Annotated in this window: 78 protein-coding genes, 1 tRNA gene, 1 rRNA gene, 1 other RNA gene and 1 pseudogene; 32 read left to right on the forward strand and 50 right to left on the reverse strand. The window is 71.3% G+C overall.

The window, feature by feature from the left end; translation table 11 throughout:
• Positions 1-143: 143 nt before the first annotated feature.
• On the reverse strand, positions 144-1,289 hold the full coding sequence (hppD, locus tag ACIRVK_RS07620; protein ID WP_404244493.1) for a 4-hydroxyphenylpyruvate dioxygenase: 1,146 nt from the start codon (positions 1,287-1,289) through the stop codon (positions 144-146).
• 126 nt (positions 1,290-1,415) lie between these two features.
• Between hppD and ACIRVK_RS07625 the strand changes: the two genes are divergently transcribed.
• Positions 1,416-1,913, forward strand: coding sequence for an Lrp/AsnC family transcriptional regulator (locus ACIRVK_RS07625; protein WP_404244494.1), 498 nt, complete (start codon positions 1,416-1,418; stop codon positions 1,911-1,913).
• Between the two features lie 21 nt (positions 1,914-1,934).
• Here the strand turns inward: ACIRVK_RS07625 and ACIRVK_RS07630 are convergent, their stop codons facing one another.
• The 6 genes from ACIRVK_RS07630 to ACIRVK_RS07655 form a co-directional block, all read right to left on the reverse strand.
• Positions 1,935-2,726: a PDZ domain-containing protein gene (locus tag ACIRVK_RS07630; protein WP_404244495.1), complete on the reverse strand. Its 792-nt coding sequence runs from the start codon at positions 2,724-2,726 to the stop codon at positions 1,935-1,937.
• 90 nt (positions 2,727-2,816) lie between these two features.
• Positions 2,817-3,458: an IclR family transcriptional regulator gene (locus tag ACIRVK_RS07635; RefSeq protein WP_404244496.1), complete on the reverse strand. Its 642-nt coding sequence runs from the start codon at positions 3,456-3,458 to the stop codon at positions 2,817-2,819.
• A gap of 302 nt (positions 3,459-3,760) precedes the next feature.
• A complete protein-coding gene (locus ACIRVK_RS07640; RefSeq protein WP_404244497.1) occupies positions 3,761-5,566 on the reverse strand; it encodes a DEAD/DEAH box helicase in 1,806 nt (601 codons plus the stop codon).
• Positions 5,567-5,716: 150 nt separating this feature from the next.
• Positions 5,717-6,100, reverse strand: coding sequence for a type II toxin-antitoxin system death-on-curing family toxin (locus ACIRVK_RS07645; RefSeq protein ID WP_404244499.1), 384 nt, complete (start codon positions 6,098-6,100; stop codon positions 5,717-5,719).
• Positions 6,101-6,298, reverse strand: coding sequence for an Arc family DNA-binding protein (locus tag ACIRVK_RS07650; RefSeq protein ID WP_404244580.1), 198 nt, complete (start codon positions 6,296-6,298; stop codon positions 6,101-6,103).
• Between the two features lie 51 nt (positions 6,299-6,349).
• Complete coding sequence (locus ACIRVK_RS07655; RefSeq protein WP_404244500.1) at positions 6,350-7,774, reverse strand: MFS transporter; 1,425 nt, start codon at positions 7,772-7,774, stop codon at positions 6,350-6,352.
• Between the two features lie 185 nt (positions 7,775-7,959).
• On the opposite strand from ACIRVK_RS07655, the gene ACIRVK_RS07660 reads away from it, so the two are divergent.
• Both ACIRVK_RS07660 and ACIRVK_RS07665 read left to right on the forward strand, forming a co-directional pair.
• Positions 7,960-8,031 (forward strand) — tRNA-Cys (locus ACIRVK_RS07660).
• Between the two features lie 255 nt (positions 8,032-8,286).
• The gene (locus ACIRVK_RS07665) at positions 8,287-8,826 is read left to right on the forward strand and encodes a peptidoglycan-binding protein (protein ID WP_404244501.1); all 540 of its coding nucleotides are present in this window, start codon (positions 8,287-8,289) and stop codon (positions 8,824-8,826) included.
• Between the two features lie 89 nt (positions 8,827-8,915).
• Here the strand turns inward: ACIRVK_RS07665 and ACIRVK_RS07670 are convergent, their stop codons facing one another.
• The 8 genes from ACIRVK_RS07670 to ACIRVK_RS07705 all read right to left on the reverse strand — a co-directional run bounded on the left by ACIRVK_RS07670 (position 8,916) and on the right by ACIRVK_RS07705 (position 18,869).
• Positions 8,916-10,079 carry an SUKH-4 family immunity protein gene (locus ACIRVK_RS07670; protein ID WP_404244502.1) on the reverse strand — a complete coding sequence of 388 codons (1,164 nt, stop codon included), beginning with the start codon at positions 10,077-10,079 and terminating at the stop codon, positions 8,916-8,918.
• A gap of 169 nt (positions 10,080-10,248) precedes the next feature.
• Complete coding sequence (locus ACIRVK_RS07675; protein ID WP_404244503.1) at positions 10,249-10,776, reverse strand: AAA family ATPase; 528 nt, start codon at positions 10,774-10,776, stop codon at positions 10,249-10,251.
• Between the two features lie 10 nt (positions 10,777-10,786).
• A complete protein-coding gene (locus ACIRVK_RS07680) occupies positions 10,787-13,096 on the reverse strand; it encodes a xanthine dehydrogenase family protein molybdopterin-binding subunit (protein WP_404244504.1) in 2,310 nt (769 codons plus the stop codon).
• Entirely contained in the window at positions 13,093-14,988 is a 1,896-nt protein-coding gene (locus tag ACIRVK_RS07685; RefSeq protein WP_404244505.1) for a 2Fe-2S iron-sulfur cluster-binding protein, read from the reverse strand. The genes ACIRVK_RS07680 and ACIRVK_RS07685 overlap by 4 nt, the downstream gene beginning before the upstream one ends.
• Complete coding sequence (locus tag ACIRVK_RS07690) at positions 14,985-15,878, reverse strand: FAD binding domain-containing protein (RefSeq protein WP_404244506.1); 894 nt, start codon at positions 15,876-15,878, stop codon at positions 14,985-14,987. Before ACIRVK_RS07690 ends, ACIRVK_RS07685 begins: the two co-directional genes overlap by 4 nt.
• A 260-nt stretch (positions 15,879-16,138) precedes the next feature.
• Entirely contained in the window at positions 16,139-17,836 is a 1,698-nt protein-coding gene (locus tag ACIRVK_RS07695; RefSeq protein WP_404244507.1) for a beta-N-acetylhexosaminidase, read from the reverse strand.
• Positions 17,837-17,984: 148 nt separating this feature from the next.
• Positions 17,985-18,266, reverse strand: a complete 282-nt coding sequence (locus tag ACIRVK_RS07700) for a DUF3039 domain-containing protein (RefSeq protein WP_404244508.1) — start codon at positions 18,264-18,266, stop codon at positions 17,985-17,987.
• Between the two features lie 30 nt (positions 18,267-18,296).
• On the reverse strand, positions 18,297-18,869 hold the full coding sequence (locus ACIRVK_RS07705; protein ID WP_404244509.1) for a YqgE/AlgH family protein: 573 nt from the start codon (positions 18,867-18,869) through the stop codon (positions 18,297-18,299).
• Between the two features lie 254 nt (positions 18,870-19,123).
• Between ACIRVK_RS07705 and murA the strand changes: the two genes are divergently transcribed.
• Positions 19,124-20,464 carry a UDP-N-acetylglucosamine 1-carboxyvinyltransferase gene (gene murA / locus ACIRVK_RS07710; protein WP_404244510.1) on the forward strand — a complete coding sequence of 447 codons (1,341 nt, stop codon included), beginning with the start codon at positions 19,124-19,126 and terminating at the stop codon, positions 20,462-20,464.
• Positions 20,465-20,752: 288 nt separating this feature from the next.
• On the opposite strand, the gene ACIRVK_RS07715 is transcribed toward murA, so the two are convergent.
• The 10 genes and pseudogenes from ACIRVK_RS07715 to ACIRVK_RS07760 form a co-directional block, all read right to left on the reverse strand.
• Positions 20,753-21,034, reverse strand: a complete 282-nt coding sequence (locus tag ACIRVK_RS07715) for an HU family DNA-binding protein (protein ID WP_006139383.1) — start codon at positions 21,032-21,034, stop codon at positions 20,753-20,755.
• A gap of 345 nt (positions 21,035-21,379) precedes the next feature.
• Complete coding sequence (locus tag ACIRVK_RS07720; RefSeq protein WP_404244511.1) at positions 21,380-22,795, reverse strand: NAD-dependent malic enzyme; 1,416 nt, start codon at positions 22,793-22,795, stop codon at positions 21,380-21,382.
• A gap of 421 nt (positions 22,796-23,216) precedes the next feature.
• A complete protein-coding gene (locus ACIRVK_RS07725) occupies positions 23,217-25,601 on the reverse strand; it encodes a HelD family protein (protein WP_404244512.1) in 2,385 nt (794 codons plus the stop codon).
• Positions 25,602-25,694: 93 nt separating this feature from the next.
• Positions 25,695-26,456, reverse strand: a complete 762-nt coding sequence (locus ACIRVK_RS07730; protein WP_404244513.1) for an anti-sigma factor family protein — start codon at positions 26,454-26,456, stop codon at positions 25,695-25,697.
• Between the two features lie 47 nt (positions 26,457-26,503).
• Positions 26,504-27,025, reverse strand: a complete 522-nt coding sequence (locus ACIRVK_RS07735) for a sigma-70 family RNA polymerase sigma factor (RefSeq protein ID WP_010039908.1) — start codon at positions 27,023-27,025, stop codon at positions 26,504-26,506.
• A 329-nt stretch (positions 27,026-27,354) separates the two neighbouring features.
• On the reverse strand, positions 27,355-27,951 hold the full coding sequence (locus ACIRVK_RS07740; protein WP_404244514.1) for a CGNR zinc finger domain-containing protein: 597 nt from the start codon (positions 27,949-27,951) through the stop codon (positions 27,355-27,357).
• A 161-nt stretch (positions 27,952-28,112) separates the two neighbouring features.
• Entirely contained in the window at positions 28,113-29,273 is a 1,161-nt protein-coding gene (locus ACIRVK_RS07745) for a uroporphyrinogen-III synthase (protein ID WP_404244515.1), read from the reverse strand.
• 116 nt (positions 29,274-29,389) lie between these two features.
• Complete coding sequence (locus tag ACIRVK_RS07750) at positions 29,390-30,769, reverse strand: nitrate/nitrite transporter (RefSeq protein WP_404244516.1); 1,380 nt, start codon at positions 30,767-30,769, stop codon at positions 29,390-29,392.
• 303 nt (positions 30,770-31,072) lie between these two features.
• Positions 31,073-32,304 (reverse strand): annotated as a pseudogene (locus ACIRVK_RS07755) (RNA-guided endonuclease InsQ/TnpB family protein); the annotation flags it as partial.
• A 354-nt stretch (positions 32,305-32,658) separates the two neighbouring features.
• Positions 32,659-33,624 carry a LysR family transcriptional regulator gene (locus ACIRVK_RS07760; RefSeq protein WP_404244517.1) on the reverse strand — a complete coding sequence of 322 codons (966 nt, stop codon included), beginning with the start codon at positions 33,622-33,624 and terminating at the stop codon, positions 32,659-32,661.
• An 84-nt stretch (positions 33,625-33,708) separates the two neighbouring features.
• On the opposite strand from ACIRVK_RS07760, the gene ACIRVK_RS07765 reads away from it, so the two are divergent.
• The 7 genes from ACIRVK_RS07765 (at position 33,709) to ACIRVK_RS07795 (ending at position 44,380) form a co-directional block, all read left to right on the forward strand.
• Positions 33,709-34,995 carry an MFS transporter gene (locus tag ACIRVK_RS07765; RefSeq protein WP_404244518.1) on the forward strand — a complete coding sequence of 429 codons (1,287 nt, stop codon included), beginning with the start codon at positions 33,709-33,711 and terminating at the stop codon, positions 34,993-34,995.
• 101 nt (positions 34,996-35,096) lie between these two features.
• Positions 35,097-36,392: an ABC transporter substrate-binding protein gene (locus tag ACIRVK_RS07770; RefSeq protein WP_404244519.1), complete on the forward strand. Its 1,296-nt coding sequence runs from the start codon at positions 35,097-35,099 to the stop codon at positions 36,390-36,392.
• A complete protein-coding gene (locus ACIRVK_RS07775) occupies positions 36,389-37,348 on the forward strand; it encodes a carbohydrate ABC transporter permease (RefSeq protein WP_404244520.1) in 960 nt (319 codons plus the stop codon). The genes ACIRVK_RS07770 and ACIRVK_RS07775 overlap by 4 nt, the downstream gene beginning before the upstream one ends.
• The gene (locus tag ACIRVK_RS07780; protein ID WP_404244521.1) at positions 37,345-38,169 is read left to right on the forward strand and encodes a carbohydrate ABC transporter permease; all 825 of its coding nucleotides are present in this window, start codon (positions 37,345-37,347) and stop codon (positions 38,167-38,169) included. The genes ACIRVK_RS07775 and ACIRVK_RS07780 overlap by 4 nt, the downstream gene beginning before the upstream one ends.
• A 10-nt stretch (positions 38,170-38,179) precedes the next feature.
• A complete protein-coding gene (gene yicI, locus ACIRVK_RS07785) occupies positions 38,180-40,429 on the forward strand; it encodes an alpha-xylosidase (RefSeq protein WP_404244522.1) in 2,250 nt (749 codons plus the stop codon).
• Complete coding sequence (locus tag ACIRVK_RS07790; protein WP_404244523.1) at positions 40,429-41,436, forward strand: LacI family DNA-binding transcriptional regulator; 1,008 nt, start codon at positions 40,429-40,431, stop codon at positions 41,434-41,436. The genes yicI and ACIRVK_RS07790 overlap by 1 nt, the downstream gene beginning before the upstream one ends.
• Positions 41,437-41,476: 40 nt before the next feature.
• Positions 41,477-44,380: a glycoside hydrolase family 3 C-terminal domain-containing protein gene (locus ACIRVK_RS07795; protein ID WP_404244524.1), complete on the forward strand. Its 2,904-nt coding sequence runs from the start codon at positions 41,477-41,479 to the stop codon at positions 44,378-44,380.
• An 81-nt stretch (positions 44,381-44,461) separates the two neighbouring features.
• Here the strand turns inward: ACIRVK_RS07795 and ssrA are convergent.
• From ssrA to ftsE, 5 genes are all read right to left on the reverse strand, one after another.
• Positions 44,462-44,850, reverse strand: a transfer-messenger RNA (tmRNA) gene (ssrA, locus tag ACIRVK_RS07800).
• Between the two features lie 103 nt (positions 44,851-44,953).
• Complete coding sequence (smpB, locus tag ACIRVK_RS07805; protein WP_404244581.1) at positions 44,954-45,496, reverse strand: SsrA-binding protein SmpB; 543 nt, start codon at positions 45,494-45,496, stop codon at positions 44,954-44,956.
• A 68-nt stretch (positions 45,497-45,564) separates the two neighbouring features.
• Positions 45,565-46,761 carry a S41 family peptidase gene (locus ACIRVK_RS07810; RefSeq protein WP_404244525.1) on the reverse strand — a complete coding sequence of 399 codons (1,197 nt, stop codon included), beginning with the start codon at positions 46,759-46,761 and terminating at the stop codon, positions 45,565-45,567.
• 68 nt (positions 46,762-46,829) lie between these two features.
• The gene (gene ftsX / locus ACIRVK_RS07815; RefSeq protein ID WP_404244526.1) at positions 46,830-47,747 is read right to left on the reverse strand and encodes a permease-like cell division protein FtsX; all 918 of its coding nucleotides are present in this window, start codon (positions 47,745-47,747) and stop codon (positions 46,830-46,832) included.
• 37 nt (positions 47,748-47,784) lie between these two features.
• On the reverse strand, positions 47,785-48,474 hold the full coding sequence (gene ftsE, locus ACIRVK_RS07820) for a cell division ATP-binding protein FtsE (RefSeq protein WP_404244527.1): 690 nt from the start codon (positions 48,472-48,474) through the stop codon (positions 47,785-47,787).
• A gap of 223 nt (positions 48,475-48,697) precedes the next feature.
• On the opposite strand from ftsE, the gene ACIRVK_RS07825 reads away from it, so the two are divergent.
• Entirely contained in the window at positions 48,698-48,889 is a 192-nt protein-coding gene (locus ACIRVK_RS07825) for a hypothetical protein (protein ID WP_404244528.1), read from the forward strand.
• Between the two features lie 109 nt (positions 48,890-48,998).
• Here ACIRVK_RS07825 and ACIRVK_RS07830 read toward each other — a convergent pair whose 3' ends face one another.
• From ACIRVK_RS07830 to ACIRVK_RS07845, 4 genes are all read right to left on the reverse strand, one after another.
• Entirely contained in the window at positions 48,999-49,625 is a 627-nt protein-coding gene (locus ACIRVK_RS07830; RefSeq protein WP_404244529.1) for a hypothetical protein, read from the reverse strand.
• Positions 49,626-49,915: 290 nt separating this feature from the next.
• On the reverse strand, positions 49,916-51,022 hold the full coding sequence (gene prfB / locus ACIRVK_RS07835) for a peptide chain release factor 2 (RefSeq protein ID WP_404244530.1): 1,107 nt from the start codon (positions 51,020-51,022) through the stop codon (positions 49,916-49,918).
• A gap of 215 nt (positions 51,023-51,237) precedes the next feature.
• Positions 51,238-52,479, reverse strand: coding sequence for a serine/threonine-protein kinase (locus ACIRVK_RS07840; RefSeq protein WP_404244531.1), 1,242 nt, complete (start codon positions 52,477-52,479; stop codon positions 51,238-51,240).
• 142 nt (positions 52,480-52,621) lie between these two features.
• Complete coding sequence (locus ACIRVK_RS07845; RefSeq protein WP_404244532.1) at positions 52,622-54,319, reverse strand: serine/threonine-protein kinase; 1,698 nt, start codon at positions 54,317-54,319, stop codon at positions 52,622-52,624.
• Between the two features lie 404 nt (positions 54,320-54,723).
• On the opposite strand from ACIRVK_RS07845, the gene ACIRVK_RS07850 reads away from it, so the two are divergent.
• The 7 genes from ACIRVK_RS07850 to ACIRVK_RS07880 all read left to right on the forward strand — a co-directional run bounded on the left by ACIRVK_RS07850 (position 54,724) and on the right by ACIRVK_RS07880 (position 68,945).
• On the forward strand, positions 54,724-58,254 hold the full coding sequence (locus ACIRVK_RS07850) for an FtsK/SpoIIIE domain-containing protein (protein ID WP_404244533.1): 3,531 nt from the start codon (positions 54,724-54,726) through the stop codon (positions 58,252-58,254).
• Positions 58,255-58,428: 174 nt separating this feature from the next.
• Positions 58,429-59,808, forward strand: coding sequence for an ABC transporter substrate-binding protein (locus ACIRVK_RS07855; protein WP_404244534.1), 1,380 nt, complete (start codon positions 58,429-58,431; stop codon positions 59,806-59,808).
• Between the two features lie 10 nt (positions 59,809-59,818).
• Positions 59,819-61,171 carry a carbohydrate ABC transporter permease gene (locus ACIRVK_RS07860; RefSeq protein WP_404244535.1) on the forward strand — a complete coding sequence of 451 codons (1,353 nt, stop codon included), beginning with the start codon at positions 59,819-59,821 and terminating at the stop codon, positions 61,169-61,171.
• On the forward strand, positions 61,168-62,049 hold the full coding sequence (locus tag ACIRVK_RS07865) for a carbohydrate ABC transporter permease (RefSeq protein WP_404244536.1): 882 nt from the start codon (positions 61,168-61,170) through the stop codon (positions 62,047-62,049). Before ACIRVK_RS07860 ends, ACIRVK_RS07865 begins: the two co-directional genes overlap by 4 nt.
• Before the next feature lie 133 nt (positions 62,050-62,182).
• A complete protein-coding gene (locus ACIRVK_RS07870) occupies positions 62,183-64,366 on the forward strand; it encodes a CDP-glycerol glycerophosphotransferase family protein (protein ID WP_404244537.1) in 2,184 nt (727 codons plus the stop codon).
• 140 nt (positions 64,367-64,506) lie between these two features.
• Positions 64,507-66,708 carry a CDP-glycerol glycerophosphotransferase family protein gene (locus tag ACIRVK_RS07875; protein ID WP_404244538.1) on the forward strand — a complete coding sequence of 734 codons (2,202 nt, stop codon included), beginning with the start codon at positions 64,507-64,509 and terminating at the stop codon, positions 66,706-66,708.
• Positions 66,709-66,713: 5 nt separating this feature from the next.
• Positions 66,714-68,945 carry a CDP-glycerol glycerophosphotransferase family protein gene (locus tag ACIRVK_RS07880; RefSeq protein ID WP_404244539.1) on the forward strand — a complete coding sequence of 744 codons (2,232 nt, stop codon included), beginning with the start codon at positions 66,714-66,716 and terminating at the stop codon, positions 68,943-68,945.
• 67 nt (positions 68,946-69,012) lie between these two features.
• Here the strand turns inward: ACIRVK_RS07880 and ACIRVK_RS07885 are convergent, their stop codons facing one another.
• On the reverse strand, positions 69,013-69,426 hold the full coding sequence (locus ACIRVK_RS07885; RefSeq protein WP_404244540.1) for an organic hydroperoxide resistance protein: 414 nt from the start codon (positions 69,424-69,426) through the stop codon (positions 69,013-69,015).
• A gap of 125 nt (positions 69,427-69,551) precedes the next feature.
• Here ACIRVK_RS07885 and ACIRVK_RS07890 point away from each other — a divergent pair, with 125 nt between their 5' ends.
• Positions 69,552-70,031, forward strand: coding sequence for a MarR family winged helix-turn-helix transcriptional regulator (locus tag ACIRVK_RS07890; protein ID WP_404244541.1), 480 nt, complete (start codon positions 69,552-69,554; stop codon positions 70,029-70,031).
• Here the strand turns inward: ACIRVK_RS07890 and ACIRVK_RS07895 are convergent.
• Positions 70,011-71,672 carry a hypothetical protein gene (locus ACIRVK_RS07895; RefSeq protein WP_404244582.1) on the reverse strand — a complete coding sequence of 554 codons (1,662 nt, stop codon included), beginning with the start codon at positions 71,670-71,672 and terminating at the stop codon, positions 70,011-70,013. The two genes, ACIRVK_RS07890 and ACIRVK_RS07895, sit on opposite strands and share 21 nt — an antisense overlap.
• A gap of 164 nt (positions 71,673-71,836) precedes the next feature.
• On the opposite strand from ACIRVK_RS07895, the gene ACIRVK_RS07900 reads away from it, so the two are divergent.
• Both ACIRVK_RS07900 and galE read left to right on the forward strand, forming a co-directional pair.
• On the forward strand, positions 71,837-73,105 hold the full coding sequence (locus tag ACIRVK_RS07900) for a glycosyltransferase 87 family protein (protein WP_404244542.1): 1,269 nt from the start codon (positions 71,837-71,839) through the stop codon (positions 73,103-73,105).
• Positions 73,106-73,172: 67 nt separating this feature from the next.
• Positions 73,173-74,153: a UDP-glucose 4-epimerase GalE gene (gene galE, locus ACIRVK_RS07905; protein ID WP_404244543.1), complete on the forward strand. Its 981-nt coding sequence runs from the start codon at positions 73,173-73,175 to the stop codon at positions 74,151-74,153.
• A gap of 27 nt (positions 74,154-74,180) precedes the next feature.
• On the opposite strand, the gene ACIRVK_RS07910 is transcribed toward galE, so the two are convergent.
• Both ACIRVK_RS07910 and ACIRVK_RS07915 read right to left on the reverse strand, forming a co-directional pair.
• Positions 74,181-74,825, reverse strand: a complete 645-nt coding sequence (locus ACIRVK_RS07910; protein ID WP_404244544.1) for a response regulator — start codon at positions 74,823-74,825, stop codon at positions 74,181-74,183.
• A gap of 36 nt (positions 74,826-74,861) precedes the next feature.
• Positions 74,862-75,488, reverse strand: a complete 627-nt coding sequence (locus tag ACIRVK_RS07915) for a TetR/AcrR family transcriptional regulator (RefSeq protein ID WP_404244545.1) — start codon at positions 75,486-75,488, stop codon at positions 74,862-74,864.
• Between the two features lie 271 nt (positions 75,489-75,759).
• Here ACIRVK_RS07915 and ACIRVK_RS07920 point away from each other — a divergent pair, with 271 nt between their 5' ends.
• Positions 75,760-76,674 carry an ABC transporter permease gene (locus ACIRVK_RS07920; RefSeq protein ID WP_404244546.1) on the forward strand — a complete coding sequence of 305 codons (915 nt, stop codon included), beginning with the start codon at positions 75,760-75,762 and terminating at the stop codon, positions 76,672-76,674.
• A 49-nt stretch (positions 76,675-76,723) separates the two neighbouring features.
• Positions 76,724-77,530 (forward strand): ABC transporter ATP-binding protein, encoded by an 807-nt coding sequence (locus ACIRVK_RS07925; protein ID WP_404244583.1) that lies wholly within the window; start codon positions 76,724-76,726, stop codon positions 77,528-77,530.
• 73 nt (positions 77,531-77,603) lie between these two features.
• Here the strand turns inward: ACIRVK_RS07925 and ACIRVK_RS07930 are convergent, their stop codons facing one another.
• The 3 genes from ACIRVK_RS07930 to ACIRVK_RS07940 form a co-directional block, all read right to left on the reverse strand.
• On the reverse strand, positions 77,604-82,565 hold the full coding sequence (locus ACIRVK_RS07930; protein ID WP_404244547.1) for an NAD-glutamate dehydrogenase: 4,962 nt from the start codon (positions 82,563-82,565) through the stop codon (positions 77,604-77,606).
• Positions 82,566-83,022: 457 nt separating this feature from the next.
• Positions 83,023-83,688 carry an HAD family hydrolase gene (locus ACIRVK_RS07935; protein WP_404244548.1) on the reverse strand — a complete coding sequence of 222 codons (666 nt, stop codon included), beginning with the start codon at positions 83,686-83,688 and terminating at the stop codon, positions 83,023-83,025.
• A gap of 79 nt (positions 83,689-83,767) precedes the next feature.
• Positions 83,768-84,283: a DUF6912 family protein gene (locus ACIRVK_RS07940; RefSeq protein WP_404244549.1), complete on the reverse strand. Its 516-nt coding sequence runs from the start codon at positions 84,281-84,283 to the stop codon at positions 83,768-83,770.
• A gap of 304 nt (positions 84,284-84,587) precedes the next feature.
• Between ACIRVK_RS07940 and ACIRVK_RS07945 the strand changes: the two genes are divergently transcribed.
• On the forward strand, positions 84,588-85,295 hold the full coding sequence (locus tag ACIRVK_RS07945) for an Rv3235 family protein (protein ID WP_404244550.1): 708 nt from the start codon (positions 84,588-84,590) through the stop codon (positions 85,293-85,295).
• Positions 85,296-85,371: 76 nt separating this feature from the next.
• Here the strand turns inward: ACIRVK_RS07945 and secA are convergent, their stop codons facing one another.
• Positions 85,372-88,185 (reverse strand): preprotein translocase subunit SecA, encoded by a 2,814-nt coding sequence (gene secA, locus ACIRVK_RS07950; RefSeq protein WP_404244551.1) that lies wholly within the window; start codon positions 88,183-88,185, stop codon positions 85,372-85,374.
• 304 nt (positions 88,186-88,489) lie between these two features.
• Here secA and ACIRVK_RS07955 point away from each other — a divergent pair, with 304 nt between their 5' ends.
• Both ACIRVK_RS07955 and ACIRVK_RS07960 read left to right on the forward strand, forming a co-directional pair.
• On the forward strand, positions 88,490-89,071 hold the full coding sequence (locus ACIRVK_RS07955; RefSeq protein WP_404244552.1) for a GNAT family N-acetyltransferase: 582 nt from the start codon (positions 88,490-88,492) through the stop codon (positions 89,069-89,071).
• Between the two features lie 98 nt (positions 89,072-89,169).
• Positions 89,170-90,369 carry a winged helix-turn-helix domain-containing protein gene (locus ACIRVK_RS07960; protein WP_404244553.1) on the forward strand — a complete coding sequence of 400 codons (1,200 nt, stop codon included), beginning with the start codon at positions 89,170-89,172 and terminating at the stop codon, positions 90,367-90,369.
• A 32-nt stretch (positions 90,370-90,401) separates the two neighbouring features.
• On the opposite strand, the gene ACIRVK_RS07965 is transcribed toward ACIRVK_RS07960, so the two are convergent.
• The 7 genes from ACIRVK_RS07965 to mtnA form a co-directional block, all read right to left on the reverse strand.
• Complete coding sequence (locus ACIRVK_RS07965) at positions 90,402-91,148, reverse strand: response regulator (RefSeq protein WP_404244554.1); 747 nt, start codon at positions 91,146-91,148, stop codon at positions 90,402-90,404.
• 206 nt (positions 91,149-91,354) lie between these two features.
• Positions 91,355-92,047, reverse strand: a complete 693-nt coding sequence (gene hpf / locus ACIRVK_RS07970) for a ribosome hibernation-promoting factor, HPF/YfiA family (protein WP_404244555.1) — start codon at positions 92,045-92,047, stop codon at positions 91,355-91,357.
• Positions 92,048-92,359: 312 nt separating this feature from the next.
• On the reverse strand, positions 92,360-93,259 hold the full coding sequence (locus ACIRVK_RS07975; RefSeq protein ID WP_404244556.1) for a ComF family protein: 900 nt from the start codon (positions 93,257-93,259) through the stop codon (positions 92,360-92,362).
• A 111-nt stretch (positions 93,260-93,370) separates the two neighbouring features.
• On the reverse strand, positions 93,371-95,197 hold the full coding sequence (locus ACIRVK_RS07980) for an LpqB family beta-propeller domain-containing protein (protein WP_404244557.1): 1,827 nt from the start codon (positions 95,195-95,197) through the stop codon (positions 93,371-93,373).
• Positions 95,187-97,241: an MtrAB system histidine kinase MtrB gene (mtrB, locus tag ACIRVK_RS07985; RefSeq protein ID WP_404244558.1), complete on the reverse strand. Its 2,055-nt coding sequence runs from the start codon at positions 97,239-97,241 to the stop codon at positions 95,187-95,189. The genes ACIRVK_RS07980 and mtrB overlap by 11 nt, the downstream gene beginning before the upstream one ends.
• A 1-nt stretch (position 97,242) precedes the next feature.
• Positions 97,243-97,932: a two-component system response regulator MtrA gene (gene mtrA / locus ACIRVK_RS07990; RefSeq protein ID WP_187283109.1), complete on the reverse strand. Its 690-nt coding sequence runs from the start codon at positions 97,930-97,932 to the stop codon at positions 97,243-97,245.
• Positions 97,933-98,142: 210 nt separating this feature from the next.
• Positions 98,143-99,291 carry an S-methyl-5-thioribose-1-phosphate isomerase gene (gene mtnA, locus ACIRVK_RS07995; protein WP_404244559.1) on the reverse strand — a complete coding sequence of 383 codons (1,149 nt, stop codon included), beginning with the start codon at positions 99,289-99,291 and terminating at the stop codon, positions 98,143-98,145.
• Positions 99,292-99,431: 140 nt separating this feature from the next.
• Here mtnA and ACIRVK_RS08000 point away from each other — a divergent pair, with 140 nt between their 5' ends.
• From ACIRVK_RS08000 to ACIRVK_RS08020, 5 genes are read left to right on the forward strand one after another with little or no spacing between them, the layout of a single operon-like run.
• Positions 99,432-100,778, forward strand: coding sequence for a glycerophosphoryl diester phosphodiesterase membrane domain-containing protein (locus ACIRVK_RS08000; RefSeq protein WP_404244560.1), 1,347 nt, complete (start codon positions 99,432-99,434; stop codon positions 100,776-100,778).
• 4 nt (positions 100,779-100,782) lie between these two features.
• Entirely contained in the window at positions 100,783-101,565 is a 783-nt protein-coding gene (locus ACIRVK_RS08005) for a DUF4129 domain-containing protein (protein WP_404244561.1), read from the forward strand.
• Positions 101,562-102,761 carry a DUF4350 domain-containing protein gene (locus tag ACIRVK_RS08010; protein ID WP_404244562.1) on the forward strand — a complete coding sequence of 400 codons (1,200 nt, stop codon included), beginning with the start codon at positions 101,562-101,564 and terminating at the stop codon, positions 102,759-102,761. Before ACIRVK_RS08005 ends, ACIRVK_RS08010 begins: the two co-directional genes overlap by 4 nt.
• Positions 102,761-103,750 carry an AAA family ATPase gene (locus ACIRVK_RS08015; protein WP_404244584.1) on the forward strand — a complete coding sequence of 330 codons (990 nt, stop codon included), beginning with the start codon at positions 102,761-102,763 and terminating at the stop codon, positions 103,748-103,750. The genes ACIRVK_RS08010 and ACIRVK_RS08015 overlap by 1 nt, the downstream gene beginning before the upstream one ends.
• Positions 103,750-105,060: a DUF58 domain-containing protein gene (locus ACIRVK_RS08020; RefSeq protein ID WP_404244563.1), complete on the forward strand. Its 1,311-nt coding sequence runs from the start codon at positions 103,750-103,752 to the stop codon at positions 105,058-105,060. Before ACIRVK_RS08015 ends, ACIRVK_RS08020 begins: the two co-directional genes overlap by 1 nt.
• 98 nt (positions 105,061-105,158) lie before the next feature.
• On the opposite strand, the gene rrf is transcribed toward ACIRVK_RS08020, so the two are convergent.
• Positions 105,159-105,261, reverse strand: a 5S ribosomal RNA gene (gene rrf, locus ACIRVK_RS08025); the annotation flags it as partial.

Here is a 105,261-nt window from a genome sequence, read left to right on the forward strand (position 1 = left end):
GGGGGGCGGGTTCCCCGGGCGGCAGGGGGGGGTGTGGGTGCCCCGCTTCGGTGCCCCCCCCCCCCCTAACGCGGCCCCTACAGGGGTTTTTGGGGGGGGGGGGGGGCCCCGCCCCCCCCCCCGGCACCTACATACCGTCTAGTTCACAGGTTTCCGCGCTTGGCCTGTTCCCGTTCGATCGCCTCGAACAGGGCCTTGAAGTTGCCCTTGCCGAAGCCCATGGAGCCGTGCCGTTCGATGATCTCGAAGAAGACGGTCGGGCGGTCCTGGACCGGCTTGGTGAAGATCTGCAGCAGATAGCCGTCCTCGTCGCGGTCGGCGAGGATCTTCAGCTCGCGCAGGGTCTCGACCGGCACGCGGGTGTCGCCGACCCACTCGCCGAGGGTGTCGTAGTACGAGTCCGGGGTGTCGAGGAACTGCACGCCGGCCGCGCGCATGGTTCGTACGGTCTGCACGATGTCGTTGGTGTTCAGCGCGATGTGCTGGACGCCGGCGCCGCCGTAGAACTCCAGGTACTCGTCGATCTGGGACTTCTTCTTGGCGAGGGCGGGCTCGTTGATCGGGAACTTCACCTTGAGGGTGCCGTCGGCGACGACCTTCGACATCAGGGCGCTGTACTCGGTGGCGATGTCGTCCCCCACGAACTCCTTCATGTTCGTGAAGCCCATGACCTTGTTGTAGAAGCCGACCCACTCGTTCATCTTGCCGAGTTCGACGTTGCCGACGCAGTGGTCGATGGCCTGGAAGGTGCGGTGGGCGGGCGGCTCGACGAGCGGGGCGGCGGCGACGAACCCGGGAAGGTAGGGGCCGTCGTAGCCGGTGCGTTCGACCAGGGTGTGGCGGGTGTGGCCGTAGGTGGCGATCGCGGCGAGGACGACCGTGCCGTGCTCGTCCTTGAGCTCGTACGGTTCGGCGACGCTCTGCGCGCCGTGCTCGAGCGCGTAGTCGTACGCGGCACGGGCGTCCGGGACCTCGATGGCGAGGTCGACGACGCCGTCGCCGTGCTCGGCCACGTGCTGGGCGAGGAAGTGGCCCCAGGTGGTGGCGGGCTTGATGACCGAGGTGAGGACGAAACGGGCGGAACCGTTTTCGAGCACATAGCTGGCGGTCTCGCGGCTGCCGTTCTCCGGTCCGGAGTACGCGACCAGCCGCATGCCGAAGGCGGTGGAGTAGTAGTGCGCCGCCTGCTTGGCGTTGCCCACGGCGAAGACGACCGCGTCCATTCCCTTGACCGGGAAGGGGTCGGCCTGCCGGGCGGTGTCGGGAGCGTGGTGTGTGGTCTGCGTCATAGCGGCAGCCTGATCCGTGCGGGCAAGGTGCGCAACAGTTCGCGAATCTGCTGGACAATTTGTTCAGTACGGAGCCGTGATCCTCGGCTCTTCTGTACAGGATGACCACCGGTTGAGGAGGCTGTTGTGGCGATCGACGGACTGGACGGCCGGATCATCGTGCTGCTGGCACGGGAGCCGCGGATCGGGGTGCTGGAGATGTCCCGGCGGCTGGGGGTGGCACGCGGGACCGTGCAGGCGCGGCTGGACCGGCTCCAGTCGAACGGGGTCGTCCGCGGGTTCGGTCCGCAGGTGGACCCGGCGGCGCTCGGCTACCCGGTGACCGCCTTCGCCACGCTCCAGATCCGCCAGGGCCAAGGGACCGACGTCCGGGCGCACTTGGCGACCGTGCCGGAGGTGCTGGAACTGCACACCACCACCGGCAGCGGGGACATGCTGTGCCGGCTGGTGGCGCGGTCCAACGCGGATCTGCAGCGGGTGATCGACCGGGTCGTCGGTTTCGAGGGGATCGTCCGGGCCGCCACCGCGATCGTGATGGAGAACCCGGTTCCGCTGCGGATCATCCCGCTGGTGGAGCAGGCGGCGCAGGACGAGGAGCCAACCGGTCCGGCCGCCGGGGGGTGAGCCCGACCGAGGTGCGGGCGCTCAGCAGCTCGGCACGGAGCCCTTCCCCGTCTCCAGCGCCACGAGGGAACCGACCGCGCCCGTCAGCGTCGTCACGGGGACCAGGCGAAGTCCCTGCGGGAGTTCCGACTTGGCGTCGGAGCACTCGTCCTTCGGGACGAGGAACACCGACGCCCCGTCCCGCCGCGCGGCCTGCGTCTTCAGCGCCACGCCGCCCACCGCGCCGACGGTCCCGTCGGAGCTGATGGTGCCGGTCCCGGCGACCGTACGGCCCCCCGTCAGATCGCCCCCGCTGCCGTTGCCGTTCAGCTTGTCGATGATCCCCAGGGTGAACAGCAGCCCGGCGCTCGGGCCGCCCACGTCGGCGAGCTTGAGGGTGACCTTGACGTCCTTCGCGCTGAGGTGCAGGTACTTCAGCGCGGCCTGCGTCGCCGCGTCCTGCGACTCCTTCATCTGGGCGGTGTTGTGCTGCTCGATCTCCTTGGTGCTCTGCCCGCTCGGGTAGACCGAGTCGCGCGGCATGACGGCCCGGTCCGTGGCGAACCAGGCGGACGCCACCTGCGCGAAGGAGACCCGGGTGTCCGGACTGGTCGCCGCGATGGTCGTCATCCGCAGCTGCCCGCTGGTCTGCCGGACCTTGGCGCCGGAGACGGTGATGACGGGCGTGCCCTGGTTGTCCCCGAGCACGTTCGCCGTCATCCCGGGCTGCGCCACGGAGAACGGCAGCGGCGCGAGGACCGCCGTGGCGATCAGGGCCACGACGGGCACGGCGAGGACGGCGAGGGCCTGGGGGCGTGTGAGGCGAGAGAGCACGGGATCAATCTAACGTGACGGTGACTTCCGGCCAGGCGTCGCCCGGCTCACGTACCAGTCTCGCCCCGGCCGCCGGTTCGGGGACCTTCCTCAGCGCAGGGCTTCGGCGACCTCCCGTGCCGCGTCGACCACCCGCGGCCCCACCCGTTCCGGCACCGCGTCGGCCAGCATCACGACTCCGACGCTGCCCTCCACACCCGTGACACCGAGCAGCGGAGCCGCGGCGCCGCTGGCTCCGGCCTCCAACTCCCCCTGGGTGAGGGTGTATCCGGGCTCCGCCACCGGTTTGGTGCGGGCGGACAGGATCGCCCGGCCGGCCGCACCCCGGTCCAGCGGATGCCGGAAGCCGGCCCGGTAGGCCACGTGGTAGTCGGTCCAGGTCGGTTCGACGACGGCCACGGCGAGCGCGTCCGCCCCGTCGACCAGCGTCAGGTGCGCGGTCGCCCCGATGTCCTCGGCGAGCGAGCGCAGCGCCGGCAACGCGGCCTCCCGCACCAGCGGATGCACCTGCCGGCCCAGTCGTAGCACGCCGAGCCCGACCCGGGCGCGGCCGCCCAAGTCACGCCGTACCAGCGCGTGTTGTTCGAGGGTCGCGAGCAACCGGTACACCACGGTCCGGTTCACGCCCAGTTTGTTGGATAGCTCGGTGACGGTCAGCCCATGGTCCGTGTCGGCCAGGAGCTTGAGGACCCGCAGTCCTCGGTCGAGCGTCTGAGAGGTCTCCGCGGTCACGACGCCCACTCCTCCAAGTGGTGAGGTCGGCGGTCTCCGCGCGAGAGTGCGTCACCGAGTCCCGTCAGTGACGCGCAACAGAGGCCGCCGATCGGCCGGCGGTCCGGCCGGTGCCGGACCGCGTCGCTTCACGGCTGCGCTCCGCGGCGGCGCTGCCACGGGGCGTGTGCGTAGCGGGACAGTAGCGAAGCGGGTTCGCTGAGCGGAAGTCTCCGTCCAGAATCCGGGCAGTGACCGAGACGGAGTACCTCTGTTTGTCCTGATAAGGGCAGCGCGCCGGGCCCTGTCGCCGCAGCGCCCCGTCACTTCATCCGGGTGGCCCACTCCTGGACCTTGGCGATCCGCTGCCTGAGCTGGCCGGCCGTGGCCTCGGCGCTCGGCGGGCCGCCGCAGGTGCGCCGCAGCTCGGTGTGGATCACGCCGTGCGGCTTGCCGCTCTGGTGGACGTACGCGCTGACCATGGTGTTGAGCTGCTTGCGCAGCTCCATCATCTCCTTGTGCGAGACGACGGGCCGCCGCTCGGCGGGCAGCTCGAGCAGGTCGGCCTCGGCGTCCGGCTTCTTGCGGCTGTGCGCGATCTGCCGCGCCTGCCGCTTCTGGAGGAGGAGCTGCACCTGATCGGGTTCCAGGAGCCCAGGAATACCGAGGTAGTCCTGCTCCTCCTCGCTCCCCGGGTGGGCCTGCATACCGAACTCGGCGCCGTCGTAGAGCACCCGGTCGAAGACCGCGTCGGACTCCAGCGCCTCGAAGGCGAACTGCTCCTGCTCGCCGGTGTCCTCGTCCTGCTCCTTGTTCGCCTCCTCCATCTCCTTCTCGGACTCGGCGTACGGATCCTCCTCGCCGTCCTTCTTCGGCTTGTCGAGGGCGTGGTCGCGCTCGACCTCCATCTCGTTGGCGAAGGTGAGGAGGTCGGGGACGGTCGGCAGGAACACGGACGCCGTCTCACCCCGCCGCCTCGACCGTACGAAGCGGCCGACGGCCTGCGCGAAGAAGAGGGGCGTGGAGATGGTGGTGGCGTACACCCCGACCGCGAGCCGCGGCACGTCGACGCCCTCGGACACCATCCGCACGGCGACCATCCAGCGGTCGTTGCTCGCGCTGAAGTCGTCGATCCGCTTGGAGGCCCCGGCGTCGTCGGACAGCACGAGGGTCGCCTTGCTGCCGGTGATCTCGCGGATGAGCTTGGCGTAGGCGCGGGCGGAGTCCTGGTCGGAGGCGATCACGAGGGCACCGGCGTCCGGGATCCCCTTCCTGACCTCGGTCAGCCGCTGGTCGGCGGCGCGCAGCACGCTCGGCATCCACTCGCCGCGCGGATCCAGCGCCGTACGCCAGGCCTGGCTGACCGCGTCCTTGGTCATGGGCTCGCCGAGCCGGGCCGCGATCTCGTCGCCGGCCTTGGTGCGCCAGCGCATCTGACCGCTGTAGGAGAGGAAGATGACGGGCCGCACGACCCCGTCCGACAGGGCGCTTCCGTACCCGTACGTGTAGTCGGCCGCGGAGCGCCGGATCCCGTCGTTGCCCTCCTCGTAGGTGACGAAGGGGATGGGGTTGGTGTCCGACCGGAACGGCGTGCCGGTGAGCGCGAGGCGCCGCGTGGCCGGCTCGAAGGCCTCCAGACAGGCCTCGCCCCAGGACTTGCTGTCGCCCGCGTGATGGATCTCATCGAGGATGACGAGGGTCTTGCGCTGCTCGACCCGGTTGCGGTGCAGCATGGGCCGGACGCCGACACCGGCGTAGGTGACGGCGACGCCGTGGTAGTCCTTCCCGAGCGGCCCCGCGCTGTACTCGGGGTCCAGCTTGATCCCTATCCGCGCCGCCGCTTCCGCCCACTGCTTCTTCAGGTGCTCGGTCGGCGCGACCACGGTCACCTGCTGCACGACGTGGTGGTGCAGCAGCCAGGAGGCGAGCGTCAGCGCGAAGGTCGTCTTGCCGGCGCCGGGGGTGGCGACGGCGAGGAAGTCACGCGGCTGCTCCTGGACGTACTTCTCCAACGCCCCCTGCTGCCAGGCACGCAGCTTGCTGGCGGTGCCCCAGGGAGCGCGGCCGGGGAAGGCGGGAGAGAGGTGGTGGGAGTGCGGGGCGGCGGAGCTGGATGCGGTGGTAGTCACGGTCTCCGGTGCGGTGGTCGGGCGGCTCGGCTGTGAACGGCTGTGTACGTCTGTGACGGCTGGGCTACGTATGACAACCGGGCCACCCTACCGGCGGGCCGGGGGTGTCCAGGGGGTGGCGGGGGCAGGTCGGGGTGGGTGGGATCGAGGTCACATATCGTCGTGCAGAGCCCGCAGTCGGCCGGCGATCGCCCCTACGTCGTCCAGCGCGCCTGACGCCACTTCGATGACGAGCTTGTACGCCTCGTCCTGGTCGACACCGACCATTTCGGTGCCGTTGAAATCCAGGAACACGACCGTGCACATCCAGGCCATGCGCTTGTTGCCGTCCACCAACGGGTGGTTGACGGCGAGCGAGTGAAGCAGCGCGGCGGCCTTCTCGAAGAATTCCGTGTACGCCTCGACGCCGAACACCTGGGACTGGGGGCGGTGCACGGCCGAGCTGAGCAGCCCCAGATCGCGCACCGCGATCTCCTGTTCCCCACAGGCCAGCTCGGCGAGGTCCAGGACTTCCTGGACCGTGAGGTACTTCATCTACTCCCCCAGCCTCCGCAGCAGGTCCGCATGAGCCGCCGCGTACTTCGCCCCAAGGCGTCGCACCGAGGTCCGGTCCGCCTCCTGCTCCAGGTACCGGTCGATCGCCTGAAGCACTATGGCGTGCATGCTGCGCCCCTCCTCCTCGGCACGCACCCTGAGTGCTTCCTGCTGGTCTTCGCGCAGACGAAGGTTCATAGCCATACCACAATGGTACCGAATATGGGGCCACCGTGATACCACCCGCGCTTAATCGACCCGCAGCCGCCCCGCCACCCAGACCCCCGCCAGCGCCACCCCCGCCATCGGCAGGAACACCGCGGCGAACGCCGCCGGATGCGCGCCGGACGTCTCCGCGGCCGCGTGGCCCACCCTGCCGCCGCCGAGGGCCGCGAAGGCCGCGCCGCCCGCCGACAGGAGGACCACGTTGGACAGCCCGTCCGACATCTGGAGGGCGGCGGAGTTGGCGCCGGCCTCCTCCGGGGCGGAGAGCTGGAGCAGCAGCACGCTGGTGGAGGAGATCACCAGACCCATGCCGAAGCAGCCGAACGCCCAGGCCACGGCCACCGTCCAGGCAGGCACGGAGTGGATCAGCACGCTGGGCGCGACGGCGATCGCGGCGGCCACCAACACCATCCCCGCCACCATCAGCCGTTCCCGGTACGGCTCGACCCGCGCCCGGGACTGCACCCAGGACCCCACCGCCCACGTCACCCCGCCCGCCGCGAGGGAGAACCCGGCGAGCGTCGGCGACAGTCCCCGCTGGGTGACCAGCATCAGCGGCACGAAGGACTCGGCGGCGATGAAGGACCCCGCGGCGACCCCGCGCAGCAGCACGACGGAGGGCAGCCCGCGCGCCGCCCGGTACGTGCCGCGCGGCAGCAGTTCCCGTACGGTCCGCACGAGCAGCGCGGCGCCCGCGAGCGCGGGGAGCAGGGCGAGCGGGCGCAGGTCCTGGGCGGCGTACTGCAGCAGGCCTGCGCCGAGGGAGATGCCGAGGGCGAGGCGGATGCGCCGCCGGTCGACGGAGGCGTCCGCGCTCGAGTCCACCGGCCCGGAGGCCCGGCGCCGTATCTGGGGCAGCGCGAGGGCGAGCGGGAGGACGACGAGCACCGGGATCCCGACGAAGACCCAACGCCAGCCGAGCTGCTCGGTCACCGCACCGGCCGCCAGCGGTCCCACCACAGACGGTACGACCCAGCTCGCCGCGAACGCCGCCATGATCGCCGGCCGCAACCGCTCCGGGTAGGCCCGCCCGACGACGACGTACAGGGCGACGATCACCAGGCCGCCGCCCAGGCCCTGCACGGCCCGCCCGAGGACGAACACCCACATGACCCCGGCGGTCCCGGCCACCACGAGCCCGGCGGCGAACGCCCCGATCCCGCTCGTCAACGCCCCGACCGGTCCCCGCCGGTCCGACCACTCCCCGGCGAGCACCATCCCGAACAGGCTGGTCGTGAAGTACCCCGAGAACGCGAACGCGTACAGCCCCACCCCGTCCAACTCCCGCGCCGCGACGGGCATCGCCGTCCCCACCGCGGTCGCCTCGAAGGCGATCAGCAGCACGACGGACACGATCCCGACACTGAGCGCGCGATACGCCCGCCCCAGCACGCTCCCCTCGACGGCTCTGTCTGCGACTACGGCGTCACGCGGCTCCAGGACGGTCATGTCGGCCAGCGTAAGGTCCACAACCTCCGTTGACCCCTGTCGGGGGTCTCCTCTCCCCTCCGACCTTGGTCGTACGTCCCCCCGCCCCGTTCCTTTCATGAACGGCGTATGGCAGTCCCGTTGCAGCCCCGCCGGTCCCCTTGAGCCACCCGCCCACCCCGCCCTACGGTCATGACACCGACCACGGCCGTGTGCCCGAGTGGTTTAGGGACTCGCCTGCAAAGCGAGTTACGCGGGTTCGATTCCCGCCACGGCCTCAACCGCCTTACCAGGCAAAAGCAAAGGGCGGCACCCTCCCGGGGTGCCGCCCTTCGATTCGTCCGCCTCCGTTGCCGGAAGTGAATTCGAACCTAGTAGCGTGACGCGAATAAGCGTTCCAGCATTCAGCAACATACTTAACTTTCAGCACTGCGATCACTGATTTACCGAGAAAATGATGGAACTCGCCCCCCTTCGCCCACGTCATTTAAGACAGAACCCTTCGTGTCACGAAGGGTGAAGGGGAGGAACGCATGATCCGCATGCGCAGCTTGGCCACCGGAATTGCACTTAGCTGTGGGCTGCTCTTCACAGCGCCTACAGCAGAAGCGGACACCACGGTCACGGCTCAGCAGCAGTACCAGATAACCCTGGAAATGAGCGAGTGCGGGGTGATGTACCTGGGCACGTCTGGGACCTGCATCGTCAGCCTCCAGACCTGGATGAACTTCTCGACAGGCAGCCACCTGAAAGTCGACGGGCAGTACGGTCCCGCGACCCTGGCCGCCGTGAAGGACTTCCAGAGCAGCTTCGGCCGGTCACGCCACATCGCCCCGGACGGGCACTTCGGCTCTCGCTCTCGCGCAGCGCTCCGCGACTGGTACAACAGTGCGAGCGAGAACGGAAAGAAGGAACCCTGTGATATCAGCACCGGGCACAACTGCGATCCCGGTGAGGCCAAACCAGGGCTCGGGGTGGGGAAGTGGCAAAAATGGACGGCCTGCACTGTGACGGGCAGGCTCGCCGGTCGTTTCGCCCCGGCCGTCAGCGTATTCTGCGTCGTCTTCATCTGACGCTCCCGGTCTGACGCTCCCGGGCGGCCCTGGGCCCGAGCATCCACTCCTTTTCGATTCCCGCCACGGCCGGCCGTTCGGTGTCGGGGTCAGAGGACCCCGCCTGCCTCGTCCTGGAAGGCCTCGGTCCAGTAGTGCCAGTCGGCGGTGGTCGTGGTGGCCGTGGGGTCGACGGCGGTGAGGACATCGAGCATGGTCGCGGCGAGCTGGTCATAGGCCTCGGTGGACAGTTCGTGGGCCAGGGCCCGGTCGATCGTGCGTTCGCGGTGGTGGAGCCAGAGGGTGAAGGCGAGGGTGGAGACGTCCGTGTTGAGCGGGTAGAGGCCGGCCTCGGGCTCGCTCCAGTTCAGGACCTCGCCGGTCGCGCCGTCCACCACCAGGCTGTTGTCCTCGACGAGGTGGCCGAGGCGTATCAGGTGGTCGGCGCGGGGCGGGAGTTCGAGCGGGGACGTGGTGCCGGGGCGCTCGTCCGCCGCGTACTCGGCCAGGGTCTGGAGGGGGACCTCCGTGTCGACATGGAAGAGGACCGTCTGCTCGGGCAGCCCCGTCTCGCGCAGGAAGCGGCGGGTCGGCTCGTGGGTGAGGGTCGACGGGAAGTCGACGTCCTCGAAGCGGGCCACGCGCCCGTGCCCGAACTCCTCGTCCAGGAGGCGGGCCGGGACGTCCAGGGTGAGGCCGGAGCCGGTGCCGGGGCCGGTCGCGAGGGCGAGGGGGCGGATCAGCGCCGCCGCCTTCCAGTACGGGGGGACCTGGCCGTCGGTGCCCTCCTCGAACAGGGCCAGGAGCTGCCGGGAGGCCTCGGCCGCCGCCTTGGCCCCATAACGGCCGGCGAAGGAGGCGAACTGGCCGCGCAGGTCCGCCAGTTCCTCGGTGACCGCCGCGAAGCGCACCAGCGCCTCCAGGGAGGGCGCCAGGGGGCGGCTGTCCATCAGCTCGAACAGGTACGCCGTGCTGATCTCGCCCGTGCCGCCGTCGAGGAGGATCGACTCCGCGTCCATGCCGAGCGGGGCGAGGAGTTCCCCGATCACCAGCCGGTCACGCAGGTCCACCGGCAGGTCCGGGCCGTCGGCGTCGGTGGACTGCGCCACCGTGCGCAGGCCGCTCGTGCGCAGCGCCGAGAACGTCAACAGGGCGCTGCCGGACGGCAGTCCGGGGCCGGTCAGCCGGCGTCGCGTCGGCGCGTGGGTGACGTACGGACCGAGTTCGTCCTCGGTGAGTCTGATCGCCCCGACGGCGGTGTCGGTCGTGCACATTGCTTCCCCCGCATGTGTTCCCTCACATGAGCTTTCGTCGTGGAGGGGCGGTCGGGCCGCCGTTCCCCCACTGCCCAGAACACTACGCCCCGCCACTGACAACGCCCCGGAATTCCTCAGAAGCCGGAGTTCGTCAGCAGGACGAGAGGTCAGGACGACGACGGGGCGCTCAGCGCACTCTCGCCCGTTCCCGTCCCGCGAGGATCGCCTCCACCGTCTCCCCCACGGTGAGGCGCGTGGTGTCCAGCCACAGCCCGAGGCGCGGGGTCGCCTCCCGCAGCCCCGCGTCCAGGTCGGCCACCGTCCACACCCCGTACCCCGTCTTGGCCCGCCCGGCCTCGCGCTCCGCGACCGCCTCGGGGCTCGGCACCAGGACGACGACGTGCAGGGGGCGACTGCGAAAGAGGTCGACGTACGCCGTCAGCTGCTCGCCCAGGACGACGTCCTGCACGACGGCCGTGAAGCCGGCCTCCGCGTACGCGTCCGCCGTCGCCGCCGCCAGCCGGTAGCGCAGGCGGAGTTGGGCCTCGGCCTCGACGTCGGCGCCGGGGACGTAGTCCTCGCGCCCGGACACGATCATGCGCCGGAAGACGTCACCCCGCACGTGAGCCGCGCGCGGCAGCGCCTCGGCGAGCGCCTGCGCCACCGTCGACTTCCCGGCGGCCATGATGCCGGTGATGACGACGACGCCCCGCACCGCGCGTGGCCTACTGGGCGGTGACCACCGCGGCCTGTGGTCGGATCGGCAGGCGGTTGACGGGGCGGCCGGTCGCCGCGCGGACGGCGGAGGCGATGGCCGCGGGGGACGTCACCACCGGCACCGCGCTGACCGCCTTCGCGCCGAAGGGGGCGACCACGTCGCGTTCCTCGACGAGTTTGACGATCCGGATGTCCGGGGCGTCCAGGGCCGTCGGCAGCGCGTAGCCGGTGAGGTCGGGGTGGCGGACCAGCCCGCGCGCGGTGCGCAGGTTCTCCGTCAGCGCGATGCCCACGCCCTGGGTGACGCCGGCCTCGATCCGGGCGGCCAGCTGGGCGGGGTTGAGGACGCGGCCCACGTCCTGGGCGAGCGCCAGCTCCACCACCCGTACCGAGCCGAGTTCGATGTCGACGTCGACGACCGCGCGGATCGCGCAGAAGGCCATGCCCACGAAGGCGTCGCCCTGGCCGTGCTCGTCCAGCGGCTCGGTCGGGTGCGGGCGGCACTGGGCGGTGGCCCATAGTTCCTTGCCGTCCATCGCCTCGGTGACGGTGGTGGACAGCACGCCGTCGTACGAGGTGATCTTGCCGTCGGTGATCTGCAGCAGTTCGGTCGACATGCCGAACTTGTGCGCGAGGGGCTGCAGGAGCTGGGTGCGGACCATCTTGGCGGCCCGTTCGACCGCGCCGCCGGAGACCCAGGTGTGGCGGCCCCGGCAGCCCGCGCCGGCCGGCGGCTGGTCGGTGTCGACGGGGGCCACGTGCACCTCGTCGATGCCGAGCGTCTCCTGGACGATCTGCCGGGCGAGGGTGGTGAAGCCCTGGCCGGTCTCGACGGCCGCGCAGAGCACGGTCGCCACGCCGTCGTGGACCTTCACGGTCGCCGTGGAGACCTCGTCGGCGCCCTCGGCGCCGAGCATGTGCACCATGCCCAGGCCGTAGCCGACGCCCCGGCGCACCGCGCCCGGTTCGCCCGCGCCCTCGGGGCCGCCGGGCAGCAGCCACTCGTCCTCGGGGGTGTCCTTGGGCAGGGCGGGGAGGGGGAAGTCCCGTACCGCCTGCAGGAGTTCGGCCACGGGGGCCGGGCAGGTCACGGTCTGGCCGGTGGGGAGGACGTCGCCGGTGGCCATCACGTTGCGCAGGCGCAGTTCGGCCGGGTCGAGGCCGAGCTTCTTGGCGAGCTTGTCCATCTGCGCCTCGTAGGCGGCGCAGACCTGCATCGCGCCCTCGCCACGGACGTGGCCCGAGGGCGGGTTGTTGGTGCGGACGGCCCAGCCCTCGATGAAGGCGTTGGGGACGACGTAGGGGCCGCAGGCGAAGCCCACGGCGGCCGCCAGGGCCTCGGCGGAGGTGTCGGCGTACGCGCCCGCGTCGAGCAGGATCTGCGCCTCGACCTTGACGAGTCTGCCGTCGCCGTCGGCGTGGTGGCGGTAGCGCAGCAGGGTGGGGTGGCGGTGGGTGTGGCCGAGGAAGGACTCCTCGCGCGTGGCGGTGAGTTTGACCGGGCAGCCGGTCTTCAGGGCCAGGAGTCCGAGCGGGATCTGGAAGCCCTGGTCCTCGCGGTCGGCGGTGGCGCCGGGGACGCCGGTGACGACGATCTTGACGCGCTCGGGTTCCAGGCCGTAGCAGGCGGCGGCGGTGTCACGGTCGGCGTGCGGGTCGGTGGAGGCCAGGTAGAGCTCCACGCCGCCGTCGGGACGCGGGACGGCGAGGCCGGCCTCGGCGCCGATGGGGGCCGGGTCCTGACGGCCGATGCGGTAGAGGCCCTCGACGACGATCTCGCCGGTCGCGTCCGGGTCGCCGTGGCGCAGCGGGATGTGCCGGATCAGGTTGCCGTCGGGGTGCAGCGGCTCGGCCTCGAAGGCCTGTTCGGGATCGGTGACGGGGTCGAGGATCTCGTACTCGACCATGATGGCGGCGGCGGCCATGCGCGCGGTGTCGGGGTGGTCGGCGGCGACGGCGGCGATGTGCTCCCCGTGGTGGCGCACGACCTCGGAGGCGAAGACGGGGCGGTCGGCCGTGCCGCGCCCGAGGCGGGCCGAGCCCGGCACGTCCTCGTGGGTGACGACGGCTCGCACGCCGGGCATCTCACGCGCGTGGGAGGTGTCGACGGACACGATGCGCGCGTGCGCGTGCGGGGAGCGCAGTACGGCCGCCCACAGCAGGCCCTCGGCCCACAGGTCGGCCGCGTACGGGAAGGTGCCCTCGGTCTTGGCGCGGGCGTCGGCGGCCGGCAGGGAGGCGCCGAGGCCGTGCGGCAGTGGCTCGGGGGCGGGTGCTGCCTCCGCGGTGGTGGTCGCGGTGGCGGCTTCGTTGCTCACGCCTGGCCTCCGTCCGGTCCGTACGCCTGGTCGTGCGACCCCATGGGGCCTGGGTTCATGGCTCCGGGTGACTCGAACGCCGACAGGTTGACGCCGCCGGCTCCCGGACCCGCCTGGTGAGGAATACGCGGCTCGTCGCCGTCGTGTTCGGCGGCCTCGGCGACGGCGTGCGCCTCGCGTTCGGCGACGACCTCCTTGACGGCCTCGACGACGCCCCGGTAGCCGGAGCAGCGGCACAGGTTGCCGCACAGAGCCTGGCGGGTCTCCAGTTCGGTGGGCGCCGGGTTGCCCTCCAGGAGGTCGTGCACGGTCATCGCCATGCCGGGCACGCAGAAGCCGCACTGCACGGCGCCGCACCGGGCGAGCGCGCGCTGCACGTCCGAGGGCTGCCCGTCCTCGGCGAGGCCCTCGACGGTACGGACCTCGCTGCCGGCGGCGGTCACGGCGGGGACGAGGCAGGAGGCCACGAGCCGCCCGTCGACCTGCACGTTGCACGCGCCGCACTCGCCCTGCGAGCAGCCGTCCTTGGCGCCGGCGAGCCCCAGCCGCTCCCGCAGCACGTACAGCAGCGACTCGCCGATCCACGCGTCGGAGACGGGACGCTCGACGCCGTTGACGCGCAGGACGTAGGAGGCGAGGGGGTGTTCCTCGCCGGGGGGCTGCGGGGACGGCTCGTCCGGGGTGGCGTCGGGGTCGGGGTGGGCCGAAGCGTGGGCGGTGTCGGGGCCGTTGGAAGGCTCCGCGGCGGCGGCGTCCCCGCCCGCGCCCTGCCCCTCGGTCACGGCCTGCGCGGCCCTCGCGGCCTCCACGGCCCCCTCAGCGGCCTCCGCGGCCCCGCGGGCACCCGCGGCCACTCCGGCGGCCTCACCGGCGCCCTGAGCGGCCTGTGAGGCCGCTACGGCGGCGTCGGTGGCGGACCGGTAGGGCTCGCCGGGGTCGCCACTCACGTGGTGCCCGTCCGGGTCCCCTGCCGCGTGGGAGCGCTCGTCGTCCCCGGCGTCGAAGTCCCGCGCGGGGGTGGCGTACTCGGCAGCCGGCGACGGCGTGCCGTGCGCCTGCCCGGTGCCGTGGGCGCGCTCGGTCGCGGACGGGTACGGCGGCCGGTCCCCGCCCGTGGGCGTGTGGCTCTCGGTGCCGGAGGGCTCCGGTGCCCGCCCGCCGGGCTGAACGCCGGTGCCCGGCGCGGGCTGTTCGTGCGCGTGCCCGGGGTCGTCCTGCGGGGCGTGGCCCGTCCCGGCGTGCGCGTCCCGTTCCTGGCCGGGCAGCGTGCCCGTCGCCGCCTCGTGGGGACGGCCGGTGCCGTCGTCGGCGCCCGGTGTCCCGTTCTGCGGCTGATCCCAGGGGCTGCCCACAGCCTGCGTCGCCCAGGGCGCCGGGGCGCCGCCGGGGAGGGTGGCGGGAGGGGTGCCGCCCCACTGCTGGACCAGGGACGACGTGGTGAACTCGCCCGACTCGTCGGGGAGGTCGCCGTCGGCCACGGGAATCGACCACTGGCCGGTCACGTCGTGACCCGGCGCGGGGGTGGGCGTGTGTCCCGTCGCCTGCGACTCGTCGAAGGTCCACTGCTGGGTGGTCCCGGGGTTGTACCGGAAGCGGTCGTCGCCGGCGGTGTGACCGCCCGCGTTCGGGTCGGGCCACTGGGAGCCGTCCGCGGGGGCGCCCCACGCGCCGTTCGCCCCCTCGTCGGACCCCGCGCCGGGCGCTATCGGCGGGGGCACGTACCCGTGCCCGCGCGCGGCGAGCGGGCTGTCGGAGGCGGCCAGGAGGGCGTCGATGCCGCCTTCGGGGAGCTTCACGAAGGCGGTCGCGCCGTCGTCGTAGTCGCCCTGCGGCAGCGGGTCCCAGCGTCCGCCGCTCCTGGGCGTGCCCTCCGCGTGCTGGTCGTCGGTCACGACAGCGCCCTCCCCAGTGCTCGTCGGGCCAGCGCGGCGACGGTGCGCCGCAGATGCAGTACGGCGGGCGGAAGCGGCTGGACGGTGCCGTCCGCCTCGGGAACGGGGTCCGGGATGCAGGCCGCAGCGACGTACTCGCCGAAGGCGTGCAGCGCCTCGGGCACGATCGTGCGGTTGTTGTCCCAGTCGATGAGCCGGGCGACCCACTGCTCGGCGTCCAGGGGCCGCAGCGGCATCGGCGCTATGGCGCCGACGGCGCAGCGCACCCCGCGCCGGGCGGGGTCCAGGACGAGCGCCACGGAGGCCGTCGCGCGGCCCGGCCCGGTGCGTCCCGTCGCCTTCAGGAAGACCTGCGGCGCGTGCAGCAGCGGCACGCGCACGTAGCCGATGAGTTCGCCGCCGCGCAGCATGTCGACGCCGGCCAGCAGGTGCGACACCGGGATCTCCCGGCGGGCTCCGCCCTGGCCCGCGATGATCAGTGTCGCCTCCAGGGCGGCCAGCACCGGCAGCGCGTCCCCGGTGGGGGCGGCCGAGGCGATGTTGCCGCCCAGGGTGCCCGCGTTGCGGATGTGCGGCGGGCCCGCGGCACGCGCGGCGGCGGCGAGCGCCGGGATCAGGGCCGCGAAGTCGGGGCGGCCCATGCGCGCGTGGGTGAGGCCCGCGCCGAGCAGCGCGTGGCCGTCCTGGTACTGCCAGCCGCGGATCTCGCTGATGCGGCCGAGGCCGACCAGCGCGGCGGGCCTGAGCTGCCCGGAGTTGACGGCGGCCATGAGGTCGGTGCCGCCCGCCACCGGCACGGCGGTGGGCACGGCGGCGAGTGCCGCCACGGCCTCGTCCAGCGTCGTGGGCAGCGTGACGGCCTGCGCCGCCTGCGGTGCGTGCGTGGTCAAACCGGCTGCCCCTTCCCGCTGCCCCACCTGGTCCCACCTGTGTTGCCGTACGGTACGTGCTGACAGGCCGGACGTGGCAACTCTGGCACATCTTCGGGGCACCCGAAGACGGGGGTCCAGTAGGCGGCATTCGCCCCTCTCACCAGGGAGATGGTCCGTTTTCGCACGGCATCGGCGATGCGCGCGAATTGGCACTCTTCGGTGATGCTTGCGAGGTTTTTCCGCAGCCTGTTCGGGACGTGCGGCCACCCGTTCGCGGACTACCTGTTCGGGGGCGTGCCCTCGATCGGGCGGCCGAGGACGCCGGGCCGCCGCTGCCACGGAAGCGGCCCGGAAGGCGGCCGGTAACCGACGCCCAGGGCGTCCAGACGCCGGTAGTGGACGGCCATCCGCCGCTCGAAGTCGGCGAAATCCCGCTCCTGCGAGGCCGGCAGGGAACTCCACGCGACCTCGGCGAAGGCCACGAGGCGCGGGAAGGTCTGGTAGTCCACGCGCGCCTGGTCCTCCATCACCTCGGTCCACACGTTGGCCTGCGCGCCGAGGACGTGCCGCGCCTGTTCGGGCGTCAACTCCGATGGAACGGGCTCGAAGCGGAACACGTCCTCCAGGGTGCGGACGTAGGCGATGGGGACCGGCTCGTCGTCGTCCACGTCCTGCCGGTAGTCCAGATACACGTGCTGTTCGGGGCACATGACGACGTCGTGCCCGGCCCGCGCGGCGGCGACCCCGCCGGCGTAGCCGCGCCACGAGGACACGGCCGCGCCCGGCGCGAGGCCGCCCTCGAGGATCTCGTCCCAGCCGATGAGCCTGCGCCCGCGCGCGGTCAGCCACTTGTCGAAGTGTCCGATGAACCAGGCCTGCAGACCGTCCTCGTCACCGACGCCGAGTTCCGCGATGCGGGCCTGCGCGGTGGGCGAGCGCCGCCACTGGTCCTTGAGGCATTCGTCACCCCCGACGTGGACGAACCGCGAGGGGAAGAGGTCGAGCAGTTCCTCGAACACGCCCTCGTAGAAGCGGAGGGTGTTGTCAGTGGGGGCCAGTACGTTGGGAGAGATTCCCCAGTTGTCCCAGACGCAGAGGGCGGTGGTGTCGATGACGTCCGTGTTGCCGAGCTCCGGGTACGCGGCGATGGCGGCCTGCGAGTGTCCCGGTACGTCGATCTCGGGGACGACGGTGATATGCCGCTCGGCGGCGTAGGCGACGATCTCCCGGATGTCGTCCTGGGTGTAGAAACCGCCGTGCGGTCTCTCGTCCCACAGCGGCGAGGCGCGGTGGCCGATTTTCGTGCGGGCGCGCCATGAGCCGACCTCGGTCAGCCGGGGGTACCGCTCGATCTCGATGCGCCAGCCCTGGTCGTCCGTCAGGTGGAAGTGCAGGACGTTGAGTTTGTGCGCCGCCATCAGGTCCAGGTAGCGCAGGACGCCGTCCTTCGGCATGAAGTGCCGGGCCACGTCGAGCATGAGGCCGCGCCAGCCGAAGCGGGGGGCGTCCTCGACGATCCGGTGCGGGACCACGTGCCGGGCCCCGGGCCGGAGCGGGGCGCGGCGGAAGGCGTCGGGGCCGAGCAGTTGACGGAGGGTCTGCGCGCCCCAGAACACCCCGGCGGGAGAGCCGCCGCGGATCTCGACGCCCCGGTCGGTCACGGCGCTCAGCCGGTAGCCCTCGGGCTCCAGGGAGTCGTCCAGGCACAGCCGTACGGAGTTGTGGGCGTCCTCGGGCCCGGCGGGAAGCGGCAGGCCGAGCGCCGCGCCGAGGGTGGAGCGCAGCCAGCGCTCGGTGTCCTCCGTACCCGGCGCCGCCCACAGTGCCGTGCCGGCATCCAGCTCGACACCGCGGCCCACCGGCCCTTCGACGGCGACCGGCGCCGGAATCAGCCCACTGTCCGAAGCAAGGTCGGTCAGGTCGTTCAGGTCGGTCACGTCAGTCACGCGAGTCCTCACGAAGGGTCGTTGCAGCATGCGCAATGGACATTCCACCCTGCACAACCAAGGCTAGGGATTACGGGACCCCGCCCACAAGAGGTCTCGACCACTTCGTGACACACGAAGGCCCTCGGAGCGCACCCAGGCGCGCCCCGAGGGCCTCCCACGCGTCAGACGGACGGGGCTACTTGCCGTCCTTGCCCTTGTCGCCGCCGCCGGCACCCATGGAGTCGTAGATCTCCTTGCACATGGGACACACGGGGTACTTCTTCGGGTCGCGGCCCGGCACCCACACCTTGCCGCACAGCGCCACGACGGGGGTGCCGTCGAGGGCGCTCGCCATGATCTTGTCCTTCTGGACGTAGTGGGCGAAGCGCTCGTGGTCGCCGTCGCCGTGGGACACCTGCGGCGTCGGCTCTACGAGGGTCCCCGTACCAGTCCCGCGCTCGGGCTCAAGAGTGCTCATAAAGGCCAAGGGTACTGAAGCCCGTACGGATCAGTTGAGCGAAGGGTCGTCCGGGTAGGTGGCCACCATCGCGAGTTCGTTGCGCTGGCGGCGCAGCACCTCGCGCCAGAGTCTCTCCGGGGACGGCGAGGAGACGTCGCCGGGTTCCGACTCGACGACGTACCAGGCGCCCTCGACCAGTTCGTCCTCCAGCTGACCGGGGCCCCAGCCCGCGTACCCGGCGAAGATCCGCAGCGAGCCGACGGCCGAGGCGAGCAGTTCGGGCGGGGCCTCCAGGTCGACCAGGCCGATCGCGCCGTGCACCCGGCGCCAGCCGAGTGGCGCCCCGTCGACGGACGAGCCGCCCGGGATGACGGCGACCCCGAGGGCCGAGTCCAGGGACACCGGGCCGCCCTGGAAGACGACGCCCGGTTCACCGGCGAGGTCCCCCCAGCCCTCGAGGATGTCGCCCACGTCCACGGGGGTCGGGCGGTTGAGGACGACACCGAGGGAGCCCTCCTCGTCGTGGTCGAGAAGGAGCACCACCGCACGGTCGAAGTTCGGGTCCGCCAGGGCGGGCGTTGCCACGAGCAACCGCCCTGTGAGCGAGGACACCTCGGTCATGCCAGACATGATCCCGCATCTTCCCCGGGAGTGGGGAGGCAATCGGCGCAAGGAGGGGGAATGCAGCTCAGGGCGGACAGAGGCACGGGCGGGCGCACAGCAGGACCGGTGACCCCATGTGCCCGGCGGTGAACGGCGCGTGTTGTGACAGACCTATGACGTCGCTGGGCGGTACTCGGGCTTCCAGAAGGGGGGTGGGCGGCGATTACCCTTTCCCTTCTGGCCCCTGCCCCACTCATCGGAACGCGAGATACATGACCGTCAACGACGATGTCCTGCTTGTCCACGGCGGAACCCCGCTGGAGGGCGAGATCCGTGTCCGCGGTGCGAAGAACCTCGTGCCCAAGGCCATGGTCGCCGCCCTGCTGGGCAGCTCTCCGAGTCGCCTGCGCAACGTTCCGGACATCCGTGACGTGCGGGTCGTACGCGGGCTGCTGCAACTGCACGGGGTGACGGTCCGCCCGGGTGAGGAGCCCGGCGAGCTGGTGATGGACCCGTCGCATGTCGAAAGCGCGAACGTCGCTGACATCGATGCCCACGCGGGTTCTTCCCGTATCCCGATCCTCTTCTGCGGTCCGCTGCTGCACCGTCTCGGCCACGCCTTCATCCCCGGGCTCGGCGGCTGCGACATCGGCGGCCGGCCGATCGACTTCCACTTCGAGGTGCTGCGGCAGTTCGGCGCGCGGATCGAGAAGCGTGCGGACGGGCAGTACCTGGAGGCGCCGCAGCGGCTGCGCGGCACGAAGATCCGGCTGCCGTACCCGTCGGTGGGCGCCACCGAGCAGGTGCTGCTGACGGCCGTCCTCGCGGAGGGCGTGACGGAGCTCTCGAACGCGGCCGTGGAGCCGGAGATCGAGGACCTGATCTGCGTCCTGCAGAAGATGGGCGCCATCATCGCGATGGACACCGACCGGACCATTCGCATCACCGGTGTGGACAGCCTCGGCGGCTACAACCACCGCGCGCTCCCGGACCGTCTGGAGGCCGCGTCCTGGGCGTCGGCGGCGCTGGCGACCGAGGGGAACATCTACGTCCGCGGTGCCCAGCAGCGCTCGATGATGACGTTCCTGAACACCTACCGGAAGGTCGGCGGCGCCTTCGAGATCGACGACCAGGGCATCCGCTTCTGGCACCCGGGCGGGCAGCTGAAGTCCATCGCGCTGGAGACGGACGTGCACCCGGGCTTCCAGACGGACTGGCAGCAGCCGCTCGTCGTCGCCCTCACGCAGGCCACGGGCCTGTCCATCATCCACGAGACGGTGTACGAGTCCCGGCTGGGCTTCACCTCCGCGCTGAACCAGATGGGCGCCCACATCCAGCTCTACCGCGAGTGCCTGGGCGGCTCCGACTGCCGCTTCGGCCAGCGCAACTTCCTGCACTCGGCGGTCGTCTCCGGCCCCACCAAGCTCCAGGGCGCCGACCTGGTCATCCCCGACCTCCGCGGCGGCTTCTCCTACCTCATCGCCGCCCTCGCCGCCCAGGGCACGTCCCGCGTCCACGGCATCGACCTGATCAACCGCGGCTACGAGAACTTCATGGAGAAGCTCGTGGAACTGGGAGCGAAGGTCGAACTGCCGGGCAAGGCGCTCGGCTGAGCACCCGCCGCGACGTGACTGCCGGCAGGGACAGCATCCCGCCCGGCTGGGGGTCCGGGGGTCATCCCCCGGATAGACACAGCATGGAGAAGCTCGTGGAGCTCGGGGCGAAGGTGGAGCTGCCGGGCAAGGCGCTCGGGTAGCAGTTGTTGCACTAACGCCGATGGGGCGGCCACCCGAGTCCGGGTGGCCGCCCCATCGGCGTTAGTGGAGAACTGCGCGACCGGCCACGGCGGTCCCGTCGGCCGAGGGGCGGCCCGCAGTTGCCCGGCGCTCGAAGCGGAGCGCTCAGTTACCCTTGGCGGCTTCCTTCAGCTTGCTGCCCGCCGAAACCTTGACGCTGTAGCCGGCCGGGATCTGGATCGGGTCGCCGGTCTGCGGGTTGCGGGCGGTGCGAGCGGCACGGTGGGTGCGCTCGAAGGTCAGGAAGCCGGGGATGGTGACCTTCTCGTCGCCCTTCGCGACGATCTCGCCGACCGTCTCGGCGAACGCGGCCAGAACGGCGTCGGCGTCCTTGCGGGTCACCTCGGCGCGGTCGGCCAGCGCGGCCACCAGCTCACTGCGGTTCATGTTCTTACTCCCGTGTCTAACTTGCCGTTGAGGCGTGCCACGCGGCGGAGCCGCATGTTAGGCGCTGTAAAGTCCGATGCGCTCGCGCCCAGGGACGCATCCTGCCCCTACCTGCGGCGGGAAAGCCAATCCGGCACCCGTGGGAGTCGCTAGAACACCCTTGGGAGTCACACGGAAGGCCTGCGCGTGCCCGCCACCCTAGAGGGCGGCCGACGGCCCGTGGTTCCGCGACGCGCCGACGGCGGGGGCCACGGTGGCGATGCTCACAGCGCGCCGGCTCCACAGCCCCTGCACAGTACGTCACGGCTACGACACCCGAGCCGCACCCTCGACGCTACGCCATCCCTACGACAGCGCGCCCGCCGCCTTCGCGGCCTCCCGCACCGCGCCGGCGACGGCGCCCGCGACCTTGTCGTTGAAGACGCTCGGGATGATGTAGTTCGGGTTCAGCTCGTCCTCGGTCACCACATCGGCCAGGGCCTGCGCGGCGGCGAGCATCATCTCGGTGTTGACGGTGCGGGACTGGGCGTCCAGCAGGCCGCGGAAGACGCCCGGGAAGACCAGCACGTTGTTGATCTGGTTCGGGAAGTCGGAACGGCCGGTGGCCACGACGGCCGCCGTCAGACGGGCGATCGCCGGGTCGACCTCGGGGTCGGGGTTCGCGAGCGCGAACACGATCGCGCCCTCGGCCATGGCGGCCACGTCGTCGCCGTCCAGCACGTTCGGGGCGGAGACGCCGATGAAGACGTCGGCTCCGCGAACGGCTTCCTTCAGGGTGCCGGTCAGGTTCTCCGGGTTGGTGTTGTCGGCGATCCAGCGCAGCGGCGAGTCGCCGGGGGCGTCCCGCAGGTCCTCGCGGCCGGTGTGCACGACACCGTGGATGTCGGCGACGACGGCGTTCTTCACGCCGGCGGCGAGCAGCAGTTTGAGGATGGCCGTGCCGGCCGCGCCGGCGCCGGACATGACGACGCGGATGTTCTCGATCGCCTTGCCCGTGCAGCGAAGTGCGTTCTTCAGGGCGGCGAGCACGACGATCGCGGTGCCGTGCTGGTCGTCATGGAAGACGGGGATGTCGAGGGCCTCGCGCAGCCGTGCCTCGATCTCGAAGCAGCGGGGCGCGGAGATGTCCTCGAGGTTGATGCCGGCGAACCCGGGGGCGATCGCCTTGACGATCTCGACGATCGCGTCGGTGTCCTGGGTGTCCAGGCACAGCGGCCAGGCGTCGATGCCGGCGAACCGCTTGAAGAGGGCCGCCTTGCCCTCCATGACGGGCAGGGCGGCCTTGGGGCCGATGTTGCCGAGGCCGAGCACGGCGGAGCCGTCCGTCACGACCGCAACGGAGTTGCGCTTGATGGTGAGGCGGCGGGCGTCCTCGGGGTTCTCGGCGATGGCCATGCAGACCCGGGCCACACCGGGCGTGTAGACCATGGAGAGGTCGTCACGGTTACGGATGGGGTGCTTGGACTGCATCTCGATCTTGCCGCCGAGGTGCATGAGGAAGGTACGGTCCGAGACCTTGCCCAGGGTGACGCCCTCGATGCCGCGGAGCTTGGTGACGATCTCGTCGGCGTGCGCGGTCGAGGTGGCCGCGATGGTGACGTCGATCCGGAGCTTCTCGTGTCCCGAGGCGGTGACGTCGAGGCCGGTCACCGAGCCTCCGGAGGACTCCACGGCGGTGGTGAGCTGCGAGACGGCGGTTCCGCTCGCGGGCACCTCCAGCCGGACCGTCATCGAGTAGGAGACGCTGGGCGCCGTTGCCATGGCCGACTTCCTCTTCCGCTCAGGTTTGCTGCGCGGTGTCTGCGCCGGTCATCCCCGCCGACCTGTTTTTCTGCTGGGGGTCCGGGGGTTACCCCCCTGGGAAGACGCAGCCACCGTGTGACGCTGGTATGCCGTCCGATGGTCGCACCTACTGCCGGGTAGGCGTTAGCCGCGCTGGATTGCGATCGTTTTGTTCATAACGCCAAGAGGCCCACGCCACATGGGCGCGGGCCTCTCGGTTCGTTCAGTGACACCGACCCGCCATGCTCGCCTCGCGGCAAGTGGTCGCTCGTAGCGACGAAGGTTGGGCCCGGGGGCGTGGATCGGGCCGGTGTCACACCCAGGCTAACAAACAGATCCCGTAAGGCCATTCCCCGACCGAGAGTTCATCCGCTTCTCATCCTCGGACCAGGCGGAGGAGCTAGTCCCGGAGCAGGTCGGGTACGCCGTCCGGGTCGGGCTGGTCGCGTTCCCCGGAGACGATCGTCAGCTGCTGGGTGGCGCGGGTGAGGGCGACGTAGAGCACGCGCAGGCCGGCCGGGGACTCGTCGGCGATCTCCGCCGGGGAGACGACGACCGTCGCGTCGTACTCCAGGCCCTTGGCCTCCAGGCTGCCGAGGGCCACCACCCGGTCGCCGAGCCCGGCGAGCCAGCGCGCTGCCTCCTCCCGGCGCTGCATGGCGACGACGACGCCGACGGTGCCGTCGACGCGGTCCAGGAGCCGGGCCGCCTCCTCGCGGACCGTCTGTGCCAACGACTCACGTACGACCCTGAAGCGTGGCTCGACGCCGGTGGACCGTACGGCCTTCGGGGGCTGGGAGCCGGGCATGGCGAGGGCGAGGACCTTGGACGCGAGTTCGGCGATCTCGGCGGGGTTGCGGTAGTTGACGGTGAGTTCGAAGCGGCGCCGGGGGCGGGTGCCGAGGGCCTCGTCGCGGGCCTCGGCCGCCTCGTCGGGGTCGGACCAGGAGGACTGGGCGGGGTCGCCCACGACCGTCCAGGTGGCGTGCCGGCCGCGGCGGCCGACCATGCGCCACTGCATCGGCGTGAGGTCCTGCGCCTCGTCGACGATGACGTGGGCGTACTCGGTGCGCTCCTGGGCGAGGCGTTCGGCGCGTTCGCGCTGCGACTCCTCGCGCACCGGCATCAGTTCCTCGAGGCCGGTGAGCTGGTCGAGCGGGTCGAGTTCGCGCTTCTTGCGGGGGCGGGCGGGGACGCCGAGGACCGCCTGGAGCTCGTCGAGCAGGGCGATGTCGTGCACGGAGTACCCGTCGCGGCGCAGGGAGCGGGCGACGCGGCGGATCTCGCCGGGGTTGAGGATGCGGCGGGCCCAGCGGCCCAGGCGCCGTTCGTCGGCCATGGCGGCGAGGACGGCCTTCGGGGTCAGCTCCGGCCACCACGCGTCGAGGAACTCGGTGAAGGAGTCCTCCGAGGTGATGTCCTCGTCGAAGGAGGACCGCAGCTCGGCGGCGAGTTCCGGGTCGCTCTGCCGGGCGCCCGCGCCGGACCGCGCCCACAGGGCGTCGAGGAGGAGCTTGCGGGCGCGGGGGCGCAGCAGGTTGACGGGCGCGGTGCCGCCGAGGGCCGACTGGCGGATGTGGCCCAGTTCGGCGGCCTGCAGCTCCAGGCGGCGGCCGAAGGCGACGACGCGCAGCCGGGAGGGCGGGCCGGCGGGGGTCTGGGCGGACGTGTCGTCCTCGCCGAGGGCGAGTTGGCGCGCGTCTGCGGTGCCCGTCCCGGCGGTGGACGCGCCCGGTCCCAGTTCCAGGGCGCCCCGCGCCGCCTTCCGCAGCACCTTCAGCATGCGGGAGGAGCCCTTGGCGCGGGCCGTGGACGGGGAGTCGTACAGCGTGGCCTCCGCGCCGTCGACGAGGGAGCCGATCGCGCGGATGGCGACCTGGCCCTCCTCACCGAGGGAGGGCAGGACGCCCTCGGTGTAGGCGACCAGCAGGGGGGTCGGGGAGACGATGAGGATGCCGCCCGCGTAACGGCGCCGGTCCTGGTAGAGGAGGTAGGCGGCGCGGTGCAGGGCGACGGCGGTCTTGCCGGTGCCCGGGCCGCCCTCGACGTACGTCACGGAGGCGGCGGGGGCGCGGATGACCAGGTCCTGTTCGGCCTGGATGGAGGCGACGATGTCCCGCATGGTGTGGCTGCGGGCCTGGCCGAGCGCGGCCATCAGGGCCCCGTCGCCGATGACGGGCAGTTCGTCGCCGTCGAGGTAGGCGGTGAGCTCCGGGCGCATCAGGTCGTCCTCGACGCCCAGGACCCGGCGGCCCTTGGAGCGAATGACCCGGCGCCGTACGACCCGGCCGGGGTCGACCGGGGTGGAGCGGTAGAAGGGGGCCGCGGCCGGGGCCCGCCAGTCGATGACGAGCGGCGCGTACTCGGCGTCGAGGACCCCGATCCGCCCGATGTGCAGGGTCTCGGCGATGTCGGCGGTGTTGTCGTCCCGTACCGCGCCCTCGGCGGGTTCCACGGCGGTGTAGGCGCCGTCGGGTCCCTTCTTCCCGTCCTTGCCGAGCAGCAGGTCGATCCGGCCGAAGAGGAAGTCCTCGAACTCGTTGTTCAGCCGGTTCAGGTGGATCCCGGCGCGGAAGACCTGGGCGTCCCGCTCGGCGAGCGCGCCGGGCGTGCCGACCTGGCCGCGCTGGGCCGCGTCGTTCATCAGGAACTCGGCCTCGTGGATCTTCTCCTCGAGCCGCCGGTACACCCGGTCGAGGTGTTCCTGTTCGACGCTGATCTCCCGGTCACGACGTGAGTCGTGATCCGGGCCGACCGCGGTTTCCTGCTGAGCCTGAGCGGCCACCGGGCCCCCTTCTGACGTGCTGGGCAGCCGTCAACCGTACGCGAAGGGGACCCGTCAAAGCTACGCGGACCACGCGTGGATCTCGGCCGAGACCTACGCGTTGACCTGGACGAGCTTCTTGCCGTCGAAGGTCATGACCTCGAAGTGGTCGATCTCGTTGGGCTGGAAGGCGGCGCCGCCCTGCGCGTACAGGGGCTGCTTGGCCTCCTCCACCTTGGCGTTGGGCATGCCGTAGCCCCAGGTGGGGACCGACCAGGAGGACATGGTCTCGCGCTCGCCGTTCTTGCCGACGGCGATGAGCGAGCACTTCAGCGGGCCCTTGACGTTGCTGAGTTCGACGACGCCCCAGGTGCCCCAGTCCTTCTTCTCCATCGCCACGGTCGCCTGGACCTTGGTATTGGCGTCGGTCGCCGACACCTTGTCGGAGATCTGACCGAAGGCCGCCTTGGCACCGGCCGCCAGCGGGGTGGCGCTGGTGCCGCCCGAGCTGCCGCCGTTCACGGCCATGACCGTGAGCGGACCGCCGATGATCAGCGCGGCCGCCGCCGCGACCAGGTAGAAGCCCTTGCGGCGCTTCACCGCCCGGCGCTCGGCGACCTCGTCGACCAGCTTCTCCGCGAGCCGTGGGCTGGGCCGTGCGGAGAGCGACTCGCCGATCGCGGGCGTGCCGGTCCCCGGCAGGTCCGCGAGCGCCGCCAGCATGGGTTCCATGCCGGCCAGCTCGTCGAGTTGCTGGGCGCACCATTCGCAGGTCGCGAGATGGGCCTCGAAGGCGGTCGCCTCGGCGTCGTCGAGGATGCCGAGGGCGTAGGCACCGACCGTTTCGTGCTCGCTCGGGCCCGGAGATCCCATCATGGGGCCAGACATACCCGAACCACCCGTTCCGAATCCACCGTAAACACTCATGCCGTCACCCCCCGCTCCTCCAGAGCCAGCTTCATCGACCGCAGGGCGTAGAACACCCGGGACCGCACGGTTCCGCTGGGAATGCCCAGCGTCTCGGCCGCCTCGTTGACGGTACGCCCCTTGAAGTACGTCTCGACGAGTACCTCCCGGTGGGCCGGGGTCAGGTCGTCGAGCGCGTCGGACAACGTCATCAGCCACAGCGCCTTGTCGATCTCGTCCTCCGCGGGGATGACCTCCAGCGGCGACGGATCGACCTCCTGCGGCCGGGCCTGCCGGCTGCGGTGGCCGTCGATGACGATGCGGCGCGCGACCGTCACCAGCCAGGGGCGTACCGATCCGGTCGCTCGATTGAGCTGGCCGGCGTTCTTCCAGGCACGGATGAGCGTCTCCTGGACCACGTCCTCGGCGCGCTGCCGGTCTCCGGCGACCAGGCGCAGTACATAAGCAAGGAGAGGTCCGGCGTGCTCCCGGTACAGGGCACGCATCAGCTCCTCATCAGGTTCCGAGGGCTGGGACATGCGATGTCGGGCCCTCGATCCACGTTCATTGGCCACGACGGAATCCTTGCGCACGCCCACCTCCGATGTCCGGGGGTTCCCCCGTTCGGTCGCTCGTGCACAGGTACGGATGCGGTCCCCGTCATGTTCAAAGCGGCGCGACAGTTTTCTTCGGGGTGTCGTGACGAGAGGGACATGAGAGCACATTCCCCCCGCGCGATCTTTACATCTCCGCCATAACGGCAAGATCCGGCCAGTTGCCCGAGAGGGGTCGGAGGCAAACGGGATGTTGTCGAAATCACTTCGACAACATCATGCCCCCCACTGCGCACAAGGCGCATTCCGGACGTTCAGGCGCGCGCGAGCGCCGCCCTGCGACGGTGCCGGGCCACCCGTTCGCGGTTCCCGCAGACCTCGCTGGAGCACCAGCGCCTCCTGCGCCCCCGGGACGAATCGACGTAGAAGATCGGACAGTTGTCCCCCTCGCACTGCCGCAGTCCGGCCCTGGCGACGGGGTCGGTGAGCAGTTCGACGGCGTCCCGCGCGATCGCCCCGAGCAGTTGCGCGCACCCCGGCGGACCGTCCAACTCCCTGACGAGCGCCCCGTCCGCACGCCGCACGGCGCGCGGGGCCGGGGGCGCGGTCCGGGCGATCTCGTTCACCCGGCCGAGCGCGACGTCGTACGCGGGCCGGTGGACGGCGGCCGACACGCCGCGTACCAACTGGCCGACCCGTCCCCGCAGTTCACGGAACTCGACCAGCCAGGCCGGGTCGGCGTGCGCCAGGGACGTGCCCGGCGGCACCAGTCCCGCTCCCACGATCCAGGCGCAGAGCACCTCGAGGGAGTCGAACCGTTCCTCGGGATGCGTGGTCGCCAGGAGGTCGAGACAGATCCGCCCGGCGTCGAACCGCAGCTCGAAAGGGACCGTGGCCGTACCCAGTGCCATGTGCCTGTCACCGCCTGGGGCTGGGGTGGGGAACCGTTCCTCTTACAGTGCCTGCCCGCTCGCGCCGCCGGAACCCCTCGTACCGCCGAGGTGGCCTGGCCGACCACGGCCTCCCCGTCCGGTGTACGGCCGTACCGCGGTCCGCTGGACGGCCGTACCGGTCAGGTGTCGGCGTACTTCGCGTCCGCCGCGGGATCCAGGGCCAGTCGGTAGCCCCGCTTGACCACCGTCTGGATCAGCTTCGGCGCCCCGAGTGCCGTGCGCAGGCGGGCCATGGCCGTCTCCACCGCGTGCTCGTCGCGGCCGGCTCCCGGCAGGGCGCGCAGCAGCTCGGAGCGGGCCACCACCCACCCCGGCCGCCGGGACAGCGCCCGCAGCAGGGACATCCCGGCGGGCGGCACCGGCTTGAGGTCGCCGTCGACGAGCACCGCGTGCCCCCGGATCTCCACCCGGTGCCCGGCGATGGGCAGGGTCCGCGCCCGTCCCGGGAGCTCCTGGCACAGCAGTTGCACAAGCGGCCCGAGCCGGAACCGCTCCGGCTGGACGGTGTCCACACCCCGGGCCTGCAGCGGCAGGGCGGTGACCGGCCCGACACAGGCGGGCAACACGTCGTGGTGCAGGGCGGCGAGCAGTTCGGCCAGCAGCCCCCGCTCCTCGGCCCGGTTCAGCAGGGAGGCGGCGGCGGGCGCGCTGGTGAAGGTGAGCGCGTCCAGGCCCCGCGAGACGGCGGCGTCCAGCAGCCGGTCCATCGGCCCGAGGTCCTCCGGCGGCATCCACCGGTACACGGGCACCCCGACGACCTCGGCGCCGGCCGCCCGCAGCGCCTCCACGAACCCGGGCAGCGGCTCACCGTGCAGCTGGACGGCGATACGGCGCCCCTCGACGCCCTCCTCCAGCAGCCGGTCCAGCACCTCGGCCATGGACTCGCTCGACGGCGACCACTCCTCGGTGAGACCAGCGGCCCGTATCGCCCCCTTGACCTTGGGCCCGCGCGCGAGCAGCTCGACGGCCCGCAGCCGGTCCAGCAGCGGCTCCCCGAGGCCCCAGCCGTCGGCGGCCTCGACCCAGCCCCGGAAGCCGATGGCGGTGGTGGCCACCACCACGTCCGGCGCCTGGTCGATCAGATCCTTCGTCGCCGCGAGCAGTTCGCTGTCGTCGGCGAGGGGCACGATGCGCAGGGCGGGTGCGTGCAGGACGGCGGCTCCCCGTCGCTGCAGCAGAGCGCCCAGCTCGTCGGCCCGGCGCGCGGCCGTGACACCCACGGTGAAACCCGCGAGTGGGCCGTGCTGACCGGGCGCCGGTGCCTGCTGTTCGTCGTACATGGCTCTCGTCCCGAACTCGAGTCGTCGTACATGAGGTACGGCGGTACCTGCATGCCGAACGAGCCTGTCAACGGTGCGTGACAGGCTCGGTTCGGCTTCATGTCGCCGGTGTTACGTCACACCTCGGCATAGCTGAGCTGCGGCTTGGCCTCTGAGGCGGCCGTGGCCGGAGCGTTCGCGGCCGAACGTCGAAGGTATACGGCCCAGGTCACCGCGAAGCAGAGGGCGTAGTAGGCGAGGAAGGCGACGAAGGCGCCCGTGCCGGAGTGGTAGGAGAGGAAGGACTGGCGGAAGGCCATGTTGATGCCGACGCCGCCGAGCGCGCCGACCGCACCGATGAGGCCCATCGAGGCTCCGGAGAGCCGACGACCGTACTTGGCCGCCTCCTCGCCCTCCAGGCCCTTGGCGAGCGCCTTGTTCTGGAAGATGCCGGGGATCATCTTGAAGGTCGATCCGTTGCCCACACCGGCGAGCGCGAACAGGGCGACGAACGCGACGACGAACAGGGGGAGCGACTTCTGCATGCTGGCGACGACCAGGACGGCGGTGGCCACGGCCATGCCGATGTAGTTGTAGAGGGTGATCTTCGCGCCGCCGTACTTGTCGGCGAGCCAGCCGCCCACGGGCCGCACCAGCGAGCCGAGCAGCGGGCCGATGAAGGTGAGGTACGTCGCCTGCAGCGGCGTGCGGCCGAACTGGTTGGTCAGCACCTGGCCGAAGGCGAAGCTGTAGCCGATGAAGGAGCCGAACGTCCCGATGTAGAGGACGGACATGATCCAGGTGTGGGCGTCCTTGGCCGCGTCCTTGGCGGCGCCGGTGTCGTTCTTGACGTTCTCGATGTTGTCCATGAACAGCGCGGCGAGGACGGCGGCGACGACGATGAGCGGGATGTAGATCCCGAGCAGCACGCGCGGGCCGCCGCTCGCGCCGATGACGGCGAGGGCCACCAGCTGGATCGCGGCCACGCCGATGTTGCCGCCGCCGGCGTTCAGGCCGAGGGCCCACCCCTTCTTCCTGAGCGGGAAGAAGGCGTTGATGTTGGTCATGGAGGAGGCGAAGTTGCCGCCGCCGATGCCGGCCAGCAGGCCGATCCACAGGAAGGTGTCGAACGACGTCCCCGGCTTCATGACCGCGAACGCGGCGACGGTGGGGATGAGGAGGAGACTGGCCGAGATGATCGTCCAGTTCCGGCCGCCGAAGATCGCGACGGCGAAGGTGTAGGGGACGCGGACGACGGCGCCGACGAGCGTGACCATCGAGGTCAGCAGGAACTTGTCGGCCGGGGTCAGCCCGTACTTCGGCCCCATGAAGAGCACCAGCACGGACCACAGGGTCCAGATCGAGAACCCGATGTGCTCGGAGAGTACGGAGAAGAGGAGGTTCCGCTTGGCGATCTTCTCCCCCGTCTCCTTCCAGAACGTCTCGTCCTCGGGATCCCACTGCTGGATCCAGCGGCCTCCCCTGCTGGGTGCGGGGGCTGTACTAGGGGCTGTCATGACGCCTCCACGGTGCTCCGGGGCTCGGTCGTGCTTGGGGCAGATGAGCGGTGATGAGTCCCGAAGGTAGGGAGGCGGCGTTTCCGCCCTGTGGCACTGGGTGACCGCAAGGGAACGTTGCTCTCACCCGGCGAGGGGACGGGATGAGAGGTTCTGCGCTCGTAGGTTACGGGGGGCTCTTGGCAAGGCGGGGGCGACGGTGAAGTCAGGGGGCGGGCCTGGAGACCGCGGTGAGGTCGATGTCGATGCGAAGGGGACGGAGAGCTTGAGGCGGTCGTGGAAGATGCCCATGAGCCCTTGACATGCTCCTCGCCCTGACGGGCGAGGATTCTGGCTTCCTGTTTCTTCGCGCTGTGCCGGGATCACTCACGGTCTTACCGGCGCTCCGCAGGCCGATACCGCCAGTCCGGCGGCCCTCTTCACGTTGATCGCGGCGTTCGTGTCCCGGTCGTGGACCGTGCCGCAGGCACCACAGGTCCACTCCCGCACGTTCAGGGGCTTGGGCCCGTCCTTGACGCCGCAGGCGGAACAGGTCTGGGAGGTCGGTTCGAACCGGCCGATCTTCACCAGGGTGCGCCCGTACCGCTCTGCCTTGTAGGTCAGCATGTGGATGAACGATGCCCATCCGGCGTCGTGCACGGACTTGGCCAGCCTGGTACGCCCCAGTCCCGCCACGGACAGGTCCTCCACGGCGATTGCTTGGTTCTCGCAGATCAGCCTGGTGGAGAGCTGGTGGTGGAACTCACGGCGGGCGTCAGCAACCTTGGCGTGGGCGCGGGCGGCCTTCAGGCGGGCCTTGGCCCGGTTCTTCGATCCCTTCCGCTTGCGGGCCAGCTCCCGCTGGGCCTTCTTCAATTCCTTCTCCGCACGCCGCAAAAAGCGCGGGGAGTCGATCTTCGTGCCGTCGGACAGGACGGCGATGGGGGTACCCCTCTGGGGGAGGGTGAGGCCGAGGTCGATGCCGATGGTGCTGTCGGTCTCCGGCATGCGGGCCGCGTCGGCGGCGGGGTCGGTGTCGATGACGAAGGACGCGAAGAATCTGCCCGCGGCGTCCTTGACCACGGTGACCGAGGACGGCGGGGCGGGCAACGGGCGCGACCACCTCACCTTCACCGCACCGATCTTCGGCAGGCTCAACCGGCCCCCGCTGGTGATGCCCCAGCGGGCATGGGCGGTGAACCGGACCGACTGCCGGATGTCCTTGCTTGACTTCAACCGCGGTGCCCCCACCTTCGGGCCCTTGCGGAGACCTTTGACGGAGGCGAAAAAGGCACGGTAGGCGGCCTCGGCGTCCCGCAGGGACTGCTGCACCGACGAGACCTCGCCCAGCCAGGACCGCTCCTTCGTCCGCTTCGCCTCGCTGATCAGCTTCCGGGACAGCTCACCGGCCGTCGGGAACGGCTGCCCGGCCTTACGAGCGTCCTCACGGCCCGCACGGTGTCGTTGAACACGACCCGGGCACACCCGAACGCTCTGGCCGAAGCGGCCTGTTGAGCGGCATCGGGGCACAACCTGTAGCTGTAGCGGAGCTGCATGACGATCACACTAGTGCCGCGGCAGGCAACGTTTGCCCGGTAAGGAGCGGCGTCCGGGGCGTCCTCTCGGCGTGCCGGACGAAAGCCCTCGTACTGGACGTACTTGGGGTTTCGGCCGGTGCGGCGAGAGGGCGTGCCGGGCGTCGCGACGGGGCAAACGTTGCCTGTCGCGGCACTAGGCACCCCGACCCGTGTCGCCATCCAGAACATGTGCGTGAGCCGTCACCGTCACGAGCGGGGGTTGGCTCCGCCGGAACGACACCGCGACTCCAAAACCACCCCGGCCCACGCATTACCGTCAGCCCCTCCGCCTGGGCGGCCTTCCTCTGCCGCGCCACGGCGCGCCAGGCAGGCTCAGCACCGGAACAGCTCCCCGTCGGCGGACGGAATCCAGCCGTCCGCCGGGCGGCGTAGCCAGCCCTCCGTTGACGACAGCTCCGTCGCCGCGTGTCGAAGCGCGTCGAAGGCCGGGTGGGACAGACCTCTGCGCCAGACGAGGGACACCGGGGACAGGGGGACGGGGGCGGTCAAGGGACGCAGGACTGTGCGGGACAGAGGTGGGAAGTCCGTCACGGCGAGGACCGGGTGGCGCAGTTTGGCCATGATCCGCTCGAACTCCTCGTCGCCGACGGCCAGGGGCGCGGGTGGGGCGACGGCTATGCCCCGGCCGTCGAACAGGCGGTGCGCCAGGTCCGTCCACTCCGGGGTACGGGGGTTTCCGGCGCCCGCGTACACCGTCTCGCCGGCCAGCGCGGCGAGCGGCACCGCGGCCAGGGACGCCAGGTGGTGGTCGTCGGGCAGGATGACCGCCATGGGTTCGTAGCGGACGGGCTGGTGTTCCAGGCCGGCCCGTAGTGCCGGGTCGAGTCCCGCGAACCGGCCGAAGGACGCGTCCAGGCTCCCGGCGAGCAGTTCCTGGGCCGCGCCGGTCAGTCCGCTCTCGTAGCGGGCCATCAGCTCGTGGCCGGGGGCGAGTTCGCGGGCCCGGTGCAGGACGCGGCGGCCGGTGACCAGGCCCGGCGAGTTCAGGTCGACCAGCAGCGGGCGGGCCTGCCCGAAGGCGCCGAGCAGCGCGTCCTGCGCCGCGAGCACCCGGCGCGCGTACGGCAGCAGTCGCTCGCCGTCGGCGGTCAGCGCCACCTGCCGGGTGCTGCGGACGAACAGGTCGGTCCCGAGCTCCCGTTCCAGCCGCCGCACGTCCCGGCTGAGCGCCTGCTGGGCGACGTAGAGCCGGGCGGCGGCGCGGGTGAAGTGCAACTCCTCGGCGACGGCGACGAAGGCGCCCAGGAGGCGGGGGTCGAGGTGGCGGGACGTGGGCATCCGCAGAATTTACAACGGGGGTGAGTCAATCCGGCTTCGGTAGGTGTTGGACCCGGTGATCACAACGGGGCGACCGTGGTGGGCATGCCGCAATCGACTCCCCACGACGCCCCGTTGTTCACCGTCACCGCCGACACGCTCGTCGTCGTCGACTTCAGCCCCCGCACACGTCCCCCCGGTCCCTACCGCCGTCTCCTCGCCGTCCCCGGCGCCCGTGCGTTCACGTTCGGGAATCTGCTGGCCCGGCTCCCCATGGGCATGTTCAGCGTGAGCGCGGTCGTGATGATCGCCGGTGCGCGGGGTTCGTACGCCCTCGCCGGTGCCGTCACCGCGACCGGCCTCACGGCCACCGCGCTGGTCGCGCCCTGGATCGCGCGGCTCGTGGACCGGCACGGGCAGGCCCGGGTCGCCGTACCGGCGACGGCGGTCGCCGTTCTCGGCTCCCTCGCCCTGCTCCTGTGCGTGCACTACGGCGCCCCGGCCTGGACCCTCTTCGCCGCCCACGCCGCCACCGCCACGACACCCAACACCGGCGGCATGGCCCGCGCCCGCTGGAACCACCTGCTCAGCGGCGACGAACGGGCCCTGCACACCGCGAACTCCTTCGAACAGGCCGCGGACGAGGCCTGTTTCATGCTGGGCCCGGTGCTCGCGGCCTTCCTGTGCGGGACGTTCTTCCCGGAGGCGGGCACGCTGGTCGGGGCGGTGCTGCTGCTGACCGGCATGCTGGTGTTCGCCGCGCAGCGCTCGACCGAGCCGCCCGTCCGGCGCCGTACCGCCGCCAGGTCACCGCTGCGGAGCCCGGGGATGCCGCCGCTGCTCGCCGTCTGTCTGGCGACGGGCGCGGTGTTCGGGTCGACGGAGGTCGTCACGATCGCGTTCGCGGACGCACATGGTCATCGTGCGGCGGCGGGGGTCGTGCTCGGGCTGCAGGCGGCGGGGTCCTGCGGGGCGGGGCTGGCGTTCGGGGCGATGAGGCCGGGCGGGTCCGCCGGCCGTCGCCTCGCGTGGTGCCTGGCCGCGATGACGGGGCTGCTGACCCTGCCTCTCCTCGCCGCCTGCCTCGCCGGCTCGCTCCCGCTGCTCGGGGGCGCCCTCCTGATCGCCGGGACGGCGACCGCGCCGATGATGGTCACCACCATGACGCTGGTGCAGCGGCGCACCCCGCCCGGACGCCTCAACGAGGGCATGACCCTCGCGGTGACCGGCCTGCTCGGCGGGATCGCCTGCGGCTCGGCGACCGGCGGCTGGGCGGCGGACCACCTGTCGGCGGCGGCCGGTTTCGGCGTACCGGTTGCGGCGGCCGCGCTGGCGCTGACGATCTCCCTCACCACACGCACTTCGAACAGCAATTCCTGTCAGATGCGTTGACGCGCTCACAACCCGCACCTACCGTCCTCCGTCGAAGCGCTTCGACGCCAGGCATCGAAACGATTCGACAGTTACCCATCCGACTCCTGCGGAGGCACGGGATGTTGACGGCACGAAGGCGTGTGACGACGGTCACGGCCGCGCTCCTCAGCGGGGCGCTGCTGCTGACCGCATGCGGCGGCTCGGACAGCGGGTCCTCCGACGCCAAGACGCTCAAGCTCTGGCACTACGAGGGCCCCGACAGCGCGATGGGCGTGGCCTGGAACGAGGCGATCAAGGAGTTCGAGGCGAAGCACCCGGGCGTGAAGGTGAAGTTCGAGGAGAAGGGCTTCGAGCAGATCCAGAAGACGGCGCCCATGATCCTCAACTCCTCCGACGCGCCCGACCTCATGGAGTACAACAAGGGCAACGCGACCGCGGGCCAGCTGTCGAAACAGGGCCTGCTGACCGATCTGACGGCGGAGGCGACCAAGCGCGGCTGGGACAAGATGCTCAGCCCGGGCGTGGCCACGACCAGCCAGTACGACACCAACGGTGTGATGGGCTCGGGCAAGTGGTACGGCGTGCCCAACTACGCCGAGTACACGATGGTCTACTACAACAAGGGCCTGTTCAAGAAGTACGCGATCGCCGAACCGAAGACGTTCGACGAGCTGACCGCCGCCATGGACAAGTTCGTCGCCAAGGGCGTCACCCCGCTCGCCAACTCCGGCGCCGAGTACATGGCCCAGCAGTACCTCTACCAGCTCGCCCTCTCCAAGGCCGACCGCTCGTGGGTCGACAAGTACGAGCTGTACAAGGGCAAGACGGACTTTCACGACGCGGCCTGGACGTACGGCGCGACCACCTTCGCCGACTGGGTGAAGAAGGGCTACATCGGCAAGAACTCGACCAGCACCAAGGCCGAGGACGCGGGCGTCTCCTGGATCCAGGGCAAGGCGCCGATCCTGTTCTCCGGCAGCTGGTGGTACGGCCGCTTCCAGCAGGAGGCCAAGTTCGACTGGGACACCACGCTGTGGCCGGGCTCGAACCTGACGCTGGGCTCCGGCGGGAACCTCTGGGTGGTCCCCAAGAACGCCAAGAACAAGGACCTGGCCTACGACTTCATCGACATCACCATGTCGAAGAAGATCCAGAACCTGCTCGGCAACAAGGGCGGCATCCCGGTGGCCGCCGACACCAGCGCCATCACGGACCCCAAGTCCAAGCAGCTCATCGACAACTTCAACACGGTCAGCAAGCGTGACGGCCTCGCGTTCTACCCGGACTGGCCGGTCAACGGCTTCTACGACACCCTCGTCTCCGAGACCCAGAAGCTGATCACGGGCAACGAGAAGCCGGACGCCTACCTGTCCAATCTGCAGCAGGCCTACGACAAGGGTGCGCCGACGAAATGACGGTCACCGTCGAACGGGGTGCGCGGGCCGTCGGCAAGGATCCGCACGCCGGCCCGCGCCGCCCCCGTACCCGCGACTCGTACGCCCTGTTCCTGCTGCCCGGTGTCCTCGCCTTCACGGCGATCATCATCGTTCCGTTCCTGATGAACACGGGCGTGAGCTTCACCGAGTGGCAGGGCGTCGGCAGCCCCAAGTGGACCGGGCTCGCCAACTACCGCGCGCTGATGGACGACTCCGAGTTCTGGGCGTCCTTCCGGCACAGCCTGTTCATGGTGATCGCCATGGCCGCCGTGCCGACGGTGCTCGGCCTGGTGCTGGCGGCCGCCCTGTTCGACTTCGTCGGCAAGCACTTCGGCAGCAAGATGGCTGCCGTCCTGCGCGCCTGCTTCTACCTCCCGCAGGTGCTGCCGATCGCTGTCGCCGGCATCGTGTGGAGCTGGATCCTCGCGCCGGACAACGGCTCCCTCAACGAACTGCTGAAGGCGGTGGGGCTGGGGTCCTGGCAGCAGGACTGGCTCGGTGATCCGGACATCGCGCTGTACAGCGTCATGGGCGTGATGGTGTGGGTCCAGATCGGCTTTCCGCTGGTCGTGTTCATGGCCGGGCTCCAGCGCGTGGACCCGCAGCTGTACGAGGCCGCCGAGCTGGACGGGGCCGGCTGGTGGCGGCGGTTCTGGCACATCACGCTGCCGCAGATCCGGCCGGAGATCTACGTCGTGCTGACCTGGTGCACGATCGCCGCGCTCAAGGTGTTCGGGGCGGTGTACGTGCTGACCAAGGGCGGTCCTGGCGGGGCGACGGACGTGCCGTCGTACTTCTCCTTCACCACGTTCTTCGAGAAGACGCAGGTCGGCTATGGTGCGGCGATCTCCACGATCCTCACCGTGATCATCCTGCTGCTCTCCCTCGGCCTGCTGAGACTCCAGACCCGCAGTGAGGAGGGGGACCGCGCATGACCACCGCCCTGCGCCGCTACCCGGTGCTGATCGCCCTGTGCATCGCGGCCCTCTTCATGGTCGTCCCGTTCCTGATCGTCGCCGTCAACGCCGTCAAGTCACCGGCCGAGTACTCCGAGCACGGCCCGCTGAGCCTGCCCCAGGGCCTGTACCTCAATGGCCTCAAGGACTTCTGGCAGCGCGTCGACTACGGGCAGAAGCTGTTCAACTCGGTGCTGATCAGCGGCTCGGTGGCCGTCCTCGCGGCCGTCCTGTCGGTGCTCAACGCGTACGCGATCGGCATCGGACGGATCAAGGGACGCACCTGGGTCCTGGCCTTCTTCGTGCTGGCGAACATGCTGCCGCAGGAGGCGCTGGTCTACCCGATCTACTACCTGAGCAAGCAGGCCGGTCTGTACGACACCCGGCTGAGCGTGATCATCGTCTTCACGGTGATCCAGGCGGCCTTCGGCACGTACCTCCTCTCGTCCGTCCTCGGTCAGTTCCCGCGCGAGATCATCGAGGCGGCCCGGATCGACGGCGCGAACAAGTGGCAGGTGCTGTGGCGGATCGTCGTGCCGGTGAGCCGGCCGACCATCGGCGTGCTGCTGGTCTTCTTCTTCATCTGGACCTGGAACGAGTTCCTGCTCCCCCTGGTCATGCTGATCTCCAACGACAACCAGACGGTGTCGGTGGCGCTCGGCGTCCTCCAGGGCCAGCGCCTGATGGACGCCACGATGACCAACGCGGCGGCGCTGCTCGGTGTGCTCCCGGCGATCGTGTTCTTCCTCGTCTTCCAGCGGACCCTCACCCGCGGCATCGCCGTCGGTGCTGTCAAGTAAGGACCCCCACGTGAAGTTCACCGATGGTTACTGGCTGCTGCGCGAGGGCGTCACCGCGGCCCACCCCGTCGAGGTCCTCGACGTCACGGCCACGGACAGCTCGCTGGAGATCCACGCGCCGACGCAGCCCATCCGGCACCGCGGCGACCTGCTGAAGGGACCGGTCGTGACGATCAGCGCGCACACGCCGATGCCGGACGTCATCGGCGTCACCTTCACCCACTTCGAGGGCGAGCAACCACGAGGTCCTGAATTCGAGCTGCGGGAAGAGGAGTTGAGCCCGCAGGTCTCCTACGACGAGGAGCACGCGACGCTGACCTCCGGCGCGCTGTCGGTCCGGGTGGCCCGCACCGGCACCTGGCACGTCGACTTCCTCGCCCAGGGTCGCACGCTCACCTCCAGCGGCCCCAAGGGCATCGGCATCATGCGGGACGCGACCGGCGCCCACTATCTGCGCGAGCAGCTCAACCTCGGTGTGGGGACGAGCGTGTACGGCCTCGGTGAGCGGTTCGGGCCGCTGGTGAAGAACGGCCAGGTCGTCGACATCTGGAACGCCGACGGCGGCACCGCGACCGAACAGGCGTACAAGAACGTCCCGTTCTACCTGACGGACGCGGGCTACGGCGTGTTCGTCGACCATCCGGGCAAGGTCAGCTTCGAGGTCGGGTCGGAGGCGGTGTCCCGGGTCCAGTTCAGCGCCGAGACACAGGAGTTGACGTACTACGTCATCTACGGGCCGAGCCCGAAGGAGATCCTGCGCAAGTACACGGCTCTCACGGGGCGTCCGGCGTTGCCGCCCGCCTGGTCGTTCGGGCTGTGGCTGTCGACGTCGTTCACGACCTCGTACGACGAGGAGACGGTGACCTCGTTCATCGAGGGCATGCGGGAGCGCGAACTGCCGCTGTCGGTCTTCCACTTCGACTGCTTCTGGATGCGGGAGTTCAACTGGTGCGACTTCCAGTGGGACCCCAGGGTGTTCCCCGACCCGGAGGGCATGCTGGCCCGGCTGAAGGAGCGGGACCTGCACATCTGCGTGTGGATCAACCCGTACATCGCCCAGCGCTCCCCGCTGTTCGCTGAGGGCAAGGCGCTCGGGCACCTGCTGAAGCGGCCGGACGGGAGCGTCTGGCAGTGGGACATGTGGCAGCCGGGCATGGCGCTGGTCGACTTCACCAGCCCCGCCGCCCGCGACTGGTACGCGTCGAAGCTGGAGGCACTGCTCGCGCAGGGCGTCGACTGCTTCAAGACGGACTTCGGCGAGCGGGTGCCGACGGACGTGGCCTGGTCCGACGGCTCGGACCCGGAGCGGATGCACAACTACTACACCTACCTCTACAACCGGACCGTCTTCGACGTGCTGCGCAAGCACCGCGGGGAGGGCGAGGCGGTGGTCTTCGGGCGGTCGGCGACCGTGGGCAGCCAGAAGTTCCCGGTGCACTGGGGCGGCGACTGCGAGGCCACCTACGAGTCGATGGCGGAGTCCCTGCGCGGCGGGCTGTCGCTCGGGCTGTCCGGCTTCGGGTACTGGAGCCACGACATCGGCGGCTTCGAGGGGACGCCGACGCCCGAACTGTTCAAGCGCTGGCTGGCGTTCGGACTGCTGTCCTCGCACAGCCGGCTGCACGGATCGTCGTCGTACCGGGTCCCGTGGCTCTTCGACGAGGAGTCCGTGGACGTCCTGCGGGAGTTCACCCGGCTGAAGCTGAGCCTGATGCCGTACCTGTACGAGGCCGCGCGCACCGCCCACGCGGAGGGCGTGCCGGTGATGCGGGCGATGGTGCTGGAGTTCCCGGACGATCCCGGGTGCGCGCACCTGGAACGGCAGTACATGCTGGGGCCGGACCTGCTGGTTGCGCCGGTGTTCAGCGACGAGGGGGACGTCAGCTACTACGTGCCCGAGGGCACCTGGACCCACTTCCCGAGCGGACGGACGGTGACCGGGCCGCGCTGGGTGCGGGAGCGGCACGGCTTTCTGAGCGTTCCGCTGCTGGTCAGGCCGGGCGCGGTGATCCCGGTGGGGGCGGTGCGGGACCGGCCCGACTACGACCACGCCGACGGGGTCACGCTGCGGGCGTACGGACTCGAACGCGGTGCGCAGGTCACGGTGCCCGTCGGCGAGGTGACCTTCACCGTCGTCCGCGAGGGGAACACGCTGCGGGCCTCGTGCAGCGATCCGGTGGCGCCGTGGAACCTGGCGGCCGGGGAGCGGACGGCGGCGGCGAAGGCGGGCACCGGGTTCCTCTCGCTGGAGCTGGGCTGATGGTGAAGATCACCGATGTGGCGCGGCAGGCCGGGGTCTCCCCCAGCACCGTGTCCTACGCGCTCAGCGGCAAGCGGCCCATCTCCGAGGAGACCCGGCAGCGGGTGGAGGCCGCCATCCGGGAGCTGGGCTACCGCCCGCACGCGGGCGCCCGCGCCCTGGCCAGCAGCCGGTCCAACGTCCTGGCGCTCGTCATCCCCTTACGCACGGGCATCCACGTCCCGGTCGTCATGCAGTTCGCGGTGTCCGTGGTGACGACGGCACGGCGCTACGACCACGACGTGCTGCTGCTCACCCAGGAGGAGGGCGAGGAGGGGCTGCGGCGGGTCGCGGACACGGCGCTGGTGGACGCGCTGATCGTGATGGACGTCCAACTGCACGATCCGCGGCTGCCGTTGCTGCGCTCGCTGGAGCGGCCGTCGGTGATGATCGGGTTTCCCGCCGACGCGGAGGGGCTGACCTGCATCGACCTCGACTTCATGGCGGCCGGCGAGGCGTGCGTGGAGCATCTGGCGCGGCTGGGTCACCGGGTGGTGGCGCTGGTGGGGTCGCCGCCGGAGGTGTACGTACGGCAGACCGCGTTCGCCCAGCGGGTCGTCCAGGGCTTCACCGCGGCAGCCGATCGCTCCGGGCTGTCCTCCTCCGTGCACCCGTGTGAGGCCTCGCCCTCGGCCGCCCGGCAGGTCGCCGAGCGGCTGCTGCGCGAACAGCCCGCGTTGACGGGGGTCGTCGTGCACAACGAGCCGGTCCTGGAGCCACTGATCGACGCCTTCCAGCAGCTCGGGCTCCGCGTCCCCGGCGACCTGTCGGTCACCGCGATCTGCCCCGACGAGCTCGCCGAGTCCGTCCGTGTCCCCGTCACCTCCGTCGCCCTGCCCTCCGCCGAGGTGGGCGAGCGGGCGGTGCGGCTGCTGATGAAGAAGCTGGGCGGCACCGCCGTACCGGACGCGACGCTGCTGCCGCCCCGGATGACGGAGCGGGCGAGCACGGCGCCGCGCAACGCCTGAACCACCGAATGTGCAAGGCCCTACGTGAAGGAGCCGTGACATGAGAGGCAAGAGAACAAGACCCCGGACGACCGTCCTCGTCGCCCTGGCCCTGGTCGCCGGTCTCGGCGCCACCGTCCCCGCGCACGCCGACACCCCCGCCTACCCGTTCCGCGATCCGAACCTCCCCGTCTCGAAACGCGTCGACGACCTGCTCTCCCGCCTCACCCTCGACGAGAAGATCTCCCTGCTCCACCAGTACGAGCCGGCCATCCCCCGGCTGGGCATCCAGTCCTTCCGCACCGGCACGGAGGCGCTGCACGGGGTGGCCTGGCTGGGCAAGACGACCGTGTTCCCGCAGGCGCTCGGGCTGGCGTCCACCTGGGACCCGGCCCTGATCCGGCAGGTCGGCTCGGCGGTCGGCGACGAGGCGCGCGGCTTCCAGCAGACCCGCCCGGCCGGCTGGGGGCTGAACCTCTGGGCGCCCGTGGTCAATCTGCTGCGCGATCCGCGCTGGGGCCGCAACGAGGAGGGCGACTCCGAGGACCCGTACCTCACCGGTTCGATCTCCACCGCGTACGGCACGGGCCTGACCGGCGGCGATCCGAACCATCTGAAGACGGCCCCGACCATCAAGCACTTCCTCGCCAACAACAACGAGGTCCACCGCGACACGACCTCCTCCGAGCTGCGCCCGCGCGTGCTGAAGGAGTACGACGAGCAGGCCTTCAAGCCGGCGATCGCGGCGGACGCGGCGACGGGGGTGATGTCCTCGTACAACCTCGTCAACGGCCGCCCGAACACGGTGAACCCGGCCCTCGACGACACCGTGCGCGGCTGGAGTTCGCAGCGGCTGCTCAACGTGACGGACGCCTCCGCTCCCGGCAACCTGGTCGGCAGCGAGAAGTACTACGGCACCCAGACGGAGGCCGACGCGGCCGCGCTGAAGGCCGGCATCGACAGCTTCACCGACAACGACACCGACTCCGGCCCGACGACCACGGCGATCAAGTCGGCCCTGACCGCCGGCCTGTTGAAGGAGGCGGACATCGACAAGGCCGCGGGGGACGTGCTGAGCGTCCGTGTCCGGCTGGGCGAGTTCGACCCGGGCGGCGGAAAGTACGGCTCCATCGACGCGTCCGTCATCGACAGCCCGGCCCACCGCGCGCTGGCCCGCGAGGCGGCGACCGAGGCGGCGGTGCTGCTGAAGAACCAGAAGGGCGCCCTGCCGCTGAAGAAGTCCGCGAAGGACGTGGCCGTGGTCGGCCCGCTCGCGGACACGCTCTACACGGACTGGTACTCGGGCACGCTCCCCTACGCCGTCACCCCGAAGGACGGCATCGAGGCCAAGCTCGGCACAGGTGTGACCAGCAGCGAGGGCGTCGACCGGATCGCGCTGAAGGACGCGGCGACCGGGAAGTACGTGACGGCGGGCACCGGGGACACGGGCGCGGCCCTGAAGGAGACGGACGCCTCCGACGCCACTTCACAGTTCGACGTCTTCGACTGGGGCGCGGGCGTCGTGACCCTGCGCTCGGCCGCCAACGGGAAGTACGTCGGCTACAACTGGTCGAACTTCGTCAACGACCAGGCGCAGCCGGGCGGCTGGTTCGTGCAGCAGCAGTTCAAACTGGAGCAGCAGGACGACGGAACGTACCTGCTGCGGTACGCGGGCTACGAGACCCAGGAGTCCTGGTGGAGCAACCCGGTCTACCTCGGCCCGACGGGCACGGACGGCACGCTCGGCCTGGTGTCGAAGGACAAGGCCGCCCACTACACCAAGGACGTCGTCCGCAGCGGCGTCGACCAGGCGGTGGCCGCGGTCAGGGGCAAGGACGCCGCGGTGGTCGTGGTCGGCTCGGACCCCTCGATCAACGGCCGTGAAGCCCACGACCGCACCGACATGGGCCTGGCACCGACCCAGGAAGCGCTGGTCAAGGCGGTACACCGGGCCAACCCGCACACGGTCGTGATCGTCGAGAACAGCTACCCCACCACGCTCGGCAGCCTGCAGAGGGAGGTCCCGGCCCTGCTCTGGACGACCCACGCCGGACAGGAGACGGGCAACGCGCTGGCCGACCTCCTCTACGGCGACGCGAACCCGTCGGGCCGCCTGACCCAGACCTGGTACCGCTCCGAGTCCGACCTGCCCTCCATCCTCGACTACGACATCATCAAGTCCGCCCGCACCTACCAGTACTTCAAGGGGCAGCCGCTCTACCCCTTCGGCTACGGACTGTCGTACACGAGCTTCCGCTACGGCGACCTCAGGCGTGTGGACGGCGGCTACGAGGTGGCGATCACGAACACGGGCAGCCGCACGGGCACCGAGGTCGCGCAGCTGTACACCCACCAGCGGGTCTCCCGCGACCAACAGCCCCTCAAGCAGCTCAAGTCCTTCCAGCGGGTGACGCTGGAGCCGGGCGAGACGCGGACGGTGCGGCTGAAGGTGCGGCAGGCGGACCTGGCGCACTGGGACGTCACGCGCTCCAAGTGGGTGGTGGAGAGCGGCACTTACGACGTGCTCGTCGGCTCCTCGTCCTCCGACGTCCGCGCCCGGGCCGCCTGGCGGGTGAAGGGCGAGACCATCCCGCCCCGCGACCTCGCGGCCACGACCCGCGCCGAGAACTTCGACGACTACGCGGGCGTCTCGCTCGTCGACGAGTCCAAGGCGAGCGGTACGGCGGTGTCGGCGTCCTCCGACGGCGCGTGGCTGAAGTTCGCGCACGCCCGGCTCGACGGTCCGTCCGCCTTCCTGGCCCGCGTCTCCGGTGCGGCCGGCACGGTCGAGGTCCGGCTGGGCTCCCCGACCGGCACCCTGCTGGGCACGGCCCGCACGGACGGGACCTCCTCGCCGTACACCTACACGACGGTGACCGCCGCCCTCGCGGGAGCGAAGGGGGTCAGGGACGTGTACCTGGTGCTGTCGAAGGACGTGCGCCTGTCGACCTTCGACCTGAATTGAACCCATCGCCCTTGAGCCCATGACCAAGGCCCCGGTGCTCGAAAGCGCCGGGGCCTTGGTCATTCAGCCAGAACATGGGATGAGTGGAGATGGCGGGAATCGAACCCGCGTCCAACGGTGCAGAATCAGGGCTTCTCCGTGTGCAGTTCGCTGCGATTTTCTCGGCCCCGGCGATCACGCGAACAAGTCGCCGACGGGCCCAGTCACTGTTTGGTTTCCCACCGAACCCCGTGACCGGGCTCGATGGTTTAGTCCCCTAGATTATGCCAGGATCCGGGTCGGGAACACTCCCGGGCTGACACCCATTAAGGGTCCTTCACTCACTGCTTATTAGGCAGCGAGGGCGAAGGACTGGGAATCGCTCTTGGTATTGGCGATTATTTTTTGCGACATATGGTTTACGAGATCATTGCCGCTTCCTCGACACGCTTCCCCTGCTTCGACAGCCGCTGTCGAAACCGATCATCCCCATGTTGTTTTTTCAACGTGCACACCGGCCGTTCGTCCGGTGTTGGTGCCATCGTACAGAACCAACGCGGCCCGATGCCACCGCATTCCCGCCGGACGGACGGGTCAGGCGCCGCGCTGCCTCCGCTTCGCCGCCGCGATCGCCCGATCCGACTCCCGCCGGTCCTGCTTCTCGCGCAGGGTCTGCCGCTTGTCGTACTCCTTCTTGCCCCGTGCGAGCGCGATCTCGGCCTTCGCCCGGCCGTCCTTGAAGTACAGGGCGAGCGGCACGATCGTGTGGCCGGTCTCGTCCGCCTTGACGGACAGCTTGTCGATCTCCTCGCGGTGCAGCAGCAGCTTGCGCTTGCGGCGCGCGGAGTGGTTGGTCCAGGTGCCCTGGGCGTACTCGGGGATGTGGGCGTTGTGCAGCCACGCCTCGTTCCCGTCGATCTGCACGAAGCCGTCGACCAGGGAGGCGCGTCCCTGGCGCAGCGACTTGACCTCGGTGCCGGTCAGGGCGAGCCCGGCCTCGTAGGTGTCGATGATGGCGTAGTCGTGCCGGGCCTTCTTGTTCTGCGCGACGATCTTGCGCTTGCCGCCCTTCTCGCCGTCCTGCGCCTTGGCGGCCGTCCCGCCCTTCTTGGGCTGGGACTCCTTGGGTACGTACATTCCCTTGCTCATAGTGCCGTCCATTTTCGCACTACGTGGGGGTGCTGGGGCCAGTCCTTATACGACCCTCAGTCGTCGCCCAGTCCGCTCAGCACCGTCTCGGCCCGCTGGACGGCGATCGGGCCGTCGGCCTGGTCGACCTCGAGGTCGGGGGTGATGCCGTGGCCGTCGACGCTGCGGCCGGAGGGGGTGCGGTAGTGCCCGACGGTCAGTTCGGCGACGGAACCGCCGGGGAGCCTGCTCGGCATCTGGACGGAGCCCTTGCCGAAGGTCCTGGAGCCCACGACCACCGCGCGGCCGCGGTCCTGCAGGGCGCCGGTGAGCATCTCGGCCGCGCTCATCGTGCCGCCGTCGACGAGCGCGACCAGGGGTCTGGTGGTGTCACCGCCGGGATCGGCGTGCAGGGCCTGCTGCTCGCCGTCCACGTCGTAGGTGGCGACGAGCCCGCCGTCGAGGAAGGCGGAGGCGGTGGTGACGGCCTCGGTGACCAGGCCGCCGGAGTTGCCGCGCAGGTCGAGGATGACGCCGGCGCCGGCGGGTGCCTGGCGGACGGCGGTGCGCACGACGTCCCCGACGCCCTTGCTGAACGCGGAGATCCTGATGACGGTGATCCGGCCGGCGAGCTTCGAGACGGTGACCGCGTCCGTGGACAGCCGGGCCCGGCGCACGGTCTGCGTCCACGCGCGCGTGCCGCGCTGGAGGCCCAGTCGCACCTCGGTGCCGGCGGGCGCGTCCGTGGCGTCGCCGCGCAGTAAGGAGACGACCTCCGTCACCGGCTGCCCGTCGACCTTCTCCCCGTCGACGCTGCGCAGCCGGTCACCGTCGCGGATGCCGGCGGCGGCAGCGGGCGACCCGGCGGACACCCTCGTCACCTCGATGCGGCCGTCCCGCTCCTGGCGGGCCCACAGGCCGACGCCGGTGTACTGGCCGTCGAGGGCCTCCTCGAACTCCTCGTACTGTCCCTCGGAGTAGACGGCGCCCCAGCGGTCCCCGCTGCGGCTGACGGCCCGCTCGGCGGCCTCCTTCGGGGACTTGCCGAGCGCCAGGGCCTCCTCGGCCGCCCGGGCCACGGCCGTCTTCCCGTCGTACCGGTCCACGGACAGGGCCGGACGGGCCGCGTCCGGGGTGGACTTCCCTTCGGCCCGGTCGACTTCGGGGAACGAGCCGGTGGCCGCGCCGGCGACCAGCATGCCGGCGAAGACCAATGTCAGGGCGGCCCCGCGGCGGATGCGGCGGGGCTGACGGAACAGGTCGCGGCCTGACATGCCGGTGAGTCTAGGACAACGCAAGAGGGCCGCAGGGGCTGTTGCCCGTACGGCCCTCTTGTCGTGCGTCACACCTTCAGGTACTTGCGCAGCGCGAAGAACGCGGCCAGCGCGGGCATCAGGAGACTCGTCGCGAGGATGAGCGGCAGCTTCGTCAGCACGGCGTCCCAGCCGATGAAGTTGATGAGGTTGAGCTTGTGGGACAGGTCCAGGCCGTGGTCGATGATGAAGTACCGCGCGATGACCAGGAACCCGCAGGCGACGGTCCCGCCGATCAGTCCGGCGACGGCGGCCTCCGCGATGAACGGCGCCTGGATGTAGAACCCGGAGGCGCCGACCAGCCGCATGATGCCGGTTTCACGCCGACGGCTGAACGCCGAGACCCGCACGGTGTTGACGATCAGCATCAGCGCGACCACCAGCATCAGCGCCATCACCATCCGTGCCGCCCAGTTCATGCCGTTGAGCAGCCCGAAGAGGTTGTCCAGGATGCCCTTCTGGTCCTGCACCGACTGCACACCGTCGCGCCCGTTGAAGGCGGAGGCGATGACCTGGTACTTCTGCGGGTCCTTCAGCTTGATCCGGTACGACTCCTGCATCTGGTCCGGGGTGAGCGAACTGGCCAGCGGTGAGTCGCCGAACTGCTGCTTGTAGTGCTTGTACGCGTCGTCCTGGGACTCGTACGTGACCTTCTGCACGACGTCCATCTTCTGCAGGTCGGCGAGGATCGACTTCTTCTGGTCGTCGGTCACCGCGCCCTTGGCGCAGTTCGGGTCGGAGGTCGCGTCGCTCTTGTTGCAGAGGAAGATCGAGACGTTGACCTTGTCGTACCAGTAGCCCTTCATCGTGTTGACCTGGTCGCTCATCAGGAGCGACCCGCCGAACAGGGCGAGCGACAGGGCGACGGAGACGACGACGGCGAACGTCATCGTCAGGTTGCGGCGGAGACCGACACCGATCTCGGACAGTACGAACTGGGCGCGCATGGCGTCTTCTTCAGGCCTTTCCGTGGACGGTCGCGGGTCAGTGCTGGTAGCCGTAGACGCCGCGTGCCTGGTCGCGGACGAGGCGGCCCTTCTCCAGCTCGATGACGCGCTTGCGCATCTGGTCCACGATGTTCTGGTCGTGCGTGGCCATCACGACGGTCGTACCGGTCCGGTTGATCCGGTCCAGCAGCTTCATGATCCCGACGGAGGTCTGCGGGTCGAGGTTGCCGGTGGGCTCGTCCGCGATGAGCAGTTTGGGCCGGTTCACGAAGGCGCGCGCGATGGCCACGCGCTGCTGCTCACCACCGGACAGCTCACCGGGCATCCGGTCCTCCTTGCCGCCGAGCCCGACGAGGTCGAGCACCTGCGGCACGGACTTGCGGATCTCGCCCTTCGACTTGCCGATCACTTCCTGGGCGAAGGCCACGTTCTCGGCGACCGTCTTGTTCGGCAGCAGCCGGAAGTCCTGGAACACGGTCCCCAGCTGGCGGCGCATCTGCGGCACCTTCCAGTTGGAGATCCGGGCGAGGTCCTTGCCCAGGACGTGCACCTGGCCGTGACTGCACCGCTCCTCGCGGAGGATCAGCCGTAGGAAGGTGGACTTTCCGGAGCCGGAGGACCCCACGAGGAACACGAACTCGCCCTTCTCCACTTCCAGGGAGACATCCCTGAGTGCGGGGCGGGTCTGCTTGGGGTAGACCTTGGAGACGTTGTCGAATCGGATCACGGATGCACCACGGGTAGCCGGGGGTAGATGAGCGTGACCATACGCGACCCGGGTGCGCGACGGCAGGCGGAGGACGGGTTACGCCGGGGTTGTGCGCTTTGTTCCTGCCCCTGTGGGCGACCCCCGCGCACCTGTCGGGTGAACCTGGCACAGTAGAGAAGGGAACGTTCTTGGACCTGTGGACGTTCTCCTCATGGAACCGTTGGGCTAGGAGGGCGAGCGCATGACGTACGACCGGCTGGTGTGCGCGAACTGCGCGGCGCCCGTGAGCGAGGGCCGGTGCCCCGTGTGCCGCGCGAACCGCGAGCGGCTGCAGCAGGAGAACTTCTTCGCCGGGCTGAACCCGGTGGCGCTGATCGCGCTGCTCGCGGCGCTGATCGCCGCCGTGGCGCTGCTGGCGCACCAGACCGCCTAGGCCCAGGAGCCTGGGGCGGACCCGAGACGGAGAGGGCCCGGAGCGTCGAGTGACGCTCCGGGCCCTCCGCTGTCAGGCATGCGCACGCTGAGTGCGCCCGCGGCTACCGTCAGGCAGCCGCACCGCCGCGGCCGCTCATGACGCGCGGCAGGACCCGGAAGCCGATACCGCCGGCGATCATCGTGGCCGCGCCGATCACCAGGAACGCGGTCTGGCCGGCACCGGTCTCGGCGAGCTGGGCGCCGCCCTGGGCCTGGGTGTTCGACGAGGTGGCCGAACCGGTGTCGGTGAGGGCCGCGGAGCCCGCCTCCTGGGCGGAGTTGCCCGAGCCACCGTCGGGGCCGGTGTTGCCGTTGCCGCCGCCGTTGTTGCCACCGTTGCTGCCGCCGCCCGCGGGCGCGGAGGTCGGCGGGTCGGTCGGCTCGGTGGGGTTGCCGGTGGGCTCCGTCGGGTCACTGCTCGTGGGCGGCGCGGAGGTCGGCGGGGCAGGCGGCGTGACGGGCGGGGTGCTGATCGGGTCCGTCGGCAGCTGGCTGGCCGGGTCGGTGGGGCTGGGCGGCTCGCTCGTCGGGCCGTCGCCGGTGTTGACGGCCGCATTGATCTTGACGGGGCCGGCCTCCACGCCCACGTTCAGACCGGCCGCGGAGGCGACACCGGCGGCGGTCAGCGAGGCTCCGGCCGCGACCACGGCGCCGGCGGCTATCCGCGCGACGCGGATCCGCGTCTTCTTCGTCATAAGGTTGCTACCCCCAGTAGCTCATCGTCATCGAGGCGGCGCTCGGGGGCCGTGATCGACGGGGGTGGCTGCGCTGCAAGTCCCCCGGTTCACATGCGCCCCAGAGATACGCATGCCAAGCGCAACCCTTCCCATTTTTCAATGCAACGTCAAGGTCGTTGCGAGCGCGATGTCCTCTTCCGCGCTCTTTCATGGGAATTGGAACCTGTGAGTGTGATGTAAAACCCAGACAAACGACAACTGCCGCCTGGGAGGCGGCAGTTGTCATGTCGACAAGTTCACTTCGGGCGTTACTTCTCCTGCTGCTTGCGCCAGCGAATCCCGGCCTCGAGGAATCCGTCGATCTCGCCGTTGAAAACGGCCTCGGGGTTGCCGACCTCGTACTCGGTGCGCAGGTCCTTGACCATCTGGTACGGGTGCAGCACGTACGACCGCATCTGGTTGCCCCAGGAGTTGCCGCCGTCGCCCTTGAGGGCGTCCATCTTGGCCTGCTCCTCCTGCCGGCGCCGCTCGAGGAGCTTGGCCTGCAGGACGTTCATCGCGGTGGCCTTGTTCTGGATCTGCGACCGCTCGTTCTGACAGGAGACGACGATGCCGGTCGGCAGGTGTGTGATGCGTACCGCCGAGTCGGTGGTGTTGACGCCCTGACCGCCGGGCCCGGAGGACCGGTACACGTCGATCCGCAGTTCGCTCTCGTCGATCTCGACGTGGTCGGACTGCTCGACCACGGGAAGGACCTCGACGCCCGCGAAGGAGGTCTGGCGGCGCCCCTGGTTGTCGTAGGGCGAGATGCGGACCAGGCGGTGCGTGCCCTGCTCGACCGAGAGGGTGCCGTAGGCGTACGGCACCTGCACGGCGAAGGTGGTCGACTTGATGCCGGCCTCCTCCGCGTACGAGGTCTCGATGAGCTCGGTCTTGTAGCCCTTCTGCTCCGCCCAGCGCAGGTACATCCGCTGCAGCTTCTCCGCGAAGTCGGCGGCGTCGACGCCACCGGCCTCGGCGCGGATGTTGACCAGGGCCTCACGGGAGTCGTACTCCCCGCTCAGCAGCGTCCGGACCTCCATCTCGTCCAGGGCCTTCCGCACCGAGGCCAGCTCGGACTCGGCCTCGGCGCGGGTGTCCGGGTCGTCCTCCTCCTCGGCCATCTCGAACAGCACGGAGAGATCGTCGATCCGTCCGCGCAGCGCCTCGGCCTTCCTGACCTCGGCCTGGAGGTGGGAGAGCTTGCTGGTGATCTTCTGCGCTTCGTCCGGGTTGTCCCACAGGGACGGCGCGGCCGCCTGCTCCTCGAGCACGGCGATGTCTGCCCTCAGCTTGTCGAGGTCCAGAACGGCCTCGATCGACTCCATGGTCGAGGAGAGGGACTTGAGCTCTTCGGATACGTCGACGACTGCCACGCCCCCCAGCCTAACGGCTACACCAACCGACCTCGCCCGACCGGCGTACACCCCGCAAAATCAGCCCCTCGGGCACATCAGCCCCTCCGGCGTTCGAGGAGCGGGGGTCCGGGAGCCGGCCCCCGGATACGGGGGGTCGAAGGGGGCACAGCCCCCTGGTGACGGGACGGGAAGGGGCGGCGGGGCGAAACACCCCGGACGCGCACCCCACCCCCTCACGGCGAAGCCGGCGCGGAGTGCTTCGTGTCCGACGGCGACGCCCCCGCGTCATCCCCGGACGTCGCCACCCACGCCCCCACCCCCACCGCGGCCACCAGCAAGACCCCGGCCGCCCCCAACGCAACCCGCCGACGACGGGCGACGGCCGCGGCCCGATGCCGAGCGGACCCCGGCCGAGGCGCCCCCGCCGCCCGCGGCACCCGCGCCGTCCCCCGGGCACCCCCCGCGAGCTCCTCCGGCCCCGGCACCCGCATCGACGTGTGCGTGTCCCGGTTCGAGTCGGCCGGCTTCGCGCCCGGCACCAGCGGCACCGCGCCCCGCCGCCGCACCGGCTCGCCCACCGGCACGGCTGCCGTCTCCTCGGCCTCCTCGGCCGGCTCCACGTCCGGCTCGTCCACGTCCAGCGGCGGCATCCCCGCGACCAGCGGCAGCAGCTCCCGCAGACGTACGCCCAGCTCGGAGGCGCGCAGCCGGGAGGCCGGGGCCTTGGCCAGGCACTGGACGAGGAGCTGCCACAGCTCGTCGGGGATACCGGGCAGCGGCGCCACCGTCTCCGTCACGTGCCGCCGCAGCACGGCGCCCGGGTGTCCGCCGCCGAACGGCGTGAAGCCCGCCAGCAGCTCGTACAGCACCGTCGCGAGGGCGTAGATGTCCACCGCGGCCCGCGGTGGCAGGCCCTCCACGATCTCCGGGGCGAGATAGTCCGGGGTGCCGATGATCTTCGTGGCGCGGGTGCGGCGCGGGGAGTCGATGAGCTTGGCCACACCGAAGTCGGTGAGCAGGGCGGGGTGCGCGCCACCGGGGCCGAGCGGACCCTGCATGTCCAGCAGGATGTTCTCCGGCTTCACGTCACGGTGCACGACCCCGGCGGCGTGTGCGGCGGCCAGCCCGTCGGCCACGTCCGCGACGATGGCGACCGCCGCCGCCGGCGCGAGCCGCCTCTCGCGGTCGAGGCGGGTGCGCAGGTCGGTGCCGCGGACGAGGTCCATGACCAGCGCCAGGTCGTTGCCGTCGACCACGAGGTCACGGACGCAGACGACGTTCGGGTGCTCCAGGCCCAGCAGCGCCGTGCGCTCCTGCACGAAGCGGCCGACGAGTTCCTGGTCGGCCGCGAGATCCTCGCGCAGCAGCTTGACGGCGACGGGCCCGTCCGGACCCTCGCCCAGCCACACCGTGCCGGCGCTGCCCCGCCCCAGGATCTGGTTCGCGGTGTACCGGCTGCCGATCTTCCGTCCCAAGACTGCTCCTACCGACGCGTGTTGCCGACAAAGCTACGCGTCCGAGGAGCCAACCTTCACCGCGGAGACGGAAATCACCCACCAGATGTCGACAAATAACCAAACTCGCGGTCGGGTGGCTCGCGGCCGGATTCCGCGCCGGTCAGTGGTCGCTGCCGCTGCCGCCGCCATTGCCGCCGCCGTTGCCGCCGCCCGAGGAACCGCTCAGGTTCCCGATCCAGCCGCTGACGTCGTCGTACCACTGCTTGAGCTGGGAGAAGTAGCCCCGGCCGGTGCCGATCCAGTGCTGCAACGGGGTGAACTCCCAGATCAGCCAGCTCGCGACGAACAGGATGACGATCATGAACAGACAGCCCTTGAGGCAGCCGAGCCCGGGGATCTTCATCCGGTTGGGGCTGGGCTGCCGCGGCGGCCGGGGCTCGCGGACCGGGCGCTGCGGCTCGGGCGCGGGCGCGTACCGCTGCGGCCGCTGGTGCTGCGGCGGGGCGTACTGCTGGGGCTGTTGCTGCTGCGGATAGGCGTACGCCTGCTGCTGTCCGCGCGGGGCGCGCTGCGGCGGGCGCTGCTGCTGGGGGCGCTGCGGCTGCTGGTCGGGGCGGGCGACCTGGCGGTGCGGGCGGCGGCGCAGCGGGTCGTCGTTCGGGTCGAGGTACTGCACCTGCGTCTGCTCGTTGCGGTCGCGGGCGGCGCGCAGCTGGTTCTGCCAGGGGTGCGGCTGCTCGGGCTGCTGCCCGGGCGGCATCGGCGGCATGACGGCGGTCGGGTCGGCCGTCCCGGTGTTCGGGAGGACGGCCGTGGGGTCGGCGGCCCCGACGAAGCCGGGGCGGCCGGTGGTGGGCAGGACGTTCGTCGCCGCGTTCGGGTCGTAGGCGCCCGCGCCGTGCGGCAGGACCTGGGTGGGGTCGGCGGAGCCGGGGACGGCGGCCGGCTGCGGGTCGGGGGCCAGCAGCGCGCCCACGCCCTCGGCGGCGGCGATCTGGGCGGAGCTCGCGTGCACGCCGACGCCCGCGGCGACCACCCGCAGGGCACGGGCGAGGTTCTCGGCGCTGGGCCGGTCGTCCGGGTTCTTGCGCAGGCAGCGCTCGATGACCGTCCACAGCGGGTCGGGGACGGTGGAGGGGCGGCGCGGTTCGGCGCTGAGGTGCTGGTGCAGGACCTCGAGGGCGGACTGTCCGGAGAACGGCGGGCGGCCGGTGACCAGCTCGTACAGCAGGATGCCGGCGCCGTAGACGTCGACGGCGGAGGTCTGCGGACGGCCCTCGGCGGACTCCGGCGCGACGTACGCGGGCGTGCCGACGAACTCGTGGGTGCGGGTCAGGCCCGGGGAGTCGGCCAGACGGGCGATGCCGAAGTCGGTGAGCATCGGGTGCATCTGGCCGCCGTTCTGCGCGAGCAGGACGTTGGCGGGCTTCAGGTCGCGGTGGACGACGCCGTCGGCGTGGCTGGCGGCGAGCGCGTCGGCGATCTGGGCGGTGAGCAGTGCCGCGCCGACCGGGCTGAAGGGGCCGTTCTCGCGCAGGTAGCGGTGCAGGTCGGGGCCCTCGACGAGGTCCATGACCAGCGCGAGCAGATCGCCCTCGACGACCAGGTCGCGCACCCGCACGATGTTCGGGTGGGTCAGCCGCAGCAGGACCGAACGCTCTCTGAGGAACCGCATCACGATGTCGGCGTCGCTCGCGAGCTCCTCCTTGAGGACCTTGATCGCGACCGTCTCGCCGGGCTGGCCGGGCACGGCGGCCTCGGCCCCCGCGGTCTCCCGCTGGCGGGCTCGCCAGACGGTCCCGGTGGCGCCGCGTCCGAGCGGCTCCTCCAGGAGGTACTTGCTGCCTACCGGCCGCACGTCATGCGCTCCCTGCTTGCCTGGGTTGCTTGCCTGGTGTTCCGACCCACTCTAGTGCCGCCGCGTGAGGCGGCATCCTGTCCGCTTTGTGTGGCTCTTCCGCCGCCTGGTCCGGTGGCGCTCCCGGTGCCAGTTACGTACCGGTTCCCCTCATTGTTCGAAGGGAAGACGCTCGACCCGGTCGACCGGTTGCCGGAGGCCGGACGTGACCGATCTCAACTGATCACCGACGCGCTACTGGTCAGGCACTTTTGGGGGCAGAGCTGACCAATCAAGATCACTTGGGACCGGGGCGCGGGCGTGTTGTCAGCGGTAGGTGCGAGGATGCCTGTCGTACTGGCCGACGTGCTCGTGCGGGGTGGGGGGATTCCGCGCCGCCCGCGCAGAAGGGACCGCTGACGGCGATGCAGATCCGGCTGACCGTCGTAGACCCGCTGGGCCCGCCCGACCGGGCGCGGGGCCGCACCGCGAGCCGTGACGTGCTGGTCACGGCCCCGGCCGGCACGGCCCTCGCGGCGGTCGCCTCGGCCCTGGCCTCCGCGGTCTCCGGCGACGGTTCGACCGGTGCGGGCGGAGCGGTGGTCCTGTACGCCGACGGGGAGCGCCTCGACGACCGGCGCTGCACACTGGGCGAGCCCCCGTTGATCGACGGCGCGGTGCTGTCGCTGGGCGCGCCCGCCGAGCCCGAGCCGCATCCCGAGCTGGACGACGCCCCGACCCAGCTGCACGTGGTGGCCGGCCCGGACGCGGGTGGCGTCCACCTCCTGCACGGCGGCGAGATCCGCATCGGCCGTTCCGCCGACGCCGACGTCCCCCTCGACGACCCCGATGTCTCCCGCCTCCACTGCGCCGTGACGGTGAACGCCGACGGCCAGGTCTCCGTCGCCGACCTCGGCTCCACCAACGGCACGATCCTGGACGGCAGCAGTGTCACCACCCGCCCGGTCCGTTTCGCGCCGGGCGCGCTGCTGCGGATCGGGGAGTCGGCGCTCCGACTGGCGCCCTCGGGCGGCCCGGGGGCCCGGGTGCCCACCACAGCGGACGGGGAGGGGTGCGTCCGGGTGCCGGGCGGGGGTGCCGCGGCACCGATGGACCGAGGGTCCGGGGGTGGCGCCGCAAGGTCGACGCGGTCCGGTGCGCGGGACGGCGGGCCCGCGGGGGTTCCGCACGCGCGCGTGGCCGACGGTGGCGACGGCGCCCCGTCCTCCCGGGGGACGCCCACGGCACAGGGGCACGACTCCGCACCACCGCCGGTCGTACCGGGCCAGGGCCGGGCGCCCCGCATCGAGAGCAGGGCATCCGGTGTCGTGCCGGGTGCCCCCGGCGACGGCGACACCCACGCCGGCCAGTTCGGCGCGCCGGTATGGGCCATGGACGCCGGCACCGGATCCAGCGAGGCGGGCCGCCCGGGGGGAACGCCCCTCCAGAGCGCGAACCCGGACTCCACTGACCCCGAAGGCGCCTCCGCGAGCGGCCGCCGCACAGGCACCCCGCTGAGGGGCACCGACGTCCCCCCGGGCGTCCGCAAGCGCGGCGGGCTCTCGGCGTGGGCGCGCCGGCTGGCCGGGGGCCGTACGGAGCAGGTCGCGGCGGAACAGGAGGCGTACGGCGACGAGGAGGCGCCCGTCGCGGCAGCCGCCGCCCCCGTGCCGGTCGCCGGTCCCCAGCTCCCGGAGACCTGGCCGGACCCGGCGGCCGTGCTGCTGACGGCGCTCGGTCCGGGGCCGCGGCTGTGGGAGCGGGGCCCCAGACACCCGGAGGCGCTCACCGTGCGCCTCGGTACGACGGACCGGGCGGCACCCGACGGCTCCGGCCTGCTGCCCGCGGTGCCGGTGACGGCGGATCTGCGCGAGGTCGGCGCCCTGGGCCTCGCGGGCCCGCGCGGCCGCCTGGCCGGGCTGGCCCGCGCGGTCGTGGCCCAACTCGCCGCGCTGCACGCGCCGGAGACCCTGGAGCTCGTGCTGCTCAGCGCGGACCGGGCCCGCCCCCTGGAGGAGCGCACGGCCGAGTGGGCCTGGCTGGGCTGGCTCCCCCACCTGCGTCCCGCCCACGGCCAGGACTGCCGCCTGCTGCTCGCCTACGACCGCGAACAGGCCACCGCCCGCACGGACGAACTCCTGCGCCGCCTGGACGACCAGTCGGCAGAAGGGGGCCCGGCCGCCCTCCGACCGCCCCTGGAGGTCCGGGGAGCCGTCCGCCGCCCCTCCTGGGCCCGTGCGGACGATCCGGACGAGGGTGCCGGCTTCGCCGGGCCGTACACGGTTGTCGTGGTCGACGGCGACCCCGGGGGCGCCGACGTACGCGAGGCGGTGGCACGGCTCGCCTCGCAGGGACCCGAGGCCGGTATCCACGTCCTCTGCCTCGCCGAGACGGAACCCGCCTCGCCCGCCTCCCCGGTCACGGACACGTACGAGGCGGCCTGCGCGGTGTCCCCCGCCTTCCGCGAGTGCGGCGCGGTCGCCCTGCTCAGCGGCGACGTGGCGACGGCCCTGCGGCTGATGCGGGTGGCGAGGACCGGCGCGCCCTCCGGGGCCGCCGCTTCAGCCGACTCGGCCCCCGCCCCAACCTTCCCCGGCGGCACGGAATTTTCCGGGACCACTCCTCCGCAACCCGGCGCCACGGGCGGCCACCCCGCCCCTGACGGCGCCGTCACTCCGGCCGGCTCCGGCCCCGTGGGCCCCGTGGGCCCCGGTACGGTCGCCGCCGTGGACGCCGTCTCGCTTGCCTGGGCCGAGCGGTTCGCGCGGGCGTTGGCGCCGGTGCGGCTGGACGGGTCCGGGGTCGGGCGGGACACACGTGTGTCCGTGCCGTTGCCCCAGTCGGCGCGGCTGCTGGACGAGTTGGGGCTGGCGCGGGCCACCCCGGCGTCCCTCATGGCGCGCTGGGCGGACGCGGCGGACGATCCGCACGCGCTCGGCGGACGGGCCTGGGCCGTGCTCGGTGCCGGACCGCGCGGTCCGGTCTCGGTGGACCTCATGGCCGACGGACCGCACCTGCTGGTCGAGGGCCCGGCGGGCAGCGGCCGCACCGAGTTGCTGCGTGCCGTGGTCGCCTCGCTGGCCGCCGCCGAGCGCCCCGACCGGCTCGGCGTCGTCCTGATCGACGGCCTCGGCGACGGCCTGCGCGTGTGCACGGACGTGCCGCACGTGACGACCCACCTCACCGCCAACGACCCCGTCCGCATGCGGGAGTTCGCCCAGTCGCTGAGCGCCGAACTCAAACGCCGGGCCGAACTGCTCGGCCGGTCCGACTTCGCCGAGTGGCACACCGGCCGGGAGCTGGCGGGCCGCATGGTGGCCCAGCGCAGCACACCGGTCCGCTCCACGCCCGGCACCAACGGCGCCGCCGACCTGGACACCCCGCCCAGCTCGACCCTGCGCCTGCGACCGGCGGCCGCGCGTCAACGGACCGAGGCACCACCGCCGTTGCCCCGGCTCGCGGTGGTCGTCGACGACCTGGACGGCCTGGTCTCCCCCGCCCTCGGCTCCCCGGGCCGCCCCGCCGCGGGTTCCGTGATACGCGCGCTGGAGGCCGTGGCGAGGGAGGGTGAGCGGCTGGGCGTCCACCTGGTCGCGGCGGCGGGCCCCGGCGGCCGTACGGCGGAGTCGGAACCGGCCCGCAGGGCCACGCTCCGGGTCTCCCTGGAGGCGCCGGGCACCGGTCCCGACGACCCCGCGCCGGGACGCGGCCGGCTGATCTGGTCCGACGGCCGTACGACACCCTTCCAGGGCGGCCGGGTCACGGGCCGCATCCCCCGAACGGCCACCCTGCGCCCCACGGTCGTGCCGCTGGACTGGCCCCGCATGGGCGACCCCCCGACCCGCAGGCCCGTCCGGGAACTGGGCAACGGGCCGACGGACCTGGCCCTGCTCGCCAGTGCCCTGGACCGTGCGGCACGCGAGGTCTCGGCGACGGAGGTCCCCTCGCTGTTGTGACCTGTTCGGTGTCACTGCCTCAACTCCCCGTGGCCGCCGGGTACCTGGTCACACGTCGGTCACGATCCCCCGGTTGACACATGACGCGGTCTTGCCGCCCTCAACCCCGCGGCGTAGACCAGATCGCACGGGACAGCGCTCGACGTTCGACGACGAACGAAGAACGGGGCAGTGATGCGCAGTACGAGCACCAGGAACCGGAAACGCAGGACTGTGACGGTCACCGCCGCCCTCCTCGCGGGAGCGCTCTCGCTCGCCGCCTGCGGAGGCAGCGGCAACAAGAGCAGCGGCTCGGGAGGCGGCAGCACCGCGAGCAGCGGCGGCAGCGGGCTGAAACTCCCCCGGCTGAACGGCCAGACCCTCGAGGTCGCCGCCGTCTGGACGGGCGCCGAGCAGGACAACTTCATGAAGGTCATGGACGAGTTCAAGAAACGCACCGGCGCCAAGATCGACTTTGTGCCGACGGGCAACAACACGTCCACCTTCCTCGGCACCAAGATCCAGGGTGGTCAGCCGCCGGACGTGGCGTTCCTGCCGCAGGTGGGCGTGCTGCACCAGTTCGCGGACAAGGGCTGGATCAAGCCGCTCGGCGCGGACACCAAGGCCCAGTTGACGAAGAACTTCTCCAAGGGCTGGGTGGACCTGGGCGCCTGGAAGGGCACCCAGTACGGCGTCTACGCGAAGGCCGCCAACAAGTCGCTGGTCTGGTACAACACCAAGGCCTTCGACGCGGCCGGCATCAAGGACACCCCGAAGACCTGGAAGGACTTCCTGACCACCGCGCAGACCCTGTCGGACGCCGGTTCCCCCGCGGTCTCCATCGGCGGTGCGGACGGCTGGACGCTCACCGACTGGTTCGAGAACGTCTACCTCTCGCAGGCGGGCCCGCAGAAGTACGACGAGCTGGCCGCGCACAAGATCAAGTGGACGGACCCGTCGGTCAAGGACGCCCTGACCACGCTCGCCCAGCTGTGGGGCAAGAACGACCTGATCGCGGGCGGCACCAAGGGCGCGCTGAACACGGAGTTCCCGAAGTCGGTCACCCAGACCTTCTCCGGCTCCACCCCGGCGGCGATGGTCTTCGAGGGCGACTTCGTGGCGGCGAACATCAACGGCGACACCAAGGCGAAGCTGGGCACGGACGCGAAGGTGTTCCCCTTCCCGGCGGTCGGCTCGCAGGCCCCCGTGGTCAGCGGCGGCGACGTTGCGGTGGCGCTGAAGGGCGGTCAGGGCGCGCAGGCGCTGCTGACGTTCCTGGCGTCGACGGACGCGGCGCAGATCTGGGCGGCGCAGGGCGGCATCCTCTCCCCCAACAAGCAGATGGACATGTCCAGTTACAAGGACGCCGTCACCAAGCAGATCGCTCAGCAGCTGCTCGCCGCCGGTGACAACTTCCGCTTCGACATGTCCGACCAGGCCCCGGCGGCGTTCGGCGGCACGGCCGGCATCGGCGAGTGGAAGGACCTGCAGGACTTCCTGCGCAACCCGAAGGACGTCGCGGGCGCCCAGCAGAAGCTGGAGGCCGACGCGGCCAAGGCGTACGGCGCCGGCTGACGGTCCGGCGATGACGTCTGTGGCGAAAGCGACGGGGGGCGCCGGCGCACTGCCGACGCCCGCCGCCACACCGCGCAAGAGCGTCACGGGGACACGGCTGTGGGTGGCGGTGCTGTTCCTGCTGCCCGCGTTCGTGCTGCTCGGGGCGCTCGTGGTCTACCCGATCGGGTACTCGCTCTGGCGCAGCCTCTACGGCGCCGGCGGCTCGGACTTCGTCGGACTGAAGAACTACGGCGACATCTTCAGCGACAGCCGCACGCTGACCGCCGTACGGAACACGGCTATCTGGGTGGCGGTCGCGCCCGCCGTCGTCACCGCGCTCGGGCTGATCTTCGCCGTGATGACCGAACGGGTGCGCTGGGGGACGGCGTTCAAGCTGATCGTCTTCATGCCGATGGCGATCTCCATGCTCGCGGCCGGGATCATCTTCCGGCTGGTCTACGAGCAGGACCCGAACCTGGGTGCGGCGAACGCGGTGGCGAAGTCGATCCACGACACGTTCGTGTCGTCGTCGGTCTATCCCGACGCCCGGCCGAACGCGACGGCGAGCGACCTCAGGCCGTCCGGGGGCGGCTCGTTCACCACGACCGGCACCGTGCACGCGGGCACCCCGGTGATGCTCCCGCTGGTCGGTATCGCGCCCAATCGGCTCCCCGGCACCCCGCAGAACGCGAGGGCGGCGAGCGGCAGCGGCATCACCGGCACCGTCTGGCTGGACTTCAAGCTGGGCGGCGGCGGCACGAAGGGCAAGGTCGACCCGGGCGAGAAGGCGCTCAAGGGCGTCACGGTGGAGGCCGTGAAGGACGGCAAGGTGGTCGCCTCCGCCAAGAGCGGCGCGGACGGCACCTTCACTCTCCCGGCGAAGGCCGAGGGGGCCCGACTGCGGCTGCCGGCCTCGAACTTCTCCGCGCCCTACAGCGGCATCGACTGGCTCGGGCCGACGCTCGTCACACCGGCGATCATCGGGGCGTACGTCTGGATGTGGGCGGGCTTCGCGATGGTGCTGATCGCGGCCGGTCTCGCGGGCGTCGACCGCAACCTGCTGGAGGCGGCGCGGGTCGACGGGGCCAACGAGTGGCAGGTGTTCCGGCGGATCACGGTGCCGCTGCTCGCGCCGGTCCTGGTCGTCGTCCTCGTCACGCTGATGATCAACGTGATGAAGATCTTCGACCTGGTCTACATCATCGCCCCGCAGCCCAGTCAGGACGACGCCAACGTCCTCGCCCTGCAGTTGTTCCTGTCGTCCTTCGGTGGCGGCGGCAACGAGGGCGTCGGCAGCGCGATCGGCGTCATCCTGCTGCTGCTCGTTCTGCCGGTGATGTGGGTCAACATCCGGCGTCTGCGAAGGGAGAAGCAACGGTGACCGCACTCGACACCACCGTGCGCGCCAAGCGCTCCGTCGCCGCCCGGGTGGCGAGCGGCGCGGCGGGCGGCGTGATGCGGGTCTTCCTGGTCGTGGTCGCCGTGTTCTGGCTGGTGCCCACCTTCGGCCTGCTGGTCTCCTCCTTCCGCCGGCCCACCGACATCGCCGCCTCGGGCTGGTGGAAGGTGTTCACCGCGCCCGGTCAACTGACCGCCAGGAGCTACCAGTCGCTGCTGGAGAAGGACGCGATCACGCACGCGTTGTTCAACACGGTGTGGATCACGGTGCCGGCGACGCTGCTCGTCGTGCTGCTCGGCGCGATGGCCGGATACGCGTTCGCCTGGATGGACTTCAAGGGCCGCGACTGGTGGTTCCTGGTCGTGGTCGCGCTGCTCGTGGTCCCGGTGCAGGTCGCGCTGATCCCGCTCGCCGACCTCTTCGGCAGGATCGGCATCTTCGGCGACATCATCGGCGTGGTCCTCTTCCACGTCGGCTTCGGACTGCCGTTCGCCATCTTCCTGCTGCGCAACTTCTTCGCGGAGATCCCGCGTGAACTCCTGGAGGCGGCACGGCTGGACGGGGCGGGCGAGACCCGGCTGTTCCTCACCGTCGTTCTCCCGCTGGGCGCCCCGGCCATCGCCTCGCTGGGCATCTTCCAGTTCCTGTGGGTGTGGAACGACATGCTGGTCGCGCTGGTCTTCTCCAACTCCCAGTCGCAGCCGCTGACCGTCGCCCTCCAGCAGCAGGTACGGCAGTTCGGCAACAACATCGACGTGCTGGCACCCGGCGCGTTCATCTCCATGGTGATCCCGCTGATCGTGTTCTTCGCGTTCCAGCGGCAGTTCGTGTCCGGGGTGATGGCGGGCGCCGTCAAGTAGCCGCCACGTCAACGGAAAGGGGGGACGCCCACACCGGGCGTCCCCCTTATGCCGTACGAAACCGTAACCAAGTCACTCCATCGGCCGTTTCCGGGCAAGGCCCACTCGTCCGCGCCGACCCCATGGATGTGCCGTGCCCAGGTTCAGTGTCATCGTCCCCGCGTACAAGGTCCAGGCGTACCTGCACGAGTGCCTGGACTCGGTGCTGTCGCAGTCCTACCGGGATCTGGAGCTGATCGCCGTCGACGACTGCTCGCCGGACGGATCCGGCGCGCTCATCGACGAGTTCGCGGCCCGCGACCCACGCGTGCGCCCCCTGCACCTCGCCGAGAACCAGGGCCTCGGGCCTGCCCGCAACGCCGGTATGGCGCAGGCGAGGGGCGACTACCTCGTCTTCCTGGACGGCGACGACACCCTCACCCCGCACGCCCTGTGCGCGATCGCCGACCGGCTGAAGGAGACGGGCGAACCGGACGTGCTGGTCTACGACTACGCGCGGACGTTCTGGACCGGCGAGACCCTCCGCAACCAGGCCGCCGCGCAGCTCGCCGAGGAAGGCCCGGCACCGTTCCGTCTGGAGGACCGCCCGGGCCTGCTGCAGCTGCTGATGGTGGCCTGGAACAAGGCGTACCGGCGGGAGTTCGTCGAGCGCGAGGCCCTCACCTTCCCGCAGGGCTACTACGAGGACACCCCGTGGACCTTCCCGGCGCTGATGGCGGCCGGATCGCTGGCGACCCTCGACCGGGTGTGCGTGCACTACCGGCAGCGCCGGCGGGGCAACATCCTCGGCACGACGAGCCGCCGGCACTTCGACGTGTTCGAGCAGTACGACCGTGTCTTCCAGTACGTCGAGCGGCACCCCCCACTGGCGCGCTGGCGCCCGGTCCTGTTCCGCCGCATGGTCGACCACCTGGCGGTCGTGTTCACCCGGCCGGGGCGGCTGCCGCGCGAGGCACGCGCCGAGTTCCTGCGCAAGGCCCGCGCCCACTACCGGCGTTACCGCGTCCCCGGCGCACCGCTCACCCTGCGCCATTCCCTGATCCGCTGGGGCCTGCACCGCACGTACCGGGCTCTGCGGGCGGCCTCCGCGCTGCGCCGCGGGCTGCTCAAGAGCACCACCCGCCTGGTCAGGTCCCTGCGCGCGACGGCCCTGCGCGCCCACTACCGCGTCCAGCGCACCCTGCCGCTGCGCGCCGACCGTGCCGCATTCGGGGCGGCGGAGGGCCGCGGCTGCAATCCGGCCGCCCTGGAGGAGGCGTTCCGCGCGCTCACCCCGCACATCCGCACGGCCTGGCTCACCGGCCCCGACCGGGCCGCGTACTGGACGGCCCTGGCCCGCTCCAAGTACCTCGTCCACAACGCGGAGTTCGACCACCGCCTGGTCAAGCGCCGCGGGCAGGTCCTGATCCAGACCCAACGCGGCACGCCGCTCGGCCACATGGGCCTCGACCTCCAGGAACGTCCGGCGGCGGCACGGGACCTGGACTTCGAGCGACTGCTCGAGGACGTCGACCGCTGGGACTACGTCGTGTCCGCCAACCGCCACTCCACCCTGGTCTGGGAGCGCGTCCACCCGGGCGACTACACCACCCTGGAGTACGGCCAGCCCCGCACCGACCTGTTCCAGAAGGCCACGTCGGCGGAGGTCACCCGGCTGCGTACGGCCCTCGGCATCCCCGAGGACACGGTCGCCGTCCTCTACGTCCCCGCCCCCCGCGACTACCGCCGCACCCAGGCCTCCCCCCTCGACCTGGAACGCGTCCTTCGCCGCCTGGGCCCCGGCTACGTGATCCTCGCCCGCACCCCGGGCCCCGTCCCGCGCGACGCACGGATCATCGACGTCACCGGCCACCCGAGCCTGACCTCCCTCTGCCTCGCCTCGGACGCCCTGGTCACCGACTACGCGCCCGTGATGTTCGACTACGCCGGCCTCGACCGCCCGATCGTGCTCCACACCGAGGACTGGGAGGCGTACGACGCGGCCCGCGGCACCTACGTCGACCTGCGCTCCTTCCCGCCCGGCGCGGTCGCCCGCAGCGAGGACGAGCTGATCGACGTCTTCGCCACCGGCCACTGGCGCGGCTCCCGCTCCGCCCGGCTGCGCGCCGCCTTCCGCGAGCGCTTCTGCCCGTACGACGACGGACGCGCCGCCGAACGGGTCGTCCGCCACGTGGTGCTGGGGGAAGCCGGCCTCCCGGCGGTGATCCCCCCAGGCGAGCGGCACCCGGTCCCGTCCGCCGCCGCGGGCCTCGCGCGCGCCTCGCAGGCCACCCTGCCGCAACCCACCGGTTCCCTGACCGTCACCGACAGCCTCTGAACGCCGTTCTCACTCCGGGGAGTTCGCATGTCCTCCAGCCCGTCACGGCCCACCCCGAGCCGGCCGTCCACCTGGCGTCCGGCGGGACGGCCAGGACACTGACCGCATCGAACCCTACGAAAACCGACAGAAAGAGCAGAATGCCCCGCTTCAGCATCATCGTCCCGTCCCATGGCGTGACCGGCCGGCTGTCCCAGGCGCTGGACTCGGTCCTCGCGCAGTCCTACGGCGACTTCGAGCTGATCCCGGTCTGCGACGCACCCGACGCGCCGGGAGCGGACCTCGCGGCCCGGTACGCCGAGCGGGACTCCCGGGTCAGCCCGGTGCACTCGCCGCCGACGGACGGTCTGGCCGGGGCGCGCAACACCGGGACCCGGGCGGCGACCGGCGCGTATCTGCTGTACCTCGACGGCGACGACACCCTCGTCCCGGGCGCGCTGGCGGCGCTGGACGCGCGGCTGGCCGAAGCCGGTGACGTGGACGTCCTGTACGTGGAGCACGAACGGGTGCCCTGGTGGGAGGGCGAGCCGACCAACCCGACGGCGCTGCTGCTCCCGCCGAAGACCCCGGACGGCGCGTTCTCCCCCGACCAGGTTCCGCAGCTGACCGGCGTCCAGCTCCCGGCGTGGAGCGCGGCCTACCGCCGGGCCTTCCTCACCGAGCACGGTCTCGCCTTCCCGGACAGCCACTACACCGACGTCGGCTTCGGCGCCCTGGTGGCGCTGCGGGCCGAGAAGGTGGCGGTGCTGCGGGAGGTCGTCGTACGGCATCTGGTGCGCCGGCAGGGCAGCCGGCTGAACCTGCCGGGCGGGCAGCACGCGGACCTGCTCGACCAGGTCGAGCTGGTGATGACCCGAGCCGTCGAACTCGGCCTGCACGAGGAGCGGTTGGTGCCGCTGTTCGACCACCTCTTCGCCACCGTCCTGAGGACGGCCGCCCACCCCCACCGGATCGCCGCCGGCCGCCGCGCCTTCTTCCGCCGGGCGGGCAGGCTCTACCGCCGCCACCGCCCGGCCGGTTTCCGCACCCCGGGCGGCAGCCTCGGCGTCCAGCACCGGCTGCTGGCGAGCGGGGCGTACGCGGCCTTCCGCGCCCTGCGGGACGTCAACCGGTCGACGACCCACATCCGCGAGATCCTGCCGCGCCCGCACGGCCTGCGTACCCGGCTCCGCTACGCCCGCGCCCTGCGCCGCCCGCTCGATCCCGGCCTCGCCGTGTACTGCGCCTACTGGGGCCGTGGCTACACCTGCAACCCGGCCGCCATCCACGCCAAGGCCCGCGAACTGGCCCCGCACCTGCGCGCGGTGTTCCTGGTCGAGGCGGACCAGGCGCACACCGTGCCCGAGGACATCGAGTACGCGGTGATCGGCAGCGCGAAGTACTGGGACGTCCTCGCCCGCGCCACGTACCTCATCAACAACGCCAACTTCGCGGACGCCGTCGTCAAACGCCCCGGCAGCGTGCACTTGTCGACCCAGCACGGCACCCCGCTGAAGAAGATGGGCGTCGACCAGGCGACGTACCCGGTGGTGGCCGCCGCGACCGGCAGCTTCACCAAGCTGCTGGACCGCGTGGACCGCTGGGACTACAACCTCACCTCCAACCGCCACTCCACCGAGATGTGGGAGCGGGCCTTCCCGGCCGCGCACGAGACGCTCGAGTACGGCTATCCGCGCAACGACGTCTACTACACGGCGACCGGGGACGACGTGGCGCGCGTCCGGCGGGAGTTGGGCGTCCCGGAGGGCAGCACGGCGGTCCTCTACGCCCCGACCCACCGGGACTACCACACCGGCTTCGAGACCGGCCTTGACCTGGAGGCCTTCTGCGCGGAGGCCGGCGAGGACGTGGTGGTGCTGCTGCGCGCCCACTACTTCTACGACCGGGGCAGCGCGCACAGCACCGGCCGGATCATCGACGTGACCGCGCACCGCTCCGCCGAGGACGTGTGCCTGGCCGCGGACGCGCTGGTCACCGACTACTCGTCCATCATGTTCGACTACGCCAACCTGGACCGGCCGATCGTCGTGTACGCGGACGACTGGGACGTCTACCGGGAGACGCGGGGCGTCTACTTCGACCTCATGGAGCAGCCGCCGGGGCCGGTGACCCGGACGCCCCAGGAACTGGCCCGGGTCTTCCGGGACGGCTCCTGGGCGGGCCCGGAGTCCGCCCGCGCGCGGACCGCCTTCCGGGAGCGGTTCTGCCAGTTCGACGACGGGCGCGCCGCCGAACGCGTCGTACGCCGGGTGCTGCTGGGCGAGCCGCCCGAGTCCCTCCCGCCCGTGATCCCGCTCGCCGACCGTACCCCGGCCCCGGTGCCCGCCCTCGTGAGGAACTGAGACCCGTGCCCCGCTTCAGCATCATCGTCCCCGTCTTCAAGGTGCAGGGTTACCTGCGCGAGTGCCTCGACTCGGTGCTCGGCCAGTCGTACCCCGACATCGAGGTGATCGCCGTCGACGACCGCTCGCCCGACGGCTGCGGCGCGATCCTCGACGAGTACGCGGCACGCGACGAGCGGGTGCGGGTGCTGCACCTGCCCGAGAACGTCGGCCTCGGCCGCGCCCGCAACGCGGGCCTGGAGCAGGCGCGCGGCGACTACGTCCTCTTCCTCGACAGCGACGACCTCTACACGCCGGGCCTGCTGGCCGCCGTCGCCGACCGGCTCCGGAGCGCCGAGGACCCGGACATCCTGGTCTTCGACCACGTCCGCACCTACTGGTGGGGGCGGGGCGGCCCCAGCGACGCCTCCGAGCTGCTGGCCCGGGCCGGCCAGGACGTCTTCGACCTGCGGACGAACCCCGAGTACGTCCATCTGTTCCTGGTCGCGTGGAACAAGGCGTACCGCAGGGCCTTCTTCCTGGAACACGGCCTGCAGTACGCGCCCGGACTGTACGAGGACGCGCCGGTCACCTACCGCTCGCTGGTGCTGGCCGAGCGCATCGCGTGCCTGAACCGGATCGGCGTGGAGTACCGGCAGCGGCGGCAGGGCGCGATCACCAGGACGCCGGGGCGCCGGCACTTCGACATCTTCGCGCAGTACGAGGGCCTGTTCGCGTTCCTGGAGGAGCGGGACGACCTGGCCTGGGCCCGGCCGCTGCTGTTCGAACGGGCCCTGGACCACATGCTGTACGTGATCGCACGCGAGGACCGGGTGACGCCGTCCGACCGCTCCGCCTTCCACCGGGAGATGCGCGCCTTCCACCGCCGGCACTGTCCCGAGGGCTTCACCCCGCCGAACGGCCCGCGCGGCACCGAGATGCGCCTCCTGGCGAGCGCGCCCTACGCCTCCTACGCGGCCCTGCAGGGTGCGCGCGGGGCGCGCAGGCTGGCCGGGGCGGCCAAACGGCGTACGGCGCAGAAGGCGTCGGCGGTGGCCCACAGGTCCTGGTACGCGGCCCTGTCGAGTCTGCCCCTCGACCCGCATCTCGTCGTCTACTCCGCCTCCCACCACACGACCGTGTCCGGCGATCCGGCCGCGATCCATGCCAAGGCCCGGGAGATCGCACCGCAGTTGCGCGGGGTGTGGGTCGTGCAGGAGGACGCGGTGGACACCGTGCCGGCCGGAGTCGAGTACGTCCTGCCGGGCTCACGGCGCTACCACGCGCTGATGGCGCGGGCGACGTACTGGGTGAACAACGTCAACTGGCCCGGCGCGCTGGCCAAACGCCCCGGACAGGTCCAGATCCAGACCCACCAGGGCACCCCGCTCAAGTACATGGGCGTCGACCTGCTGGACAAGCCCGGCGCACGGCACGGCTTCAGCGTGCCGAGGATGCTGCACCGCGCCGACCGATGGGACGTGAGCCTGGTCGCCAACCGGCACTCGGAGCTGGTGTGGGAGCGGGCGTACCCGTGTCACTTCGCCTCGGCGCGCACGGGCAGCCCCCGCAACGACGTGCTGGTCACCGGTGATACGGCGCGGGCGCGGGCGGTCCGCGCGCGGCTGGGCGTTCCGGCCGACCACACGGTGGTGCTGTACGCCCCGACACGCCGGGAGTACCGCCGGGGCGGCCACGTCGACCGGATCGACCTGGCCCGGTTCGCCGCGGACCTCGGCGAGGGGCACACCCTGGTCGTCCGTCTGCACCCGACCCTCGTCGTCGGGACGGCCCGCGGGATGGGGCTGGCCGATCTGCACGGGCGGGGCGTCCTCGTCGACGCGACCGACGAACCGCACGTCGAGGACCTGATGCTGGCCTCGGACGTGCTGGTCACCGATTATTCGGCGCTGATGTTCGACTACGCCAACCTGGACCGGCCGATCGTGATCCACGCCGACGACTGGGGCGCGTACGCGGCGAGCCGGGGCGCCTATTTCGACATCACCGCCGAGGCGCCGGGTCATGTCTCGCGCTCCTACCGTGAGCTGGCGTGGCTGTTCGCCTCCGGCACCTGGCGGGACGAGGAGTCGGCGGGACTGCGGGCCGCGTTCCGGGAGCGGTTCTGCGAGTTCGACGACGGCCGGGCCGCCGAGCGGGTGGTGCGGACGCTGCTGCTGGGCGAGCGGATGCCGGAACCGGTGTCGTCGCGCGCCATCCCGGCCCCGTCCAACGGGCGGACTCCCTCGGTCCGGTGAGCGCGCGACAGCGCGGACGCCGGTGCAGGGGCGTCCGCGCTGTCTGTTCGGGGTGGCCGTCAGCCGGTCACTCGATGACGAGGTCGACCTCGATGTTGCCCCGGGTGGCGTTGGAGTACGGGCAGACCTGGTGGGCGGTCTCCACGAGCTTGCGGCCGGTCTCCTCGTCCACGGTGTCCGGCAGCTCGACGCGCAGCGTCACCTTCAGGGCGAAGCCCTCGCCCTGCTTGCCTATGCCGACCTCGGCGGTCACGGCGGCGTCGCTCACGTCCACCTTGGCCTGGCGGCCGACGAGGCCGAGGGCGCTGCCGAAGCAGGCGGCGTAACCGGCGGCGAACAGCTGCTCGGGGTTGGTGCCCTCACCGTTGCCGCCCAGCTCCACCGGCGGCGCCAGCTTCACGTCGATCTTGCCGTCGTTCGTGAAGGCCTTGCCGTCACGGCCGTGGGTGGCGGTGGCGACCGCGGTGTAGAGCGCGTCCATGGGAAACCATCCCTCTCAAGTAGATCCTGTTCCGGCGGCCTCTCGGTGGCCGCCGTACGACCACAAGTAGAGCACACAATTCAGTTGTGCACAACTAAATGGCTCGCAAGAGCTATCCTGGAGGCATGAGTACGACGCCCACCACCGACTGGCTCCGCCTGGACCAGCAGATCTGCTTCTCCCTGCACGCCGCCTCGCGCGCCTTCGGCGGCGTCTACCGCCTGGTCCTCAAGGACCTCGGCCTGACCTATCCGCAGTACCTGGTGATGCTGGTGCTGTGGGAACACGGGGACCTGCCGGTCAAGAAGCTGGGGGAACACCTGCGCCTCGACTCCGGCACGCTCTCCCCGCTGCTCAAACGCCTGGAGGCGGCCGGTCTGGTCCGCCGTGAGCGCAGCGCGCGCGACGAGCGCTCGGTGGAGGTGCGGCTCACCGAGGAGGGCAGCGCGCTGCGCGAGCGCGCTCTGCAGGTGCCGCGCCGGATCGCCGTCGCGACCGGCCTGGACATCGACGAGATCCGCTCGCTGCGGGCACGGCTCGACGAGCTCACGACGGCGCTGGACGCGGCCACGGCGGCAGAGGCGTCAGGGCCGTCCCAGGGGTGAGGACCCGATCGCGGGGGCGCGGCGGACGTACAGGCGCAGGGCCACCCGGCCGCTGACATACTGCCACCGGGGCGTGAACCGCCCCTTGAGGGCGGCGAGTTCGGCTCGTTCGACCGCGTCCCCCGGGGAGGTCCCCCGGCGCAGCACCCGCTTGTCACCGACGACCCAGACCCGGTCCGCGCGGGCCAGCCGGTCCGCCACGTCCCGGGCACCGACCTCCCGCCCGGTCAACGTCCCCGAACTCGCCCCCGGCTCCCCCAACGCGATGTCCCGGGCCTGCCGGAAGCCTGCCGGGTACGCCGACGCCGTGATCCGCCAGAACGACGGCACGAACAGCACGGGGTCACCGGGCCGGATGTCCCGGGCGGCGAGCGCGGAGACCGCGGCGAGGTTCTCCGGCCGGTGCGCGGGAGAACGGTCGTGGCGATACAGGGGCAGGTCGTGCAGGAAGACGACGGCGACCGCGAGAACGCCGGTGAGGGTGAGGAGGGGGACCCGCGGCGGGCGGTGGGCGGGCAGGGGGGACCGGCGGGCGTCGGGCGAGGCGTCGTCGGCGACCAGAACGTCCGATGCGTGGCCGGTGCTCAGCGGACCGCTCGCGGACGGTCCCTTCGCGCGCGGGACGTCCGCCCCGCGCGGCCGGCCGCTGTCGCTTCCCGAGCCGTTGTGGACCGGCAGGTCGTGTGACGCGGGGCGACTCCTCGGCCGACCCAGGGGCAAGCGAGCCACGACCGACGCCAGCCACTCACCCCCCGCCGCCACCAACAGCGGTGCCCCGGCGAACGCGTACAGCACGTAGCGCTCGTGGTACAGCGGCTGGATCTGCGACACGCCCATCAGCAGCGCGGGCGGCAGCACGAGCAGGGGCACGGCGACCGCGCCGACCCGTCGCGCGCTCAAGGCCCCGAGCACCGCCAGCAGCGCGCTTGTCCAGAAAACGACCCCTGAAGGGGTGACGGCGAGCGCCCGGACCAGTTCCTCGGCCTTGTCCCGGTCCGGCGCCACCAGCCAGCCCACCTGTCCCACCTGGCCGTGGGACACCCAAGCGAGCGGCGCCAGAACGACCCCCACCGCCACCACGGCGCGTCCCCACCCCAGCCACACCCGCCGCGGCGCCCGCGCCAGCAGCAGGGTCACGGCATGCGCGCACACCGCGAGCACCGCGAACTCGTGCAGCAGACAGGTCACGGCGAGCACCGCGCCGTACCGGCGCCAGGGCCACGGACGCGTCGACGGGGCCGCCTCCAGGCCCGTCACCAGCAGCAGCGTCGAACCGATGACGCCCGCCGAGACGATCGCGTACGACCGCCCTTCCTGCGCGTAGTGGCCGATCAGCGGCGTGCAGGCGTACAGGAGGCCGGACCACAGGCCCACCCTCGGACCGGCCAGCCGCAGGCCGAGCACCCCGACCAGGCCCGCGCTCACCGCGGCCCCGCACACGGACGGCAGCCGCAGTGCCACCTCGTCGGCGCGGACGGTAAGGACGAGGTGCATGAAGAGGTAGTACAGACCGTGCACGGCGTCCACCGAATGCAGCAGCCGCCAGATCTGCGGCACCGTGCGCCGTCCGACCAGGAAGGTGACGCTCTCGTCGCCCCACATGCCGCCCCGGTCCAGGTGCCACAGTCCGATCACCAGCATCACGACGGCGGGCACGGCCACGGCCACGACCTCCGCCCGCAGCACGCGACGCACCGTGCTCTTACCGTCCACTCGCGAGTTTCCGGACTGTTGGCAATCTCTTACCGGCGATTGACGGAGAATCTGCATGCCTACTCCATTCGCCCGGCTTACGATCCGCCGTGATGAACGCGGAGCAGAGCTCAAAGACACGACGCCATCTGTTCGCCCTCGCCGCCGGCTGGCTCGCCACCCGGGCCACGATGCTGTGGCTGCTCGCCCACGACGGCATGCCGCGCCTCGGCGGGGGCTCGGTCACCCGGGAGGTGTGGCACCTTTACCACCACTGGTACGTCGTCCTGAGACACGGCGGCTTCCCCGTCCACGACGCGCTGTGGCAGTACCCGCCGGGTGCGGGCGCGGTCCTGCTCTCGCCGGCGCTGCTGCCGGGCCTGACCTACTTCCAGGCCTTCGTCGTCCTCACCCTGGCCTGCGACGCGGCGATCACCGCCGCACTGGCGTTCACCGGCGCCCGCGGCCACCGCACCCTCCTCGGCGCGGCGGTGTGGGTGGCCGGCCTCCCGCTGCTGCTGCACACCCCGCTCGCCCGATACGACGTCGAGGTGACCGCCCTCGCCGTCATCTCCCTGTTGACGTTGCCGCGCTCCACGCGCGCGTGCGGTGCGTTCGCGGCGCTGGGCGCCCTGGTGAAGGTGTGGCCGGCGCTGGTGCTGCTGGGCACGCCGAGGGGCCGTATGACGCGCTCGGCGTGGACCTGGGCCCTGGCCACGGGGACCGTCGCCCTGGGCTTGCTGGCGGCCACTTTCGCCAACCCCTTCGGGTTCCTGCGCGAACAGGGCGGCCGGGGCGTGCAGATCGAGTCGCTGGGCGGCACGGTCCTGTCCTTCGCCGTGCACGCCGGCTGGCCGGGGAAGGTGCGCTACCAGTACGGCGCCATGGAGTTCACCGGCCCCTACGTGCGCACGGTCGCCCACGTCTCCCTCGCGCTCACCGCGATCGCCTTCGTGCTGCTGCTGCTGTGGCGGCTGCGGGCCCGGCGCTGGACGCCCGCCACGCCGTACGACGCGGCGCTCGCGGCGGTGCTCCTGTTCACCGTCACCAGCCGGGTGATCAGCCCGCAGTACATGATCTGGCTGGTGGGCCTGGCCGCCGTCTGCCTGACCTCGCGGAACACCGTGCAGCGTCCGGTGGCCTGGCTGATCCTGGCGGCGACGGCGGTCAGCGCCGTCGTGTACCCGGTCATGTACGGCCAGGTCATGGCCTGCACCTGGGCGGGCTGCGCCCTGATGCTCGTCCGCAACGGCCTGCTGGCGACCGCCGCCGTCCTGTCCTTCGTGCGCCTGTGGCGCTCCACCGCGGCCCCGCAGGGCATGCCCGGGGCGCCCCGCCGCTCCCCGGACAGCCTGGGAGCCGGCCAGGCGGTGCCGGTCTGAGGTCCCGCCTGCTTCACTGGTACCGAACGCGAGCACGACGGCTCGACCCAGTGGGGGGACGAGGCACATGACCTGGCTGATCACCGGCGGCGCCGGTTACATCGGGGCGCACGTCGTCCGGGCGATGGCCGGGGCGGGCGAGCGGACGGTGGTGTACGACGACCTGTCGACGGGCCTCGGCGAGCGGGTGCCCGACGGGGTGCCGCTGGTGGTCGGCTCGACGCTGGACGGCCCGCGCGTCGCCCGCGCCCTGGCCGACCACGAGATCACCGGAGTCGTCCACCTGGCGGCGAAGAAGCAGGTGGGCGAGTCGGTGGACCGGCCGCTGCACTACTACCGGGAGAACGTCGAGGGCCTGCGCGTCCTGCTGGAGGCCGTGACGGCGGCCGGCGTCCCGTCCTTCGTCTTCTCCTCCTCGGCCGCGGTGTACGGCACTCCGGACGTGGACCTGGTGACGGAGGAGACGCCCTGCGTGCCGATGTCCCCGTACGGCGAGACGAAGCTGGCCGGTGAGTGGCTGGTCCGGGCGACGGGCCGGGCGACGGGCCTCGCCACCGCCTGCCTGCGCTACTTCAACGTGGCGGGCGCGGCCGGCCCGGACCTGGCGGACGTCGGCGTCTTCAACCTGATCCCCATGGTCTTCGAGAAGCTGACCGAGAACGCGCCGCCGCGCATCTTCGGCGACGACTATCCGACCCCCGACGGCACCTGCGTGCGCGACTACGTCCACGTGGTGGACCTGGCCGAGGCGCACGTCGCGGCCGCCCGCGCCCTCGCTTCCTCCCCCGGCCGCGACCTCACCCTCAACATCGGCCGCGGCGAAGGGGTCTCGGTCCGCGAGATGATCGACCGCATCAACACGGTCACCGGCCACGACCGCCCCCCGACGGTCGTCCCCCGCCGCCCCGGCGACCCGGCCCGCGTGGTCGCCTCCGCCGACCGCGCCACCGCGGAACTGGCCTGGAAGGCCAGGCACGACATCCACGACATGATCACGTCGGCCTGGGCGGGGTGGGTACGGCTGCATCCGAAGGCGGCGCGGAGGTAGCAGCCCCAGCGGCCGCGGTCGCCCTGGTCAGGCGTTGTTCAGGTGCGCCAGGACGGCCAGGACCCGGCGGTGGCCGCTGTCGCTCGGGGGCAGGCCCAGTTCGAGGAAGACGTTGCCGATGTGTTCGTGGACGGCGCGTTCGGTCACGACGAGGGTCTTGGCGATGGTCGCGTTGTCGTGGCCCTCTGCCATGAGCGCCGGCACCTCGCGCTCGCGCGGCGTCAGGGAGTCGAGGGGCGAGTCCTCGCGGCGGGTGAGGAGTTCGGTGACGACCTCGGGGTCGAGCGCGGTGCCGCCGGCCGCGACCCGTTCCAGCGCGTAGAGGAACTCGTCGACCCGGCCGACGCGGTCCTTGAGGAGGTAGCCGAGCCCGCTCGCCCCGTCGGCCAGCAACTCGGCGGCGTACGACTCCTCGACGTGCTGCGACAGGACGAGGACCGGAAGCCCGGGGATCCGCTCGCGCGCCTCCAGCGCCGCCCGCAGGCCCTCGTCGCGGAAGCCGGGAGGCATCCGGACGTCCAGCACGGCCGCGTCGGGGCGGTGCTCCAGGAGCGCGGGCAGCACCTCGGGCCCGGTGCCGGCGACGGCCACGACCTCGTGCCCGACGGAGGTCAGCAGCAGGACGAGGCCCTCGCGCAGCAGGGCGTTGTCCTCGGCGATCACGACTCTCACGGGAGGTCCGCCTCAACTCCGGTCACCGCAGCCTACTCACAGCGCCTTGACGGCCTCCGCCGTGGCCCGGGCGAGGGCCCCCAGGTATCCCTTGGGCAGCTTCGGGCTGCGGATCACCACCGAACGCCAGTACAGCGGCCCGGAGATCAGGTCGAGCGCCAGCTCGTCGTCGAGGCCGGCCCGGACCTCGCCGCGCTGCTCCGCCGCCGCGATGATCTTGCTGGCCACGCCCTCCTGGCCCTGCCGCAGAGCTTTCTGCACGGCCTCGGCGATGTCCGGGTTGCGGGCCGCCTCCGCCTGGAGGTCCGGGAGGATCTGCGAGGCCACGGGGTGGCGCAGGGCTCGGGAGGTGACCTCGTACAGCAGGCGCAGGTCGCCCTCGAGGGAGCCCGTGTCGGGCACCGGCAGGCCCTGCACGGCGAGCGCGGAGACGATGTCGAGCACCAGGTGCAGCTTGGAACGCCAGCGGCGGTAGACCGCGGTCTTGCCGACGCCCGCCCGGCGGGCGATGCCCTCGATGGACATCCGCGCATAGCCGACGGACGCGAGCTCCTCGAAGACGGCCGCCCGAATGGCCTCCGTCACGTCCTCACGGAGTACGGCCGCCCCGGCTGGGGTCCGGCGGCGCGGACGCGTCTGGGGCTCCTCGGCGTTCGTCGTCATGCGGACCAGCATAGGGCGTTGCGACGATACGGTCCCGTCCCCACGCGAGAATGCCGGGGACGCCAGGAGGCGCGACGGACTCACCCGTCCGGTCCGTGACGACGAAACGGTTGCGTTCCGACGCCAACTCCGCCTACGCTCACGTTGCGACGATACGGTCCCGTCCCGACGTAAAAGAACAGTAAGCAAAGCGCAAAGGAAACGCCGGGCGACAGACCGGCCGGCCTCCGCCGGACGCCCAGCACCCCTCCCCCGAGTGAAAGCAGCGGATGTGAGCCAGGTCCTCGACACACCGCCCCCGACGCCGGCCCCGGCCGACGACGACCTCGCGGCCCTCGCCGCCCGCCACGGCCTCTCGGTCAGCGGCGCCCGCCCCTCCCTGCCCGAGTACGTCCGGCAGCTGTGGGAGCGCCGCCACTTCATCACCGCCTTCGCCACCGCCAAGCTCACCGCCCAGTACAGCCAGGCGAAGCTCGGCCAGGTCTGGCAGGTCATGACCCCGCTGCTGAACGCGGCGGTGTACTACTTCATCTTCGGCGTCCTGCTCAACACCAAGCGCGGTGTGCCGGACTACATCCCGTTCCTGGTCACCGGCGTGTTCATCTGGACGTTCACGCAGAGCTCGATCATGGCGGGCACCCGAGCCATCTCCGGCAACCTCGGCCTCGTCCGCGCCCTGCACTTCCCGCGGGCCGCGCTGCCGATCTCCTTCGCGCTCCAGCAGCTGCAGCAGCTGCTGTTCTCGATGGCCGCCCTGGTCGCCATCCTGCTCGGCTTCGGTGTCCCGATCGCCTTCTCCTGGCTGCTCGCGGTCCCGATCCTGGTGCTGCAGTTCACCTTCAACACCGGCGTCGCGCTGATCATGGCGCGGATGGGCGCCAAGACCCCCGACATCGCCCAGCTGATGCCGTTCATTCTGCGCACCTGGATGTACGTGTCCGGCGTGATGTGGAGCATCACCAAGCTCACCAAGGGCGACCACCTGCCCCACTGGGCCATCATCGCCCTCGAGACCAACCCGGCGGCCGTCTACATCGACCTCATGCGCTTCGCGCTGATCGACAGCTTCCACGCCAAGCAGCTGCCCCCGCACGTGTGGGCGGCGGCCACCGGCTGGGCCCTGCTCGCCGGCGTGGGCGGTTTCATCTACTTCTGGAAGGCCGAGGAGATGTACGGCCGTGGCTGAGTACCCCTACGACACCTACGCCATCGACGACCGCGTCCCCGCCGACCGGATCGACCGCCTCCCCGCCGCGCCGATCCCCACCGTCGTCTGCGACGGCGTCGACATCGTCTACCGGGTCAACGGCACCGGCGCCGGACGCGGGTCCGCGACCGCCGCCCTCAACCGCATGCTGCGCCGAGAGCGGGCCGAGAAGGCGGCCGGCGTGCGCACGGTGCACGCCGTCAAGAACGTGTCGTTCGTCGCGTACAAGGGCGAGGCCATCGGCCTGATCGGCACCAACGGTTCCGGCAAGTCGACGCTGCTGAAGGCGGTCGCGGGCCTGCTGCCGGTCGAGAACGGGCACATCTACACCGACGGCCAGCCCTCCCTGCTCGGCGTCAACGCCGCTCTGATGGGCGACCTGACCGGCGAGAAGAACGTCTACCTCGGCGGCCTCGCGATGGGCATGTCCCGCGAGGAGGTCAAGGAGCGCTTCCAGGACATCGTCGACTTCTCCGGGATCAACGAGAAGGGCGACTTCATCACCCTCCCCATGCGGACCTACTCCTCCGGCATGGGCGCCCGCCTGCGCTTCTCCATCGCGGCCGCCAAGGACCACGACGTGCTGCTCATCGACGAGGCGCTCGCCACCGGCGACCGGTCCTTCCAGAAGCGCTCCGAGGAACGCATCCGCGAGCTGCGCCAGCGCGCGGGCACCGTGTTCCTGGTCAGCCACAACAACAAGTCGATCCGCGACACCTGCGAACGCGTGCTGTGGCTGGAGCGCGGCGTGCTGCGCATGGACGGGCCGACGGAAGAGGTCATGGCGGCCTACGAGGAGTTCACCGGCGGAGCGGACAAGCCGAAGGCCGCCTGAACTCCGCCGCGAGAGAAAGAGGGAGGTGCCCCGGGCCGGTCGGCCCGAGGCACCTCCCTTTCCGTACCGCCTGCTACGAGTGCGTCCGCAGCAGGGTGCGCATCGTCCGCATCGCCACCGACAGGTTGGCCAGGTCGAAGGTCTCCGAGCTCTGGATCTCCTCCAGGGTGGTGCGCGCCCGGCCCAGGATCGCCGTGTTCCTCTCCTCCCAGGCCTTGAAGCGCTGTTCGGGAGTCGAGGTGCCGTTGCCGACCGCCAGGACGTCGGCGGTCAGCGCCGCGTGGGCCGCGTAGAGGTCCTCGCGGATGGAGGCGCGGGCCATGGACTGCCAGCGGTCCGCGCGGGGCAACTCGATGATGCGGTCCATGAGCTGGGTGATCCGCAGCCGGTCGGCGAGGTCGTAGTACACCTCGGCGACGTCCAGCGGCTCCTTGCCCATGCGGTCGGCCACCGACACGATGTCGAGCGCCGGGAAGGCGGAGGAGAACCCGGCCACCCGCGTGGCGAGTTCGTCCGGGACGCCGGAGCCGGTCAGCTCGTCGTAGATCTGCTGCCACCACTCGAGGTCGGCGCCGCGCAGCAGCTTGGTCAGCTGGGACCAGACCTGTTCGACGCGCTCGGCGAAGAAGTCGACCGTCTCGGCGAGCTGCAGCGGCTGCGGCCGGTTGTTGAGCAGCCAGCGCGTGCCGCGCTCGACCAGCCGTCGCGAGTGCAGGCGGATCCGGGTCTGCACGGCGGCCTCGACCTGGTTGTCGAGGGCCTCCACCGCGTCCCACACCGGCGCCGAGCTGAAGATCGCGCGGGCCGCGGTCTGGGCGCGGACGATCTCCTCGAGCGAGGCCCCGGTCTCCTCCCGCAGACGGTGCAGGTACGTCGTACCGCCCGTGTTGACCGTGTCGTTGACCAGGACGGTCGTGACGATCTCGCGGCGCAGCGGGTGCTTGTCCATGTACTGCGGGAACTGCTCGCGCAGTGCCGTCGGGAAGTAGGCGTGCAGCAGGCTGCGCAGGTAGGGGTCGTCGGGGAGCGTGGTGTGCAGCAGCTCGTCGGCGACCGTGATCTTCGTGTACGCCAGCAGGACCGCCGTCTCCGGGCCGGTCAGGCCCTGGCCCTGGCCCAGGCGTTCGCGGATCTGGCGGTCGGTGGGCAGGAACTCCAGGGCCCGGTCGAGGTGGCCCTCCCGCACCAGGTGGCGCATGAAGCGCTGCTGGGCGTGGAGCATGTCCTTGGACTGGGCGAGCGCGTTGGCGATGGCCGTGTTCTGCGCGTAGTTGTTGCGCAGGACCAGGCGCCCGACCTCGTCGGTCATCTCGGCGAGCACCTTGTTGCGCTGCTTGACGGTCAGGTCGCCGTCCGCGACCAGGCCGTTGAGCAGGATCTTGATGTTCACCTCGTGGTCGGAGGTGTCCACGCCCGCGCTGTTGTCGATGGCGTCCGTGTTGATCTTGCCGCCGTGCAGCGCGAACTCGATCCGGCCGAGCTGGGTCAGGCCCAGGTTGCCGCCCTCGCCGACGACCTTGACACGCAGGTCGGCGCCGTCGACGCGGATCGGGTCGTTGGCCTTGTCGCCGACGTCGGCATGCGACTCCGTACTGGCCTTCACGTACGTGCCGATGCCGCCGTTCCACAGCAGGTCGACCGGCGCCTTGAGGATCGCCTTCATCAGGTCGGCCGGGGTCATCTTGGCGACCTTGCCCTCGATGCCGAGGGCCTCCCGGATGTGCGCGTTGAGCGGGATGGCCTTGGCGGTACGGGGGAACACGCCCCCGCCGGCCGAGATGAGACCGGTGTCGTAGTCGGCCCAGCTGGAGCGCGGGAGTTCGAAGACGCGGCGGCGCTCGGCGTAGGAGGTGGCCGCGTCCGGGTTCGGGTCGATGAAGATGTGCCGGTGGTCGAAGGCGGCGACCAGGCGGATGTGCTCGCTCAGCAGCATGCCGTTGCCGAACACGTCACCGGACATGTCGCCGATGCCGACGACCGTGAAGTCCTCGCTCTGCGTGTCCACGCCCAGCTCACGGAAGTGCCGCTTGACGGACTCCCAGGCGCCGCGGGCGGTGATGCCCATGCCCTTGTGGTCGTAGCCCGCGGAGCCGCCGGAGGCGAAGGCGTCGCCGAGCCAGAAGTTGTAGTTCTCGGCGACCCCGTTGGCGATGTCGGAGAAGGTCGCGGTGCCCTTGTCGGCGGCGACCACGAGGTAGGTGTCGTCCTCGTCGTGCCGGACCACGTCGGCCGGGGGCACGACCTCGCCGGCCACCATGTTGTCGGTGATGTCGAGCAGCGCCGAGATGAACGTCTTGTAGCTGGCGATGCCCTCGGCCAGCCACGCGTCCCGGTCCGCCGCAGCGTCCGGCAGCTGCTTGGCGACGAAGCCGCCCTTGGCGCCGACCGGCACGATGACGGTGTTCTTCACCATCTGCGCCTTGACCAGGCCGAGGATCTCGGTACGGAAGTCCTCGCGCCGGTCGGACCAGCGCAGACCGCCGCGGGCGACCTTGCCGAAGCGCAGGTGCACGCCCTCCACGCGCGGCGAGTAGACCCAGATCTCGAACGCGGGGCGCGGCGCGGGCAGGTCCGGGATGGCCTGCGGATCGAACTTCATGGACACGTACGCGTGCGGCTTGCCGCCCGCCGCCTCCTGGAAGAAGTTGGTGCGCAGGGTCGCCCTGATGACGGTCAGGAAGGACCTGAGGATGCGGTCCTCGTCGAGCGACGCCACCTGGTCGAGGGCCGCGTCGACCTCCTCGAGGAGCGCGTCGACGATCTCGCGGCCGGCACGCTGGCGGTCCGGCGACATCCGTGCCTCGAACAGGGAGACGAGCAGCCGGGTGGTGTGGACGTTGTTGCGGAGGGTGTCCTCCATGTAGTCCTGCGAGAAGGTGGAGCCCGCCTGCCGCAGGTACTTGGCGTACGCCCGCAGCACCATCGCCTGCCGCCAGGTCAGCCCGGCGCTCAGCACGAGGGCGTTGAAGCCGTCGTTCTCCGCCTTGCCGGTCCAGGTGGCGGCGAAGGCCTCCTGGAAGCGCTCGCGGCCGTCGTCGCCGTAGTCGCCGCCGCTCTTCGAGGTGGGCATGCGCAGCCCGAAGTCGTAGATCCAGGCGATGGAGCGGTCCGCGCACCGCAGTTCGTAGGGCCGCTCGTCGGTGACCTCGACGCCGAGCCGGCTGAGGACCGGCAGCACGGCGGAGAGGGAGACGGCGTCGCCCTTGCGGTAGATCTTGAAGCGGCGCTCCTCGGGGGCCGCCCCCACCGGCTCGTAGAGGCTGAGGGAGAAGTCCTTGCCGTCCTGCTCCTGCGTCGCGGTGAGCTGTTCCAGGTGGACGAGGTCGGCGACCGCGGCGCGCGGCGTGTGGTCGGCCTTGTAGCCCTCCGGGAAGGCGTTGCTGTAGCGGCGCAGCAGTTCGGCGGCCCGCTCCTCGCCGAGTTCGGCGTTCAGCGCCTCGGCGAAGGCGTCGGCCCAGGACCGGGCGGCCTCCACCAGCCTGGCCTCGATGCGCTCCTTGTCGGCGTCGGACAGCTCCGGCAGGTCGGTGCCCGGCGGGACGCGGACCACGAAGTGCAGCCGGGACAGGATGGACTCGGTGTTCCAGGCGGTGAAGTCGACGCTGATGCCGCCGAGTTCCTCCTTGAGGATGTCGATGATCCTCAGGCGCACGCCGGTGGTGTAGCGGTCGCGGGGCAGGTAGACGAGGGCGGAGTAGTAGCGGCCGTACTCGTCCTGGCGCAGGTAGAGGCGCAGCCGCCGGCGTTCCTGGAGGTAGAGGACGGAGGTGGCGATGGCCTCCAGCTCGTCGGCCGGGGTCTGGAAGAGCTCGTCGCGCGGGTACGTCTCCAGGATCTGCAGCAGGTCCCGGCCGTCGTGGCTGTTGGGCGAGAAGCCGGCCCGCTCCAGGACCTCGTCGACCTTGCGGCGGATGACCGGAACCCGGCGCACCGATTCGGTGTACGCGGCGGAGGAGAACAGCCCGAGGAAGCGCCGCTCGCCGACCACGTTGCCGTCCGCGTCGAACTTCTTGACGCCGATGTAGTCCAGGTACGAGGGCCGGTGCACGGTGGCACGACTGTTGGCCTTGGTCAGCACCAGCAGCTTGTGCTCGCGGGCCTTGGCGCGCGCGTCGGCGGGCAGCCGCTCGAAGGACGGGCTGACCGGGTGGCCCTCCTCCCGCGAGTGGTGCGGGTCGGAGCGCAGGATGCCGAGTCCGGTGCCGGGGACGGCGGCGAGGGTGTCGTCGTCGCGCAGCTGGTACTCGCGGTAGCCGAGGAACGTGAAGTGGTCGATCGCCAGCCAGCGCAGCAGCTCGCGGGCCTCCTCGATCTCCTGCTCCCGCAGGTCGGGGGCGACGGGCTCCTTGGGCAGCTCGTCGGCCATGCGCAGGGCCGCCTCGCGCATCTTGTCCCAGTCCTCGACGGCCTCGCGGACGTCGGACAGGACCCGCAGCAGGTCGGCGGTGATCTGCTTGAGGTCGCCGCGGTCGGTCTCGCGGTCGATCTCGACGTGGATCCAGGACTCGAGGTGAGTGTCGTGCGGCAGCTCGCCGCCGCCCGTCCGCGTGGAGAGCAGCTCGATCAGCTTGCCGGTGACGTCACGGCGGACGACGACCTGCGGGTGGATCACGACGTGGATGCCGCGTCCCTGCCGGGTGAGCTCGTTGGTCACGGAGTCGACGAGGAAGGGCATGTCGTCGGTGACGACCTCGACCACGGAGTGGCTGCAGGTCCAGCCGTTCTCCTCCACGGTCGGGGTGTGCACCCGCACGCTGGCGGTGCCCTGGGGGCGGTTCTCGGCCAGTCGGTAGTGCGAGAGCGCGGCTCCGAAGACGTCGACCGGGTCCCGGTCGGTAAGGTCCTCCGGTGCGGTGTGCAGGTAGTAGCGCTGGAGGAACGCGAGCACGGATTCCTGGTCCGGGGTGTCCGGGGTGTCGGGTGTGCCCTCGTCCGCCGTCCCGGTCGGTAGGTGCCCCCCGACCGGGCTGTTCTCAGCTACCCGAGCGGCCCTCTCCAGCAGCTCGGCCTTGGCTTCGTCCAGCTTGGTCTGCATTGTCCTCTGGCTCCTGTCGCGCGCCGTTGCGTGACGTAGAAGGAAGTACGGTCTCTTCCCCTGCGGCTCGACGCCACGGCCCGGGTTCTCCGGTCTGCTCCGACGCTATGCCGCAAGGTGAGATGAGCGGGGGGTTATCAGCCATTCTCGACACGCCCACGGACTGTGACGCTGATCTCTGTGTCACCGGGATCCGGGGTGAGTACGGCGTCCTGGGGACCCTTGCGGTCCCGTCCCGCCCGCGAGGACCAGCGACCGCCGCCCGGTCACGGAGGTGGTCCGTGCTCACCGGGCGCAGGGCAGGGGCGACAGTGCCCCCGCGAACTATCGCGCTGATCACGCCACCTAGGCTATCGCCCCTCACAGGGGCCCCGTCATGAGCCGTATGTGTACAAAACCGGGGGTCGAAGTTTGACGTTCTGCACAGCGACGCAGCCCGCGCAGGGGGACGCGGCGCTCACGCCGCCAGCCGCTCCGCCTCCACGACCGCCTCGGCCAGCGTGTCCACCACCGGCACCCCGACCGCCTCCAGGCTGGCCCGGCTGTGCGAGCCGCCGGTGTACAGCACGGCCCGCGCTCCCACGTGCAGCGCGGCCACCGCGTCGTCCGCGGCGTCCCCGATCACCACGGTCCGTCCGGGATCCACGTCGGCCAGCAGGGCGACGTGCCGCACCATGTGCTCCGTCTTGCTGCCCCCGGACGGGCCGGTGCGCCCGTCGACGCGTATGAAGTGCGCCTCTATCCCGAAGCCGCGCACCAGCGGCACCAGGTCCTCGTGCCCGTACATGCTGAGGATCGACTGGCTGCGCCCCGCCGAGCGCCAGCCGGCGAGCAGCTCGGCCGCCCCCTCGGTCAGGGCGCACCGGCCCCGGTGCTCGGTGTAGTAGCGGTGGAAGGTCTCGTCCATGAGCTCCCACTCGGCGTCCGTCGGCAGCCGCCCGAGCAGCCGCTCGTAGAACTTCGGCACCGGCACGCAGTACAGCGCCCGGTACTGCTCCATCGTGATCGGCTCGAGCCCCAGCTCGGCGAAGGCCGCGTTCGTCGCCCCGATGATCGCGTCATTGTCGTGGAACAGCGTCCCGTTCCAGTCCCACACAATGTGCGCCCCTGCGTTCTTCCCCATGCGAAAGACCGTACCCGCCGCCACCGACAATCATGAGAACAGCAGCTCAACGGGGGGTTCGGCGATGGGAGTGGCCGGTTCAGCCCGCAAGCCCCACCAGGTTCGGGATCTCCTGCGTGGCGTACCACAGCAGCTCGTGGTCCTCGGCCCCGTCCACCACGAACCGCGCGTCGTCGTCGCCGCGGTCCGCCGCCTCGAGCGCCTCGGCGGCGGCGGCCACGTCCGCCTCCGCGTCGTCGAGGTCGACGTGCACGGCGGCCGCCTTGGCCAGCGGTACGGTCCCGGTGACCCGGACCTCGCCGAGGGCGGCCGGGTCGAGCCCGCGGTCGGGGTCGGCGGACGCCGTGCCGTCGGGCACGTCGACGGCGACCACGACCCGGCGCCGGGCGGCTGTGGCGTCGGCGGCGAGCAGGCGCAGCGAGGCGAGCGCGGCCCGGTTGAGCGCCGCGTACTCCAGTTCCTCGATGTCGTCGGACAGGTACCACTCGCGCAGCGCGGGCGTGACGGCGTAGGCGGTCAGCGGCCCTGCCCCCAGCTCTCCCGTCTTGTACGCCTCGGCGAGACCGGGGAGGGTCAGGGGGACGTAGACACGCATGGCTGGCCGCTTTCTTGATCGGTGGGCTCCGGGACTGGGCCTTCAGGATACGTGCGGGCGTCCCCTTTCGAGTCCCCGCCGGTGACGCCGGGACCGTCCACTTCAGGCCCCCGATTCACCCTCGACACCCGCGTGAGCAGGGGCTTCCGCCCCCTTGGATCACACTGATAGGTGAACCTTCCGGCCGTCTCGACGCGGCCCGCCGCCTCCTTGCCGCCATGGTCACGGTCCGTACAAGATCCCCAACAGGAAGTTACCGCTCGGTATAGACCGTCCGACCGGACTCACGGAAACGGGGACATCCATGCACAAGGTCATGACCAGGTCAGCGCAGCTCCAGCCGGGGACCCGCCCGCCGGGTCGCCGGGACACCCGCCGTCCGGGTGGCGCCCCACCGCGTACTCCGGGTGGCGCCGCGGCCGGGACGGCCCCGGGAGGTGGACGCCCGCCCGGGTCCCGGAGCTCCGCACCATCCGGCAGCACCGGGCCGGCGGACGGCCGCCCGGCCTCGGCTCCGGGCAGGAACACGCCCCCGCGGGGCGCATCGACCGCCTCCCGCGATGGCGCCGCGGCCGTTTCCCTGGCCGTCGCCGCCCCGGACGCTTCTCTCAGGCACGCGCCCCTGGGCTCGGCGCTGCTCGCCCCGCCCGTTCGCCGCCCCGTCCCGCAGCCTCGGCCCACGGACGTCTTCGCGGACCGTCTTCTCGCCGTCCTGAGCGGTCAGCGACCCGTCCACTGGATGCTGCGCCACACGGCGGGCCGCGCCTACGACGAACTGGCCCGCCTCGCCGAACGCGGCCCCCTGCGCACCCGTGGCACCCGCCCCGTCGTCCGCGACATCGGCTACTGCGTCCCGCGCCCCGGCGCCATCGAGGCGTTCGCCCGCATCGGCGCCGGGGAACAACTGCGCGCCATGGCCTTCCGCCTGGAACAGGGCCCCGACCTGCGCTGGCGCTGCACCGCGGTGGAACTGGGCGGACCGCGCCCCGAGCGCCCCACCGACGACGACTAGACGGACGGACGCACAAGGGCCGGGCCACCCCTTCGGATGACCCGGCCCCCGAGCCGCTACGGTGCCGCGGGCACCGTCACTTCTTGCGGCGACGCCCGCCCCGGGACTGCTTGCGGCGCTCCGCCCGCGTGAGGCCGTCGGCCTCGGAACGCACCGGCTCCTCGTCGCCGACGAAGTCGCCCTCGATGGTGCCGCCCTCGCCGTCCACGGTCGGCGCGGAGAAGTGCAGGTTCCGCCGCTGCGGGGCGTCCAGCCCCTTGGCGCGGATCTCCGGACGGGCACCCGCCTGGGCCGGCACCGCGTCCTGCTTGGCCATGTCGACCGGAGCGGCGTCCTCGACCGGGACCTCCTCGACCTGCTGCTCCACCTGGACCTCCAGGTTGAACAGGTAGCCGACGGACTCCTCCTTGATGCCCTCCATCATCGCGGTGAACATGTCGAAGCCCTCGCGCTGGTACTCGACCAGCGGGTCCTTCTGCGCCATCGCGCGCAGGCCGATGCCCTCCTGGAGGTAGTCCATCTCGTAGAGGTGCTCGCGCCACTTGCGGTCCAGGACCGACAGCACGACCCGGCGCTCCAGCTCACGCATGATCTCGGAACCGAGCTGCGCCTCACGCGCCTCGTACTGCTGGCGGATGTCGTCCTTGATGGACTCGGAGATGAACTCGGCGGTCAGGCCCGCCCGGTCGCCGGCGGCCTCCTCCAGCTCCTCGACGGTGACCCGCACCGGGTAGAGCTGCTTGAAGGCGCCCCACAGCCGGTCGAGGTCCCAGTCCTCCGGGAAGCCCTCGGCGGTCTCCGCGGACACGTACGCGTCGATCGTGTCGTCCATGAAGTGGCCGACCTGCTCCTGCAGGTCCTCACCCTCCAGGACGCGGCGCCGCTCGCCGTAGATGACCTCGCGCTGGCGGTTGAGCACCTCGTCGTACTTCAGGACGTTCTTACGGGTCTCGAAGTTCTGCTGCTCGACCTGTGACTGGGCGGACGCGATCGCGCGCGTGACCATCTTGTTCTCGATCGGCACGTCGTCCGGCACGTTCGCCATGGACATCACGCGCTCGACCATCTGGGCCTTGAACAGCCGCATCAGGTCGTCGCCGAGGGAGAGGTAGAAGCGGGACTCGCCGGGGTCGCCCTGGCGGCCGCTGCGGCCGCGCAGCTGGTTGTCGATACGGCGCGACTCGTGCCGCTCGGTACCGAGGACGTACAGGCCGCCGAGCTCCTTGACCTCCTCGAACTCGGCTCTGACCGCCTGCTCGGCCCGCTCCAGGGCCGCGGGCAGGTTCTGCGCCCACTCCTCGATGTGCTCCTCGGGGTCGAGCCCGCGCTGGCGCAGCTCCGCCTCGGCGAGGTCCTCGGGGTTGCCGCCGAGCTTGATGTCCGTACCACGGCCGGCCATGTTGGTGGCCACGGTGACGGCGCCCTTGCGGCCGGCCTGGGCGACGATCGTCGCCTCACGGTCGTGCTGCTTGGCGTTCAGCACCTCGTGCTGGATGCCGCGCTTGGACAGCTGCTGCGAGAGGTACTCGGACTTCTCGACCGACGTCGTACCGACGAGGATCGGCTGGCCCTTCTCGTGCTTCTCGGCGATGTCGTCGACGACCGCCTCGAACTTCGCGACCTCGGTGCGATAGATGAGGTCCGACTGGTCCACGCGGATCATCGGCCTGTTGGTCGGGATCGGGACCACGCCGAGCTTGTAGATCTGGTGGAACTCGGCGGCCTCGGTCATCGCCGTACCGGTCATGCCGGAGAGCTTCTTGTAAAGGCGGAAGAAGTTCTGCAGGGTGATCGTGGCGAGCGTCTGGTTCTCGTCCTTGATGTCCACCCCTTCCTTCGCCTCGATCGCCTGGTGCATGCCCTCGTTGTAGCGGCGGCCGGCGAGGATACGGCCGGTGTGCTCGTCGACGATCATGACCTCGCCGTCGATGACGACGTAGTCCTTGTCCTTCTTGAAGAGCTCCTTGGCCTTGATGGCGTTGTTCAGGTAGCCCACCAGAGGGGTGTTGACCGACTCGTAGAGGTTGTCGATGCCCAGCCAGTCCTCGACCTTGGTCACCCCGGACTCGTGGATGGCGACCGTGCGCTTCTTCTCGTCGACGTCGTAGTCCCCGGTCTCCTCGACGCCCTTGAGCGGGTTGCCCGCCTCGCCCTTCTTAAGGCGCAGGACCAGCTTGGCGAAGTCGCCGTACCACTTGGTGGCCTGGTCGGCCGGGCCGGAGATGATCAGTGGCGTACGGGCCTCGTCGACGAGGATGGAGTCGACCTCGTCGACGATGGCGAAGTTGTGCCCGCGCTGGACGAGTTCGTCCTTGGACCACGCCATGTTGTCGCGCAGGTAGTCGAAGCCGAACTCATTGTTCGTGCCGTACGTGATGTCGCACTCGTACTGCTCGCGGCGCTGGGCCGGCGTCATGTTGGCGAGGATGCAGCCGACGCTCAGGCCCAGGAACTTGTGGACGCGGCCCATCATCTCGGAGTCGCGCTCGGCCAGGTAGTCGTTGACCGTGATGAGGTGGACGCCGTCGCCGGAGAGCGCGTTCAGGTACGCGGGCAGCGTGCCGACCAGGGTCTTGCCCTCACCGGTCTTCATCTCGGCCACGTAGCCGAGGTGGAGGGCGGCACCGCCCATCATCTGCACGTCGTAGTGGCGCTGGCCGAGGACGCGCTTGGCCGCCTCGCGCACGGTGGCGAACGCCTCGGGCAGCAGGTCGTCCAGGCTCTCGCCGTCGGCGTAGCGCTGCTTGTACTCGTCGGTGAGGGCGCGCAGCTCGGCGTCGGAGAGGTCGACGAAGTCCTCTTCGATGGAGTTGACCTGGTCCGCGATGCGGTGCAGCTTGCGCAGGATCTTGCCTTCGCCTGCACGCATGATCTTCGAGAGGACGGACACGGGGGTTGGTCTCCTTGCCGGTCGGGCCTGGGACGGTCGGTTTCCATTTGACTTACTGAGCAACGGCCATCGTATGCGAGGACCCGCCCCGGTCGGGAGGCCTGCTGTGACGACGACCGTCCGGTGCTCGGGGCACCGTCTCAAATCTTCTTCAAAGCGGGCAATGCGCGGGTTCAAAGGGGACAACGTACGGGCGGCTCGGATGGTGCCGGATCACGGCGAGGAATTGCGCGAATTGTGATCGCCCGCTCACGCACGGCAAAAAGGATGGCGTCCCTGTCCGGCCCCGGCGCAGAATCGGCCGATGGAACCCGTGACGCTCACGACCGCCCGGCTCCTGCTGCGCACGGTCGGCCCGCAGGACACCGACGCGGTGCACGCCGCCGCCCAGGACCCCGACATCCAGCGCTGGACGACCGTCCCCTCGCCCTATCTCCCGGAGCACGCGCGCAGCTTCACCGAGGAGATCGTGCCGCAGGGCTGGGCGAACGGCTCGATGCTCACCTTCGGTCTCTTCCTGCCCGCGGGACGGGAGCTGGTGGGCATGCTCGGCCTCACCATGCGGTCCATGAGCACCGCCGAGATCGGGTTCTGGGGCACCAAGAAGCACCGCGGCAACGGCTACGTCACGGAGGCGGCCGTGGAGGTCTCCCGCTGGGCCTTCACCCAGCTCTCGGTGGACCGGGTGGAATGGCGCGCGGAGGTCGGCAACGACGCCTCGCGCGCGGTGGCGGAACGCTCCGGCTTCGTCGTCGAGGGCGTCCTGCGCTCCGCGATCGTCCACCGGGGCGTGCGCCGGGACGCCTGGGTGGGCGCCCTGCTTCCGTCCGACCTCGGGCTGCCGTCGACGGCACGGTACTTGCCGGCACCGGTACAACCCGCGTAGGGGCACGGCCGCGGGCCCTCGCGCATCCGATCCGAGTCCCCGTCGGCGAACCCACGCTCGATCCCCCACTGTCAGTGCCGCCCCCTATCGTGCGACCCATGACGATCCCGCGCCCCACCACCGACCTCTCGGCAGACGAGGCCCGCCGCATCGCCCTCCGCGCCCAGGGCCTCCTCGGCGCGCCCGACCGCAAGGCCGGCGTCCGCGGTGTCCTCCGCCATCTCGGCGCGGTCCAGTTGGACACCATCTCGGTCCTGGCCCGCTCCCACGAGCTGATCCCCTACGCCCGCCTCGGCGCGGTCGGCCGCAGGACGGTCGAGGACGCGTACTGGAACGCCACCCCGGACGGCGAGCCCCACGCCTTCGAGTACTGGTCGCACGCCGCGTGCATCCTCCCCGTCGAGGAGTGGCCCCACTTCGCCTTCCGCCGCCGCGCCTACCGGGCGCGCCCGCACTGGAACCACGAGCTGTCCGACGGCGCCTACGACCAGGTCATCAAGCAACTGCGCGCCGAAGGCCCCCTCACCGCCACGGAGTTGGGCGGCGCCAAGCGCACCAGCGAGTGGTGGGACTGGTCCGGCGCGAAGGTCGCCGTGGAGCGCGCGTTGATGTACGGCGAGGTGGTGTGCGTGCGCCGCCGCGGCTGGAAGCGGGTGTACGACCTGGCCGAGCGGGCCATCCCGGACGCGCTGCTGCACGACGAGCTGGACGACGCCGAGTGCCTGCGCCGTCTGGTGCGCCTGGCCGGGCAGTCCCTGGGGGTGGGCACGCGCGCGGACATCGCCGACTACCACCGTCTGAAGAACGAGCAGGTCGACGCGGTGATCGCCGACTCCGGCCTGGTGCCGGTCAGGGTCGAGGGCTGGGGCAGGCCCGCCTGGGCCGACCCGGCGGCCCTGGAGGCACCCCCGCGCGGGCGCCACCGCACCACGCTCCTGTCGCCCTTCGACTCCCTCATCTGGGAACGGGCGCGCACGGAACGGATCTTCGGCTTCACCCACCGCCTGGAGGCCTACGTGCCCAAACCGAAGCGGGTGCACGGGTACTTCGCGATGCCCGTCCTGGCCGGGGGCCGGCTCGTCGGCCGCGTCGACCCGGCCCGCGAGGGCGCGACGCTGATCGCCCGGCAGGTCACCCTGGACGGCCCGAAGGTGGTCCCTGCCGTCGCGGAAGCACTGGTGGAGGCGGCCAGTTGGGTGGGGTGCACGAGCGTACGCGTGGAGCGGGTTGACGCCCCGGAGCTGCACGAGCCGCTCACCAGGGAAGTGATCCGGGCGCTCATCGCCGCCCTGCGCTGACCGCGGTCGGCGGACCACGTCAGCGGACCACTTCAGCGGATCTCGAGGATCTTCTCCCGCATCGCGTACACCACCGCCTCCATCCTGGAGTGCAGCTGCAGCTTCTCCAGGATGTTGCGCACATGGTTCTTCACGGTGTTCTCGGAGATGAACAACTCCTTGGCGATGTCCCGGTTGTTCATCCCGGTCGCGACGAGCTTGAGGACCTCCAGCTCGCGATCGGTCAGCCGGGGCGCGGGGACGAGCCGGCGCTCGTCGGTGCGCTGGATCATCGACTTGAACTCGGTGAGGAGTTTCGACGCCATCGAGGGGCTGATCTGCGACTGACCGTCGGCGACCGCGCGAATGGCGGTGGCCACCTCGTCGGTGGAGATCTCCTTCAGGAGATAACCGGTCGCTCCCGCCTTGATCGCGTCGTAGAGGTCCGCCTCCTCGTCGCTGATCGTCAGCATGATGATCTTGGCGCTGGGGGCGACCTCCTTGATGGAGGTGCACGCCTCGATACCGCCCCGCTTGGGCATCCGGACGTCCATCAGGACGATGTCCGGCAGCAGGTCCGCGGCCTTGTCGACGGCCTCCGCGCCGTCCCCGGCCTCGCCGACGACCTGGATGTCCTCCTCGGCGGCGAGCACGATCTCCAGGCCACGGCGGAAGAGGGCGTGGTCGTCGACGACAAGGACTCTGATCGGTTCCTTGCGCGCAGTGCCCGCGTCCGGGCCCATGCCGACGACGCCGCCGTCGGCATCCTCGTCACGCATCGGTCCGAAGCTGTCCGCCATCGTTCCTCCCCCTGAAGGCTGTGGCCTGTGGTGCTGTGCCATCCGCCAACCCAAGGCAACGGCCCATCGGTTGGGCCGCTGAGGCCATGATTCCATGCCCGGGCTACAACGGGGTGACAGAGCGGGGCGTTGGGTGGTCGCACACCGGTGCCCCTGGGGGCGCACAGGCGCTCCAGGGGCACCGGCTCAACTGTCGGTCGCGTGGGTCAGCCACCCAGCATGCCGCCGGGCGCCGGAGACTGCGCCTGGGCGACCATCGGGTCCGTGCTGAGGTGGATGACGCCGTAGTCGTAGGCGTGCCGTCGGTAGACGACACTCGGTTCCTTGGTCTCGGAGTCGACGAACAGGTAGAAGTCGTGGCCGACCAGTTCCATCTCGTAGAGGGCCTGGTCGAGGGTCATCGGGGAGGCGACGTGGGTCTTCTCGCGGACGACGAGGGGGCCTTCGCCCTTCACTTCCAGCGAGCCGATCTTCTTGGTGGGTACGCCGTCGGTGTCTTCCTCGTGGACGGCCTGGCCGTTCCCGTTGAGCGTCGCCGCGCCAGGAACGTGGTCGGGGACCTCGGCCGCCGAGATCCGGCGAGCGCCACGGCGCGAGAACCGCTTGTCGTGCTGCTTGCGCAGCCGGGCATCCAGCTTCTCCGCCGCCAGATCGAGCGCCGCGTACGGATCGCTGGCCGCCGCCTCCGCTCGGATCACCGGACCGCGGGAGCGGAGCGTGATCTCCACTCGGTCGCAACGGTCGGCCTGTCGGGGGTTGGGCTCCTTGGACACCTCGACGTCGAGGCTGATCACCTTGCCGTCGAGCTTCTGGATCTTCTCCAGCTTCAGCTTCTCGGCCACGTGCTTGCGGAACCGCTCGGGCACCTCGGTCTTGCGGCCCTTGACGACGATGTCCACGCAGAACTCCGTTCCCGGATTGCTCCGCCTCGCTGCGGAGCATCTCCCTTTTGCACCAGGCTCCGGTGAACTCCGGAACCTACGGACTCGGTGACGTCCACCTCCTCCCCCGTGGGCAAGATCTCCACTCCACCAGCGCGGGTGATTGTGCGAAACCCACGGCACGGCACATCGGGTAGGTGAGGTGTGGCCTGCGCCTTTCCTCACAACCGAACATATCTCGCCCGGACGGATGTCGTCACCCTCTACCGCGGCGTACCTCCGTTCAGGTGAATTGACCCTGTCATTACCTGCAACGATGCAAGTCAGCAGTCAGTTCCGGTTTATTTCGAAGGAATCTGGCGGCGCTGCGATCACAGCCGCGCAGATCAGGTCGTCGACACCGTCCGCGCCCGCCTTTCCCGGCCCGGCGTGGCCACGGTAGGCCTCTTCCGCCGCCGGTCCGGTGATCCGTTCCCCTGTGCCTTCCCGACTTCCCGCCGCGTACACGGCCGTCGCGCCGTCGCCACAAGAAACCGGCCCCCGTTCACACCGCGCCGCCCGTACGGCGCGCGCCGCCTCGGCAAGCGACGCGCCCGTCGTCATGAGGTCGTCGACGAGCACGACCCGGCCGCCCCCGAGCAGCCGTGCGCCTCCCGGCACCACGCCCAGCGCGCCCGTCAGGTTCTCCAGCCGCTGCCGGGAGTTGAGCCCCGCCTGATCGGCAACGGCGCGCCGTTGCCGCAGCACGGCGACGACCCGCGCCGCGGTCCCGCCCCGCCGCAGCTCCGCGGCCGCCGCGAGCGCGATCCGCCTGGCCGGATCATGTCCCCGAGCCCGCACGGCCCACCGCGCGGACGGCACGGGCACGAGCAACACCGGCCCGCCACGGCCCCCAGCGAGGCCCACAAGCGCCCCACCTGCCCCGGCGCCCCCAGACTCCAGCAACCCCGCCCGGACGGCCCCTGCCAAGGCCGTCCCCAGCGGTGCCGCCAGCGTCAGGGCGCCGCGCTCCTTGTGGGCCAGGAGAACGGCCCGCACCTCGTCCGCGTACCGGGCCGCCGCGTGCACCGCCGGCAGACCCGGCGGCTCCGGCACCGGTCGCACCCGGCTCGGTGCCGCCCCGCTCAGCGCCGCACGGCACCGCGGACACAGCACCGTACGAGGCCTCCCGCACCCCCCGCACTCGGTCGGCAGCACCAGGTCGGTGAGGTCCTGCCACCACCCCCGCATGCCCACCACTGTGCCCACACCCGAGGGACCCGGCCACCCCTGTGGACAACCCCCTGTGGACAACTCGCCCGGGCGGAAAACGAGCCAGCGGGCCAGTCCTGATCCTTCGGGTCACCCCGGATAGACCGGTGCCGTCCCGTCCGTGACCACCTTCTGCCACTGGGCCCCGGCCGCCAGCCGTACGATCCCGTCGGCCGAGTACGCCACCATCGGCAGCCGGTCCGACTCGGTCGCCGTGATCTCCTTGACGCCGGTGAGCGCGGCGGGCGCCGGCCCCTCCGGTGTGGAGCCGTCGACCTGGACGTACCGCATCGTCTGGACGCCGCCCTGCTCGCGCCCGACCACCACGAGCCGGCTGTCCCCGGCCCACGACATGGCCGTGACGTCCTCCAACTCCGGTGTGGCCGACCGCAGTCCGAGCACCGAGACCGTCGGCGCGGTCGCGTCCGTGCCGCGCTCGATCCGCCCGACGAGCAGGGACTTCTGGCTTCCCTTGGCCACGACGAGCGCGATGCGCACCCCGTCGGCCGCCACCCGCACGTCCTGGATCCGCCCGTCCAGCCCTGGTGTCCGCACCACGACGGGCTGCCCCTTGCCCTGCCGCAGCAGAAGCAGCCGGGGAGCGCCGGGATCGCGGTCGGCCACCCACAGGTCGCCGTGGACGTCCCAGCTGGGGGCCGTGAACCGGTCCTGTGCGGTCCTGCCGTGGCTGGTCAGCACGGGGTCGCCGAGCGAACCGCCCGTGACCAGGGAGGCGACGTACAGCTCCTTGCCGTCGGCGGCGACCCCGGCCGCGGTGTGCTCGTCGCGCGACACGGCGACCGACTTCAGCGCCTTCTCGCCCTCACCCAGGGCCCCCGGAACGGGCTCGGGCCTGGGATCGGTGCTCCGGGCCCCCGCCGCTATCCGCACCAGCCGGTTCTTGCCGTCGACGAAGTACAGGTAGCCGGGATCGTTCGCCGAGGCCAGCGTGGCGTAGGTGGCGGTCCGGTCCTCCGAGAGAGAGCACAGCCGCTGGTTGCCAGAACGCAGCTCGACCTGGTCGACGACCGGAGTGAGGCCCTGCAGCGTGAACAGCAGCTGCGCGGCCATCTCGCTGCACGTGGCCGCCTCGACGTGGGCGGCGTTCGCGTTGAGCGGCACGGTGAGCTTGTTCTGGTCGTCCGGCGCGAGCGAGCTGACGCCCTTCTGCAGGGCCGTACCGGCCGGGAAACTCGTCCGCGTCACGTGCTGGAGCCAGTTCGTGGGCCCGCCGAGCAGTGAACGCACCATCTGCGTCATGGGGTCCACGCGGCGGCGCACGTACACCGGATCGGCCACCGCGGCGGGCGTGCCCTCGGTGGCGTCGGAGGCGAAGTAGTACTTGTTGACCGACATGTAGTTGCGCTGGAAGTCCGACTTCCCCATGACGACGCCCTGCGGAAGCCTGTCGATGCGCCACTGGCCGGACTTCTTGTCCCGCGTGAGATGCACCTGCGCGGTGTACGGCCCGGACGCGGGCGCGTACGACTGCTGCGCGTCCACCTGGGCCACCTTGGTACCGCTCAGGGTGAACGTCAGGTCGTCGCTGACCTCCCGACGGTCCGAGCGGTCGGGACCGGTACCCGGGCCGTCCGCGAGCACCGTCGTGGACAGGTCGGGCTTCCACGCCTCGGACGCCGCCCCGGTCAGATACTGCCGGGCCGTCGAGTAGTTCGGGTCATCACTGGTCAGCGCCTCCAGGAAGCCCGACACGATCTCCACCGGCTGCGCGTTCTTCTGGGGCGGCATGGCGAAGACCCGTACCTGCGTGTCCTGCCGGGGCGTGGAGTCGACGCCCCTGAGGTCCCCGCTGTCGGGCATCGACGCGCACCCCGCCAGCAGGACGACGCCACAGACGCCGTACGCCGCCGCGCGCACCGGTCCGCGCCGGCCGCCCCCCTCGCGGTCAGCGCCCACGAGATGCCTCCCCTTGTCTGGTCGAGTCCTCCGGCCCGGCGTCCGGCCGGCCCGAGGCCTCATCGGGCGCCCCGTCCCCCAGGGGCGCGTCGTCCGCTCGCCGCGTGCCCGTGGGCCTGGGCACCACGCGCGCCCCGTTGCCGGGCAGCGCCGTCGGGTCGGCCGTGGGCGTCGCGCCGTTCAGTCTCGAGGCGATCGGCGGTATCGGGTCCACGGCCGGCTGCACCGGCACGGTGGCCGTCTTGTCGCCGCCCCCGCGAGGCAGACCGGCGTCGTTGAGACCCCGGTTGCGGCGCGAGTCCCTGGGCTCCAGCGGTATCGGCGAGCCCCGCAGCGGCTCGTCCGCGGTCCTCGGCAGCGTCAGCCGGAACTGCGAGCCGCCGCCGGGCTCGCCCCAGGCCTGCAGCCAGCCACCGTGCAGCCGCGCGTCCTCCAGGGCGATGGACAGCCCGAGGCCCGTACCGCCCGTGGTACGCGCGCGTGCCGGGTCAGCGCGCCAGAAGCGGCTGAACACGCGCGTGGCCTCGCCGGGCTTGAGCCCGACGCCGTAGTCGCGCACCGCGACCGCGACCGCCCCACCCGCCGAGGCGAGCTTGACGACCACGTCCTTGCCCTCGCCGTGCTCCACCGCGTTGACGACGAGGTTGCGCAGCACCCGCTCCACACGGCGTGCGTCCGCCTCGGCGACGACGGGCTGCTGGTCGCCCACCACGCGCACGTGCGTGCCCTTGCGCTCGGCGAGCGGCGCGGCGCCGCTGACGACCCGCCGCACGACCTCCCTGAGGTCTATCGGCTCCGCCTCCAGCGCCGCCGCGCCCGCGTCGAACCGGCTGATCTCCAGCAGGTCGGCGAGCAGCGACTCGAAACGGTCCAGCTGGTCCGCGAGCAGCTCCGCCGACCGCGCGGTCACCGGATCGAAGTCCTCCCGCGCCTCGTGGATGACGTCAGCGGCCATCCGTACGGTCGTCAGCGGCGTCCGCAGCTCATGCGACACGTCCGACACGAACCGCCGCTGCATCCGCGACAGGTCCTCCAACTGCTGGATCTTCAGCTGGAGGTTCTGCGCCATCTTGTTGAAGGCCTCGCCGAGGCGCGCGATGTCGTCCTCGCCGGTGACCTTCATCCGCTCCTGCAGCTTGCCGGCGGACAGCCGCTCGGCGATCCCGGCCGCCATCCGCACCGGGGTGACGACCTGCCGCACCACCAGCCAGGCGATGGCCCCGAGCAGGACGACGACGAACAGTCCCGCGGTCGCCAGGGTGCCCTTGACCAGGCTCAGCGACTTCTCCTCCTGCGTGAGCGGGAAGAGGTAGTAGAGCTGGTAGGGGTCGCCGTTGGGGTCGTTGACCTGCTTGCCGATGACCAGCGCGGGCTGGGAGTCCTTGTTGTTGCTGTAGACGATGCGGGTGTAGCTCTGCGCGGCCGCCTGATCGTCGTTGATCCGCTGGCGCAGGTCCTCGGGGACGCTCGCGGACGGGTCGACGTACCCGGAGGCGCGCGGCCCGCGGCCACCGCCGCTGTCGTCCCCGGCGGGCAGCGTCACGACGTCGAACGCGCCCTGGCCGCCACTCGACAACGACGACACCAGGTCACTCATCCACGCGATGACGTTCTGCGAGGGACGCCCGTCCGCCGCCGTGGTGTCGCCGGTACCCGCGGCCGCCTCGTCGGCCCGCTGCTTGGCCACCGCGAAACCGCCCGTGGCCTGGCTCTGGGACGCCTTCACCTTGGCGTCCAGCAGCCCGTTGCGCACCTGCCCGATCACGACGAAGCCGAGCAGCAGTACGACGCCCAGCGACATCAGCAGTGTGGTGGCGACGACCTTGAGCTGGATGTTGCGCCGCCACAGCCGCATGACCGGCAGCAGCGGCCGGCGCACCCAGCGCATGAACAGCCGCAGCACCGGACTGCCCTTGACGCCGCCCTGGAGCAACCCGCCCGCCAGCAGTCGCTGCCAGCGGGAGCCCGCGGGCGGTCGGCCGACAGGCCGCCCCGCGCGGACCCCTGCCGGCCCGGACGCCGAAGCGGCACTGTCACCGGACATGTCAGCTCGGCCCTGCCTTGTACCCGACGCCACGGACGGTCACCACGATCTCCGGCCGCTCCGGGTCCTTCTCCACCTTGGAGCGCAGCCGCTGCACGTGAACATTCACAAGGCGGGTGTCGGCCGCGTGCCGGTAACCCCACACCTGCTCGAGCAGCACCTCGCGGGTGAACACCTGCCACGGCTTGCGGGCCAGCGCGACCAGCAGATCGAACTCCAGCGGCGTCAGCGCGATCGACTGCCCGTCCCGCTTCACGGAGTGACCGGCCACGTCGATGACGAGGTCCCCGATGGCCAGTTGCTCCGGCGCGGGCTCCTCCGACCTCCTCAGCCGGGCCCGGATCCGCGCCACCAGTTCCTTCGGCTTGAACGGCTTCACGATGTAGTCGTCGGCGCCGGACTCCAGCCCGACCACCACGTCGACGGTGTCGCTCTTGGCCGTGAGCATCACGATCGGCACCCCGGACTCCGCCCTGATCAGGCGGCACACCTCGATGCCGTCCCGGCCGGGCAGCATGAGGTCCAGCAGCACCAGATCCGGCTTGGCCTCACGGAACGCGGCCAGCGCCTTGTCGCCGTCAGCTACGAAAGACGGCTCAAAACCTTCACCACGCAGCACGATGCCGAGCATCTCGGCCAGTGCGGTGTCGTCGTCGACGACAAGGACTCGTCCCTTCATAAACGACATCATCCCATTCTCATAACAGTGGCGAAGGTGCAGGTGAGCAGGCTCACTGGCCCGTGACGATAGTCGTACTCGACCGTCACTGTCTGCCCCCGTCCCCCGACGTCGGTGTCAGCAGCGGATCTCAGCTACCCAGAGTAGGCGCAGCCGACCGCCCGGTCGGCCTGAAGGCGCCCGAGCGCGCTCACCGACCTCGTGTCGGACCGACCCGAGCCGTCAGCCGAGCGTCACCCCGCGCGCCTTCGCGCACAGCCGGGCGAGGGCCTCGGCCGTCACCGGTGAGACAGTTCCCTCCTCCGTGACGATCGCAGTCACCAGCTCGGGCGGAGTCACGTCGAACGCCGGGTTGTACGCCTGCGTCCCCAGCGGCGCCACCGGGATCCCGCCTCCGGCCTCCGCTCCGGCCACCGGCGCCTGGGGCGCCACGATCTCCGTCACCTCGTGCCCCGCACGCTGCTCGACCTCGATGGACGACCCGTCCGGGGTATCCGGGTCCACCGTCGTCACCGGTGCCACCACGATGAACGGCACGTGGTGATAGCGGGCGAGCACCGCGAGCGGGTAGCTCCCCACCTTGTTCGCCACCGAGCCGTCGGCCGCGATGCGGTCCGCGCCGATCAGCACCGCGTCCACCTCACCGGCAGCGAAGAGCGAACCCGCCGCGTTGTCCGTGAGCAGGGTGTACGCCATGCCGTTGCGGGCCGCCTCGTAGGCGGTCAGCCGAGCGCCCTGCAACAGCGGACGCGTCTCGTCCACCCACAGCCGCCGCAGCCGCCCCGCCCGGTGCGCCGCGAGCGCCACCGCGAAGGCCGTGCCCTCACCACCCGACACCAGCGCCCCGGTGTTGCAGTGCGTCAGGACCCGGTGCCCGCCGCCGGGCAGCAGCTCGTCCAACAGCGCCAGCCCGCGCTCGGCCATCCGGGCGCTGGCCTCGGCGTCCTCCCGGTGCAGCCGCCGCGCCGCCTCCAGCGCCGCCGCGGCGGCCCGCTCCCCGTCGCCGCTCCGCGCGGCCTCGGCCCGGTAGGCGGACTGCGCCCTGCGCACCCCCACGGAGAGGTTCACCGCGGTGGGCCGAGCGCCCGCCAGCGAGGTCGCGGCGTCGTCCACGTCGAAGCCGCGGGCGGCGGCGAGCGCGACGCCGTACGCCCCCGCGATCCCGAGCAGGGGTGCCCCGCGCACGGCGAGCGAACGGATCGCCTCCACCAGCGCGGGCGCGTCCGTGCAGACCAGTTCGACCTCCTCGGCCGGCAGCCTCGTCTGGTCGAGAAGAACCAGTACGGGACCTTCGGGTGGTTCCTCCCAGCGGATCGCCGGGATCTCGGTCGGCCTGCTGTCCTCGCCGGATTGCGCGTGCTGATCAGCCATGTGATCAGTCTGCCCCGTATCCGGCGGACAATTGAAGGTGCGCAGCCCATACCGCGGCCGGTACCCGTACCACCACCCCATGGCACGATGGCTGCCAACCTGCCGCCGCGACCGCGGACGGGCACCGTGAAGGAGCGACGATGAAAGACACTCCGGGCTGGGCCTCGCCCGGATCTGCCCCGTCCGACGGGCAGGAGCCCGGCGCGTCCGGCCCTCCCGACCCCACCGACCGGCCCCCGGCCGCGGAAACCGCCGGCCAGCCGGGCACGGACCCGCAGGGCCCAGGCGTGAAGTGGTCCAAGGAACAGCCGCCGCCCGGCCAGTGGTCCGCCCCCACCGGCCCCGCAGGTCCGGGCCGAACCCCGCCTCCACCACCGCCCGGCCCCGGCTGGGGCGGCACGCCCCCCGGGGGCACGAGCGGCCCCGGCACACCCGGCGGCTGGGGCGGTTACGGCGGCCCCTACGGCGGTTGGGGCGGCGCCGCCTGGGGCGGTCCTCCGCCCGCCGCCAAGCCCGGCGTGATCCCGCTGCGCCCGCTCGGCGTGGGCGAGATCCTCGACGGCGCGGTCTCCACCATGCGCACCTACTGGCGCACCGTCCTCGGCATCTCGCTGACCGTCGCCGTCGTCACCCAGATCGTCGTCGTCCTGGTCCAGGGCCTCGCCCTGGACAACAGGGCCACCGCCTCGGCCCTCAGCAACCCGAGCGCCAGCCTCTCCGAGGTGACCCGCGCCATGGGCGACACGATGCTGAGCACCAGCGTCGTCTTCCTCGTCTCCCTGATCGGCACGATCACCGCGACCGCCCTGCTCACCACCGTCACCAGCCGGGCCGTGCTCGGTCGGCCGGTCACCGCCGGCGAAGCCTGGCGCGACGCCCGCCCGCAGGTGCTCAAACTGTTCGGCCTGATCTTCCTGCTGCTGCTCATCGCGACCGGCGTCGTCCTCGGCGGTGCGCTGCCCGGCATCCTCGTCGCCGTCGCCGGCTCCGGCGGCGCGGGCGCCGCACTCGCCGTTCTGGGCGGTCTCGCCGCCGGCGTCGTCGCGCTGTGGCTGATGATCCGCTTCTCGCTGGCCTCGCCCGCGCTGATGCTGGAGAAGCAGGGCATCATCAAGTCGATGAGCCGCTCCGCGAAGCTGGTCCGCGGCTCCTGGTGGCGGGTCTTCGGCATCCAGCTGCTCGCCACGGTCATCGCTAACATCGTCTCGTCGATCGTGGTCATCCCGTTCACCTTCATCGCCGCCGCCTTCGGCAGTGACGGCATCGTCAGCTTCTTCAACAGCGGGGGCGCCGACGCCGGCTGGACGTTCCTCGTCATCAGCGGGATCGGCTCGGTGATCGGCTCCATGATCACCTTGCCGATCACGGCCGGGGTCACCGTCCTGCTCTACATCGACCAGCGCATCCGACGCGAGGCCCTCGACCTCGACCTCGCCCGCGCCGCCGGCGTCCAGGGGTACGGCACCGACACCGGCTCGGGGAGCTGATGGGGTGAGCTCGACGGGGGGAGTTCTCACCGCGGTACCGGCACTGCCGCGCGGCGCCGAAGCCGTCGTACGCGCCCTGCTGCGCAGCGGCGAGACATCCGTACTGTCGCTCCTGCGCGCCGGGGACCAACCGCCGGTGACGACTCCGCGCGACCCCGCACGGGAGGCGGCCCGGCGCGAGCTGTCCAAGCGCATGTACCACGAGAACGACCCCAGCCTGTTCCAGCGCGCCCTGAACGCCTTCTGGGACTGGGTCGACAAACTCTTCGGAGCGGCCGCCTCCGCGACCCCGGGGGGCATGCTCGGCCTGGTCGCCGTCCTCCTGGCCGTCCTCGCACTCCTCGGTGCGCTGTGGTGGCGCCTCGGCGCCCCGCGCCGCGAACCCACCACGTCCGCAGCCCTGTTCGACGACCGCCCCCGCAGCGCCGCCGAACACCGCGCGGCCGCCGAGGCGCACGCAGCCCAGGGCCACTGGAACCAGGCCGTCCAGGAACGCATGCGCGCCATCGTCCGCTCCCTCGAGGAACGCGCGCTCCTCGACGTCCGCCCCGGCCGAACCGCCGACGAGGCAGCCGCCGAAGCGGGCCGCGCACTGCCCTCGCACACGGACCGACTGCGCGCCGCGGCCCGGGACTTCGACGACGTGACGTACGGCGGCCGAAGGGCGAGCGAGATGTCGTACCACCGCATCGCCGACCTCGACCGCGACCTCGAACGCACCAGACCCCAGCTCGCGAACAGCACTTCCAGCGCGGCCCACAACACCCGCCAGGGGGCCGCCGAATGACCACCGAGGCCGCCACCCTCGCCCCCACCTCGGCCTCGCCCACCGCACGCCAGGTGTGGACCCGCTCGCGAGGCATCGCCCTCGCCGTCGTCCTCATCCTGGCCGCGGCCGTCGTCCTCGCCGTGGTCCGCTCCGACACCCGCCACGGCGAACTCGACCCACGCTCCGTCGACCCCTACGGCAGCCGCGCCATCGCCCAACTCCTCGCCGACCGCGGCGTGTCCACGCGAGTGGTCACCACCCTGGACGAGGCGCGCGCAGCAGCCGCCCGGGACGCGACTCTCCTGGTCGCCGTCCCCGACCGGCTGACACGGGGTCAACAGACCTTGCTGCACTCCGCGATCGCCGACTCCGGCGGCCGTACCGTCCTCGTCGCCCCCGGCGCCTGGTCCGTCGAAAAGCTCGCCCCCGGTGTCACGGCCGACCCCGCCACCAGCTTCGACTCGACACTCGCCCCCGACTGCGCACTCCCGGCGGCCCAGCGCGCGGGAAGCGCGGACACCGGCGGCATCCGCTACACCACCATCCATCTCGACGCCGACAAGTGCTACCCGAGCGAGCGCCTGTCCACCCTCGTGCGCATCCCGCAGACCTCCGGGAGGGGCGACACCGTCGTCCTCGGCGCACCCGACATCCTCTTCAACAACCGGCTCGACAAGCAGGGCAACGCCTCGCTCGCCCTCCAACTCCTCGGCTCGCGCCCCCATCTGGTCTGGTACCTCCCCTCGCTCTCCGACACCACCGCCACCGACACCGGCGGCGAAAAGGGCTTTCTGGACCTGCTTCCGTCCGGCTGGCTCTGGGGCACACTGCAGCTCTTCATCGCGGCAGCCCTCGCCGCCCTCTGGCGGGCACGCCGCCTGGGCCCCCTCGTTCCCGAAAGACTTCCCGTGGCGATCCGCGCCTCCGAAACCGTCGAAGGCCGCGCCCGCCTCTACCGCAAGTCGAACGCCCGCGACCGGGCGGCCGCCGCTCTTCGCTCCACCACCCGCACCCGCCTCGCCCCCCTCGTAGGCGTCCCCGTCTCCCAGGCGCACGCGCCCGAGACCCTGCTCCCCGCCCTGTCCGCCCACCTCCACGGCGACGGACAGGTGCCGCACTCCCTGCTCTTCGGCCCGCCGCCCGGCGACGACGCGGCCCTCATCGCCCTCGCCGACCAACTCGACGCCCTCGAAAGAGAGGTACGCCGTCCATGATGGACCCGACCACTGACAACGCCGGGATCACCGGGGACGCGGGCAAGGCCCGCGCCTCCCTGGAGGCCCTGCGCGCCGAGATCGCCAAAGCCGTGGTCGGCCAGGACCCCGCCGTGACCGGCCTCGTCGTCGCTCTCCTCTGCCGTGGACACGTACTCCTGGAAGGAGTCCCCGGGGTCGCCAAAACGTTGCTGGTCCGCGCCCTCGCCTCAGCGCTGGAACTGCAGACCAAGCGTGTTCAGTTCACCCCCGACCTCATGCCGAGCGACGTGACGGGCTCCCTGGTCTACGACGCCCGCACCGCCGAGTTCTCCTTCCAGCCCGGCCCGGTCTTCACCAACCTGCTCCTCGCCGACGAGATCAACCGCACGCCGCCGAAGACCCAGTCCTCCCTCCTCGAAGCGATGGAGGAACGCCAGGTCACGGTCGACGGAACCCCCCGCCCGCTCCCCGACCCCTTCCTGGTCGCAGCGACACAGAACCCGGTGGAGTACGAGGGCACCTACCCCCTGCCCGAAGCCCAACTGGACCGCTTCCTCCTCAAACTGACGATCCCTCTCCCCTCCCGCCAGGACGAGATCGACGTCCTCACCCGCCATGCCGAGGGCTTCAACCCGCGCGACCTGCACGCCGCCGGCGTACGCCCCGTCGCAGGCCCCGCCGATCTGGAAGCGGCCCGCGCCGCGGTCGCCAAGACCGCGATCTCCCCCGAGATCACCGCCTACGTCGTGGACATCTGCCGCGCCACCCGCGAGTCGCCGTCCCTCACCCTCGGCGTCTCGCCGCGCGGCGCAACGGCCCTCCTGGCCACCTCACGCGCCTGGGCATGGCTCACAGGCCGCGACTACGTCATCCCCGACGACGTCAAGGCGCTGGCCCTCCCCACGCTCCGCCATCGCGTCCAGCTCCGCCCGGAGGCCGAGATGGAGGGCGTGACCGCCGACTCCGTCATCAACGCGATCCTCGCCCACGTCCCCGTGCCCCGCTGATGGCGCTCACCGGACGCGCCGCGCTCCTCGCGGCCCTCGGCTCCCTCCCCGTCGGCCTCTGGGACCCGGGCTGGACGGGACTCCTCGCCGTCAACGGCTCGATCGCACTCGCCTGCGCCTGCGACTTCGCCCTGGCGGCGCCCGTACGACGCCTCGGCCTCTCCCGCTCGGGCGACACCTCCGTCCGCCTGGGCGAGAGCGCCGACGTGACCCTGACGATCACCAACCCGTCCCGCCGTCTGCTACGGGCCCGCCTGCGCGACGCCTGGCCACCCAGCAGCTGGCAGCCCGGCACCGAAGTCGACGCGTCCCGCCACCGCCTGACGGTCCCCGCAGGCGAACGCCGACGACTCACCACCCGACTCCGCCCCACCCGCCGCGGCGACCGCCAGGCAGACCGGGTGACCATCCGCTCCTACGGCCCCCTCGGCCTGTTCTCACGTCAAGGCACCCACAAGGTCCCCTGGACGGTGCGCGTCCTGCCCCCCTTCACCAGCCGCAAGCACCTCCCCTCCAAGCTCGCCCGCCTGCGCGAACTCGACGGCCGCACCAGCGTGCTCATCCGGGGCGAGGGCACGGAATTCGACAGCCTGCGCGACTACGTCCCCGGTGACGACACCCGCTCCATCGACTGGCGCGCGACAGCCCGCCAGTCCACGGTCGCCGTCCGCACCTGGCGCCCCGAACGCGACCGCCACATCCTCGTCGTCCTCGACACCGGCCGCACCGCCGCAGGCCGCGTGGGCGACGCGCCTCGCCTCGACGCCTCCATGGACGCGGCCCTGCTCCTCGCTGCCCTCGCGTCCCGCGCCGGCGACCGGGTGGACCTCCTCGCCTACGACCGCCGAGTACGTGCCCTCGTCCAGGGCCGCACGGCGCGCGACGTGCTCCCGTCTCTGGTCAACGCCATGGCGACACTCGAACCCGAACTGGTCGAACTGGACGCGAGAGGCCTCACGGCCACGGCCCTCCGCACGGCTCCTCGGCGCTCCCTGATCGTCCTGCTCACCAGCCTCGACGCAGCCCCTGTCGAGGAGGGCCTCATGCCCGTCCTCTCCCAACTCACCCAGCGTCATACGGTTCTCGTGGCCTCCGTGGCCGATCCCTACGTCGCCCGTATGGCGACCGCCCGTGGAAACACCGACGCGGTGTACGAGGCCGCAGCCGCCGCCCAGGCCCAGAGCGAACGCCACCGCACCGCAGAGCAACTCCGCCGCCATGGGGTCACGGTCGTCGACGAGACGCCGGACGAACTGGCGCCGGCGCTGGCGGACGCGTATCTGGCCTTGAAGACCGCGGGCCGTCTGTAGGGACGGCCGGCGGTCGGAGGTCGGCGGTTTTTCCGGGGTACCCGGAAACGCGAAAACCCCCGGACCGGTATCCCCGGCCGGGGGTTTTCGCAATGATTGTTCGGCAGCGTCCTACTCTCCCACAGGGTCCCCCCTGCAGTACCATCGGCGCTGTAAGGCTTAGCTTCCGGGTTCGAAATGTAACCGGGCGTTTCCCTCACG

This window comes from Streptomyces sp. NPDC101152 (assembly GCF_044768275.1).
GTDB lineage: Bacteria > Actinomycetota > Actinomycetes > Streptomycetales > Streptomycetaceae > Streptomyces.

Excerpts from the sequence above, each read along its gene's own strand:
- hppD (WP_404244493.1), bottom strand. The coding sequence starts at position 1,289 with ATGACGCAGACCACACACCACGCTCCCGACACCGCCCGGCAGGCCGAC.
- ACIRVK_RS07645 (WP_404244499.1), bottom strand. The coding sequence starts at position 6,100 with ATGAAGTACCTCACGGTCCAGGAAGTCCTGGACCTCGCCGAGCTGGCC.
- ACIRVK_RS07650 (WP_404244580.1), bottom strand. The coding sequence starts at position 6,298 with ATGAACCTTCGTCTGCGCGAAGACCAGCAGGAAGCACTCAGGGTGCGT.
- ACIRVK_RS07655 (WP_404244500.1), bottom strand. The coding sequence starts at position 7,774 with ATGACCGTCCTGGAGCCGCGTGACGCCGTAGTCGCAGACAGAGCCGTC.
- ACIRVK_RS07665 (WP_404244501.1), top strand. The coding sequence starts at position 8,287 with ATGATCCGCATGCGCAGCTTGGCCACCGGAATTGCACTTAGCTGTGGG.
- ACIRVK_RS07670 (WP_404244502.1), bottom strand. The coding sequence starts at position 10,079 with ATGTGCACGACCGACACCGCCGTCGGGGCGATCAGACTCACCGAGGAC.
- ACIRVK_RS07695 (WP_404244507.1), bottom strand. The coding sequence starts at position 17,836 with ATGCTGCAACGACCCTTCGTGAGGACTCGCGTGACTGACGTGACCGAC.
- ACIRVK_RS07700 (WP_404244508.1), bottom strand. The coding sequence starts at position 18,266 with ATGAGCACTCTTGAGCCCGAGCGCGGGACTGGTACGGGGACCCTCGTA.
- ACIRVK_RS07705 (WP_404244509.1), bottom strand. The coding sequence starts at position 18,869 with ATGACCGAGGTGTCCTCGCTCACAGGGCGGTTGCTCGTGGCAACGCCC.
- murA (WP_404244510.1), top strand. The coding sequence starts at position 19,124 with ATGACCGTCAACGACGATGTCCTGCTTGTCCACGGCGGAACCCCGCTG.
- ACIRVK_RS07715 (WP_006139383.1), bottom strand. The coding sequence starts at position 21,034 with ATGAACCGCAGTGAGCTGGTGGCCGCGCTGGCCGACCGCGCCGAGGTG.
- ACIRVK_RS07720 (WP_404244511.1), bottom strand. The coding sequence starts at position 22,795 with ATGGCAACGGCGCCCAGCGTCTCCTACTCGATGACGGTCCGGCTGGAG.
- ACIRVK_RS07730 (WP_404244513.1), bottom strand. The coding sequence starts at position 26,456 with ATGATGGGATCTCCGGGCCCGAGCGAGCACGAAACGGTCGGTGCCTAC.
- ACIRVK_RS07735 (WP_010039908.1), bottom strand. The coding sequence starts at position 27,025 with ATGTCCCAGCCCTCGGAACCTGATGAGGAGCTGATGCGTGCCCTGTAC.
- ACIRVK_RS07740 (WP_404244514.1), bottom strand. The coding sequence starts at position 27,951 with ATGGCACTGGGTACGGCCACGGTCCCTTTCGAGCTGCGGTTCGACGCC.
- ACIRVK_RS07745 (WP_404244515.1), bottom strand. The coding sequence starts at position 29,273 with ATGTACGACGAACAGCAGGCACCGGCGCCCGGTCAGCACGGCCCACTC.
- ACIRVK_RS07750 (WP_404244516.1), bottom strand. The coding sequence starts at position 30,769 with ATGACAGCCCCTAGTACAGCCCCCGCACCCAGCAGGGGAGGCCGCTGG.
- ACIRVK_RS07760 (WP_404244517.1), bottom strand. The coding sequence starts at position 33,624 with ATGCCCACGTCCCGCCACCTCGACCCCCGCCTCCTGGGCGCCTTCGTC.
- ACIRVK_RS07765 (WP_404244518.1), top strand. The coding sequence starts at position 33,709 with ATGCCGCAATCGACTCCCCACGACGCCCCGTTGTTCACCGTCACCGCC.
- ACIRVK_RS07770 (WP_404244519.1), top strand. The coding sequence starts at position 35,097 with ATGTTGACGGCACGAAGGCGTGTGACGACGGTCACGGCCGCGCTCCTC.
- ACIRVK_RS07775 (WP_404244520.1), top strand. The coding sequence starts at position 36,389 with ATGACGGTCACCGTCGAACGGGGTGCGCGGGCCGTCGGCAAGGATCCG.
- ACIRVK_RS07780 (WP_404244521.1), top strand. The coding sequence starts at position 37,345 with ATGACCACCGCCCTGCGCCGCTACCCGGTGCTGATCGCCCTGTGCATC.
- ACIRVK_RS07790 (WP_404244523.1), top strand. The coding sequence starts at position 40,429 with ATGGTGAAGATCACCGATGTGGCGCGGCAGGCCGGGGTCTCCCCCAGC.
- ACIRVK_RS07795 (WP_404244524.1), top strand. The coding sequence starts at position 41,477 with ATGAGAGGCAAGAGAACAAGACCCCGGACGACCGTCCTCGTCGCCCTG.
- smpB (WP_404244581.1), bottom strand. The coding sequence starts at position 45,496 with ATGTACGTACCCAAGGAGTCCCAGCCCAAGAAGGGCGGGACGGCCGCC.
- ACIRVK_RS07810 (WP_404244525.1), bottom strand. The coding sequence starts at position 46,761 with ATGTCAGGCCGCGACCTGTTCCGTCAGCCCCGCCGCATCCGCCGCGGG.
- ftsX (WP_404244526.1), bottom strand. The coding sequence starts at position 47,747 with ATGCGCGCCCAGTTCGTACTGTCCGAGATCGGTGTCGGTCTCCGCCGC.
- ACIRVK_RS07825 (WP_404244528.1), top strand. The coding sequence starts at position 48,698 with ATGACGTACGACCGGCTGGTGTGCGCGAACTGCGCGGCGCCCGTGAGC.
- ACIRVK_RS07830 (WP_404244529.1), bottom strand. The coding sequence starts at position 49,625 with ATGACGAAGAAGACGCGGATCCGCGTCGCGCGGATAGCCGCCGGCGCC.
- ACIRVK_RS07850 (WP_404244533.1), top strand. The coding sequence starts at position 54,724 with ATGCAGATCCGGCTGACCGTCGTAGACCCGCTGGGCCCGCCCGACCGG.
- ACIRVK_RS07855 (WP_404244534.1), top strand. The coding sequence starts at position 58,429 with ATGCGCAGTACGAGCACCAGGAACCGGAAACGCAGGACTGTGACGGTC.
- ACIRVK_RS07860 (WP_404244535.1), top strand. The coding sequence starts at position 59,819 with ATGACGTCTGTGGCGAAAGCGACGGGGGGCGCCGGCGCACTGCCGACG.
- ACIRVK_RS07875 (WP_404244538.1), top strand. The coding sequence starts at position 64,507 with ATGCCCCGCTTCAGCATCATCGTCCCGTCCCATGGCGTGACCGGCCGG.
- ACIRVK_RS07885 (WP_404244540.1), bottom strand. The coding sequence starts at position 69,426 with ATGGACGCGCTCTACACCGCGGTCGCCACCGCCACCCACGGCCGTGAC.
- ACIRVK_RS07890 (WP_404244541.1), top strand. The coding sequence starts at position 69,552 with ATGAGTACGACGCCCACCACCGACTGGCTCCGCCTGGACCAGCAGATC.
- ACIRVK_RS07895 (WP_404244582.1), bottom strand. The coding sequence starts at position 71,672 with ATGCTGGTGATCGGACTGTGGCACCTGGACCGGGGCGGCATGTGGGGC.
- ACIRVK_RS07900 (WP_404244542.1), top strand. The coding sequence starts at position 71,837 with ATGAACGCGGAGCAGAGCTCAAAGACACGACGCCATCTGTTCGCCCTC.
- galE (WP_404244543.1), top strand. The coding sequence starts at position 73,173 with ATGACCTGGCTGATCACCGGCGGCGCCGGTTACATCGGGGCGCACGTC.
- ACIRVK_RS07915 (WP_404244545.1), bottom strand. The coding sequence starts at position 75,488 with ATGACGACGAACGCCGAGGAGCCCCAGACGCGTCCGCGCCGCCGGACC.
- ACIRVK_RS07930 (WP_404244547.1), bottom strand. The coding sequence starts at position 82,565 with ATGCAGACCAAGCTGGACGAAGCCAAGGCCGAGCTGCTGGAGAGGGCC.
- ACIRVK_RS07935 (WP_404244548.1), bottom strand. The coding sequence starts at position 83,688 with ATGGGGAAGAACGCAGGGGCGCACATTGTGTGGGACTGGAACGGGACG.
- ACIRVK_RS07940 (WP_404244549.1), bottom strand. The coding sequence starts at position 84,283 with ATGCGTGTCTACGTCCCCCTGACCCTCCCCGGTCTCGCCGAGGCGTAC.
- ACIRVK_RS07945 (WP_404244550.1), top strand. The coding sequence starts at position 84,588 with ATGCACAAGGTCATGACCAGGTCAGCGCAGCTCCAGCCGGGGACCCGC.
- ACIRVK_RS07955 (WP_404244552.1), top strand. The coding sequence starts at position 88,490 with ATGGAACCCGTGACGCTCACGACCGCCCGGCTCCTGCTGCGCACGGTC.
- ACIRVK_RS07960 (WP_404244553.1), top strand. The coding sequence starts at position 89,170 with ATGACGATCCCGCGCCCCACCACCGACCTCTCGGCAGACGAGGCCCGC.
- ACIRVK_RS07965 (WP_404244554.1), bottom strand. The coding sequence starts at position 91,148 with ATGGCGGACAGCTTCGGACCGATGCGTGACGAGGATGCCGACGGCGGC.
- ACIRVK_RS07975 (WP_404244556.1), bottom strand. The coding sequence starts at position 93,259 with ATGCGGGGGTGGTGGCAGGACCTCACCGACCTGGTGCTGCCGACCGAG.
- mtrB (WP_404244558.1), bottom strand. The coding sequence starts at position 97,241 with ATGTCCGGTGACAGTGCCGCTTCGGCGTCCGGGCCGGCAGGGGTCCGC.
- mtrA (WP_187283109.1), bottom strand. The coding sequence starts at position 97,932 with ATGATGTCGTTTATGAAGGGACGAGTCCTTGTCGTCGACGACGACACC.
- mtnA (WP_404244559.1), bottom strand. The coding sequence starts at position 99,291 with ATGGCTGATCAGCACGCGCAATCCGGCGAGGACAGCAGGCCGACCGAG.
- ACIRVK_RS08000 (WP_404244560.1), top strand. The coding sequence starts at position 99,432 with ATGAAAGACACTCCGGGCTGGGCCTCGCCCGGATCTGCCCCGTCCGAC.
- ACIRVK_RS08010 (WP_404244562.1), top strand. The coding sequence starts at position 101,562 with ATGACCACCGAGGCCGCCACCCTCGCCCCCACCTCGGCCTCGCCCACC.
- ACIRVK_RS08015 (WP_404244584.1), top strand. The coding sequence starts at position 102,761 with ATGGACCCGACCACTGACAACGCCGGGATCACCGGGGACGCGGGCAAG.
- ACIRVK_RS08020 (WP_404244563.1), top strand. The coding sequence starts at position 103,750 with ATGGCGCTCACCGGACGCGCCGCGCTCCTCGCGGCCCTCGGCTCCCTC.